The organism is Micromonospora sp. NPDC000121 (assembly GCF_042899165.1).
Classification (GTDB): domain Bacteria; phylum Actinomycetota; class Actinomycetes; order Mycobacteriales; family Micromonosporaceae; genus Micromonospora.
Window position 1 is genome coordinate 1 of record NZ_JBIAZP010000015.1, and the last position, 115,343, is coordinate 115,343.

The 115,343-nt window shown below is 71.4% G+C and carries 89 protein-coding genes and 3 pseudogenes (1 of these 92 running past the window's edge); 27 read left to right on the forward strand and 65 right to left on the reverse strand.

Going from position 1 to position 115,343, the window contains the following annotated elements:
* The 3 genes from ACFY23_RS29270 to ACFY23_RS29280 all read left to right on the forward strand — a co-directional run.
* The coding region (locus tag ACFY23_RS29270) for a condensation domain-containing protein (protein ID WP_350685086.1) at positions 1-1,404 on the forward strand (1,404 nt) is incomplete at its 5' end.
* A 293-nt stretch (positions 1,405-1,697) separates the two neighbouring features.
* Positions 1,698-5,393, forward strand: a complete 3,696-nt coding sequence (locus ACFY23_RS29275; protein ID WP_350685087.1) for a S8 family serine peptidase — start codon at positions 1,698-1,700, stop codon at positions 5,391-5,393.
* 137 nt (positions 5,394-5,530) lie between these two features.
* On the forward strand, positions 5,531-6,511 hold the full coding sequence (locus ACFY23_RS29280) for a transcriptional regulator TrmB (RefSeq protein WP_350685088.1): 981 nt from the start codon (positions 5,531-5,533) through the stop codon (positions 6,509-6,511).
* 125 nt (positions 6,512-6,636) lie between these two features.
* Here ACFY23_RS29280 and ACFY23_RS29285 read toward each other — a convergent pair whose 3' ends face one another.
* Entirely contained in the window at positions 6,637-7,125 is a 489-nt protein-coding gene (locus ACFY23_RS29285; protein ID WP_350685089.1) for a hypothetical protein, read from the reverse strand.
* A gap of 247 nt (positions 7,126-7,372) precedes the next feature.
* Here ACFY23_RS29285 and ACFY23_RS29290 point away from each other — a divergent pair, with 247 nt between their 5' ends.
* Together ACFY23_RS29290 and ACFY23_RS29295 are read left to right on the forward strand one after the other, a co-directional pair.
* Positions 7,373-8,080: a VOC family protein gene (locus ACFY23_RS29290; protein ID WP_350685090.1), complete on the forward strand. Its 708-nt coding sequence runs from the start codon at positions 7,373-7,375 to the stop codon at positions 8,078-8,080.
* A 64-nt stretch (positions 8,081-8,144) separates the two neighbouring features.
* Positions 8,145-8,789 (forward strand): 2'-5' RNA ligase family protein, encoded by a 645-nt coding sequence (locus ACFY23_RS29295; RefSeq protein WP_350685091.1) that lies wholly within the window; start codon positions 8,145-8,147, stop codon positions 8,787-8,789.
* Between the two features lie 90 nt (positions 8,790-8,879).
* Here ACFY23_RS29295 and ACFY23_RS29300 read toward each other — a convergent pair whose 3' ends face one another.
* The gene (locus tag ACFY23_RS29300; protein ID WP_350685092.1) at positions 8,880-9,623 is read right to left on the reverse strand and encodes a helix-turn-helix transcriptional regulator; all 744 of its coding nucleotides are present in this window, start codon (positions 9,621-9,623) and stop codon (positions 8,880-8,882) included.
* Positions 9,624-9,677: 54 nt separating this feature from the next.
* On the opposite strand from ACFY23_RS29300, the gene ACFY23_RS29305 reads away from it, so the two are divergent.
* Positions 9,678-10,883 (forward strand): MFS transporter, encoded by a 1,206-nt coding sequence (locus ACFY23_RS29305; RefSeq protein ID WP_350819449.1) that lies wholly within the window; start codon positions 9,678-9,680, stop codon positions 10,881-10,883.
* Positions 10,884-10,966: 83 nt separating this feature from the next.
* Here ACFY23_RS29305 and ACFY23_RS29310 read toward each other — a convergent pair whose 3' ends face one another.
* From ACFY23_RS29310 to ACFY23_RS29320, 3 genes are read right to left on the reverse strand one after another with little or no spacing between them, the layout of a single operon-like run.
* Complete coding sequence (locus tag ACFY23_RS29310) at positions 10,967-11,683, reverse strand: HAD-IA family hydrolase (protein WP_350685094.1); 717 nt, start codon at positions 11,681-11,683, stop codon at positions 10,967-10,969.
* A gap of 37 nt (positions 11,684-11,720) precedes the next feature.
* Positions 11,721-12,854, reverse strand: a complete 1,134-nt coding sequence (locus ACFY23_RS29315) for a Gfo/Idh/MocA family oxidoreductase (RefSeq protein WP_350685095.1) — start codon at positions 12,852-12,854, stop codon at positions 11,721-11,723.
* A complete protein-coding gene (locus ACFY23_RS29320) occupies positions 12,851-14,014 on the reverse strand; it encodes a DegT/DnrJ/EryC1/StrS family aminotransferase (RefSeq protein WP_350685096.1) in 1,164 nt (387 codons plus the stop codon). Before ACFY23_RS29320 ends, ACFY23_RS29315 begins: the two co-directional genes overlap by 4 nt.
* A gap of 334 nt (positions 14,015-14,348) precedes the next feature.
* Here ACFY23_RS29320 and ACFY23_RS29325 point away from each other — a divergent pair, with 334 nt between their 5' ends.
* The 4 genes from ACFY23_RS29325 (at position 14,349) to ACFY23_RS29340 (ending at position 16,794) form a co-directional block, all read left to right on the forward strand.
* Positions 14,349-14,780: a type II 3-dehydroquinate dehydratase gene (locus ACFY23_RS29325; RefSeq protein WP_350685097.1), complete on the forward strand. Its 432-nt coding sequence runs from the start codon at positions 14,349-14,351 to the stop codon at positions 14,778-14,780.
* 91 nt (positions 14,781-14,871) lie between these two features.
* On the forward strand, positions 14,872-15,225 hold the full coding sequence (locus tag ACFY23_RS29330) for a DoxX family protein (protein WP_350685098.1): 354 nt from the start codon (positions 14,872-14,874) through the stop codon (positions 15,223-15,225).
* Between the two features lie 6 nt (positions 15,226-15,231).
* Positions 15,232-16,221, forward strand: coding sequence for an ROK family protein (locus tag ACFY23_RS29335; protein WP_350819451.1), 990 nt, complete (start codon positions 15,232-15,234; stop codon positions 16,219-16,221).
* A 12-nt stretch (positions 16,222-16,233) separates the two neighbouring features.
* Positions 16,234-16,794, forward strand: a complete 561-nt coding sequence (locus ACFY23_RS29340; protein WP_350684888.1) for an NAD(P)H-dependent oxidoreductase — start codon at positions 16,234-16,236, stop codon at positions 16,792-16,794.
* Positions 16,795-16,845: 51 nt separating this feature from the next.
* Here ACFY23_RS29340 and ACFY23_RS29345 read toward each other — a convergent pair whose 3' ends face one another.
* From ACFY23_RS29345 to ACFY23_RS29375, 7 genes are all read right to left on the reverse strand, one after another.
* Complete coding sequence (locus ACFY23_RS29345; protein ID WP_350684887.1) at positions 16,846-18,354, reverse strand: MFS transporter; 1,509 nt, start codon at positions 18,352-18,354, stop codon at positions 16,846-16,848.
* The gene (locus ACFY23_RS29350; RefSeq protein WP_350684886.1) at positions 18,351-20,162 is read right to left on the reverse strand and encodes an IucA/IucC family siderophore biosynthesis protein; all 1,812 of its coding nucleotides are present in this window, start codon (positions 20,160-20,162) and stop codon (positions 18,351-18,353) included. The genes ACFY23_RS29345 and ACFY23_RS29350 overlap by 4 nt, the downstream gene beginning before the upstream one ends.
* Positions 20,159-20,764 carry a GNAT family N-acetyltransferase gene (locus ACFY23_RS29355; protein ID WP_350684885.1) on the reverse strand — a complete coding sequence of 202 codons (606 nt, stop codon included), beginning with the start codon at positions 20,762-20,764 and terminating at the stop codon, positions 20,159-20,161. The genes ACFY23_RS29350 and ACFY23_RS29355 overlap by 4 nt, the downstream gene beginning before the upstream one ends.
* Positions 20,761-22,059: a lysine N(6)-hydroxylase/L-ornithine N(5)-oxygenase family protein gene (locus tag ACFY23_RS29360; RefSeq protein WP_350684884.1), complete on the reverse strand. Its 1,299-nt coding sequence runs from the start codon at positions 22,057-22,059 to the stop codon at positions 20,761-20,763. Before ACFY23_RS29360 ends, ACFY23_RS29355 begins: the two co-directional genes overlap by 4 nt.
* Before the next feature lie 29 nt (positions 22,060-22,088).
* Complete coding sequence (locus ACFY23_RS29365) at positions 22,089-23,603, reverse strand: aspartate aminotransferase family protein (protein WP_350684890.1); 1,515 nt, start codon at positions 23,601-23,603, stop codon at positions 22,089-22,091.
* 181 nt (positions 23,604-23,784) lie between these two features.
* Entirely contained in the window at positions 23,785-25,023 is a 1,239-nt protein-coding gene (locus tag ACFY23_RS29370) for an MFS transporter (protein WP_350684883.1), read from the reverse strand.
* On the reverse strand, positions 25,020-25,730 hold the full coding sequence (locus ACFY23_RS29375; RefSeq protein WP_350684882.1) for a siderophore-interacting protein: 711 nt from the start codon (positions 25,728-25,730) through the stop codon (positions 25,020-25,022). Before ACFY23_RS29375 ends, ACFY23_RS29370 begins: the two co-directional genes overlap by 4 nt.
* Before the next feature lie 98 nt (positions 25,731-25,828).
* Here ACFY23_RS29375 and ACFY23_RS29380 point away from each other — a divergent pair, with 98 nt between their 5' ends.
* Positions 25,829-27,892 (forward strand): penicillin acylase family protein, encoded by a 2,064-nt coding sequence (locus ACFY23_RS29380; RefSeq protein WP_350684881.1) that lies wholly within the window; start codon positions 25,829-25,831, stop codon positions 27,890-27,892.
* The gene (locus ACFY23_RS29385; RefSeq protein WP_350684880.1) at positions 27,889-28,449 is read left to right on the forward strand and encodes a GNAT family N-acetyltransferase; all 561 of its coding nucleotides are present in this window, start codon (positions 27,889-27,891) and stop codon (positions 28,447-28,449) included. Before ACFY23_RS29380 ends, ACFY23_RS29385 begins: the two co-directional genes overlap by 4 nt.
* On the opposite strand, the gene ACFY23_RS29390 is transcribed toward ACFY23_RS29385, so the two are convergent.
* Positions 28,431-29,279 (reverse strand): ABC transporter permease, encoded by an 849-nt coding sequence (locus ACFY23_RS29390; RefSeq protein ID WP_350684879.1) that lies wholly within the window; start codon positions 29,277-29,279, stop codon positions 28,431-28,433. The genes ACFY23_RS29385 and ACFY23_RS29390 overlap by 19 nt on opposite strands.
* A 158-nt stretch (positions 29,280-29,437) precedes the next feature.
* Positions 29,438-30,676, reverse strand: coding sequence for a S8 family peptidase (locus tag ACFY23_RS29395; protein ID WP_350684878.1), 1,239 nt, complete (start codon positions 30,674-30,676; stop codon positions 29,438-29,440).
* 613 nt (positions 30,677-31,289) lie between these two features.
* Here ACFY23_RS29395 and ACFY23_RS29400 point away from each other — a divergent pair.
* Positions 31,290-32,144: a hypothetical protein gene (locus ACFY23_RS29400; protein WP_350684877.1), complete on the forward strand. Its 855-nt coding sequence runs from the start codon at positions 31,290-31,292 to the stop codon at positions 32,142-32,144.
* A 213-nt stretch (positions 32,145-32,357) separates the two neighbouring features.
* Here the strand turns inward: ACFY23_RS29400 and ACFY23_RS29405 are convergent, their stop codons facing one another.
* Together ACFY23_RS29405 and ACFY23_RS29410 are read right to left on the reverse strand one after the other, a co-directional pair.
* Complete coding sequence (locus ACFY23_RS29405; protein ID WP_350677474.1) at positions 32,358-33,995, reverse strand: MDR family MFS transporter; 1,638 nt, start codon at positions 33,993-33,995, stop codon at positions 32,358-32,360.
* A complete protein-coding gene (locus tag ACFY23_RS29410; protein ID WP_350677476.1) occupies positions 33,992-34,471 on the reverse strand; it encodes a MarR family winged helix-turn-helix transcriptional regulator in 480 nt (159 codons plus the stop codon). Before ACFY23_RS29410 ends, ACFY23_RS29405 begins: the two co-directional genes overlap by 4 nt.
* 97 nt (positions 34,472-34,568) lie before the next feature.
* On the opposite strand from ACFY23_RS29410, the gene ACFY23_RS29415 reads away from it, so the two are divergent.
* Positions 34,569-35,192, forward strand: coding sequence for a TetR family transcriptional regulator (locus ACFY23_RS29415; RefSeq protein WP_350677478.1), 624 nt, complete (start codon positions 34,569-34,571; stop codon positions 35,190-35,192).
* 214 nt (positions 35,193-35,406) lie between these two features.
* Here the strand turns inward: ACFY23_RS29415 and ACFY23_RS29420 are convergent, their stop codons facing one another.
* Together ACFY23_RS29420 and ACFY23_RS29425 are read right to left on the reverse strand one after the other, a co-directional pair.
* Positions 35,407-36,678, reverse strand: coding sequence for a hypothetical protein (locus tag ACFY23_RS29420; RefSeq protein WP_350677480.1), 1,272 nt, complete (start codon positions 36,676-36,678; stop codon positions 35,407-35,409).
* Positions 36,671-37,216 carry a sigma-70 family RNA polymerase sigma factor gene (locus tag ACFY23_RS29425; protein ID WP_350677482.1) on the reverse strand — a complete coding sequence of 182 codons (546 nt, stop codon included), beginning with the start codon at positions 37,214-37,216 and terminating at the stop codon, positions 36,671-36,673. The genes ACFY23_RS29420 and ACFY23_RS29425 overlap by 8 nt, the downstream gene beginning before the upstream one ends.
* 1,414 nt (positions 37,217-38,630) lie before the next feature.
* Here ACFY23_RS29425 and ACFY23_RS29430 point away from each other — a divergent pair.
* On the forward strand, positions 38,631-40,001 hold the full coding sequence (locus ACFY23_RS29430; RefSeq protein WP_350677484.1) for a cation:proton antiporter: 1,371 nt from the start codon (positions 38,631-38,633) through the stop codon (positions 39,999-40,001).
* Here ACFY23_RS29430 and ACFY23_RS29435 read toward each other — a convergent pair.
* Both ACFY23_RS29435 and ACFY23_RS29440 read right to left on the reverse strand, forming a co-directional pair.
* Complete coding sequence (locus tag ACFY23_RS29435; protein ID WP_350819453.1) at positions 39,989-40,984, reverse strand: prenyltransferase; 996 nt, start codon at positions 40,982-40,984, stop codon at positions 39,989-39,991. The genes ACFY23_RS29430 and ACFY23_RS29435 overlap by 13 nt on opposite strands.
* A 397-nt stretch (positions 40,985-41,381) precedes the next feature.
* The gene (locus tag ACFY23_RS29440) at positions 41,382-41,867 is read right to left on the reverse strand and encodes an FCD domain-containing protein (RefSeq protein ID WP_350677488.1); all 486 of its coding nucleotides are present in this window, start codon (positions 41,865-41,867) and stop codon (positions 41,382-41,384) included.
* A gap of 248 nt (positions 41,868-42,115) precedes the next feature.
* Between ACFY23_RS29440 and ACFY23_RS29445 the strand changes: the two genes are divergently transcribed.
* Positions 42,116-42,454: a putative quinol monooxygenase gene (locus ACFY23_RS29445; RefSeq protein ID WP_350677490.1), complete on the forward strand. Its 339-nt coding sequence runs from the start codon at positions 42,116-42,118 to the stop codon at positions 42,452-42,454.
* A gap of 468 nt (positions 42,455-42,922) precedes the next feature.
* On the opposite strand, the gene ACFY23_RS29450 is transcribed toward ACFY23_RS29445, so the two are convergent.
* Positions 42,923-44,125, reverse strand: a complete 1,203-nt coding sequence (locus ACFY23_RS29450; protein WP_350677492.1) for an FAD-dependent monooxygenase — start codon at positions 44,123-44,125, stop codon at positions 42,923-42,925.
* Positions 44,126-44,267: 142 nt separating this feature from the next.
* Between ACFY23_RS29450 and ACFY23_RS29455 the strand changes: the two genes are divergently transcribed.
* Both ACFY23_RS29455 and ACFY23_RS29460 read left to right on the forward strand, forming a co-directional pair.
* Positions 44,268-44,864 carry a helix-turn-helix domain-containing protein gene (locus ACFY23_RS29455; RefSeq protein WP_350677494.1) on the forward strand — a complete coding sequence of 199 codons (597 nt, stop codon included), beginning with the start codon at positions 44,268-44,270 and terminating at the stop codon, positions 44,862-44,864.
* A 624-nt stretch (positions 44,865-45,488) separates the two neighbouring features.
* Positions 45,489-48,104 carry a tetratricopeptide repeat protein gene (locus tag ACFY23_RS29460; protein WP_350677496.1) on the forward strand — a complete coding sequence of 872 codons (2,616 nt, stop codon included), beginning with the start codon at positions 45,489-45,491 and terminating at the stop codon, positions 48,102-48,104.
* A gap of 106 nt (positions 48,105-48,210) precedes the next feature.
* Here the strand turns inward: ACFY23_RS29460 and ACFY23_RS29465 are convergent, their stop codons facing one another.
* From ACFY23_RS29465 to ACFY23_RS29500, 8 genes are all read right to left on the reverse strand, one after another.
* The gene (locus ACFY23_RS29465; RefSeq protein WP_350677498.1) at positions 48,211-49,689 is read right to left on the reverse strand and encodes an aminotransferase class V-fold PLP-dependent enzyme; all 1,479 of its coding nucleotides are present in this window, start codon (positions 49,687-49,689) and stop codon (positions 48,211-48,213) included.
* Complete coding sequence (locus ACFY23_RS29470; protein ID WP_350677500.1) at positions 49,682-50,983, reverse strand: amino acid adenylation domain-containing protein; 1,302 nt, start codon at positions 50,981-50,983, stop codon at positions 49,682-49,684. Before ACFY23_RS29470 ends, ACFY23_RS29465 begins: the two co-directional genes overlap by 8 nt.
* The gene (locus ACFY23_RS29475; protein ID WP_350677502.1) at positions 50,980-52,188 is read right to left on the reverse strand and encodes a cytochrome P450; all 1,209 of its coding nucleotides are present in this window, start codon (positions 52,186-52,188) and stop codon (positions 50,980-50,982) included. Before ACFY23_RS29475 ends, ACFY23_RS29470 begins: the two co-directional genes overlap by 4 nt.
* The gene (locus tag ACFY23_RS29480) at positions 52,185-52,415 is read right to left on the reverse strand and encodes a phosphopantetheine-binding protein (RefSeq protein WP_218105928.1); all 231 of its coding nucleotides are present in this window, start codon (positions 52,413-52,415) and stop codon (positions 52,185-52,187) included. Before ACFY23_RS29480 ends, ACFY23_RS29475 begins: the two co-directional genes overlap by 4 nt.
* Positions 52,393-53,484, reverse strand: coding sequence for a hypothetical protein (locus tag ACFY23_RS29485; protein WP_350677504.1), 1,092 nt, complete (start codon positions 53,482-53,484; stop codon positions 52,393-52,395). Before ACFY23_RS29485 ends, ACFY23_RS29480 begins: the two co-directional genes overlap by 23 nt.
* Before the next feature lies 1 nt (position 53,485).
* Positions 53,486-54,808, reverse strand: a complete 1,323-nt coding sequence (locus ACFY23_RS29490) for an MFS transporter (RefSeq protein ID WP_350677506.1) — start codon at positions 54,806-54,808, stop codon at positions 53,486-53,488.
* Complete coding sequence (locus tag ACFY23_RS29495) at positions 54,805-55,986, reverse strand: condensation domain-containing protein (RefSeq protein WP_350677509.1); 1,182 nt, start codon at positions 55,984-55,986, stop codon at positions 54,805-54,807. The genes ACFY23_RS29490 and ACFY23_RS29495 overlap by 4 nt, the downstream gene beginning before the upstream one ends.
* 267 nt (positions 55,987-56,253) lie before the next feature.
* On the reverse strand, positions 56,254-57,543 hold the full coding sequence (locus ACFY23_RS29500; RefSeq protein ID WP_350677512.1) for an MFS transporter: 1,290 nt from the start codon (positions 57,541-57,543) through the stop codon (positions 56,254-56,256).
* A gap of 336 nt (positions 57,544-57,879) precedes the next feature.
* Here ACFY23_RS29500 and ACFY23_RS29505 point away from each other — a divergent pair, with 336 nt between their 5' ends.
* Positions 57,880-58,068, forward strand: a complete 189-nt coding sequence (locus ACFY23_RS29505) for a hypothetical protein (protein ID WP_350677515.1) — start codon at positions 57,880-57,882, stop codon at positions 58,066-58,068.
* A gap of 94 nt (positions 58,069-58,162) precedes the next feature.
* Here the strand turns inward: ACFY23_RS29505 and ACFY23_RS29510 are convergent, their stop codons facing one another.
* The 7 genes from ACFY23_RS29510 to ACFY23_RS29540 all read right to left on the reverse strand — a co-directional run bounded on the left by ACFY23_RS29510 (position 58,163) and on the right by ACFY23_RS29540 (position 66,698).
* Positions 58,163-58,909, reverse strand: a complete 747-nt coding sequence (locus ACFY23_RS29510) for an AroM family protein (RefSeq protein ID WP_350677517.1) — start codon at positions 58,907-58,909, stop codon at positions 58,163-58,165.
* Positions 58,909-60,693 carry an ABC transporter ATP-binding protein gene (locus ACFY23_RS29515; RefSeq protein WP_350677520.1) on the reverse strand — a complete coding sequence of 595 codons (1,785 nt, stop codon included), beginning with the start codon at positions 60,691-60,693 and terminating at the stop codon, positions 58,909-58,911. Before ACFY23_RS29515 ends, ACFY23_RS29510 begins: the two co-directional genes overlap by 1 nt.
* A gap of 50 nt (positions 60,694-60,743) precedes the next feature.
* Positions 60,744-61,700: a DUF1177 domain-containing protein gene (locus ACFY23_RS29520; RefSeq protein WP_350819455.1), complete on the reverse strand. Its 957-nt coding sequence runs from the start codon at positions 61,698-61,700 to the stop codon at positions 60,744-60,746.
* Positions 61,697-63,022, reverse strand: a complete 1,326-nt coding sequence (locus ACFY23_RS29525) for a M20 family metallopeptidase (protein ID WP_350677525.1) — start codon at positions 63,020-63,022, stop codon at positions 61,697-61,699. The genes ACFY23_RS29520 and ACFY23_RS29525 overlap by 4 nt, the downstream gene beginning before the upstream one ends.
* A 122-nt stretch (positions 63,023-63,144) precedes the next feature.
* Entirely contained in the window at positions 63,145-64,722 is a 1,578-nt protein-coding gene (locus ACFY23_RS29530) for an ABC transporter substrate-binding protein (protein ID WP_350677528.1), read from the reverse strand.
* Positions 64,723-64,792: 70 nt separating this feature from the next.
* Positions 64,793-65,698 (reverse strand): ABC transporter permease, encoded by a 906-nt coding sequence (locus ACFY23_RS29535; protein ID WP_350677531.1) that lies wholly within the window; start codon positions 65,696-65,698, stop codon positions 64,793-64,795.
* Positions 65,691-66,698 carry an ABC transporter permease gene (locus tag ACFY23_RS29540; protein WP_350677533.1) on the reverse strand — a complete coding sequence of 336 codons (1,008 nt, stop codon included), beginning with the start codon at positions 66,696-66,698 and terminating at the stop codon, positions 65,691-65,693. Before ACFY23_RS29540 ends, ACFY23_RS29535 begins: the two co-directional genes overlap by 8 nt.
* A gap of 165 nt (positions 66,699-66,863) precedes the next feature.
* On the opposite strand from ACFY23_RS29540, the gene ACFY23_RS29545 reads away from it, so the two are divergent.
* Positions 66,864-67,688, forward strand: coding sequence for an IclR family transcriptional regulator (locus tag ACFY23_RS29545; RefSeq protein ID WP_350677535.1), 825 nt, complete (start codon positions 66,864-66,866; stop codon positions 67,686-67,688).
* Between the two features lie 43 nt (positions 67,689-67,731).
* Positions 67,732-68,472: a dipeptidase PepE gene (gene pepE, locus ACFY23_RS29550; RefSeq protein ID WP_350677538.1), complete on the forward strand. Its 741-nt coding sequence runs from the start codon at positions 67,732-67,734 to the stop codon at positions 68,470-68,472.
* A 6-nt stretch (positions 68,473-68,478) separates the two neighbouring features.
* Here the strand turns inward: pepE and ACFY23_RS29555 are convergent, their stop codons facing one another.
* Positions 68,479-70,500, reverse strand: coding sequence for a hypothetical protein (locus tag ACFY23_RS29555; RefSeq protein WP_350677541.1), 2,022 nt, complete (start codon positions 70,498-70,500; stop codon positions 68,479-68,481).
* 247 nt (positions 70,501-70,747) lie between these two features.
* Between ACFY23_RS29555 and ACFY23_RS29560 the strand changes: the two are divergent.
* Positions 70,748-70,963: pseudogene (locus ACFY23_RS29560) on the forward strand (hypothetical protein); the annotation flags it as partial.
* A gap of 133 nt (positions 70,964-71,096) precedes the next feature.
* On the opposite strand, the gene ACFY23_RS29565 reads toward ACFY23_RS29560, so the two are convergent.
* The 5 genes and pseudogenes from ACFY23_RS29565 to ACFY23_RS29585 all read right to left on the reverse strand — a co-directional run bounded on the left by ACFY23_RS29565 (position 71,097) and on the right by ACFY23_RS29585 (position 79,131).
* On the reverse strand, positions 71,097-72,437 hold the full coding sequence (locus ACFY23_RS29565; RefSeq protein WP_350677543.1) for a low temperature requirement protein A: 1,341 nt from the start codon (positions 72,435-72,437) through the stop codon (positions 71,097-71,099).
* Positions 72,438-73,437: 1,000 nt separating this feature from the next.
* The gene (locus ACFY23_RS29570; RefSeq protein WP_350677546.1) at positions 73,438-74,601 is read right to left on the reverse strand and encodes a hypothetical protein; all 1,164 of its coding nucleotides are present in this window, start codon (positions 74,599-74,601) and stop codon (positions 73,438-73,440) included.
* Positions 74,528-75,061, reverse strand: a complete 534-nt coding sequence (locus ACFY23_RS29575) for a SigE family RNA polymerase sigma factor (protein ID WP_350677548.1) — start codon at positions 75,059-75,061, stop codon at positions 74,528-74,530. The genes ACFY23_RS29570 and ACFY23_RS29575 overlap by 74 nt, the downstream gene beginning before the upstream one ends.
* Positions 75,062-75,424: 363 nt before the next feature.
* Positions 75,425-75,580: pseudogene (locus tag ACFY23_RS29580) on the reverse strand (IS110 family transposase); the annotation flags it as partial.
* A gap of 461 nt (positions 75,581-76,041) precedes the next feature.
* Positions 76,042-79,131 (reverse strand): beta-L-arabinofuranosidase domain-containing protein, encoded by a 3,090-nt coding sequence (locus tag ACFY23_RS29585; RefSeq protein ID WP_350677551.1) that lies wholly within the window; start codon positions 79,129-79,131, stop codon positions 76,042-76,044.
* Positions 79,132-79,590: 459 nt separating this feature from the next.
* On the opposite strand from ACFY23_RS29585, the gene ACFY23_RS29590 reads away from it, so the two are divergent.
* Complete coding sequence (locus ACFY23_RS29590; RefSeq protein WP_350677556.1) at positions 79,591-80,778, forward strand: cytochrome P450; 1,188 nt, start codon at positions 79,591-79,593, stop codon at positions 80,776-80,778.
* A gap of 109 nt (positions 80,779-80,887) precedes the next feature.
* Here the strand turns inward: ACFY23_RS29590 and ACFY23_RS29595 are convergent, their stop codons facing one another.
* The 14 genes from ACFY23_RS29595 to ACFY23_RS29660 form a co-directional block, all read right to left on the reverse strand.
* A complete protein-coding gene (locus tag ACFY23_RS29595) occupies positions 80,888-83,425 on the reverse strand; it encodes a beta-L-arabinofuranosidase domain-containing protein (protein WP_350677559.1) in 2,538 nt (845 codons plus the stop codon).
* A gap of 142 nt (positions 83,426-83,567) precedes the next feature.
* Positions 83,568-86,054 (reverse strand): trehalase family glycosidase, encoded by a 2,487-nt coding sequence (locus ACFY23_RS29600; RefSeq protein WP_350677561.1) that lies wholly within the window; start codon positions 86,052-86,054, stop codon positions 83,568-83,570.
* A gap of 107 nt (positions 86,055-86,161) precedes the next feature.
* Positions 86,162-87,673, reverse strand: a complete 1,512-nt coding sequence (gene araA, locus ACFY23_RS29605) for an L-arabinose isomerase (RefSeq protein WP_350677563.1) — start codon at positions 87,671-87,673, stop codon at positions 86,162-86,164.
* A gap of 31 nt (positions 87,674-87,704) precedes the next feature.
* On the reverse strand, positions 87,705-88,382 hold the full coding sequence (locus ACFY23_RS29610; RefSeq protein ID WP_387038529.1) for an L-ribulose-5-phosphate 4-epimerase: 678 nt from the start codon (positions 88,380-88,382) through the stop codon (positions 87,705-87,707).
* Between the two features lie 2 nt (positions 88,383-88,384).
* Positions 88,385-90,061 carry a ribulokinase gene (gene araB, locus ACFY23_RS29615; RefSeq protein WP_350677566.1) on the reverse strand — a complete coding sequence of 559 codons (1,677 nt, stop codon included), beginning with the start codon at positions 90,059-90,061 and terminating at the stop codon, positions 88,385-88,387.
* Entirely contained in the window at positions 90,061-91,080 is a 1,020-nt protein-coding gene (locus tag ACFY23_RS29620; RefSeq protein WP_350677569.1) for a LacI family DNA-binding transcriptional regulator, read from the reverse strand. The genes araB and ACFY23_RS29620 overlap by 1 nt, the downstream gene beginning before the upstream one ends.
* Positions 91,077-92,087 carry a galactofuranose ABC transporter, permease protein YjfF gene (gene yjfF / locus ACFY23_RS29625; protein ID WP_350677572.1) on the reverse strand — a complete coding sequence of 337 codons (1,011 nt, stop codon included), beginning with the start codon at positions 92,085-92,087 and terminating at the stop codon, positions 91,077-91,079. The genes ACFY23_RS29620 and yjfF overlap by 4 nt, the downstream gene beginning before the upstream one ends.
* A complete protein-coding gene (locus tag ACFY23_RS29630) occupies positions 92,084-93,190 on the reverse strand; it encodes an ABC transporter permease (protein ID WP_350677574.1) in 1,107 nt (368 codons plus the stop codon). Before ACFY23_RS29630 ends, yjfF begins: the two co-directional genes overlap by 4 nt.
* On the reverse strand, positions 93,187-94,752 hold the full coding sequence (locus tag ACFY23_RS29635) for a sugar ABC transporter ATP-binding protein (RefSeq protein ID WP_350677577.1): 1,566 nt from the start codon (positions 94,750-94,752) through the stop codon (positions 93,187-93,189). The genes ACFY23_RS29630 and ACFY23_RS29635 overlap by 4 nt, the downstream gene beginning before the upstream one ends.
* A 116-nt stretch (positions 94,753-94,868) precedes the next feature.
* Positions 94,869-95,849, reverse strand: coding sequence for an ABC transporter substrate-binding protein (locus ACFY23_RS29640; protein ID WP_350677580.1), 981 nt, complete (start codon positions 95,847-95,849; stop codon positions 94,869-94,871).
* 723 nt (positions 95,850-96,572) lie between these two features.
* The gene (locus ACFY23_RS29645) at positions 96,573-97,718 is read right to left on the reverse strand and encodes a hypothetical protein (protein ID WP_350819457.1); all 1,146 of its coding nucleotides are present in this window, start codon (positions 97,716-97,718) and stop codon (positions 96,573-96,575) included.
* Positions 97,719-98,321: 603 nt separating this feature from the next.
* Positions 98,322-98,786 (reverse strand): hypothetical protein, encoded by a 465-nt coding sequence (locus ACFY23_RS29650; protein ID WP_350677585.1) that lies wholly within the window; start codon positions 98,784-98,786, stop codon positions 98,322-98,324.
* Between the two features lie 276 nt (positions 98,787-99,062).
* Complete coding sequence (locus tag ACFY23_RS29655; protein ID WP_350677587.1) at positions 99,063-99,731, reverse strand: response regulator transcription factor; 669 nt, start codon at positions 99,729-99,731, stop codon at positions 99,063-99,065.
* On the reverse strand, positions 99,728-100,930 hold the full coding sequence (locus ACFY23_RS29660; protein WP_350677590.1) for a histidine kinase: 1,203 nt from the start codon (positions 100,928-100,930) through the stop codon (positions 99,728-99,730). The genes ACFY23_RS29655 and ACFY23_RS29660 overlap by 4 nt, the downstream gene beginning before the upstream one ends.
* 248 nt (positions 100,931-101,178) lie before the next feature.
* Between ACFY23_RS29660 and ACFY23_RS29665 the strand changes: the two genes are divergently transcribed.
* Together ACFY23_RS29665 and ACFY23_RS29670 are read left to right on the forward strand one after the other, a co-directional pair.
* On the forward strand, positions 101,179-101,853 hold the full coding sequence (locus ACFY23_RS29665; RefSeq protein WP_350677592.1) for an ABC transporter ATP-binding protein: 675 nt from the start codon (positions 101,179-101,181) through the stop codon (positions 101,851-101,853).
* On the forward strand, positions 101,850-104,147 hold the full coding sequence (locus tag ACFY23_RS29670) for an ABC transporter permease (RefSeq protein ID WP_350677595.1): 2,298 nt from the start codon (positions 101,850-101,852) through the stop codon (positions 104,145-104,147). Before ACFY23_RS29665 ends, ACFY23_RS29670 begins: the two co-directional genes overlap by 4 nt.
* 247 nt (positions 104,148-104,394) lie before the next feature.
* Here the strand turns inward: ACFY23_RS29670 and ACFY23_RS29675 are convergent, their stop codons facing one another.
* The 9 genes and pseudogenes from ACFY23_RS29675 to ACFY23_RS29715 form a co-directional block, all read right to left on the reverse strand.
* On the reverse strand, positions 104,395-105,126 hold the full coding sequence (locus tag ACFY23_RS29675; RefSeq protein WP_350677598.1) for a GntR family transcriptional regulator: 732 nt from the start codon (positions 105,124-105,126) through the stop codon (positions 104,395-104,397).
* 155 nt (positions 105,127-105,281) lie between these two features.
* Positions 105,282-106,604 carry an aminopeptidase P family protein gene (locus ACFY23_RS29680; RefSeq protein WP_350677600.1) on the reverse strand — a complete coding sequence of 441 codons (1,323 nt, stop codon included), beginning with the start codon at positions 106,602-106,604 and terminating at the stop codon, positions 105,282-105,284.
* Positions 106,597-107,913 carry an alpha/beta fold hydrolase gene (locus ACFY23_RS29685; protein WP_350677603.1) on the reverse strand — a complete coding sequence of 439 codons (1,317 nt, stop codon included), beginning with the start codon at positions 107,911-107,913 and terminating at the stop codon, positions 106,597-106,599. Before ACFY23_RS29685 ends, ACFY23_RS29680 begins: the two co-directional genes overlap by 8 nt.
* A gap of 808 nt (positions 107,914-108,721) precedes the next feature.
* Positions 108,722-109,225, reverse strand: coding sequence for a hypothetical protein (locus ACFY23_RS29690; protein WP_350677605.1), 504 nt, complete (start codon positions 109,223-109,225; stop codon positions 108,722-108,724).
* Between the two features lie 820 nt (positions 109,226-110,045).
* Positions 110,046-111,056 carry a mechanosensitive ion channel domain-containing protein gene (locus ACFY23_RS29695; protein ID WP_350677607.1) on the reverse strand — a complete coding sequence of 337 codons (1,011 nt, stop codon included), beginning with the start codon at positions 111,054-111,056 and terminating at the stop codon, positions 110,046-110,048.
* Positions 111,057-111,372: 316 nt separating this feature from the next.
* On the reverse strand, positions 111,373-112,386 hold the full coding sequence (locus tag ACFY23_RS29700; protein ID WP_350677610.1) for a cytochrome d ubiquinol oxidase subunit II: 1,014 nt from the start codon (positions 112,384-112,386) through the stop codon (positions 111,373-111,375).
* Positions 112,383-112,766, reverse strand: coding sequence for a cytochrome ubiquinol oxidase subunit I (locus tag ACFY23_RS29705; protein WP_350677612.1), 384 nt, complete (start codon positions 112,764-112,766; stop codon positions 112,383-112,385). The genes ACFY23_RS29700 and ACFY23_RS29705 overlap by 4 nt, the downstream gene beginning before the upstream one ends.
* A 215-nt stretch (positions 112,767-112,981) precedes the next feature.
* Complete coding sequence (locus ACFY23_RS29710; RefSeq protein WP_350677615.1) at positions 112,982-113,389, reverse strand: DUF2267 domain-containing protein; 408 nt, start codon at positions 113,387-113,389, stop codon at positions 112,982-112,984.
* Between the two features lie 73 nt (positions 113,390-113,462).
* A pseudogene (locus ACFY23_RS29715) lies at positions 113,463-114,146 on the reverse strand (TMEM175 family protein).
* A gap of 245 nt (positions 114,147-114,391) precedes the next feature.
* Between ACFY23_RS29715 and ACFY23_RS29720 the strand changes: the two are divergent.
* On the forward strand, positions 114,392-114,562 hold the full coding sequence (locus ACFY23_RS29720; RefSeq protein WP_350819458.1) for a hypothetical protein: 171 nt from the start codon (positions 114,392-114,394) through the stop codon (positions 114,560-114,562).
* Positions 114,563-114,717: 155 nt separating this feature from the next.
* Positions 114,718-115,343, forward strand: partial view of a hypothetical protein gene (locus tag ACFY23_RS29725; RefSeq protein WP_350819460.1) — the 5' portion only. 214 nt of this gene lie beyond the right edge of the window; 626 of the gene's 840 nt are visible here — the first part of the coding sequence; its start codon is at positions 114,718-114,720; its stop codon lies beyond the right edge, outside the window.

Here is a 115,343-nt window from a genome sequence, read left to right on the forward strand (position 1 = left end):
GACGAAGCCGCCGACGTGGTCGTACCCGTCTCCCAGATCCACCGCACCCCCACCCCACACACACTCGCCCACTGGCTCACCACCGCACCCCGCCGGCCCAGGGCGGAGCCGGAACCGTCCGTCACCGGACGGACCGGCCCGTCCAAGCCCGTCCCGCTGCCCCTCTCGGTCGCCAAGTTCGTCATGCTCCCCTTCGACCTGGTCTGCCCGGTCACCTGGTGGATCGAGGGTGACCTGAACCTCCGCGCACTGATGGCAGCCCTGGCCGACGTCCACAAACGACACGAGGCACTCCACGCCCACTACCGACGGGTCAACCCCCCGGTCGCGATCATCCCCGCGAACCCCGGCACCCCCCAGCTGCGCCTGCTCACCGACGCCACCACCGAACAGGACGCCCTCGACCAACTCGCCGAAGCCGTCCAACAACCACTCGACTACACCCAGGGCCGCAACTGGCGCGCCGCCCTCATCCGCGAAAAAACCACCAACCGCATCCTCCTCGGCATCGGCATCCACCACATCGCCTTCGACGGATGGTCACACGCCCTCCTCGTCCGCGACCTCACCCACGCCTACACCGCACGCCTGACCGGCCAGACACCCGAGTGGGACCGGCCCGCCCCCACCCTGCGCCAGTTCCACGACGAGTACAGCCGCCTGCGCGCCGCCACCGACCTGGAAGCGCAACGGGCCTACTGGCGCGAACAACTCCGCGGCCTGCCCCGCCAGGGGGCCGGCTCGGCGCCTCAACAGCCGGCGGCCTGGGGCCCCAGGGCCGGACACACCGTCACCGTCGTCCCCGAGGTGATGGAACGCTGGGACCGGGCCGCCCGCGAACACCGGTTCAGCCGCTCCGCCTACTTCGCCGCCGCCTACGCCACCGCGCTGCACGCCATCCACCAACAGGACGACATCGGCCTGCTGATGATCGTGGCCCAACGCGGCAGCCGCGTCCTCGACTCCGCCTTCACGAGCAGGATCAACTCCAACTGCCTCCGCGTCCGGTTCGACGGGCAGGAGCGGAACCTGATCCCGACCGTGCAGCGGACCGTGGACGAGCTGATGGCCGCCCAGGACGTTTCCTTCCTGGAGATGACCGCCGACCCGACCTTCGGCCTCGGGGGCGAGGTGGTCACCAGCCTGTCCAGCTTCGCCTACCAGGACAACGTGGTGCGCCCGCTGGAGCTGCCCGGCTGCCGGACCGAGGAGGTCGTCGAGCCTTACGCCCGGGAATGGTCGGGCGGCCTCCTCGTCGAGGTGCTGCCCGGCAACGGGGAGGTCATCCTGCGCGTCACCATCCGCACCGACCTGTTCCCGTACGCCCTCGCGGAGGAAGTGGGCGCCCACATGCTGCGCTTCCTGGAAGCCGGACCCCAGGTCGACGACGACCCGACGCACTGACCGGGCCGTCAGGGCGAGGCGGCTGTCCACGGCTGGCGGCCCCTACCGTGGCCCGGCCGGCGGGACGTGGTGGCACATCTTCCACTCGAACTACTCGGAACTGCGGGCCGCCGGCTTCTCTCCCTCTGGGCGCAGCCTGGTCATCGCCACCAGCAGCGACGTCACACTGATCACGCGCCCCGACCAAGGGAAGTAGCCGACCGCCGCCGCCAGCGGTGGCGGGGTCGCGCCCTGGCGGAACCCCGCCACCGGCAACTGTTCACCGAGTCGAAAGACGACGGTAGAACCGTCGCATGCCTTCCCCCTCACAGCCCTTCACCTCCGCCCGGAGGCGGCTGGTCGCCGCTGCGGCGGCGGCCGGACTGGTCGCGGCCGGAGCCGCCGCGTACCCACCACCCGCCACGGCGGCCGGCCCGACCCCGACCGCGCCGGCCGAGACCAGAGACGTCCACACGGTCACCCTGATCACCGGTGACGTGGTCACGGTGACCACCCTCGCCGACGGCAAGGCCACGGCCGAGGTCGACCGGCCCGACGACGCCACCGGCGGCGTGCAGATCCAGGAGAGCGGCGGCGACCTGTACGTCCTGCCCGAGGAGGCGCTGCCGCTGCTGGGCAGCGACACCCTCGACCGGCGGTTGTTCAACGTCACCGACCTCATCGAGATGGGGTACGACGACGCCCGGACCACCGACCTGCCCCTGATCGCCACCTACTCTCCCACGAAGAACCGCGCGAGCCGCCCGGCGACGCCGCGCGGCGCGAAGCTCGTCCGCGACCTGCCCAGCGTCACGGGCGCGGCGCTGGCCGCCGACAAGAAGCAGGCCCGCGCCTTCTGGTCCACCGTCGCCCCGGCGCCGACGGCCCCGTCCCGCACCGCGCTCGGCGGCGGGGTCGCGAAGCTCTGGCTCGACGGCCGCGTGACGGTCGACCTGAAGGAGAGCGTGCCGCAGGTCGGCGCACCCGAGGCGTGGGCGGCCGGCTACGACGGCAAGGGGGTGACGGTCGCGGTGCTCGACACCGGCGTCGATCCCAGCCACCCGGACCTGGCCACCCAGATCGACGACAAGGCCAGCTTCGTGCCGGGCGAGGACACCTCCGACGTCGACGGCCACGGCACCCACGTCGCCTCGACGATCGCGGGCACCGGCGCGGCCTCTGGCGGCGCGTACCGGGGGGTGGCTCCGGGAGCCGACCTGATCGTCGGCAAGGTGCTCAACAACGCGGGTTACGGCCTCGACTCCTGGATCATCGCGGGCATGCAGTGGGCCGCCGAGTCCGGGGCGGACGTCGTCAACATGAGCCTCGGCGACCGCTCGCTGACCGACGGCACCGACCCGATGGCGCTCGCGGTGGACGCCCTGACCGCCCAGCACGGGACCCTCTTCGTCGTGGCCGCCGGCAACGCCGGGCCGGAGACCATCGGTTCCCCCGGCACCGCCGCCAGCGCGTTGACCGTCGGCGCCGTCGACAAGCAGGACCGACTGGCGTGGTTCTCCAGCACCGGCCCGCTGGCGCGCACCGGCGCGCTCAAGCCCGACATCAGCGCACCCGGCGTCGGCATCACCGCCGCCCGCTCCCAGCAGATGACCAGCGGCTCCGGCATGTACCAGAGCATGGACGGCACCTCGATGGCCACGCCGCACGTGTCGGGAGCCGCGGCGATCCTGGCTCAGCGGCACCCGGAGTGGACCGGCCCGCAGCTCAAGGAGGCGCTGATGAGCAGCGCCAAGGGCCTCGCCGACGACCACCGGCCGTACCAGGTCGGCACCGGCCGGCTGGACGTGGCGGCGGCGACGCGCGCCACCGTACGGGCCACCGGCTCGGCGTTCTTCGGCAACTTCGACTGGCCGCACGAGCCCACCGACGCCCCGGTCACCCGGAAAGTGACCTTCACCAACTCCGGCACCACTGCGATGACCCTGAACCTGGCCCTCACCGGCGGTGGGCCGTTCGCCCTGGGCGCCTCCTCGGTGACCGTGCCCGCGGGCGGCAGCGCCGACGTCACGGTGACCGGTGACCCCCGGGAAGTGTCGCCGGGCCAGCTCACCGGATACCTGGTCGGCACCGACGCCGCCACCGGCGCCGCGGTCACCCGTACGGCGCTGGGCCTGCTCAAGGAGGACGAGCGGTACGACCTCACGGTCAAGCTGCGCGGCCGGGACGGCAAGCCCGCCAGCGCGACCGTCGTGGTGAACAAGGCCGGCGAGCCGCGCGCCTCGTCGTACCCGGTCAGCGGCGAGCAGACGCTGCGCCTGCCGCCGGGGACGTACACGGTCGCGGCGGCGCTGGACGTCCCGGGCGAACGGCCCGACTCCCAGGGCTTCGCCCTGCTGGTCGACCCGGAGACCGTGCTCGACCGTTCGACCGAGGTGGTGCTCGACGCCAGCCGGACCCGCCTGCTCGACACCGCCACGCCGCAGCGCACCGAGGACCGGCAGCGCCGGCTCGACTACACCGTCCGGTACGCCGGCGGCAGCACCTTCCGGCAGGCGTTCCAGCTCCCGGTCCGGTACGACGACCTCTATCTGCTGCCGACGGAGCCGGTCACGCAGGGCTCGTTCACCATGGCGACCCGGTGGCGCAAGGGCGAGCCGAACCTGAGCCTGAGCGCCTCCGGCCTGCTGCCGGTCGACTCCCTCGTCCAGCCGGGCAGCACGCTCACCGGGGGTACGGAGACCCTGCGGCCGGTCTACGCCGGCAACGGCGCGCCCGCCGACTACGCCGGCCTCGACGCCGAGGGCGCGATCGCCGTGGTGACCCGCAGCGACGCGGTCGGCCCGGCGGAGCGCGCCGCCGCCGCGGCGGCGGCCGGGGCGAAGCTGCTGCTGGTCGTCCACGACGGCGTCGGCACCCTGAACGAGTACGTCGGCGAGTCCCCGATCCCGGTGGCCACCGTGCACCGGGACGCCGGGGGGAAGCTCGTCGAGGCGGCCCGGGCCGGGGCGCCGAAGCTGACCGTGACCAAGGTGCCGTACGCCGGCTACATCTACGACCTGGCCCGCGTCTACACCGGCCACGTGCCGGACCAGCCGCTCACCTACCACCCCGGTCAGAACGACCTGGCCCGGATCGACGCCCGCTACCACGCGGTCCGTGACACCGAGGGCGAGGGCTACCGGTACGACATGACCTTCAGCCCCGCCCTCGGGTTCCGCGAGCGGGAGTGGCACCCGGGCATTCGCACCGAGTGGGTCACGCCGGACGTGGTCTGGCACGAGGTCCACGTTCAGGGCACCTGGACCGACACGGCGTACCACAACGCGTACGGCAAGGGCACCACGACCCGGCTGGACTGGTTCGCACCGGCCGTCCGGCCGGCCTTCAGCCGGACGTTCGCCCTGCGCAACGCCCGCTACCAGGACTACCTGCAGGTCAACGTGCAGACCTGGAGCCCGTCGGGCGGCACGCTGGAGCACGGCGGCCACCTGGAGTGGGGTTCGGTGCCGACCAACCTCAAGCTCTACCAGGGCGAGAAACTGCTGCACGAGAACCGCTTCGGCGCCGACCTGCAGTGGAAGGCGGTTCCCGCCGGCACGCTGCCGTACCGACTGGTGCTGGACGCCTCACGGCCGGCCGAGCAGTGGGGGCTGTCGACCCGTACCCACACCGAGTGGGACTTCGTCTCCAGCTCCAACCAGGCGGACAACTGGGTCCCGTTCGCGCTGCTCCAGCTCGACTACGCGCTGGAGACCGACCTGCGCGGCACGGTCAAGGCCGGCACCGCCCAGGAGATCAGCGTCAAGGCCGGGCCCCAGCCGGGCGGCACCGGCACCGGCACGGTCACCTCGGTCGGCCTGGAGGTTTCGTACGACGACGGCGCCACCTGGCAGAGGGTCACCCTCAGTAAGGGCGCCGACGACCGGTGGACCGGCTCGCTCAAGCTCCCGAAGCAGCCGGGCGGCTTCGTCTCGGTCCGGGCCGACGCCCGCACCGACGCCGGTTTCGGCATCCGGCAGGAACTCATCCGGGCGTACGGCCTGCGGTGATGTGGTTGGCGGGGCTCCGGGACGCGGCTCGTCCCGGGGCCCCTCCCGTCCACCGGACAGGCGACGGGGACTGTTCAAGATCCATGAGCGTGGCCCATACTCTCGGCGTCGTCGCACGCGGAGGGAGGCAGCCACCGTTGCTGGGCGCATTGGGTCTGAGCCCCGAGGACGAGGCGGTCTACGGTCTGCTGGTCCGGCGTGCGCAGGCCGGCCCGGACGAGCTGGCCGCCGTCCTGCGGATGCCCACCGCGGCGGTCGAGGCGGCGCTGTCCCACCTGTTGGCCTACGGCCTGGTGAAATCCGGACCGGACGGCGCGTTCTCGGTGGCGCCGCCCGCGGTCGCGCTCGGCGCCCTCATCAGCGAGCAACGCAACGCGCTCCGCAGCGCCGAACTGGCCCTCGTCACGCTCGCCGAGGAGTACCGAGGGGCGGTCGCGGGGCGCACCATCGACGAACTGATCGAGGTGGTCACCGGCGTCGACGCGGTCCGCCACCGGTTCGCCCAGGTGCAGCAGGCCGCCCGTACCGAGGTGCGCAGCTTCGTCACGCTGCCCTTCATCGCCGTGCCGCCGGGCAGCAACGCGGTGGAGTCGGTGGCGGTGGACCAGGGCGTACGTTTCCGGGTCGTGGTGGACCGCCCGGCGCTCGCCGAACCCGGGGTGGTCGCGGAGACCCTCGAGTCCCTGCGCAGCGGCGTCCGGGTGCGGGTGGTCGAGTCGTTGCCGATCAAGCTCATCATCGCCGACACGCAACTGGCCCTGGTGCCGTTGACCGCCACGCCAGGCGGTGAGCCCGCGGCGGTGCTGCTGCACCGCACCGGGCTGCTGGCCGCGATGGACGCGCTCTTCGAGGTCGTCTGGCGGCACGCCCACCCACTCGAACTGACCAACCTCGGGGGCGTGACCGAGGCCGCCGGAGACGGCACCGACGGTCCGACCGACCTGGACCGCAGGATCCTGGCGCTGCTGCTCGCCGGGCTCACCGACCAGGTCGTCGCCGCCCAGCTCGACCTGTCGCTGCGTACCCTGCAACGACGCCTGCGCCACCTGATGGACCTCGCGGGAGTGGAGACCCGGATGCAGCTCGGCTGGCACGCCGCCCGCCACGGCTGGACGTAAGGAAGGGCGCCTTCGTCTCGGGGCCGCCGGCGTGGTCATCTGACCGGCGGAGACGCCGTGAAGGCCGCCGGCGACGTTTCCGGCGGCCTTCACGCTCAGCTCCGTGGATGGTGCTGTGCCGATGCTCAGCCGAGCAGCGACAGGATCCGGTTGAGCAGGGCGGCGACGCCGTTCAGGGCGCCACCGCCGTTGTTGTCGAGCAGGCCGGCGACCGCGCAGAGCAGGTTGCCGAGGAGGTTGCCCGGGGCCTGCTGGGCGGTGATGTCCAGCACGATCTCGTCGAGGTGGACCTGAAGGCCGAGCAGGTCGAGATCCAGCGGCCCAAGGTTCAGGTGCAGGATGTCGCAGGTGCCGCTGACCTGCAGCGGCACGGTGGCCTGCTCCGTAACGGTGCCGAGCGTGGTCCCCGCCGAGTCCGTCAGGGTGCCGGTGACCGTCCCCACGGCGGCAAGCTGGCCGTCCTGGTTGACGAACCGGGTGGGCGTGAACGCGCCGGCGAAGCTGCCGGTACCGCCGAGGGCGTCGGTGAAGCTACCCGTGACCGGGGTGGTCACGGTGGACGCGGCAGGTGCGACGGCCGGAGCCTGCTGCGCCGCCGGCGCGGCCTGAGCCACTCCGGCACCGCCGAGGACGAGGCCGAACCCAGCGGTGAGCGCAGCGACAGTGGTACCGATGCGTGCTACGCGCATCAGATGATTCCTCTCTCTCGATTGCCCTTGCGTCGTAGCTCATACCCTCGCCCGACAGGACAAACATCTGGAAAGTCGTTCACATTGGAGGCCGCTCCGACCCGTGTTCGTGAGCGCGCCCGGCCTGGTTAAACGCCTTGTCGTCCTGCTGGCCCGTGTCTACGGTCTGGTGATGATCTCGCGACTGTTGACGGTGACCTTCGATGCCCACGACGCGGCCCGCCTGGCGCAGTTCTGGGCCGGCATGCTCGGCCGGGAGGTCGTCGAGGACGCCGACGGTGCGCTCCTGCCCGGCAAAGACGGCCAGCTCGGCCTCCGGTTCGTCCCGAGCCGCGCGGAGAAGGTGGGGCCGAACCGCCGCATGCACCTTCACCTGACCAGCGCCAGCCTCGACGACCAGCAGCACACCGTGGCCACGGCGCTGGGGCTCGGCGCCAGCCACCTCGACGTCGGGCAGCGCCCCGAGGAGGGGCACATCGTCCTTGCCGACCCCGAGGGCAACGAGTTCTGCGTGATCGGGCCGGGCAGCGCCTTCCTCGCCGGGTGCGGCCTTCTCGGGGAACTCGCCTGCGACGGCACCCGGGAGGTCGGCCTCTTCTGGAGCGAAGCGCTGGGCTGGCCGCTGGTGTGGGACCAGGACCAGGAAACCGCGATCCAGTCACCGCACGGCGGCACGAAGGTCGCCTGGAGAGGCCCGCCCGTGGCCCCGAAAGAGGTACGGAACCCGCAGCGCTTCGAACTAGCCCCGGCCGGTGGCGACCAGCAGGCGGAGGTCGACCGGCTGGTCTCCCTCGGGGCCACCCGACTCGAGGTCGGCGCGGACGGCACCGTCGTGCTGGCCGACCCCGACGGCAACGAGTTCTGCGTGAGAGGGAACTGACCACAGTGCCCGATGGTCCCGAGGATCTTCGGGGCCTCTCGGAGGTCCAGCCGGAAGGGGTGACATGGGCGGGGTCGACCACGTCGACAGGATGCGCGACCACTGGTGGTGGCGCCCCGGCTGGCGATCAGGGCGGCACTTCTACGCCTGCCACTTCAGCATGGCTCGTCATGCCGCGCTCGTGCGGATGGTGGAGAGCTATCAGGCCGGTATCCGTGACTTTTCGACGCTCGACCTGATCCCAGCTCGGTGGCTCCACCTGACGATGCAGGGGGTCGGCTTCGTGGACGAGGTGAGCGACAGCGAGTTGGTCGAGTTGGAGGACCGGGTCCGTGCCCGTCTCGCCGGACTGGCGCCGCCGACGGTGACGTTTCACCGGCCCGTCGTCCGACCGGAAGCGGTCTTCTTGCCGGCCGACCCGCCCGAGCCCATCAGGGCCCTGCGCGCCATCGTCCACGGAGTCGTCGTCGAGGTCCTTGGCAAGGACCGGGCGGAGCCCCTACCACGGGACCCGGCCTTGTACCGGCCGCATGTCAGCATCGCCTACTCCAACTCCGATCAGGAGGCCCGGCCGATGGCTGAGGTGCTCGACAAGGTCGATCCGGAGCCGGTCCTACTCACGCTTGACCATCTCCACCTGTTGCGTTTCCACCGCGATCACCGGATGTACGAGTGGACGCAGGCCGTCCCGCTCCGCATTGGCGCCTAACTCGTCTGGCCAGTAGATCGCGAAGGGTGCCGTCTGGCGGCCTGCAGATCGGCCGGCCACCCTGCCACGAGCCGATCGTGCGGCCGTGACCTAGACAGCCGGGTATGCGCCTGGGGTGTGGCCGAAGGTGTGGCGGAACACGTCGATGAAGGCGCTCGCCGACGACCAGCCGCAGCGGTGGGCCACGACGGTGACCGGCGTCTTGTCGGCCAACAGGATCAGTGCGTGGTGCAGGCGTAGCTGGGTGCGCCACTGCGGGAAGGTCATGCTGAGGTCGCGGCGGAACATCCGGGACAGGGTGCGGTCGCTGGCGCCCACCTCACGGCCGAGTTCCGCGAGCGTACGGTTGTCGCCCGGGTCGGCCTGCAGGATGGCGCACACGGTGCGCAGCACAGGCTCGGTGGGGGCAGGCACGTGCAGCGGTTGCTGGGGAGAGGCCCGGAGTTGGTCGAGCAGCACGGCGCGCAGGCGGGCCCGTTCGGGGCTGTCTCCGCTCCCGTCGCGGGTGTAGGCGACGATCAGTTCGCGCAGCAGCGGGCCGACGGTGAGCACGGCCGGAGTGTCCAGGCCGAGCGGGTTGTCCGTTGCCGGCAACCCGACCAGGTGCAGGTCCAGCTCGCCGTAGGCCCGGTGGGCGTGCACCGTTCCGGCCGGCACCCAGATGGCGCGCGTGCTGGGGGCGACCCAGGATCCTCCGCTGGTCGTGACGGCGAGGACCCCGCGAGCGGCGTAGACGATCTGGTGATCGTCGTGGCGGTGCGCGTCGATCTCGCCCCCGGACGCGAGCCGCTGAGCACGTGTGGGGGCCACCGGGTCGTGGCGGATTTCCGTCATTAGTTGGCAGCTTATCGGAAGCCCGACAGGGTGCTGAGTTGGAACCATCGCCCAGTGCGAAGGAGAACCTCCATCACCCTGCTCTCCGTTGGCCATGCCTGCGTCGACATCTACCAGGGCACCGTCGCGGCGCTGGTGGCGTTGTTCGTCGCCGAACGGGCGTACAGCTACGCGACGGTGTCTGGCATCGTGCTCGCTGCCTCACTGCTGTCTTCGGTCGCGCAGCCGCTGTTCGGCGCGCTCACCGACCGCTGGGCAATGCCCTGGCTGCTGCCCGTCGGCACCATGCTGGGCGGGGTGGGCATCGCGCTGAGCGGACTGAGCGGCGACTACCCACTCACTCTCTTCTTCGTGGCGATCTCCGGCATCGGCGTGGCCGCCTACCATCCCGAATCCGCGCGCATCGCCCGCGAAGCCAGTGCCGGCAGCCACACCGCCATGGCGTACTTCTCCACCGGCGGCAACGTCGGCTTCGCGCTGGCGCCGCTGATGGTCGCCGCCGTCGCGGCCATCGGTGGCCTGGGCTGGACGCCGCTGATGGTGGTGCCGGCTCTCGCTGGCACTGCGATGTCCTTGCCCGTCCTGCGCGCCCTGGCCAAGCGCAGGAGCGCCGAGAGCCGAGCATCGGCGCCGGTCGGGCGCGACGACACCGCCTCGTTCGTGCGGTTGACGCTGGCCGTGGTGTTCCGGTCGATCGCCTTCGTCGGCCTGAGCACGTTCATCTCCCTGTACGCGCAGCAGCGCATGAGCGGCAGCGCTGCGGCGGGCACCGCCGCCCTGTTCGTGCTCTACCTCGGCGGTGTGATCGGCTCGGTGCTGGGCGGTTCCGCGGCAGCCCGATGGGGCCGGGTGGCGGTCTCCCGCTGGTCCTACGCGATCACCGTCATCGCGATCGCGGGCGTGGTGTGGGTGCCTGGACCGGCCATCTACCTGTTCGTGGCCCTGACCTCGGCCGGCCTCTACGTGCCCTTCTCGCTCCAGGTCACCCTCGGGCAGGACTACCTACCCACCAAGGTCGGCACCGCCAGCGGCATCACCCTCGGCCTGACCGTCAGCATCGGCGGCCTCGCCAGCCCTGCCCTCGGCGCGGTGGCCGATGCGACGTCGCTGCGAACCGCGCTGACGCCGCTCATCCTCATGCCGGTGCTCAGCTGGCTGTTGTTCCGAACCCTACGTGACCCGGAAGCGCCGAAGCCCGATCTCGATGAGCGCGCGGAACGGAGGCAGCCGGTCCCGCCCTCTGCGGCATCCGTTGACTAAGCAGCTTCGACCGGGTGGCGGGTCGCCCTGGACGAGGCGGTGGCGCGTGTCGCTGACCGGTTCGTGCGCCGTCCAGTGCCAGGTCAGGGAACCAGCGCCGCCGGGCAGTGTTCGAGCAGATCCCCCGGCGCGTGCGCGACCAGATCCGGCCCGGCGGCCAGCAGCGCACCGACATCCCCGCCGTGCCACGTCGTGGCCACGGTCGTCGCCCCCGCCTCGCGCCCGCTCAGCAGGTCGATCACCGCGTCCCCGACCATCATGGCCTGCGACGGCGGCACGCCCATCAGCCCCAGCGCCTGGAGCACGATGTCCGGCGCCGGCTTCGGCCGGGCCACCTCGTCGGAGCCGATCACGTGGTCGAACAGCCCCAGCACCCCGAGCGTGTCGAGCAACGAGCGCGCCCGCGGGCCGCTCTTGCCTGTCGCGATCGCCATCCGGATGCCCCGGGCGTGCAGCGTCTCCAGCGTCTCCCGTACGCCGGGGAACAGCGGCACGAGGTGCGCCATCCGGTAGCTCTCCCGGACGAAGGGCTCTTCCATCTCCAGCGGCAGCCCCATCAGCCGCATGATGTCCGGGAAGTACCGGCCCATGTGCCGGTTGTACTCCTCGAACGGCGCCGGCCCGTCCCCCACCACCTCGGCGTACGCGATGCTGAACGCCTCGCGCATCACGGCCGAACTGTCGACCACGACGCCGTCGAGGTCGAAGACCACCGCGCGGATCGGCCCCCGGGCCGGTGCCGGGCGGGCCACATCGACAAGAGACGGTGTCGCGTCGACCGTGGACGGTGATTGGCTCATGGCTGCTCCCCGGGGCGAGTGAGGTCGCCGGTGGTTCTCACCGGCCGCTGTCGCCCGCGAGGGCGTGTTGCCGCTCCGGCGTGGTGGGCCGGGCGGAGTCGTAGATCCGTTCGATGATGTCGATGGTGCGGCGCGCCTCGGCGACGGCCGCGCCCCGGCTGGCGGGGTCGGCGAGCAGTCCGGGGAGGGCGTCGAGCTGGTGGACGTACTCGGTGCCGATCGGCTCGGCGGGCAGCGGCAGCCGCTCGGTCCCGCCGTCGCGGGTGCGGGTCAGCACCGGTTCCGGGTCGCGGTTCGGGCTGAATCCGAACGTGCAGCGCAGCGTCGCCGAGCCGGCCGCGCCGTGCACCGTGATGGTGGTGCGGTCCAGCGACTCGTGCGAGGCCCAGCAGGCGTGCAGGGCGACGGACGCGCCGGTGTCGGTGAGCAGGAAGCCCCGGGCGGTGTCCTCGACGTCGCCGGGGGCGCGGCCGGCGGTGTCGGCCTCGCTGCGCCAGGCGGCGTGGGCCGCGCTGTCGTTGACGAAGTCGTCGGAGACGCTGCCGATGGCGTGGGTGACCCGGGCCGGGCCGAGCATCGGCAGCACCGTGTCGAGCAGGTGCCAGCCGAGGTCGACCAGCGCGCCCCCGCCGGAGAGGTCGCGCCGGGTGAACCAGCCGCCGACGTCGGGCACGCCCCGCGCGCGGACCCAGGCCACGTCGACGTGCCGGATCGGGCCCAGTGCGCCGGCCGCCTCGGCCAGCGCGCGGACGTCGGCCCGGTAGCGGGCGGCGCTGCCGGCGAGCAGCACCGCGCCGCCGTCGCGCTCCGCGTCCGCGAGCAGGGTCGCCTCGGCGGAGGTCAGGCAGACCGGCTTCTCCAGGAACACCGGTACGCCCCGGCGCAGCAGCCGGGCGGCGACGGCGGCGTGCAGGTGGTTGGGCACGGCGACGACCACCAGGTCGGCCGCGCCGGCCGGCAGCTCGTCGACGTCGGCGTACGCGGCGGGGACGTCGTGGCTGTCGCGGGCCCGGTCGCGGACGCCGGGCACCGGGTCGACCACGGCGGTCACCGTGAAAGCCGGGTGCGCGGCGAGCCGGGGCAGCCAGATCTCCCGCCCGGCCCACCCGAGGCCGGCCACCGCGACCCGCACCGGGCGGGCGGTCGCGGCGGCCGGGGGCAGGCCGGTCATCCGGCGAGGACGTCGGCGAGCACGGCGGCGATCTCGTGCATCTGCTGCTCGGTGCCGAGCAGGGTGCGGTGGTGCAGCCAGATGCAGTCGGCGTGGATCTGCTCGACGTTGGGGCAGCGGGCGGCGATCGCCTCGACCGACTCGTCGGGGGCGCCGGCCTTCCAGAAGCCCTCGCAGCGGTAGATCGCCCGGAACGCCACGAACGCCGGGACGCCCCGGGCGATCAGCGCGTCCACGACGGCGCGGCGGCGCTCGATGGTGATCCCGGGGACACGGAACATCGCCATGTAGTGCGGGTTGCGGTCGGTGCGCGGGTCGATGGTCTGCGGGACGACGCCGGGGATCTCGGCGAGCAGGCTCGCCAGCAGCGGCCAGCGCTGCTCGCGCACCGCGATCTGCTCGTCGAGGCGGGAAAGCTGGGCGCGCAGCACGGCGGCGGTGAACTCGCCCATCCGGTAGTTGGAACCGGTGGTGCTGTGCAGGTAGTCGCGGTCGGTGCGGGGCCGGCCGCAGCTGTGCACCAGGAAGGCCCGCTCGCGCAGCTCCTCGTCGGGGAAGAGCACGGCGCCGCCCTCGCCGGCGGTCATCAGCTTGCCGTTCTGGAAGCTGAACGCGGCCACCGAGCCCAGCTCGCCGACCCGCTTGCCCTGCCACTGCGCGCCGTGCGCGTGCGCGGCGTCCTGGAGCAGCGCCACCCCGGAGTCGGCGGCAAGCTTGCTCAGCGCGTCCATGTCGGCGAACTGGCCGGCCATGTGCACCGGCATGATCACCTTGGTGCGCGGCGTGATGGCGGCCTCGACCGCGGCCGGGTCGATGTTGTAGGTGTCCAGGTCGACGTCGACCGGCACCGCGACCGCGCCGAGGCGCTGCGCGGCCAGCGAGGACGAGATGAACGTGAAGGCGGGGACGATCACCTCGGTGCCGGGGCCGACGCCGAGCACCTCCAGGGCGACCTCGAGGGCGTGGGTGCCGTTGGTGACGGCGAGCGCGTGCGGCGTGCCGTGGTAGGCGCCGAACTCCTGCTCGAAGGAGTCGACCTCGCTACCGCCGATCCGCCACCACTGGCCCTGTTCGAGGGCGCGGATCAGTCCGGCGCGCTCCTCGTCACCGAACTGCGGCCACTCGGGGAACTCCGACACCGTCGAGGGCTGACCACTCATGACTTCCCACTTCCCAACTCGGGCAGACCAGGGGCTTCGGCCGGACATCGGCGGGACGACCCGGGACCGCCGGTACGCGGTCCGGGCACACCGGGGCGCCGGATGGCCGGTTCGAGGTAGGTGACGCCCCCGTGGAGCCGGCGGCATCGCTTCAGCAGGCAGGACGGTAACCGACCCGAACGCTCGGTCACCGCCCCTAGCAGCCCCTATGCACCCCTTAGTCCACCCGCGCGGGGGTCGTCGCCGGGTCGCCCTCCGCCGGCCGCGCAGTAAGACTGCGGAGGACCACTCATCGGGCCTGTCGGGACAGGACCGCACCCCCGCGAGGTGAAGCGTGTCGGACGTGCTGCTGCTGAACGGCCCGAACCTGGGCATCCTCGGCAGGCGGGAGCCGGAGATCTACGGCACCGACACCCTCGACGACATCGAGCGGGCGGTCGGCGAGGAGGTCGCCGCGCGGGGCTGGCGGGTGGTGGCCGAGCAGCACGACTGCGAGGGCGCCCTCATCCGCGCGATCCAGGACCGCTACGACACCGTCGGCGCCATCGTCAACCCGGGCGCGCTGATGATCGCCGGCTGGAGCCTGCGCGACGCCCTGGCCAACTATCCGCGGCCCTTCATCGAGGTGCACCTGTCCAACGTCTGGGCCCGGGAGAGCTTCCGACACGACTCCGTCATCGCCCCGTTGGCCAGCGGCGTCATCGTCGGGCTGGGCTCGCTGGGCTACCGGCTGGCCGCCCGCGCCCTCGTCGCGACCGTCCGCTGAGGACGGGGCGCGCCGCCGTCCGCCACCGGCCGCGCCGATCCGGCACCGGTACGGTCGTCCGCATCGATCCACCTCACCCGAAGGAACTCACGTGCGCATTCCCGTCGTCGCCCTGACCGTCATCCTCGCCGCGGTCTTCCTCAGTACCGCCCTGCCCAAGCTGACCGGGCAGGCGCAGATGCGCGAGCGGATGGAGCACCTGGGCGTCTCCCCCGGCCTGACCCGCGTGCTCGGGGTGCTGGAGATCGCCGCGGTCGTCGGTCTGCTGCTCGGGCTGCTCTGGGCGCCGCTGGGCATCGCGGCGGCCGTCGGCCTCGCCCTGCAGATGGTCGGCGCGGTGGTCTACCACGCCCGCGCGAAGGACCCGGCCCCCATGACCCTGACGCCGGTGGTCTTCGCCGTCGCCGCGGTGGCGCTGGTGGTTCTCCACGTGCTCGAGGGCTGAGACGTCGTGCGCGACCCGCAGCGTCCCGCCGCCGGTCCCGAGCCGCAGCATCCCGCCGCCGGCCCGGACCGGTGGGGCGCCGTCGGGGTACTCGGCGTCGATGTCGGCGGCACCAAGGTGGCGCTGCGCGCCGAGGCGGCCGGCCGGCCGGCGTACGACCGGACCTTCCGCTGGCCGCACGGCGCGGACGCGGCGGCGGACCTGGCGGCGCTGGCCGCCGAGGTGACCCGGCTGCGCGACGCGTGGGGTCCGGTCGACGCGGTCGGGGTGGCGATGCCGGCGACCACCGACGCGGCGGGCACCGTCACGACGTGGCCCGGCCGGCCGAGCTGGGCCGGCCTGGACCTCGCCGGCGCGCTGCGTCGGCTCTTCCCCGGCGCGGCGACGGCCCTCGCCGACGACGGCGACCTCGCCGCCTTGGCGGAGGCCCGGCACGCCGGCCGCGACGACGTGGTCTACCTGGGGGTCGGCACCGGCATCGGCGGCGGCGTGGTGCTGGCGGGCCGGCTGGTGCCCGGCCGGTCCTCGGCGGAGGTGGGGCACATGGTCGTCGCCCTCGACGGCGAGCGCTGTGACTGCGGGCGGCGTGGCTGCCTCCAGTCGGTGGCGTCCGGGCCGGCCACCCTGCGCCGGGCCACGGCCGCCCGGGGCGCCGAGGTGAGCTTCGACGACCTGCGCGACGGGCTTCGCGAGGGCCGCGCCTGGGCGGTGACGGCGGTCGACGCGAGCTGCCGCGCCCTGGCGGCGGCGGTGGTCAGCCTCGGCGAGCTGCTGGACCCGGCGGCGGCGATCGTCGGCGGCGGGTTCGCCGCCGGGCTGCCCGGCTTCGTCCCGCTCGTCGCCGAGCACGCCCGGTCGGCGGGCCGGCCCGGCCGTCCGGCGCCGCAGGTGCTGCCCGCCGCCCTCGGTGCCCTGTCGTCCCTGCACGGCGCGGTGGAGCTGGCCCGGGGCCTGCACGCCGCGCCGGCCACCGTCCATTCCGTCCCCACCCCGTAGAGGAGATCAACCATGGTCAGGATCGGTGTCGTCGTCGGCAGTACGCGGCCCGGGCGCAAGGCCGACGTCGTGGCCCGCTGGGTGCGGGACCTCGCCGCCAAGCGGAGCGACCTCACCGTCGAGCTGGTCGACATCGCCGAGTACCGCCTGCCGCACTTCGACGAGGTGCTGCCCCCGTCGATGGCGCCGTCGACGCGGCCGGCCGTGCGCCGGTGGGCGGCGACCGTGGCGGGGTTCGACGGCTTCGTCTTCGTCACCCCGGAGTACAACCACTCGATCCCGGGCGCGCTGAAGGACGCCGTCGACTTCCTCTTCCAGGAGTGGCAGCACAAGTCCGCCGGCCTCGTCAGCTACGGCGTGCACGGCGGCACCCGCGCGGCGGAGCACCTGCGGCTGGTGCTCGGGCAGCTCGGGGTGGCCGACGTCCGGTCGCAGGTCGCGCTCTCCCTGACGACCGACTTCGTGAACTTCCGCGACTTCCGGCCGGCGGCCCACCACGAGGAGGCCGTCAGCACCATGCTGGACCAGGTCGTCGCCTGGGCCGGCGCGCTCCGGACGCTCCGCCGGCCCTGACGCCGCCGTCGGGCGTGGCGGCGTCGGCGCGGTCGGCTGGAGGACGCGGGCTCAGCCGGCGCGCTCGGCCCGGCGCAGCAGCGCGGCGGCGACGCAGCCGCCGGCGAAGACGGCGACCGCGCCGACCGTCTGGCCGGTCTCCAGGGCGGAGCGGAACGCGTCGGCGACGAGCCCGCGTTCCGCCTCGGTCCCGGCGGCCGCCAGGGCGGCGGGGAACGACCCGGCGCCGGCCAGCGCGGCGGGCAGCAGGGCGGCGAACCGGGCGTTCAGGATCGCACCGAGCACGGCGATGCCGAGGCTGCTGCCGACCTCCGTCATGGTGCCGTCCACGCCCGCCCCGGCCCCGGCCTTCTCCGGCGGGATGGCGCTCATCACCGCCTCGACGATGGCCGGGTTCGCCACGGCGCAGCCGGCGCCCATCACGAGCAGCCCCGGCAGCAGCACGCCGTAGCCGTCCGACGGGGCGTGGGTGATGAGGGCGAGTCCGCCGGCGAGCAGCGTCATCCCGAGCGCGATCGACCGGGGCAGCCCGAGCCGGCGGATCACCCGGGCGGCGACGCCGGCCACGTTGAGCAGGACGATGGACAGTGCGAACGGCACCATCCGCAGCCCCGCCTCCCAGGCCGGGTAGCCGCGCACGAACTGGAGGTGCTGGGTCAGCAGGAACAGCGCGCCGGTGGCGCCGAAGGTGATCAGGACGACCCCGGAGACCGCGCCCACGAAGCGCCGGCTGCGGAAGAAGTGCATGTCCAACATCGGGTCGGCGACCCGCCGCTCCCAGGCCACGAAGGCGGCGAGGAGGAGCGCCCCCGCCCCGGCCACGCCCAGCACCGGGACGGCCGTCCAGCCGCGCTCCGGCCCCGCGATGATCGCGTAGACCAGCGCGGTCAGGCCCCCCGTGGACAGCACCACCCCGCCCAGGTCGAGGCGCCCACCGGTCGGGCGGCGCGACTCCGGCACCAGCACCCACGCCGCCACCAGGCAGACCAGCACGATCGGGACGTTGACCAGGAAGATCGCCCCCCAGGGGAGGTGGGCGAGGACGAGCCCGCCGAACGGCGGCCCGGCCGCGAAGCCCAGTGCGCTCGCCGCCGCCCACAGCCCGATCGCCCGGGACCGCTCGGCGTCGTCGAAGACCTGCATCGCCACCGCGAGGGTGGCGGTGACCAGGAGGGCGCCGCCGATGCCCATCCCGGCCCGGGCGGCGATCAGTTGGCCGCCGGACTGGGCGAGCCCGGCCGCGAGGGACCCGAGCCCGAACAGTACGAGGCCGGCCAGCAGCATCCGGCGGCGGCCGTACCGGTCGGCGGCGCTGCCCGCGGTGAGCAGCAGGCCGCACTGGACCAGGGCGTACGCGTTGATCATCCACTGGACGTCCGCGGTGCTGGCGGACAGTTCGGTCGTGAGCACCGGGATGGCCACGGTCAGCACCGTGTTGTCGAGCACCACGGTGACCTGGGCGAGGCAGAGCACGGCGAGGATCAGCCACCGGCCCCGCACCCGGCCGTCCGCGCCGCCGACCGCTGTCCCGGCGGCGGGCGCGGCAGTCGGGGCGGTCATCGGGGCGGCGCGAAGCGGGCGATGGGGTTGGTCAGGGTGCCGACCAGTTGCAGCGCGGCCGACGGGTCGGCGAGGTCGACCATCTGCCGGTTGTTGCGCAGTTGGAGCCGGTTGAGGCAGGACAGCGCGAACTCCGGGGCGAACAGGTCGTAGCGCCGCAGCCGCTCGGCCAGGTGGGGGACGCTGTCGGCGTAGTCGGCCGCGCACTCGGCGACCGTGCGCCAGAAGTCGTCCTCGTCCAGCACGCCCTCGGTGACCAGGATCGCGCTCAGGTAGCGCAGGAAGCAGTCGAAGACATCGGTGAAGATCGACAGCAGCTTCATGTCCTCGGGCACGTCGGCCCGGACCCGCCCCACCTGCGGGGGCAGGTCGGCGTCCGGGTCCATCACGACGATCTCCTCGGCGATGTCCTTGAAGACCGCCCGCTCGACCGCGCCGCCGTTCAGCACGAGGATGACGTTCTCGCCGTGCGGCATGAAGGCCAGGTCGTGGGCGTAGAAGCTGTGCAGCAGCGGGGTGAGGTAGGCGTCGAGGTAGCGGCGCAGCCACACCCTCGGCGCCAGCCCGGACTGCGCGATCAGCGCGGCGGCGAACGACCGGCCGTCGCGGTCGGTGTGCAGCAGGGACGCCATGGTGGCCAGTCGCCGGCCCGGCTCCAGGCCGGGCACCGGGCTCTCCCGCCACAGCGCGGCCAGCATCTTGCGGTACGGGGAGTACCGGTCGGTCGCCGCCTCGTACTCCAGGTGCCGGTACCCGACGGCGGCCCGCTCCCGGATGATCGTCAGCCCGGTGCGCTTGAGGACCTCGTCGGCCTCGATCAGGTCGGCGAGCCAGTCGTTGATGGCCGGGGTGGCCTCCATGTACGCGGCGGACAGCCCCCGCATGAAGCCCATGTTCAGCACGGACAGCGCGGTCTTGACGTAGTGCCGGGTCGGGTCGGTGACGTTGAAGAAGGTGCGGATGGACTGCTGGGCGAGGTACTCGTCCGGGCCGGGGCCGAGGCACACCAGCCGGCGCTGCGCCACCTCGGCGGCGAACGTGACGGAGATCCGGTTCCACCACTGCCACGGGTGCACGGGGATGAGCAGGTAGTCGGCCGGGTCGAGGCCGAGCCCGGTCAGGGTGCCCGCGAAGGCGGCGAGGGTGTCGTCGCCGAGTTCGGCGCGGACCAGGGTGTCGTAGTCGAGGTCGGCGGCGCAGGTGAAGGTCGTCCGGTCCCGGTGCGCGGCCAGCCAGACCAGCCGGACGGGGCGGGCGGCCTCCGGCGCGTACGCGCGGTATTCGTCGATGCCGAAGCCGATGCGGCCGTTGTTCGCCACGAAGCCCGGGTGGCCCTCGGTCATCTCGGTCTCGATGACCTGGAAGTCCGCGCGGGCGAGGTCGGCGGCGCTCACCGCCGGCTTGTCGAGCTTGTACGCGGTGCTGGCGAGGGTGGAGCTGATCTCCTCCAGGTAGACGGGGAGGATCTCGTCGCTGAGGCCCAGCGCGCCGCGCAGGTCGAGGCAGAACTCGAGGGCGTCGAGCGGCAGCTCGGTGCCGCCGCGGTGGCGGGTGACGCTGTCGGCATCGATCCGCCAGTGGTCCAGGGCCAGCAGGCTCGCGGTGAACCGGTAGACCACGTCGCCGTCGTCGCCGCGCACCTCGTACCGGCGCTCCCCCGTGGCCGGGCCGTCGGTGTCGGCGGGGACCGGCTCGGGTGCGAGCAGCCGTTCGTGGGCGAACTCGGCCAGCGCCTTGCGGACCAGCAGCCGGTTGGCGCGGGCCCAGCTCTCCGGCGTCAGGTGGGCCACGGATGCGGAGGGGTTCACGCGGGCAGCTCTCCTCGGGTTGCGGCGGGGTGGGTGCCGGCCGCACCGGTCGCGGCCTCGAACTGGGCGCGGGTGCAGACGCTGAGCAGCGCGTCCTTCTCCGGCTTGGCGATCCGGCCGACGACGGTGAAGCCGACGGCCGCGTTGAGCGCGTGCACGGCCGTGTTGCGCACGTCGGGCTCCACGACGACCCGCCGGGTGGCCGGGTCGGCGAACAGCCACGCCATCACGGTGGTGATCACCGCGCGGGTGAAGCCGTGCACGGGCGCGTCGGTGGGCGCGCAGAGGAAGTGCATGCCGACGTCGCCGTCGGCCGCGTCGTACAGGCCGACCAGTTCGACGTGGGCGGGGTCGTACCGCTCGGCGAGGAAGGCGGGTCGCCCGTCGTGCAGACCGAGGAACGCGTCGTGGTGCGGGTGGGCGGCGATCTGCCGGTACTCCTGCGCGACCCGGGCCACGTCGGCGTCCTGCATGAGCCAGAACGCCGCCTTCGGGTGGGTCACCCAGTGGTGCAGCAGCGCGGCGTCGGCGTCCGGGTCGAGGGTACGCAGCGCGAACTCGCCGAGCCGGTCGTCGACGCGGCGGTGCACGACCTCGGTCACGACGCGGCCCCGGCCGGCACGCCGAACTCCTGGAAGGCGATGCTCTTCTCGATCGGGTAGTGCTCGCGGCCGAGCAGCTCCCGGATGATCCACGAGTTGCGGTACGGGCCCATGCCCAGGTCGGGCGAGGTGATGCTGTGCGTGTGGGTGCCGGCGTTCTGCAGGAAGATGCCCCGGCCGGTGTGGTCGATGCTGTAGTTGCGGGCCACGTCGAAGCGGCCGTGCCCGTCCCAGCGGATGCGGTCGCGCACCGGCTCGAGGAACTCCGGGACCCGGTAGTGGTAGCCGGTGGCGAGCACCAGACCCTCGGTGTCCAGGGTGAAGTCGCGGTCCTGCTCGACGTTGCGCAGCCCCAGCGCGTACGTCCCGCTCGGCTCGTCGTACGCGGCGGTGGTCAGCGCGGTGTTGGTCAGCAGCCGGGTCCGCACCGGGCCGCCGATGCTCTTGGCGTAGAGCAGGTCGTAGATGTCGTTGATCAGGTCGGCGTTGATGCCCTTGAACAGGCCCTTCTGCGCGGACTCCAGCCGGTAGCGGGTCGCCTCGGGCAGGGCGTGGAAGTGGTCCACGTAGTCCGGCGAGGTCATCTCCAGGGTCAGCTTGGTGTATTCGAGCGGGAAGAACCGGGGCGACCGGGTGACCCAGTTCAGCTGGTAGCCGCAGGAGTCGATGTCGCCGAGCAGGTCGTGGTAGATCTCGGCCGCGCTCTGCCCGCTGCCGACGACGGTGATGCTGCGCTTGGCGCGCAGCGCCGCCCGGTGCTCCAGGTACTGCGAGTTGTGGATCGCGTCGCCGCCGAGCCCCCGGCAGGCGTCGGGCACGTGCGGCGGGGTGCCGGTGCCGAGCACGAGGTGCCGGGCGCGGTGGGTGACCTGCTCCCCCGTGGCGGTGACCGTGGCGCGCACGACGTAGTGCTCGTCGGACGGGTCGAACTCGACGGAGGTGACCCGCCGTCCGAAGCGGACGTTGCGGAGCTTGCCGGCGGCCCAGCGGCAGTAGTCGTCGTACTCGCTGCGCAGCGGGAAGAAGCTCTCCCGGATGTAGAACGGATAGAGCCGCCCCGACTCCTTCAGGTAGGCCAGGAAGGAGTACGGGGAGGTCGGGTCGGCGAACGTGACCAGGTCGGCGATGAACGGCGTCTGGAGGCGGGTCGACTCCAGCAGCATCCCGGGATGCCAGCTGAAGGTGTCGCGCGCCTCCAGGAAGAGGCCGTCGAGATCCTCGATCGGTTCGGTCAGGCAGGCCAGGCCCAGGTTGTACGGGCCCAGCCCGACGGCGATGAAGTCGTGCGTCGACATGCTGTTATCTCCAGAGCGGGGACGGGTCGTCAGCCGACGGGGCAGGTCAGCTCGGCGGTCGCCCTGGTGTTCGCGTACCAGCCGGCGTGTTCGGCGACGAGGTCGAGGACGTGGGCGATGTCGTCGAGCGTGGTCTCGGGGTTGAGCAGGGTGAACTTGAGGTAGTGCGCGCCGTCGACCGTGGTCCCGGCGACCAGCCCGGCGCCGGAGGCCGCCAGCGCCTCGCGGGCGTACAGGTTGGCGTCGTCGACGAGGTCGCGGCCGGGGCCGGTCGGCAGGTAGCGGAAGACCACGGTGCTGAGCTGGGAGCGGGTGACCACCTCGAAGCGGGGGTCCTCGGTGAGCATCTGCCACGCCTCGGCGGCGCGGTCGACCACCTCGTCGAAGAGCGCGCCGACGGCGTCCGGTCCCATGATCCGCAGGGTCAGCCAGAGCTTCAGCGCGTCGAAGCGGCGGGTGGTCTGGATGCTCTTGTCGACCTGGTTGGGGATGCGCTGCTCGACCATGCGGGCGGGGTTGAGGTAGTCGGCGTGCCAGGTGGCGTGCCGCAGCACCCGCCGGTCGCGTACCAGCAGAGCGCTGGAGCTGACCGGCTGGAAGAACGACTTGTGGTAGTCGACGGTGACCGAGTCGGCCCGTTCGATGCCGGCGAGCAGGTGCCGCCGGGTCGGCGACACCAGCAGCCCGCAGCCGTACGCGGCGTCGACGTGCAGCCAGACGCCGGCCGCCGCGCAGACGTCGGCGACCTGCGGCAGCGGGTCGATGGTGCCGAAGTCGGTGGTGCCGGCGGTGGCCACCACCGCCATCACCACCAGCCCCTCGCCTCGGCAGCGGTCGATCTGGCGGGCCAGCTCGTCCGTACGCATCCGCCGGTCGGTGTCGGTGGGCACGGTGACCACCGCGTCCGCGCCGAGGCCGAGCAGCTTGGCCGCCTTCTGCACGCTGAAGTGGCCGGCCGCCGAGGTGATGACGCGCAGTCGGGACAGCAGCTCCGGCCGGGACGGCTGCCCGGTCGCGCGGCCGGTCAACCGGGCGCAGGTCTCCTCGCGGGCCAGCAGCATCGCCTGGAGGTTGGACTGCGTCCCGCCGCTGGTGAAGACGCCGTCGGCGGCCGGCCCCAGACCGATGCGGTCGGCCGTCCAGTCGACCAGCCGGCGCTCGATCAGGGTGCCGCCGGCGCTCTGGTCCCAGGTGTCCAGGGAGGAGTTGACGGCGCTGAGCACGGCCTCGGCGAGCAGCGCGGGGATCACCACGGGGCAGTTGAGGTGCGCCAGGTAGCGGGGGTGGTGGAAGAAGACGGCGTCGCGCAGGTAGACGTCTTGAAGCTCGTCGAGCGCGGCGCCGGTGTCGCCCAGCGGCCGGTCCAGGTCGATGCCGGCGATCCGGGGCGCCAGCTCGTCCGGTGTCACGCCCGTGAACGGCCGGTCCGCGCCGGACACCCGGGTCGCCACCCGGTCGATGCCGGCGGCCAGCACGCGCCGGTAGTCCTCGACCGAACCGGCGGTGAACAGGTGGGCGCGGGCGCCGTTCGCCCCGGGGGTCATCCCGGTCGACGGGGCCTGGACGGTGGATCCGGGCAGGCTCATGCGGGTCCTCAGCGGTCGGGAGTGGATGCGGTGCGGGGGACGTGGACGTCGCCTTCCGCCGTATCCGATGATCGAGCGAACTTAGGTTACCCTAACCTAAGTTCATGTCAACGATGTTGCCGCGTCGCATCGATTTCGCTCAGTTCGGCGCCGCCGCCAACACCCGCTCCCCGGGTGCCGCGCCGGCGGAGCGCCGGAACCGCCGCTGGTGCGCCACGCCCACCGCGACGCCGAGTCCCACCAGGACGATGGCGGCCACCGCGACCGCGGGATAACCGACCTGATCGGCCGCGGCCAGCGCGACGGAGGCCGCCACGAACGAGCAGACCAGCCCGAACGACGACAGCACGGTGAAGTCCGTGCCGCCCGTGCCGGGGCGGGAGTAGTCCATGTTGACCGTGTAGAGCACGACGTTGGCGACCGTGTAGGCGGCCATGAAGCAGCACAGGGCGGCGACCGTCCCGCCGAGCGGGGCGCGGCCGTTCATCAGCGGCAGCAGCATCGCCGTGGACGCCGCCAGCGCCACTCCTCCGGCGACGAGCACGCCGGCGCGCCCGAACCGGCCGATCCCGACCCCGGCGACCAGTCCGGCCGCGACGGCCGGGACGCTGGTCACCACGCCGGTCACCACGCCGATGCGTTCCAGCGACCAGTCCGCGTCGACCAGGGCCGGGGTGACGAGGGCGTACGCCGCGCCGGCTCCGGTGTAGACCAGGGGCACCACGCCGAAGGTCCACCACCGGCAGCCGGGCTGGCCGAACACGGACAGCAACGCCCGGTAGGCCTGGCCGGTGCGGACGCGGTCGGCGCGGGCGGGCTCCCGGAACCGCCACACCACCAACAGTCCGACGGCGGTCAGCACGGCCAGCAGCAGGATCGCGGGCACCCAGCCGAACCGGTCGTAGACGATCACGCAGGCGCCGCCCCCGAGCAGGTTGCCGACGTAGCTCGCGGCGACCTGGATCCCGTTGCCGGCGCCCCGCGCCCGCTCCGAGAGCAGCCGGACGGCGACCGCGTCGACGGCGATGTCCTGCGTCGCGGAGAGGAAGACGTACGCGACGCAGATCGCGACGACCGGACCGAGCTGCTCGGCCGGGCGGTCGAACGGCAGCAGCGCCAGCAGGGCCAGCACCAGGCCGCCCTGGAGCACCAGCAGCCAGGACCGGTAGTGGCCGCGGCGGCGGGAGCCGTACCGGTCGAGGATCGGCGCCCAGAGGAACTTGACCGGCCAGACCAGGCCGACGAACTGCAGCAGCGCCAGCGTGTCGAGGGAGGTGCCGCCGTCGCGCAGGATGGCGGTCAGCCCGACGGTGATGAAGCCGATGCCGAGGTACTGGGTGACGTAGAGCGCGGTGAGGGTGCCGAGCCGGTCCTTCACCGGGCGCTCCAGTAGCCCAGCGAGGTGACCTGGTGTTTGCCGACGCCCAGCGTCCGCCGCACGTGCCTGGTGATGCCGCGCGTGCTGGCCGCCTCGCAGGCCACCCAGTAGTGCGCGTCGGCGGCGGCGGGCAGCGCGGCGCAGACGGTGTCGACCAGGTGCTGCCCGCCGTCGCGGCGCGGCACCCACGTGACCTCGTGCCCCGCCCGGGCGCGCGGCGTCAGGGCCTTCTCGCCGTCGTCGGCGTACTCCAGCCAGACCGTGGCCGGGACGTCGGGGGCCGCGTCGAGCAGGCTGTTCACCGCCGGGAGCGAGGCGGCGTCGCCGACCAGGTAGAGGTGCCGCGGTGCGGGGTCCGGCAGGCTGAACGCGCTGCCCTGCATGGTGGCGTCGATGGTGTCGCCGGGCTTGGCGTTCGCGGCCCAGCGGGCGGCGCACCCGTCGTGGATGGCGAACTCCAGGTCGAACCGGCCCGTCGCCGGGTCCGGGTCGACGAGGGTGTACGCGCGCTGGTGCGGGCGGCCGTCGTTGTCGAACCACAGCCGGATCCACATGGTGGGGTGCACGCCGCACGCCTCCAGCAGCCCGCCGCCGTCCATGTGCAGGCGGCGGTAGTTCCCGCCCACCGATTCGGCGCCGAGCACGGTCAGCCGGAAGTCACGGCCGCCCATCGCCTTCAGCACCAGGGCTTCCCAGTTTCGCTTCACGCACCCCTCCAGGTAAGGTCTGCCTCAGTTAGGGGAGGGTAACCTAAGTTGACGTTCCTGTGGCAGGCGGCACGGCCGCCCATCCGACCCGCGTCGCGATGACCGGCGTCTATCGCGACCGGTGGGGCGTCCCCCACCTGCGCGCCGACACGGTCGACGACCTCGCCCGGCTCCAGGGGCGGGTGGCCGCGCTCGACCGGGCCTGGCAGATCGAGGTCGAGCGGTGGCGCTCGGAGGGTCGCCTCGCCGAGCACGTCGGCCCCGCGGAGCTGGGCTGGGACAGGTTCGCCCGCCGCGCCCGCCTCGACGACACCGCGCGGCGCTGCTTCGACCGGCTCGCCCCCGCCACCCGGCGGTGGGTCACCGCCTATGTGGACGGGGTCAACGAGGGGCTCGCCGAGGGCGCCGCGGCGGCGCCCGAGTTCGCGGCGGTCGGCTGCGCCCCGGGCCCGTGGCGGCCGTGGTCGCCGCTGGGCGTCTTCCTCGTCCAGCACGTGCTCTTCTCCACCTTTCCCAACAAGCTGTGGCACGCCCACGTCGCCGGCGCCCTCGGCCCGGCGGCGACCGGCCTGTTCGCCGTCGAGGGCCCCGGCGGGTCGGGCAGCAACGCCTGGGCGGTGCCCGGTGACCCGGTCACCGGCCGGGCGCCGGTCGTCGCCGGCGATCCCCACCGCGTCCTCGAACTGCCCGGCATCTACCAGCAGGTGCGCCTCGCCTGCCCCGAGTTCGACGTGCTCGGCTTCGCGTTCCCCGGCGTCCCGGGCCTGCCCCACTTCGGACACGCGGGCGAGGTGGCCTGGGCGGTCACCAACGCGATGGCCGACTACCAGGACCTCTACCGGGAACAGGTGCGCCGCGACGGCGACCGGGTGCTGGTCCGCGAGGCGGACGGCTGGGCGCCGGCGCACCGCCACGTCGAGCGGATCGAGGTACGCGGCGGCGAGCCGGAGTCCGTCGAGGTGGTCGAGACGCCCCGCGGGCCGGTCGTCGACCACGACCGGGACACCGGCGAGGCGATCAGCCTGCGCACCCCGAGCCGGGTCGAGGGGCGCCTCGGCTTCGACGCGCTGCTGCCGCTGCTGCGGGCGAGAAGCGCCGACGACGTCGCCGACGCGCTGCGGGACTGGGTCGAGCCGGTCAACAGCGTCCTCGTCGCGGACCGGCACGGGGCCGTGGTCCACCTGGTCGCGGGCCTCGTCCCGATCCGCGACGACCGGTGCCGGCGGGAGCCGGTGCCCGGCTGGGATCCGCGGTACCGGTGGCACGGCGGCTACGCGCCGCCGCGCCGCACCGCCGTCGACGGGGTGGCGGTCTGCGCCAACGACCGGCGCCCCGACACCGCCGACCTCGGCGTCGACTTCGCCCCGCCGCACCGCGCGCGCCGCATCCGCGCCCTGCTCGCCGAGGGCGCCGGCGCGGCGGCCGTACACATGGACACCCGGCTGGAGGCCGCGGCCCTGCGCGGCGTGCTCGACCGCCTGGACCCCGCCGGCCTCGGCGAGCCGGCGCGGCGCCTGCGGGAGCGCCTGCTCGCGTGGGACGGGCGGATGGGGGCCGACAGCACGGACGCCGGCGCCTTCGCCGCCTGGCGCGCCGCCCTGGTCCGCCGGCTGCACGACGAGCCGTGCCTGCGCCCGCTGCGCGCCCCGAGCGCGTTCGACCCGCTGTTCGCGCCGTGGACAGATTCGCTGTCGCGCATCGGCCACGCCCTCGACGGGGTCGTCGCCGGGCTGCACCGCCTCGGCGGGGACGTCGGCCCGGTGGCGGCCGGGGCGCTGGCGGACGTCGCGGCGGGCGACCCGCCCGGGCCGTGGGGCCGGCGGCACGTGCTGCACCCGGTCCACCTCGGCGTGGAGCCGGCGGTCGACGCGGCGGTACGCGCGATGCGGGAACGGGTCGCGCTGGCCGGCGACACCGACTGCGTGCTGGCCACCTCCAGCGTCCCGGGCGTGTCCGACGCGTGCTGGCGCGGCCCGGTGGCCCGCTACGTGTGGGACCTGACCGACCGCGCGGACAGCCGCTGGGTCGTGCCGTTCGGCGCCTCCGGACGGCCCGGTGACCCGCACTTCGACGACCAACTCCCACTGTGGGCCGGCGGCGAACTGGTCCCGGTGGTCACCGACTGGCGAGAACTCACCCCGGAAGCAGGAGAGACACCGTGACCTATCAGGAGAAGATCCCCGGATTCGGCGAGCTGTCGCTCGTCGTGCTGGACCCGAAGCGCCACGCGGAACTGGTGCACGGCTGGGTGACCGAGCCGCGGGCGTCGTTCTGGGGCATGGGTTCGCACTCGGTGGACGACGTGCGGAAGATCTACGAGTTCGTCGACGGGCTCGCCACCCACCACGCGTACCTGATCATGCTCGACGACACGCCGATCGGCCTGTTCCAGACCTACCAGCCGGAGGCGGACCCGGTCGGCGAGCGCTACACCGTCCGGCCCGGCGACGTCGGGATGCACCTGCTGCTCGCGCCCGGCAACCGTCCGCCGCGCGGCCTCACCACCGCCATCGGCCCCGCCCTCGCCCGCTACCTGTTCAGCGACCCCACCCGGCAGCGGATCGTGGTCGAGCCGGACGTGCGCAACCAGCGCGCGCTGGACCGGCTGGAGCGGGAGGGCTTCACCTTCGGCGACGAGGTCGACATGCCCGACAAGCGGGCCCGGTTGGCGTTCCTGACCCGGGCCCGGTTCGAGGCGGATCACCCCGTACCGGCCTGACGGTCGGCGGGTCCGGGCCGCCCTCGGCGCCAGGCCCGGACCCGCCGGCCGTTCCCGTCCGCCCGCAGGTCGAACGGGAGCAGCTCCGCCCGGGCCGGGCGCAGCCGGCCGCGGGCGGCGAGTTCGACGGTGAGGACGACCGCGACCGCCTCCACCGCGAGGAGTCCGACCAGCACGACCAGCTGCGTGATCCCGGCCGTGAGCGGACTGGCGCCGCCCAGCAGCACCCCGACGAAGGCGCCGGGCAGCGTCACCAGGCCCACCGTGCGGGTCTGGTCCAGCGCCGGCACCAGCGCCTGGCCGGCCACCGGACGGCACACCAACAGGACGGCGTCCCGTGCCGGCAGCCCCAACGCAAGGGCGGCCTCCACCTCTCCCCCGCGGGCGGTGAGTTCGTCCAGAACCCGCCGGCCCGCCAGCGACGTCGCGGTCATCGCCCCGCCGATGAGGATTCCCGCCACCGGGATCACGGCGATCCCCCGCAGCGGCACGAGCCCCGCCGACAGCAGCCCCGCCACCACCGCCATGCTCCCCGCCGCGATCGGCACGCCCGCCCACCAGTTCCACCCGCCGGTGATCCGCCGGCCGGAGGTGGCGGCCGCCACCGCGCACATCAGCACGACGAAGGCCGCCGTCGCCCACAGCGACGCCACGATGGCGGTGATCAGCAGCGACACGGCCGCCAACTGGATCGCGGCGCGGCCCGCGGCGACCAGCACCTGCCGACCGTGCCCGAGCCCACCGGCCCGGACCACGACGGCCGCCACCACGGCCAGGGCGACCAGGGCGACGGCCAGCTCCGGGCCGGCCACCAGCATCGTCGAGGACATCCGGCAAGTCTGCCGGCGCGCGGGCGACCGCAGGACGGCGGCCCCGCACCGACCGGCGCCCGGGCTCGGCGGACACCGCCGGGGAGGCGGCGAGGGATCGGCCCGGACGCGGGCCGGCCCCGGGGCGGGACGCCTCGGGGCCGGTGCGACGCGGACGGTCAGAAGGTCGGGGCGAGGTAGAGCAGCCGGTTCGGCGAGCCGCTGCCCGGGTTGGTGATCACGTTGAGCGTGGCCTGGCTGACCAGGTACGAGTGGACCTGGGCGGGCGTCCAGGTCGGGTTGACGCTGAGCACCCGGGCGGCTGCGCCGGCGACGTGCGGCGAGGCCATCGAGGTGCCGCTGATGGACGAGGTGGCGGTGTCGCTGGTGGACCAGGCCGACAGGACGCCCACGCCGGGGGCGAACATGTCGGTGCAGGTGCCCCAGTTGGAGAACGAGGCCCGCGCGTCGTTGCTCTGCGAGGCGTTGACGGTGAGGGCCGTCGGGACCGAGGCCGGCGAGTAGTTGCAGGCGTTGGCGTTCGAGTTGCCGGAGGCCACGGCGTAGCTGATGCCGTCGGCGATGGAGTTCGCCACGGCGCTGTTCAGCGAGCCGTTGTAGGAGCCGCCGAGGCTCATGTTGGCCACCGCCGGCTGGCCCGCCTGGTGGTTCGAGGTCACCCAGTTGATGCCGGCGATGACCTGCGCCCAGGTGCCGCTGCCGGAGCAGTTCAGCACCCGTACGGCCACCAGCCGGACGTTCTTCGCGACGCCGTAGGTGTTGCCGCCGACGGTGCCCGCCACGTGCGTGCCGTGGCCGTTGCAGTCGGTGGCCGGCAGCGCGTTGTCGACCGCGTCGTAGCCGTGCACGGCCTGGCCGGCGAAGTCGACGTGGGTGGTCCGGATGCCGGTGTCGATGATGTACGCGGTGACGCCGGTGCCGCTGCTGTTGTAGGTGTACGTGCGGCTGAGCGGCAGGGCCCGCTGGTCGATGCGGTCCAGGCCCCACGGCGGGTTGGTCTGGGTGGCCGTCGTCGTCACGGTGTGGTTCTGCTCGACGTAGTCGACGGCGGGGTGCGCGGCGAGCCGCTTGGCGGCCTGCTCCGACAGCCGCACCTCGAAGCCGTTGAGCGCGTCGCCGTAGACGTGCCCGACCGTCCCGCCGAAGCGCGCGGCCAGCGAGTCGGCGCTGCTGCGCACCTCGGCCTGCCGGGTGCCGGCCCGACCGCCGACGCTGCTGTCCTTGAGTACCACGATGTAGCTGTCGGCCACGGCCGTCGCGCCGCCGGCGCTGCGGATCTCGCCGGTCGCCGAGGCGGCTGCCGCCGGGGCGCCGATCATGGTGGTGACCATGGCGGCGCTGGCGAGCACGCCGACCGCGCCGGCGAGGGTACGCCGTCGAGTGCGAGGGAGTGTCATCTCCCGGTCCTCCTACTGTCGTGGCCTTCGGGTGGCTCGTGGCGCACCCGGCAGGCGGTGGACGATGAGGAAACCTTAGCCACCATATTCATCGCCGTATATTTCCTTGGTGTTCACGATGTGAGGACGATGTTGAAGAGACCGCACGTGAAGGCCTTGCGCAAACTGGCATCACATTGAGATACGTCGACATCTTGGCCTGACCGTCGGGACGGGATGGCGACGGCGGCGGCACCACCGCGCCCGACAGCGGGCCACAGCGCGCCCCGGCCGAGGCCCGCCCGGCCGTGCGACCCCGTCCACATCGCGGACCGGCGGCATGGGTGATCCTCGCCACGGGAAGGCGCGCCTGACGCGGTGTCCGCATCCGAGCGGCGCGAGGAGCGAAAGCCCGCGCGGTTGCACGGATCCACGTCTCCGACGACCCCCGGGCCGCCGCCGGGGCCCTCGACGTACGGCAGTCACCTTCTATACAAAGAGTGATGGCGGTTTCGCGGCGGCTATGACCTGGACCTCGGCCGGATCGCCGGCAACTGTCGCGATTTGGAGCGCTCACTACCCTGTTGCTTGATCCCCGTGCCTGGGCACACGTCGACAGCGATAAGGGCTTCAGATGACCGACAGTCACCCTCCGTACGGAGGGCAGCCGGATCCGAACGTCACCCCGTGGAGCGGGCCGCCGGCCCCGCAGGGCGGGTACCCCGGATACGGCCAGCCAGGGCAGCCACCGCAGCTCGGGGCCCCCGTCCCCCCGCCGCAGAAGTCGAACAAGGGCCTGATCATCGGCCTGTCCGCCGCCGCCGTGGTGGTCCTGCTCGTGCTCTGCGGCGCCGGCATCGGGTTCGTCCTCGTCAACAACGACGACGATCCCACCCCGGTCGCGTCCGCCACCCCGACCGGACCCGGCACCGAGCCCAGCACCGACGCCACCCCCACCCCCGGGGAGTCCGAGTCGCAGGATCCCGGCAACAGCAACAACGCGGTGACCGCCCGCTACTCCAGCGACCTGGCCGACGTCTGCGAGGGCAGCCAGATCCTCAACGCGGCGCCCTACTCCGGCGCGGCCGGCGCCAAGGCGTACGTCTTCTCGAACAACCCCGACCGGCTGACGTACTGGTCGTCGAAGTCGATCGCCTCGAACAAGCCGTACTACGCCAAGAGCGCCGACTTCGAGACGGTCTCCGTGGTCGGCTGCCTGAAGTTCGTGGAGGGCAGCGAGGGCACGCCCCGCAAGTGCCAGTACAAGGACAGCTCAGACAAGCAGGTCACGATCGACTACATCTCGTCGCGCTACGAGCTGACCTTCTACGCGGCGAAGACCGGCGAGAAGATCGGCGACGGCGGCACCGTCAGCGCCCCGGCGAACCGGTGCCCGAGCTTCATCTCGTACAACAAGACCACCATGAAGTCGTACGCGTCGCCGGACACCGGCACCATCGAGGCGGCCCTGGACAAGTTCCTGTCCTGAGGCGGCTCGGACATCGGGGAGGGACGGTCACCGTCCCTCCCCGACGTGTTTCCGGCGTCCGCCCGCACCCGTGGCGGGAGAGGGCGCGGCGCCTTCGGCCGCGCCGCCGTCGGGCGGGTGCGCCGACCCGACGCCGGCTCCACGCTCCCCCGCCGACGAACGGGGCCGCCGCCGTCATCCGACGGCGGCGGCCCGGCGTGCGTGGGCCGGACCTCAGCGGCGGGCCGGCGCCTCCTTCGCCACGGCGTCCACGTCCACCTGGTCGAAGGCGGGAGCACCGTCGACGGCGTCGGCGGCGACGGCCGCCGAGGTGGCGGCGTCCGGCAGGTCCAGGCTGGTGCGCAGGGTGACCGGCTTGAGCAGGGCCGCCGCGACCACGCCGACGACGGCGATGGCCGCGGAGATCAGGAAGATGTGGCCGGTGGCGTCGCCGTACGCGGCCCGGACGATCTGCTGGACCACGGCCGGCATGGCGTCGATGTTGAGGCTGCCGGTCCCCCCGCCGGAGGTGGGGATGCCCGCGGCGGCGAGGTCCGTGGTGATCTGCTCGGTGACCCGGCGGGCGAGGACCGCGCCGAGCACCGACACCCCGATGGTGCCGCCGAGGGAGCGGAAGAACGCCACGGTGGAGCTGGCCGCGCCGATGTCCTTGAGGGAGACGGTGTTCTGCACGGCGAGGACGAGGTTCTGCATGGTCATGCCGACCCCGACGCCCACGATGAACATGGCCGCGCCGACCAGCACCAGCGACGTCTCGTGGTCGATGGTGCCGAGCAGGGCGAACCCGACGACGAGCACGACCGCCCCGACGAGGATGTAGGGCTTGATCTTCCCGGTCCTGGTGATCAGTCGCCCGGCGACGATCGACGAGCCGAGGACGCCGGCCATCATCGGGATGGTGAGCAGCCCGGCCTCCGTCGGGCTGTAGCCGCGGCCGATCTGGAAGTACTGGCCGAGGAAGACGGCGCCGCCGAACATGGCCATGCCGACCGCCAGGCTGCCGAGGATGGCCAGGGCGGTGGTGCGCTGGCGGACCAGGTCGAGCGGGACCACCGGCTCGTCCGCCCGCGTCTCGACCAGGACGGCCAGGGCGAGCAGCAGGACCGCGCCGCCCACCATGGCCGCGCTCTGCCAGGAGACCCAGGCGAACGAGTCGTCGACGAAGGAGATCCAGACGAGGAGCAGGCTGACCCCGGCGGCGATCAGGGTGGCGCCCAGGTAGTCGATCTTCACGTTGTCGCGGCGGACCGTGGGTAGGTGCAGGGTGAACTGGAGCAGGATGAGCGCGATGACGGCCACGGGGACCCCGACGAAGAAGCACCAGCGCCAGCCGAGCCAGGACGTGTCGACGATGAGCCCGCCCAGCAGCGGGCCGCCGACCGTCGCCACGGCCATGACGCCACCGAGGTAGCCGTTGTACCGGCCGCGCTCCCGCGGCGGGATCATCGCCGCGATGGCGACCTGGACGAGGGCCTGGAGGCCGCCGACGCCGATGCCCTGGAACGCGCGGGCGGCGATGAGCTGGCCGGCGGTCTGGGCGAGGCCGGCGACCACCGAGCCGACCAGGAAGAGGACGATGGCGACCTGCACCAGGAGCTTCTTGTTGAACAGGTCGGCGAGCTTGCCCCAGATCGGGGTGGTCGCGGTCGCGGTGAGCAGGGTGGCGGTGACCACCCACGTGTACTGGGTCTGCGACCCGTTCAGCGCGCCGATGATCTTCGGCAGCGCCGTCGAGACGACGGTGCCGCTGAGCATGGCGACGAAGAGCACCAGCAGCAGGCCGCTGAGCGCCTCCAGCGTCTGCCGATGCGTCATCGGCGCGTCGCCGGTCGTCGTGGTGGGTGCGCTCATCGCGCGGCCTCCAGGTTGTCGTGGTGTCCGAGGGCGGTCTCGACGTCGCGGGTGAACCGGCCGAGCGCCTCGCTCAGCGCCGCGATCTCGTCGGGCGTCCAGTCGGCGAGCGCCCGGTCGAGCACTCCGCCGTACCAGTCGAAGATCTCGGCGAGGGCGGCCCGGCCGTCGGGGGTGACGGTCAGAACCCTGGCCCGCATGTCGGTGGGGTCGGCGCCCCGCTCGACCAGGCCGAGCCCGACGAGCGAGGCGATGGCGCGGCTCACGGTCGACGGGTCCAGCCCGGTGCGGGCGGCGAGCTCCCGCGCGTGGCAGCCGGTAGGAAGCCGGTCGATCTGCATGAGCATGCCGACCAGGCCGAGCGGCACGAGCGGCCGCACGTCGGCCCGGCGCCGCCGGATCAGCCGTACGGTCCTGACCAGTTCGTGCAGCCTGGTGCCGAGTTGACGAGCGGTGCCGTCCACCGTTCCCCCCACATCGCAGATGGTTGCCACACACAAGCATCTGCCGATCTTGCCCATTGGGCAAGTTTGCGCGATGAGAAACGAGTCACGTCGGCACTAGGCTGTCGGCATGGACGAGTCCACCGGGCTACGGGAGCGCAAGAAGGCGGCGACCCGCCTCGCCCTGCACGAGGCGGCCCTGCGCCTGGCCTCCGAGCACGGGCTCGACCGCGTCACCGTCGAGGCGATCGCCGACGCCGCGAACGTGTCCCGCCGGACGTTCTCCAACTACTTCTCGAGCAAGGAGGAGGCGATCTTCCACGGCGACGCCGTACGGCTGCGCCGACTGCTGGAGCTGGTCCGCCAGCAGCCGCCCGACGCGTCGCCGTGGAGCGCGCTGAGCCGGGCCGCCGAACACCTCGCCGAGGAGGCGTACGGCAACACGCCGCCCTCCTGGCTGGTCCGCCGCCGCCAACTGCGGGGGCACCCGGGACTCGTCGCCCAGCAGATCGCGGCGTACACCACCATCGAGCGCGAACTCGCCGACGAGTTCGTCCACCGGCTGGCCGGCCCCGACCCGGAGCTACGGGCCCGGGTCCTGGCGGCGACCTTCCTGGCCACCCTGCGCGTCGCCGTCCAGCACTGGATCGAGCACCCCGGCGGGCCGCTGCGCGACACCCTCCGGGCCGCGCTCGCGGAGGCGGCGACCGCGCCGGCCGTCGAGGCCGCCGCTCCCCCACCTGGCACCACCTGAGCCCACAGCGGCCGCCCACGCCGCGTCCGCCGCCGCGGGCCCGGCATCGGAACTCGCCACCCTCGTCATCGACTTCCTCGACGCGGCGACTCCCGACCGCGCCGCCGCGGTCGGCAGCGGACGGTACGCACGCATCCGTGGATCTCGCCGCACCACCGCTGCCCGGTCCCGCCTCGCTCCCGCCGGGCGCTGCCGGCCCGGCGGGAGCCCCGCGTCAGGGCAGGTCGGGCGCGCCCAGGAAGGACCAGGTATTCCCGTCGGCGGACCACCACGTGCCCGGGGTGTGCGGCCAGCCGCCCTGCGCGTATCCGCCCGGTACCGGTACGGCCGCCGCGCCGGGCGCGGGCTCCATCGGGGACAGGCGCTGCCCCCCGTCGCCGCTGCTGAACATCAGCGGCCTGTCGTCGGCGACGAGACCGGCCTGGATGACCAGCGTTCCGTCGGACCGGACGGAGGCGCGAAGCTGCCGGTCACCGACGGCTGCGCTGCCGGCGGTGCGTTGCCAGGTCCGGCCGCCGTCACCACTGCGATGGACGACCAGTGTGCCGTCGGTGCTGCCGACGGCGTAGACGGTGCGGCCGTCCCAGGTGGCCACGTCGAGCGCGACGTCGTCGCCGGCGGTGAGCGACCCGGCGAAGACGTGTCGCTGCCAGGTACGGCCTCCGTCGCGGCTCACCGTGATCGCGCTGCCCCGGCCGACGAGCCGGCCGTCGATCGTGTCCACGGCCGTGTAGCCGCTGCCCCAGATGCCCGCCTCGGGCGGCACGTCTTCCGCGAGCGCGGGCAACTCCAGCCCCGCGGTCTGCGCCACCTGCACGACGTCACCCGTGGCCGGGTCCGCCGCCACGATCCGGTCGGCGCGCGGGCCGAGCATGTGGTTGAGCACGCGCCATCCGGCGGGCACCTGGACGGCCGTTTCCGCCGTCACCTCCCGCCACCGTTCCCCGCCGTCGACGCTCGCGAGCCAGCCCTGCCGGCTTCCGGCCCCGGCGGCGACCTGGTACGACGCGATCAGCGTGCGCTGCCCGGCCGCGGCGAGGGCGACCAGCGCGTTGCCGGACAGTGGAAGCTCGTGGCTGCGCCAGGTCGCCCCACGGTCGGCGGTGCCCGCCACCATCAGCACGCAGTCGTCCTCCCGGCAGTTCTTCCAGCGGAAGTAGAAGTGGTCGAGGTCTCCCGCGACCACCGGACCCGGACGAGGGGTCCGGGCCTCACCGGGGGCAGGGCTGGTGGACGGCGCTGGCGTCGGGATGAAGCCGGGCGTCGGGGTCCCGCCGAGGCCGGGAACGGACACCTGGGGCTCCGCGCGGTGCAGACTGGCGGAGGCGACCCCGGCGACAGCGACCAGCGCAAGCGTGGTCAGCGAGGCCGCGGCCACGCGGGTGTGCCGTCTACGGCGTGCCGCCCGGCGCCGCACCTCGGTGAAGTCCGGTCTGAAGGCCGCCTGGGCGGCCCGGTCGAGCCCGGCAAAGTCCAGGTCAGGCATGGAGAGAACCTCTCTTGTTCACGACCGCTGGCCGAACAGTGGCGATGTCAGCGGTGTCGTCGAGGCCGACGGCCAGGGCACGACGGGCCCGGACGAGGCGGGTCTTGACCGCCTCCACGGAACAGCCCAAGGCCTCCGCCACGTCGGCCACCGTCATGTCCGCGATGTGGTACAGCACGACGGCCTCACGGGCCGGGCGCGGCAGCCGCTGGAGTGCGGTGACGAGGGCGACGTGGTCGGGCGACATGCCCGCGATCCCCCGCTGTCCACCGTCGAGCTGGCCGGAGTGCGCCAGCCGGGCGAAGACCATCCGGCGTCGGTATCGGCTCCGGGCGATGTTGAGGGCCACCGTACGCAGCCACGCCTCCGGATGCTCCACCTGGCCGAACCGACCCGGCCGGGCCAGCGCCCGTACGAAGGCGTCCTGCACTACGTCCTGAGCCTCCGCGTAGTCACCGGTGATCGCGAACAACTGCGACACCAGGCGCGACGCCGCGGCGGCGTACAACTCCCGGATCTGCTCCTGGATGTCCGACACATCGTCTCCTCCTGCTCAGCCTCTGCATCCCTTGAGACCAACCAGCAGCCGCCCCGGTGACACCTCCGCTCGGCGAATCGCCGCCCGCTCGCGCACCGCGGCGACCGGCGAAGCGTCGCGGGGCAACGACGGGTCACCGGTGCCGCCCACGCCGAGGGTGGGCGGGCCGAAGGATATGCGGCATGACGCCGCTCCTGGCGCTGACTCAACATCAGCGCCAACAGACGGGTCGGGGAAATTTTGCCGCACGGCAATCGAAGGACAGCGTCAGACCCTGAATACGCTGAAGAATCCCGACGACCGAGAATGGCATAGGAAAGATAATCGGGTCAAGGGTCGCCGAGCCCGATAATCGACATCCGTCTGACTGCCCCGCCGGCAGGCACCCCCCTCGAAACAATCCCGAACCACGTCTCCGCTTCAGCCACGCCGCACACGCCAACCACACGCACATCAGTGATCTCCGCTCCGACCAGCGGTGATCGATTTCTCTGCGACGCCGATGCCCCCGACGGGCCACCCGAGACGTGGGATTTCCTGCGCGCCCATTTCTCGTTGCCGCACCTTCGTCACCCGCCCCGGCGAACGCCCACGGGAAATTCGCCCGGCACCACGCATCAACGCGAGCCGGCGCCACACCGGCCGAGTTCGCCGTCGGTCCGACCGGCCGGGCGAGGAACCCACCAGTGCTTCGAAGCCGATCCGCAGCCACCCGAGCAGTGGCAGCTACCAGGAACTACATGGCTCCCGACGCACCGACCTGCCCTGCCGCGCCTCCACCCGTCTCCGGGTACGGTCCACGTCGCCAGCGGCCAGATACTCTCCACGATTGCTGAACCAAGCGATGAATCGTTGACGTATCCGCTTGCACAACACGATTATCTGACGCAGTCGCGTCGTCGGCGAACCGTCGCCCCGAAAGGACGACAGATGAAGCCAGAGGACTTCCGCGACCTGATGCGTAAACTCTCCCGGGGTTGCCATTCTCGCCCCGGCGGGTCACGCTGGTCGGCCACGGACAACGACCTGCTCGCCGGTGGAAATGCGCGCCTGCCGCCGCCACTTCTCAGCGGTGCGCGAACGGCCGACACGACGTCCGGCGCCGCGCCGAGTTACGCCAATTTCTCGCTCGACCTGCCGCACGACGACGGCGCGACGCGCGCGTCCACATTCCGGCAGCACGAGTTCTCGCGCGTACGGCCGCGAACATCCCCGCCGGGAGGCCGTCCTGGCCGACCGACGGCGCGCGCGCCACCGCGGACCTCGATGTGGTGCCCACCGATCCGGCCGGCGATCACCTCGTGGTCATCGGCGAACTGCGCGGCTCCCCGCCGGTACCGGCATCGGCCACTGCGGTACGGCATGCGTCAGTTCTTCCTGCCCGCACCCCAAGCCTGCGACCGCCGAGGTGATGATGCCGTCAAATCTCGCCCTGTCCCTGCACTTCTTCCTCCAACTCGCGGTGGTGCTGTTCACGTGCTGGTCGGTCGGACTCCTGCTCCGCCGACTGGGTCAGCCACAGGTCGTCGCCGACATGGTCGCGGGCTTCCTGCTGGGGCCCACCCTGCTCGGTCTCGTGCTGCCCGCCCTGCAAGGCTGGCTGTTCCCGACCACGCTGCATCTGGAAGGCGACGCCGGTAGCCGGATCGCCCATCCTTCGCTGATCGTGCTCTACGTGGCCGGTCAGCTCGGTCTGGTCCTGTACATGTTCGTCGTCGGGATGTCGTTCCGTACCGACGTGCTGACCGGACACCTCCGTTCGGCGCTCGGCTCGTCCGTCGCCGGCGTCATCGCACCGATCGTCACCGGCGCGGTGCTGGGCTGGGTGCTGGCCAGCAACCCGACGTTCTTCGACGGGAAGGTGGCCGCCTGGCAGGCCGCCCTCTTCGTCGGCACGGCGATGGCGATCACCGCCTTTCCGATGTTGGCGCGCATCATCCACGAGAACAATCTCGGCGGCAGCCCCACCGGGACCGTGGCCCTGGCATGCGCCGCCGTCGACGACACCGTCGCCTGGGTCCTGCTCGCCGTGGTGGTCTCCTCGGCCCAGGGCGACGCGTCGGTCGCGCTGCTCGCCCTCGGCGGCGGCGTGGTCTACGTCCTCGTGGTCCTGACCGCGGGTCGCGCCCTGTTCGCCAGGCTCGCCCGGTGGGCCATGGACGACAACGGGCTGCGCCCCGCCGGCCTCGTCACCACGATGATCATTCTGCTGCTCTGTGCCGCGTACACCGAGGCGGTCGGGATCTACGCGGTGGTGGGGGCTTTCCTGTTCGGCGCCGCCATACCTCGTGGCCGCTTCACCGAGGCCCTGCGGGCGTCCATCGAGCCGGTCACGGTCCGGCTGCTGCTACCGATGTTCTTCGTCTACTCCGGCCTGGCCACGCAGTTCAGCGTGTTGACGGATCCCGCGGTGTTGCTGGTCCTGGTGATCATGGTCGTGGTGGCCTTCCTGAGCAAGGGCGTGGCGTGCACCGTGGGTGCCCGCACGGCCGGCCTGCCGTGGGGCGCTGCGGCCTCGGTCGGCGCCCTGATGAACGCGCGCGGACTGATGGAACTCGTCCTGCTGAACATCGGCCTGGAGAAGGGACTGGTGACGCCGGCGCTGTACACGGTCCTGGCCCTGATGACCGTCATCACCACGCTGGCGGCCACACCGCTGTACCACTTCATTGAACGTCGGTACGGATCACCGGCCCCACCGGCCGCCGGTGGCGACGTCGCGGCGAAGGCGGAAGCCGGTCATGCGACCGGGGCGCCACGGGAGCCGTCCGCTCAACCTCGTTGAGTCGGCTCAGGACACGGACGCTGGGCGAGATCCTGCCCTCGATCGGAGTGTCGGCGCGCCAACCACAGACGGTGGGCGAACAGCATCCCGTAGCCGGCGAGAACCGCGCCGAGCACGGCCAGCGCCCCACCGTCCGCGGAGCGGCGCGCCGCATCCAGGATCACGCCCAGCATCGCCGCCGCGACGATCAGGGACACGTGGTTCGAGGCCCAGAACACCACCGGTGTCATGCGCCGGGGGTCGAGGTCCCGCATCGCGGCGCCCCGGAGCTGCCCGACGAGCCAGGCCGACAGCGGTGCGGTGGCGGCCATCGCGGCCCAGACCAGCCACGGCACCCAGCCGAGCACCGCGAAGACGGTGAGCGTCGCGTACCCGACCAGTTGCGCCCCGACGATCACCCGCACCGCCGGTCGGTAACCGATGATGACGGGCAGCGTGCGCTTGCCGACCATCGCGTCCGATCGGCGGTCGCCCAGGTTCATCACCATCATCCGCGCCACCTGCAGCACCGCGGTGGGTGCCAGCACGGCCAGCAGCAGCATCGGTACGGTGCCGCTCTGGAGCACCACCGCGACGGCCGGCCACAGGCCGTTGAGGATCGCGGCGACCGTCATCTCTCCCGCGCCCCGGTAGTTCAGCCGCAACGGTGGTGCCGTGTAGAACCAGGCCAGCACCACGGCCGCGGTGGCGAGCACGCGCGCCTGCCAGGACGGCATGGCAGCCACCATCAGCGCCGACACGCCGAGCAGGACGATTCCGGCGCGCAGTGACACCACGGGTGCGACCACCCCGTCCACGAGCGCCCGGCTGCCACCCGTCCACGGCGTGAAGTAGACGTTCGCGCGGTCGGCCGCCAGGTCGAAGTACTCGTTGCAGTAGTGCGTCATCACGTGGACCGTCCAGGCGAACAGTTGCGCGACGGCGTACCACGTGAGATCGAGCGGATGGCCCTGGTGTACCGACACCGCCACGGCAAGACCCACCGGCAGGAGGTTGTACAGCAGGAACCGGAGTCGGGCCAGCCGGACGAAACCCTTCCACGGGGCTTCGCCCCGCCCGGCCACGGGCCCGGCCACGGGCCCGGCGGCAGGGCGGCGAGGTTCTGCCACCGACTGGGATTCCGACAACGCGTTCATCGTGCAGCGCCTCCCCCGTGCTCGGACCGTGACACCCACCTTGGTCGCTGAGAACGGCGACGGACAGCATCTGTCGGGTAATCGTCGGGCGACCGGGCGACGGGCCACCGCTCGGGCAGGGTGCCGTCGGTGTCGCGGGCCACGTGGACCCCGCCCGGCGTACCCCCGTGCGTTCTAGGCGCTGCGGCGCCGACCTCGCCGCCATCGGCGAATGTCCTGGCCGGCGTCGACACAGGCCCTGGATTCACGGCCCCGCTTCCGGTGGAGCAGCCCGACGCGGACGTGGGTGGGGTTCGACGGCTGACGCGTGGGCCGCCAGCCACTCGGCAGCCCGCTCGAGGTGGGCGCGGATGGTCGCCTCCGCCTCGGTCGGCGTGCCGTGCGTGATGGCGGTGACCAGCTCGTTGTGCTCCCGGGCGAGCTGCCGGACGCTGGGGTACCTGATCGCGAGTTGGGCCAACAGCAGGAGGATCTCCGCCCGTAGGCCGTCGTGTACGCGGATGAGCCGAGCATTCCGGGTGCCGTGCACGATCGCGGAGTGGAAGGCGAGATCAGCCTCGACGAAATCGCGTTGCGGCGAACGAGAACTGATCCGGTTCAGTGCGGTGATCGCCTCTGTCGCCGCCGGCGGCACGTGCCGGCGTTGCGCCAGAACGCGGAACGCCTGGGCTTCCACGGCGGCGCGGAGCGGCAGCCACGCGCCCCGCCCGTGCCCGACCCGCTCGACCACGCACGGTTCGCCTGTCGCTGTTGCACAATGACATCGAACTCGCCCCGCAGACGGCACCCGAAGTGTGGAAGCGGAGGCGCCGCGCCGCAGGTGGCGGGCGGGATCGAGCGGACCGACCGGACGGGTACGCGCACCGCGACGCCGGGCGGGCCAACCTCCTCCAAGGATTCTCGACCGCACTCGGCCCGCCGACCGGGACAGGGCGACCTGCCCGCACAACCGAAGCCGACACCAGGAAGGATCTATCCATGATCTTCATCACCGCCAAGTTCCAGGTCCGCCCCGAGGACGCGGACCGCTGGCCAGAGATCAGCCGCGCCTTCACCGAGGCGACGCGGGCCGAGCCTGGCTGCCTGTGGTTCGACTGGTCGCGCAGCGTCGACGACCCGACGGAGTACGTCCTCGTCGAGGCGTTCCGCGACAACGAGGCCGGCGCGGCACATGTCCAGTCCGACCACTTCAAGACAGCCCAGCGCGAGCTGCCGCCGCACCTCGTCGCCACCCCGCGCATCGTCAACACGGTGATCCCACAGGACGACTGGTCCGAGCTCGGCGAGATGTCCGTCGACAGCGGGGCACGCCCGTAACGGAAGCGCCGGCCCGGTGGCGCCAGCCCGGCGCGGGGTGCTGTCGTGCGTGACCTGCGACGTCGCCGGCCGCCGGGCCGGTTCCGCCTGCCTACGCCGGACGCGGTCGATGACCAGGCGTCGTAGCGCGGCGGTCAGCCGACGGGCCGCGTCCGGGTCGAAGGCCGGGCCGGTGACGTCGGTCGTCCGGCCGCACACCGCACCCCGGCCGGGCTGCGCGCGTCGACTACTCCCTCAGCGGCCCGGGTCGATCGTTGCCGCTCGTCATCGCGGTGTCCGCTGGGCGGAGAGCCACGAGCACGAGACCCGTGACGCTCGCGCCCGTGACGATGCCGACGACGGAGCTCACCGACACAGGCATCCGCGTACCGGCACGGCCAAAGTCACGAACGGCGCGTGGCCCGGGCGACGGGGCCGTCGGCCGTGGCCGTGCGGACCCACCCCGCGGCGACGGCCGCCCCGGTGCGGTCAGTACGTCGGGAGCGTGATCGCGGTGGCAGCCCTGTGGATGTTCTCCGTGATGCGGCCCGCGATGCGGTCCCTGCCGGGCAGGTGGGGCAGCAACCGGAGCATGAGCAACTGGAACCGGATCAGCCCCTGGCTGCGCATCACCATGCCCTTGAGGTTGCTCGGCCCGAGCCGCTGGTTCTGCTCGACGAACCCGCGCATCCGCTCCTCGTAGCGACCGAACGCGGCCCGATGGTCGCCGTCCGCCGCCGCCAACTCACCGGCCAGCACGTACGCGCCGACCAACGCAAGGCTGGTGCCCTGCCCGGACGCGGGCGAGGCGCAGTACGCCGCGTCCCCGACCAGCGTCACCCGCCCGTTCGACCAGCGGTTCAGGTGGACCTGGCTGATCGAGTCGAAGTAGAAATCGGGTGCGTCCCGCATCGCGTCCAGCAGGCGTGGCACCTCCCATCCGGCGTCGTGGAAGGCCTCGGCCAGCAACGCCTGCTGGGCTCGGACGTCACGCCGGTCGTACGCCTGTCGGGGGTCGGCGAACAGGAACATCGCCTTCGCGGCGGTGTCCTGACGCGTGCTGTAGACCAGCGCGGTCCGCCCGGGCAGTGGATAGGTCACCTCCTCGCGGTCCAGGCCGAGGTGATTGGGGACGGAGAAGATCGACACGTGGTGGCCGAGGTGGCGGATGAACCGCGACTCGTCCCCGAACGCCAGGTTGCGGGTCACGGAGTGCAGGCCGTCGGCTCCCACGACGAGGTCGAAGGCCCGCGGCGCCGCGTGCCGGAAGCTGACGCGCACCCCGTCGGGACCGTCGGTGAGGCCGGTGACGGTGTCGCCGAGGATGTACTCGACGTCGCCCTGCGTGCGCCCGTAGATCATCCGGCTGAGGTCACCGCGCATCACCTCGATGTCCTCACCGGCACGGCCGCCGAACAGGTCGCCGTCCATGCTGGCCCGTACCGAGCCGGCGGCGTCGACGAACGAGGCGCGGCGGATCTCCGTACGTGCCTTCTGCATGTCGGCCAGGAGCCCCATCCGGTCGATCACGTCGAGGGCCACGCCGCGGACGTCGACCTTGTAGCCGCCGTCCCGGAGCAGGGCTGCCCGCTCGACCACGGTGGGGATGAAGCCGTGCCGGCGCAGCCAGTACGCCAACGTCGTCCCGGCGATGCCGGCGCCGGAGATGAGGACCGTCCGGTTTCCACCCATGTGAGGGCTCCCTTCCGATTGAGTTGCCGCCCACGGTGGGGCAGAGCCCGGCGGCACCGAGGACCATACAGCGTCTGAGACGCAGCGTCTAGGACGGTTCGTTCTAGACGCTGTGTCTGAGGAATCCGGTAGGGTGCTCGGCGTGGGAAATCGTGAGGATCTGCTCGCCGGGGCCAAGCGCTGCCTCTTCGAGAAGGGGTACACGCGGACCAGCGCGCGCGACATAGCGGGCGCCGCCGGCACCAGCCTGGCCGCGATCGGCTACCACTTCGGGTCGAAGGAGGCATTGCTGAACGCAGCGCTCATCGAGACCAGCCAGGAGTGGGGCGACGAACTGGAACGCACCCTCGCCGCCGACACCGATCCGGACACCCCCTGGCTGGAGCGCTTCGAGACGATGTGGACCCGGGTGATCGAGTCGTTCGAGACCCACCGGGAGATGTGGGCGACGCAGTTCCGGATCCTCGCCGAGGTGAAGGAGCTACCCGACGGCGGGCGGCCGCTCATCGAGGCCCTCCGGCTCGGACGGCGCGAGCTCGGGTCCATGCTCCGGCCCGGCGACGAGCCGGTCGACGAGCGGCAGGCCTGGATCGTCGGCTCCCTCTACCAGGCCCTGCTCACCGGCCTGCTGGCGCAGTGGCTCGTCGATCCCGAACACGGCCTGACCGGCCACGACATCGCCGACGCCCTGCGCGCCATCCTGAACCAGGCGGCACCCGGCACCGACGCCGACCGGTAAGGTGCCCTACCGCCACGCCCGGAGCAATCCGCACCCCTACGGCGACGGGCACGCCGGCCTCGTGGCCGACATTCCGACGGTCAGCAGCACCGCCCTCGTACGGCGAGCCCAGGAGATCTTCGGGGTGTACACCGTCGAGGCGGGTGGTCTTGGAGGACGACCGGATCTCCTCGCGGGCAGTCGTAGACAGTCGAACCCCTGTGGTGCCGGGCAAGGGGACTCGCGGCGATCACCGAGGACGGTCGGGTTTGGGCGGAGCCGGTCTCGTGTCCGTCGGTGCGGCGCGACCCGGTTCTACACCAAGCTGATCTCGGACGTCGGCTTCGAACGGGTGCCGGTGCTGCCCGGCACCTGGAAGTTGGTCGTCGCGTACAAGCCGAACCCGGCTGGCTGACCGGCTCCCGCCCCGGCGGCGCCCTCGGCGTCGCACGTCCCGCCAGACGCCCGGATGCTCCGCCGGCGTCGCCCCCGCCACGCCCGCACCGCGTCGACGATCCGCCAGCCGTGGCACCTCCGTCCATTTCGGAGCGTCAGGGGCGACGGCGCCTGGCCCGGGCCCTGTACCGTGTGACGCACACTGGCAGAACCGCCCGGCGCCCTCGGCCCGGGCACAGGACATCTGACGTGAGGGCGCGCATGACGGCCGCCGACTTCGGCGTCGATCCGACCACCGCGACCAGTCCCGAGCAGTACGTCATGCTGCTACGTCGCGTCCGCGACCAGTCCGGCCTCGCCTATCGCGAGATCGCCCGCCGCGCGCAGCGCAACGGGGACGTGCTGCCGGCGAGCACCCTGGCGACGATGCTGGGCCGGCCGACGCTGCCCCGCCGTGATCTGGTGTCGGCGCTGCTGCGGGCCTGCGACGTGCCGGACGACCGCGCGACGGCGTGGCTGGCCGTCTGGGGCCGGCTGGCCGCCGCCCGTACGGCGGCGACGCCCCCGACGGCCACGCGCTCCTCGGGCCGGCCCGGTCACTCCCCGGTCGGCCCGGCCGCGCGCGTCACCGGTCCGAGCGGCCCAAGCGGCGGGCCGGACACCGAGGGTGTCGGGCCGACGTCCCCCACGCAGCGCTCCGCCGCCCTACGCCTGATCCCCGCAGGTGGCGGGATCGGGTCGGCCGGCCCGGAACGGGGCCGGGTCGCCACGTCCGGCGGCGGCCGGGACCGGGCCGTGTTACGGGGGCTGCCGTGGCCGGCCGCAAACGAGCCGCCGCCGGTGGGCAGCGGGTCGGGGACACCGGTCCCCTATCAACTGCCACCGGCGCCCCCGTTGATGACGGGCCGCTCGGCGGAGGTCGGCCAACTGCTCACGGCCACGGAGACCGACGCCGCGGTGTGCCTCGTCGAAGGTGCCGGCGGGGTCGGCAAGTCCGCGCTCGCCCTGCACGTCGCGCACCGGATCGTCGGACGTTACGACGGCGGTTGCCTCTACGCGGACCTTCGCGGGGCCACCGACGGCGTCGCGGCGGCCGAGCCCGCGGACGTGTTGGGCCGGTTCCTGCGGGCGCTGGGCCTGCCCACCGTCCCCGCCTCGCTCGACGAGGCCTCGGCGCTGCTGCGCACGTGGACCGCCGGACGGGGCGTGCTCGTGGTGCTGGACAACGCCGCATCGGCGGCGCAGGTCCGACCGCTGCTGGCCAGCGGGCCCGGATGCACCACGATCGTCACGAGCCGGTGGATGCTCCCCGACCTCGACACGACGGCGCGGATCCGCCTCGACCCGTTACCCGACGACGCGGCGCTCGCCCTGCTCACCGGGCTCACCGGCGCCCACCGCGTGCAGGCGGAGCCCGCCGCGGCCGCGACGGTGGTCCGCCGGTGCGGCGGGTTGCCGCTGGCGTTGCGAATCGTCGGCGCCCGCGCCGCGGCCCGGCCAGACGCCTCGCTGAACGGCCTTGCCGAGCGGATGGACGACGAGGGCATGCGGTTGGACGTCCTGGCGGTCGGTGACCTGTCCGTACGGGCCAGCCTCCACCTGGGCTACCAGGTGTTCGAGGACGCGCGGCAGGGCGAACGTCGGCAGGCGGCCCGGCTCTTCCGGCTCGCCGCGCTGCCGGACTGGACGCACCTCACGCCGTACGGCTGCGCGGCACTGGCCGACCTGCCGGTGACCGTCGCCGAGCAGGCCCTGGACGCGTTGGCCGACGCGCACCTGATCGAGTCGGCCGGTGGCGGCGGATACCGGTTCCACGACATCGTCCGGCTCTACGCCCGGGAGCGGGCGCGAGCGGTGGACGACCCGCACCACCGGGAGGCAGCCCTCGGCCGTCTGACCGCGTGGTTGCTCGCGGCCACCATCCGCGCGGCGCGACTGCTCTACCCGGACGAACGGTTCGGCATCGACACGCCGACGGGCCCGGCTCGCCCCGGCCCACCACTGGGGGACACCGCCGACGCGTGGACCTGGTTCGAGCGGGAGCACACCGACCTGTTGCTGGTGGCCCACCAGCAGGCGGCGGCGGGACGGGCCCTCACCGAGGTCCGCGACCTGGCCCTCGTGGCGGCCAAGTTCCTCGACTACGCCGGACACATCGCCGAGCAGCAGCAGTTCGGCCATCTCGCCACCTCGGCGGCGAGCCGATGTGGCGACCGCTCGGGCGAGGCAGCCGGGCTCAACATCGTCGCCGTCGCGCTGCTGCGCCAGGGCCGGCTCGACGAGGCGATCCCCATTCTCGAGCGGTGCCTGGCCGTCCAGCGCGAACTCGGCGACCGGAGCCGGGAGGCCGCCATCCTGAACAACCTCGGGAACGCCCTGCGCGACAGCGGCGACCTGACCGGCGCCCTGCACCACCTGCGGGCCGCCCTGGTCATCCGGCGGCAACTCGGCCACCGGCACAAGGAGGGATCGGTGCTTGACAACCTGGCGCTGGTATACCAGCGCCTTGGCGACCACTCCCGGGCCATCGCCTGCCACGAGGCGGGACGCGCCGTCGCCGACGGCGGCACCGATCCGTTACGCGAGGCCCAGGCGCTGGTCAACTTCGCCGAGACGCTGCACGCCTGCGGTGACCACCGGGAGGCGATCGCTCGCGCGACCGAGTCGCTGGAGATCTGCCGACGCTACGCACACCGGCGGGGCATCGGCTTGGCGCTCCAGGTGCTCGGCGACGCCCACGCGGGCCTCGGACACCGCGCCGTGGCACGCCGGCACTGGCGGGAGGCCCTGGGCCGGCTCGACGGGTTGGACCCGCAGGCGTGCGCCCGCCTCCGCGCCGCCCTGGCGTCGGACACGACCCCCTGACCGCCGCTGACGCCAGCCGTTCCCGGGTGCCGAAGCCACCCCAGGACGCCCCCGCCGCGACCTCGCGCCGCACGTCGGAGGAGTGCCGGGCGGCCGCTCGCCCTGTTCAGCAGCGTATCCGTGGTGCCAGCCGGACGTCGCCGGGGCCGTCGCGGTCCAGGTAGGTCGACTCGGCGAAGGTGAGGAAGCGTTCCGCGTCGGCCGCGGTCGAGGCCAGACCGAAGGAGACGCGTACCGCCCCGCCGGTCGGCAGCCGCAGCGCGGCGAGATGATGGTCGATCGTTCCGGCGTGGGCGAGGTTCGTACGGCGCAGCGAGCGGCGGCTGATCCCGAAGGCGGCCTCGGCCGCGCCCGGGTTGCAGAAGCAGCCCGTACGCAGGGCGAAGCCGGCCGCCGATGATTCGAGCGCGACGAGCCGCTCGTCGACCAGCGAGCCGTCCGGGTAGCGGAAGTTGAACGCCACGGTGCCGCCCCGGGCGTCACCCGTCGACGGCCCGTAGACATCGACGAGCGGCCGGCCGTTGCGGTGTCGCAGCTCGGTCAGCCGCTCCAGTAGCCACCCGGTGAGCAGGCCGACCCGGGTGTGGACCAGGTCGACGCCGATCGAGTCGAGCCAGCGCAGCCCGAACTCCACGTCGGGGAGGCTGAGGAAGTTCAGCGTGCCGTCCTCGAACCCCGACTCGTCCCCCATCGGCTGGTGCCAGTCGCCCTGGACGCTGACCGCCCGGATGGTGCCGCCGGCGAACCAGGGTCGGCGCAGCCGGGCCAGCGCCTCGCGGCGGGCCAGCAGCGCCCCCACGCCCGTGGGGTAGCCGAAGAGCTTGTACCAGCTCAGGCAGACAAAGTCCGGCCGCACGACGCTCAGGTCCAGCCGGTTCGTCGGGGCGAAGGCGGCGGCGTCGAGCAGCACGTCGTACCCGCGCTCCCGGGCCAGCTCCACCCACCGCAGCGGATGCTGCACGCCGGTGAAGTTGCTCTGAGCCGGGTAGGCGAAGAGCCCGGCGGGGTCGGACCTGCGCCACGGGCTACGGCCGCCCGGCCCGCCTCGGCCGGCGGCCAGCGCGGCGATCACGTCGGACTCGGCCACCCGCAGGTCGGGCCCGGCCAGCGGCACGTAGCGGACCGGCGCGCGAGCCGCGCGGGCGTACTCCCGGATGCCGTTGACGGAGTTGTGGTTGTCCCAGGTCAGCACGAGCGGGCGGCCGCGGCCGAAGACGTACGCCTCGCCCACCAGGCGGCAGGCGCCACTGGCGTTCGGGGTGAAGACGACCACGTACTCGCGGGGGTCGGCACGGAAGAAGTCGAGCACCGCGCGTCGGGCCGAGGCGACCAGTGCGCCGGTCGTCTCGGAGGTGGGGTTCTCCGAGTGCGGATTGCCGTACGGGCCGGCGAGCAACCGGTCGTGGTGCGCGGCGACCTGTGCCCGTGCGGCCACCCCGGCCCCCGTGTAGTCGAGGTAGACGCGGTCGTCGCGGTCGAGGTGCTGGTACTCGGTGGCGCGCAGGTCGTCGATCCGGGCGGTGCTCGCGTAGGTGGCGATCGCGGCGACGCGCACATCGGCCGGTGCCGCGTGTCCCTCAGCCATGAGGTGGAGTGTGGTCGGAGCGGCCCAGCGCGCGTCGGTCGAGTTTGCCGTTGGGCAGGGTGGGCAGCCGCTCCACCCGCTCAAAGGCGATGGGTACGGCCACGGCGGGCAACCGGTCGAGCAGGTGGGCGCGCAGGGTCCGCTGGGCCACCGGTTCGGCGCAGACCACGTACGCGACTCGCTGGTAGGGGACGGCGACGCCGGCGAGGAGCACCGCCGGGTGGGACATCAGGGCGTGTTCGATCTCGGCCGGTTCGATGCGCATGCCGCCGACCTTGAGCTGCTCGTCGACGCGCCCGTGGTAGCGGAGCAGGCCGTCGGCGCCCAGGCTGACCCGGTCGCCGGTGCGGTGGACCGGTCCCCCGGACACCACCCCGGGCGAGGAGATGCACAGTTCGCCGTCGTCGATGGAGATCGTGGTGCCGGGGATCGGGCGGCCGATGGGGACGGGGTCCTCGCCCGGCGCGCACCTGTGCACCGTGCTCCAGACGGTGCACTCGGTGGGACCGTACTCGTTGTAGAGCGTCGCGTGGGGCATCCGCTCGTGATGCAGGTCGACCAGGTCGGGCGGGCAGCTCTCCCCCGCCACGATCGCGGTGGTCAGGCTGGGCACCGGCGAGCGCAGCACCAGCCGGTACAGGGACGGCACCATCAGGGTGTGGGTGGGCCGGTGTTCGGCGCCGGCCCGGACCAGCGCCCGCACGTCGAACGGCCGGTCGCTCGGGATGACCAGTGTGCCCCCGGTGCAGAGCGTCCAGTAGATGCCCGCCACGGAGCTGTCGAACGAGATGGACGAGCACAGCAGGAACCGCTGCGGTGCAGGACCGTAGTACTCCAGCCGGGCGCCGGTCGAGTAGCTCAGCGCCGCCCGCGACACCGTGACCGCCTTTGGCACGCCGGTCGAGCCGCTGGTGAACAGCGTGTACGCGTCGGGCCCGTCCCGCCAGCCGGAGCGGGCCGGGCGCAGGGACGCCAGCAGGCTCTCGGTGAGTGTCACCCGGGCACCGCTGCCCGCGGCCATCAGCTCGCGGCGCGCCGCCGGGAAGGCCGCGTCGACGGGGACGTAGCGCGCTCCCGCCCGCAGTACGCCGAGCATGGCCACGACGGCCCAGCACGACAGCCGGGTGTGCACGATCACCGGCTCCCCGACGGCCACGCCCCGCTGCTGGAGATGGAGGGCGACCGCGGCGGACAAGCCGTCCAGGTCCGCGTACGTCAGGGCCTGCTCGGGATCCAGCACGGCCGGCGTCTTGCGGCGGGAGCGCAGCTGAGCGGCCAGCTCCTCGGTGATCATCGTCGCCCGGCCACGACCGGCATCCGCTTGATCCCGCCCAGCCAGGTCGACCGTACGCGCTCGACCTCGCCGGCCGGCTCGAAGGACGCGAAGGTGGCGAAGAGTTCCTCGAAGAAGACGCGCAACGTCAGCCTGGCGACAGCCGCTCCCAGGCAGTAGTGCCGCCCGTCCCCGAAGGCCAGATGCCGGTTCGGGTGGCGGTCCAGGTCCAGCGTGTCGGGGTCGGGGAAGACGGTCTCGTCGCGGTTCGCCGACCCGAGCCACACCACGACGGCGTCGCCCGCCGCGACGCGTACGCCGCCGACGGTGGTGTCCCGGGTCGCCAACCGCATGAAGTGCCCGGCCGGGGAGGTGAACCGCAGCGCCTCCTCCACCGCGCGGCCGACCCGCTCGGGTCGCCGGGCCCACTGCTCGTAGCGGTCGGTGCGGATCAGCTCGGCCAGGGCCGCGCTGGGCACGTGCGGGATGGCGGCGCTACCGCCGAGGAGCAGGCTGTAGCAGTTGGCGACGATCGCTCCGGGGCGCAGCGGCATGGCCCCCAGCAGGTCCACCAGGTCTCCGCGTGGGCGTCGACGGTGTTCGAGCACCAGGTGGAGCAGGTAGGCGAAAAGTTCCCGGTGCCCGCGGTCGAGGGTCGCCGACGGGCCGTCGGGCAGCGCGACATCCGGGTCGTGCTCGGCCACCGACATGGACACCCACCGGGCCAGGGCGGGCCAGTCCGCGGCCGGGATGCCCATCAGCGGCCCCAGGAAGGCCAGCGGCAGGGCGGAGGTGAGCTCGGCGAAGTCCAGGGCCCCGTCGGCGGGGCGGAGCATCTGCCGGACGAAGGAACGGATGGCCGGCGCGTGCCGTGCCACGGCACGCGCGGTCATCTGCCGTTGCAGCGGCCCCCGGATGAGGCCGTGCCGCGGCGGGTCGGTGGCCGCGAACTGCTGGTTCTGCGCCGGCTCCGGCCGGCCGAGCATGGTGAGCATCACCCCGCCGGTCGAGGTGAACCTGGCGTGGTCGGCCAGGACGGTCCTGGCGTCGGCGTGGCGGGTGACCGCCCAGAAGCCCGGCCTGTCCTCGACCGGCTGCCAGCCGACGGGATCCCACCGGCGCAGCGTCCGCCAGGCGGCGTGCGGGTCGCCGGCGCCGTGCAGGGCGGGGTCGGCGAGGTCGATCCGGCCCGGTGGCCGGGTCTGGACGCAGGGCGGGGTCCTCATGCGGCCAGCACCTCGTCGACCAGCTCGGCGATGGTCGGCTTGAGGAACAGCACCGCGGCGTCGACCTCGACGCCGAACTGCTCGTAGAGGTCCATCAGCAGGTCGGCGGCGAGCAGCGAGTCGCCGCCGAGGGCGAAGAAGTCGTCCTCGACACCGACCGGCGTGACGTTCAGCTTCTCGCTCCAGAGCCGGGTCAGCATCGACTCAAGCTCGCTCCGCGTCGGCACGGACATCCTCCCAACTGTCGATGAATCGTCGGGTCAGGGCCCGCATCTCGGGCTCCCGGTAGGAGCGGCGGTACCGCAGGCAGGCGGTGTAGGCGCCGCCCGCGCCCGGCTCGAGCCAGAACGTCAGCCCGTTGACGGGCAGCACCGGCCCGCCCAGCCCGAGCCCGGCCGGGATCGTCAGCGGCTCGATCCCGGCGCCGTCGGGCACCTGGATGACCTCGAACTGGGCCAGAGCCGGTCCGCCCTCGGCGAACAGCGCGTCGGCCTGCGGCACCGCGTCCAGCAGCATCGGAAGCGGAATCTCGTGGGCGTACGCCTCGGCGAACGCGCGGTGCACCGCGCCCACCGTCGGCGTGCCGAGCCGCACCGGCAGCACGTTCATGTACAGCCCCACGGTGTCCCAGTCGGACCGCTGCCGGCCGTGGGTCAGCACCGGGACGACCGCCTCGCCCGGGCACAGCGGGCCGAGGGCCCGCGCGAACGCGGTGAGCAGGACGACGAACGGCGTACTGCGCACGGTCCGGGCGACCGCTGCCGCCTGCTGCTGGGTGATGCCGCTCGGCGTCCTGATCTCGGCCGTGCCGGTGTCGCCGCCCGGGCCCGGGGTCAGGGTCGGCACGTCGGCCAGCATCCGGCGCCAGAACGGCAGGGATCGGTTCACCCGCCTGGGCGCGGGGGTGGACGCGCCGCCGTGGTAGGTGGGGGCCGGGCCGGTCCCCGGTTTCATCACCTCGCGCAGCAGCAGCCGCATCGACCACGGGTCGGACACGGTGTGGTGCGCGACGAGGAGCAACTCGCGGCCTGCCAGGTACGCCCAGAGCAGGCACCGCGCGTCGGGCGGGTACCGGCCGGCGGCGGCCGCCGCCCACACGTCGTCGACCGTTCGCAGCGGCACCGGCCCCTCACCGAGTACGGGATGCCGGGCCAGGAGCGCGTCCAGGGCTCGGCGCAGGGCAGCAGGGTCGGGCTCGGCGGGCAGCCGGGCCCCGCCCAGCGCGACGAACCGGTCGCTGTCCGCCGGCCCACCCGCCCAGGACAGGATGTGCTGCGCGTATGGCTGGTCATCCACCTCATACCCCTCCCATGGCCTTTCCGGCCGGGTCGACCGGCGACCGCCCGTGCGGCGCCGAAAGTCTCGGCGGCGGCTGTCCGCCGTCCGGCGTGCCGGCCTCGTCCGGCAGGTCGCGCCACCGCCGCAGCGGCGAGAGGTAGAGCAACAGACCGGAGGCCCACACTCCGGCGGCGGCGATCCACAGCGTCGGGCGCACCCCCAGCCAGCTGCCCAGCAGTCCGCCCGTCAGGGCGCCGACCGGCATCACGCCGAAGATCACCCATCGGACCGACGCGGTCATCCTGCCCAGCAGGTCCGGCGGGCAGACCCGCTGCCGGTAGCTGACCGCCGCCGCGTTGTAGATGGCGAACACCGCGCCCAGCCCCGCCATGCCGGCCGTGTAGGCGATCGGACCCCAACCGGGCTGGGCGGCCGGTACGAGCAGCACCGTCCAGCCGAGCCCCAATGGGGCGATCCAGATGATCCGGGCCGTGCCCACCCGGCGCGCCAGCCGCGCGGAGACCAGGCCGCCGCCGATCCCGCCCAGCGTGGTGAGCGCCAACACCACACCGACCATGTGCTCGCTCAGGTGGAGGTCGCGCACGAGGTACAGGACCGCCAACGCGAAGATCATCTGGCTGAAGAGGTTGAGCGACGCCGAGGCCGCCACCAGTCTGGGCATGATCGGGTGGCGGAACACGAAGGAGAGCCCGGCGCCCAGCTCTCGGCGGAAGTCCCGACGCCGCGCCACGGCCGGCGGTTGCTCGGGACGGCGGAGCAGCATGAGGGACACGGCGTTGACCACGTAGGCGAGCGCGTCGATGCCCGCGGTACGCGCCACGCCCAGCGCCGACACGAGTGCGCTGCCCACGCCGTATCCGGCGATCCGCGAGACCGAGTACGTGGTCGTCAGCTTGCCGTTGGCGTCGAGCAGCTGGTTGCCGGCGACGACCGACGGCAGGAAGCTCTGGTGCGCGGTCTCATACAGCACGGTGCAGACGCTGGACAGCAGCGCCACGATCCACAGCTGCGCCATGGTTACCCAGCCGGCCCACGCGCCGACGGCGACGGTGGCCACCAGCCCTGCCCGCACGAGGTGGCAGGCCACCATGACCCGGCGTTTGCGCATCCGGTCCACCCACACCCCGGCGGGCAGCGAGAGGAACAGGTAGGCGATCATCCGGGTGGCGCCGAGGACGCCGACCTCGACGGCGGAGGCGTCCAGCACGGTGACGGCCAGCAGCGGAATGGCCAGCATCGAGACGGCGTCGCCCACCTCGCTGAGGGTCCGGCCCGACCACAACACCATGAAGTCACGGTGTCGCCAGAGACTGTCGCTCATGCCGGGTCCTCGACCGCGCGCAGCAGGAGGTCGGTCATGGTGGTCAGGAAGCGTTCCACCTCGGCGCGGCCGTACCCGTTACGCATCGCCCGCACGGTGAGCTGCACGCAGGGGTGCACCCAGGCGATCAGGTAGAAGCTGGCCCCGCTGTAGGCGCGGGGCGGAAGGAACTCGACACGCCGGGGCGTCACCTCGGGCGGCGCGGGGTCGGCGTCGGCGGGGGCCGGGATGAAGGTGAAGAAGCTGCCGTGGTCGAAGTCCATGGGCGCGACGGCGAACGGGTCGTACACGCCGTGCTGCATGGCGCGCACCGCCGCGACGTTGACCTCGCGGGCCATCGGGCGCAGCGGCCCGTCGGGGTCGCAGGCGGCGAGCATGGGCACCCACTGGGTCATCGACGACACCAGGCGCCGCACCGTGGGGTCCAGCCGGTTCGCGGCCAACTGCCACAGCAGTTGGTCCGTGCGGCCCGTGGTCGCGGCCAGCGCCTGCGCGTAGACGGTGAGCAGCAGGGTGGGCACGGTGACCCGCAGGCGCCGCGCCGCGTGGCGAACCGCGTCGTACGGGATGCCGGTGTGCGCGCGGGCCCGCACCAGGGGACCCCGGGACACCGGAACCCGCGGGGCGGCGGCGACGATCCGCTGGCGGTAGTCGCCGGCCGCGGTCAGCTTGGCCCGGAAGTGGTCGGCGCGCTGGCGTTCGGCCACCTCGCGGGGTGCGGGGGCGTCGGCGAGGCGGTCACCGCGCAGCAGGGCGTGCAGGTCGGACTCCAGGATCCGCACAGCGGCGCCGTCGGCCGCGAGGTGGTGGATCACCAGATGGACCCGCGGCGGTCCACCGTCGTCGGGAGTACGCACCCAGGCCCGCCACGCCGGTTGGGCGGCCAGGTCGAACGGTTCCCGTACGGACGCCTCGGCGAAGCGCACGAGCGGGTCGCGCAGGACCACCTGCCGCACGGCGTCGGGCTCGTCCGCCGGCCGGTAGACGGTGCGCAGCGACTCGTGCCGCACCGCCAGGGCGGTGAGCGCCTGGCACACCTGCTCCTCGGTGGTTGCGGCCGGAACCGGCCAGACCACGTCCTGGTTGGACTCCCAGAGTTGCTCTGGAGGGCGCACCGAGAGGGCTCGCCACATGGAGAGCTGACCCATGGTGAGCGGGTGGCCACCCTGACCGCGCATGACTCCTCCAGCGTCGAGGGGGTGGGTGGTCACCCGCGGTGACCACCCACCGTGGTTCACGGATCTCAGGCAGTGCAGTCGTCCTTCCGCATCGCCCGCACCTCCTCTCGTGAGAGCTGTCGGCCTCCTCCGGCGGTGAGGTCGGAGCCGGAGGCGGTCGCCGACGTGATGGAACGTCAGGGTCAGGTCCAGCTGACGCCACGCTGGCGGACGCTGCGCATGCGCTTCTCCTCTCCCTTCGTGGCGGCCCCGTGCCCGCCCGTGATCTCAGCGTCGGCCGCCGCCCGCCTCGGCGGTAGGGCTGTCGGCGGTCGAGGTCGTTCGGCCTTGTTCGACCGGGACCTCGAACGTCGCCGGCGTGCCGGCAGACCGCCGCGGCCACAGCGGTACGAGAGCGAGGACCGCCGCCGCGCCCGACAGTCCGCTGAACCCGATCACCGTGGTCGCCGACCACCGGTCGGCGGCCAGACCCGCCACGACCATCGCCGCCCCCTGGAGCCCGCTCAGACCGGTGATGGCCACCCCGAACGCGCGTCCCCGGTACTGCGTCGGTACGGCCCGGCCGAACAACGCGTTCAGCGGGATGGCGAAGGCGCTCGCGGCGCCGGCCAGCACCAACAACAGGAGAACGACCCACAGTGGAGGGACGAGCCAGGTCGCCGCCAGCACCCCGGCGGAGAGCGCGGCCAGGGGCAGGATCAGTCGTGGCCGGGCCGCCGGCGGACAGAGCCGGGTGAGGGCGACCCCGCCGAGGGCCATCCCCGTCGGCGCCGCCGCCAGCAACAGCCCGACGGTGCCGGCGCCGCCTCCGTACTGTCGGGCCAGCGGCGCCATCAGCCCTTCGGCGGCGTAGGTGAAGGCGCTGGCTGCCCACAGGACGAGGACGTAGGCGCGCAGCCGCGGATCGGTGAAGATCACCCGCAGGCCGGTCGCCCGGCCGCGGCGGGCCGGGCGGCCGGTGGGCCGGGGCGCGGGGCGGGAACGAACGCCGATCATGATCAGAAGGGCGGAGACGAGGAACGTGCCGGCGTCCACCAGCAGCGCACCGCGCAGCGACAACAGCGCCACCAGGCTCCCCCCGACGGCGAAGCCGAGCACCTGCACGACCTGGGCGCAGATGTTGTCCACGCCGTTCGCCACCGCGTAACGGTCACCGTCGAGTACTTCGGGCATCAGCGCGGCCCGCGCGGCCACGAACGGCGGCCGCATCAGGTTGACCGCGAACAGCAGCGCCACCAGGGCGGGCGCGGGGAGGTCCGGCAGCGCCGCCGCCGGGACGAGCGCCGCCCGGGCAAGGTCGCACGCGACCAGGATCCGCCGCCGGGGGAACCGGTCGGCGAGGCCGGACAGCAGCGGTCCGCCCACGAGCCAGGCGAGGTAGGAACTGGCGTAGGCGGCCGCCGCCAGCGCGGCCGAGCCGGTGCCGGTGTAGACGAGGTACGCCACGGTCACGGCCGTGAGCTGGTCACCCGCCAGGGACAGCAGGTACGCCACGAACAGGTAGCGGTACTCGCGCACCGCGAACACCTCGGCGTACGTCGCGGCGCGCTCGGTCACTCCGCCCCCGTCCTGTCCCACCGCCGGCTGCCCTCAGGGCACTGGGTCCAGAACGTATCCACGCCGGCGCCGTCGGGGCCGGGACCAGGCGTTCGGGGGTGTTCGGATCCGTACGGGCGGGCTCGGGCGGCCGGCGAGCTCCGCTCGTGATCACGCGATCGCGCCTGGCGCACTCACCGGCGGCGTGTCTGCGCGGGAATGACCCGACCGTGTCGATTGCGTCGAACAGGGCCCCACGGCCGCTGCGGTGTCCTCACGATGGGAACGACATGGTGGGACTCGACAGCGAGATGGGTGGGCGAGATGAGGCGTCGACGGAGCAGGAAGGTGCCGCTGATGCAGGCGGCGGCGATGTCCGTGGCCGCAGTGGTGACGGCGGCGGTCGTCGTACGAGCAAGCCGTCGCCGTGCCGTGCGCGGCGCGACGGCCGGTGATCTTCCTGCCGTGCGGGACAGCGTGTTCGGCGAGACGGGTAACGGCGGCGCGGCCGGCCGGGTGAAGGAGACGACGTCCTCGGCACGGTGACGGCGGGACAGCGACGCATGGATGACAGATCTGGTTGCCGACCCCGGTCAGTCGACACAGGCCCACGTCCGGACCGAAGGCTGGCCTTGTCGGGTTATGAACCCGGTGGACGTTCATGGTCGACGCGCGAGGCGGAAGCGAGGAGACGCACCGCGCCCGTCACGGCAAGATGGCGGGCGGTCTCGGCTCGGATGCCCTCGGCGGCAAGCACGTCCCGCTGCTGCCGGGTGTAGCCGATGCAGTCGAGAAAGACCACGTCGGCTCCGCCCGCGACGACCGTTCGTCCGGCGGCCGCTACCTCGTCGAGTCCAGCCGTGTAGGGGTCTACGGCTGCCGCGATGACCGCGCGGGACAGGCGCCCTTCCCACCGCTCCCGGATGTCCCTCAACTGCTCCGGCACGGGGCACAGGACACCCAGGCGACCCTCACCGACGACGAGCCGCGCCATGAGGTCGTGGGCGAGGTCCTCCGCGTGGAGCACCGGCACCGACGCCGGGCCGTGCTCGACGCGGCCGGTGCACAGCACGAGGACGGCCCCGCAGTGGTCGGCTACGCACCGTCGGATGGCGTCGTCGAGCGCAGGGGCGATGCTCGTCGCGCCGAGGCGGACCCGCGAGCCGTCCCGCAGCCGGGAGACAAGGGTGCGCTCCCCGCCGTGTGGTGCGAGCCGGGCGATGCCCTCCGCGTCGAGGAGGTCCAGCGCGCCGTGTTCGACCCAGTCGACGCCGGAGAGGGCGGCCTCGACGTCGGGGATGAGGTCGACGCGTGGTGCCTGGCCGATCGTGACGAGACCGAGCGTCGGCCTCACGCTGCGGGCCCCGCCCTCCGAGACGGCGTTCATCACGCCGCCTCCTTCTCGGGCAGGTCGGCAGCCGCGACGCCACGCTCGACGATGCGGCGCCGCGCGGCCCGGTCGACCCGCGCGTTGGGGTCGGCGATCGGGATCGCGGCGAGGAGCGCCTTGGTGTAGGGGTGCTGGGGCGCCGTGAAGATCTGCTCGACGCTGCCCTGCTCGACGACGCGGCCCTGGCTCATGACGACGATCTCGTCGGCCATCATCTCGACGACGGACAGATCGTGCGAGATGAAGACGTAGGTGAGACCGAGGTCCCGCTGCAACTGCTTCATGAGGTCGAGCACCTGGGCCTGTACCGACACGTCGAGTGCCGACACGGGCTCGTCGCAGACGACGAGGCTCGGGTTGAGGATGAGGGCCCGCGCGATGCCGATCCGCTGGCGCTGCCCTCCCGAGAACTCGTGCGGGAAGCGGTCGATGTCCCCCTCCCGCAGGCCGACCGTTTCGAGGACCTCGACGATGCGGGCGCGGATCGCCGCGTCGTCGAGGTCCGTGTGCAACCGCAGCGGCTCGGCGAGGGCCCGGTGGATCGTCCATCGCGGGTCGAGCGAGGCGTACGTGTCCTGGAAGACGATCTGCATCTCGGAGCGGAGACGACGCAACTCGTCGTCATTCGCCGCGAGGAGGTCTACCCCGTTGAATGTCACCGCTCCCGACGTCGGCTCGTGCAGGCGCAGCAGGGCCCGGCCGGTCGTCGACTTGCCCGAGCCGGACTCGCCCACGATGGCGAGCGTGCGGCCACGGCGGACCCGGAAGGACACGCCGTCGACGGCTTTGACGGTGTCGGCCGGACGTCCCAGACGGCGGCGCCGCCCGGTGAAGACCTTCGTCAGGTCGGTGACCTCGAGCAGCACCGGCGCGTCGTCGTCGGGTGCGGCCGGCGGAGCGTCCGTGTCCGCCTCGACGCGAACCGGCCCCGAGTCGTCGCGCGCCGTGCTGCCCTCGGCAAGCGCCTCGACCGCCTCGACGACGTGCTCGTTGGCGGAGGGGATGAAGCTGAGCAGCCGCTTCGTGTAGTCGGCCTGCGGCGCGGCGAAGAGCTGCTCCGTCGACGCCGTCTCCTGCAGCTCACCGTTGTACATCACGGCGACCCGCTGGCAGGTCTGGGCGACGACACCGAGGTCGTGCGTGATGAGCAGGACCGCCGTCCCGTGCTGCTCCTGCAGGTCCATGATGAGGTCGAGGATCTGCAGCTGGGTCGTGACGTCGAGCGCGGTCGTCGGCTCGTCGGCGATGAGCAGCTTCGGCTCACACGCCATGGCCATGGCGATCATGACCCGCTGGCGCATTCCGCCGGACATCTCGTGCGGGTACCCGGCGAGGACACGTGCGGTGTTGCGGATCCCCACCATGTCGAGCAGTTCGCCCGCCCGGTCCGCCGCCTGCCGTCGACCGAGGCGCATGTGCTGGCGCAACGGTTCGGTGAGCTGGTCGCGGATCGTGAAGACCGGGTTGAGGGCGGTCATCGGCTCCTGGAAGATCGTCGCGATGTCCTTACCGCGGATCCGGCGCATCTGCCGGTCCGACAGCGCGGCGAGGTCGCGCCCGTCGAAGCGGATGTGCCCGCCGGTGATGCGCGCCTGCCGCGCCGGCAGCAGTCCCGTGATCGACATGGCGGTGACGCTCTTACCCGAGCCCGACTCACCGACCAGCCCGACCATCTCGCCGCGCTCGATGGCCAGGTCGAGGCCCCGGACCGGATGGATCGGGCCGCGGGACGTGTCGATGCGGATCGAGAGGTTCTCGATCGACAGCAGGGTCTCAGCCATGTCCGTGCTCCTTGTTCCGTGTGCCGCTGGGCTCGGTCGCGCGCGCCCGCTCAGGCGTCCGCGGGGGCCTTGCCGCTCGTCTGCAGGTGGGTGGCCGGGCCGTAGAGGTTCTCGAGGAGCGCCGCCTGGGCCTCGTCGTGGAAGGACAGCGCACCCGCGGTGAAGCCCTTGGCGACCTCGACGGCGAAGCGCGCGGCCAGCGCGATGTCGACCTCGTGGCTCGCGCCGGTCGCGCAGCCGGCCACGGGTGTCACCGTCGTGATGGCCACACCGACGACCGGCGCGGCCGTCGCGACCGCCGGCTGGAGGATCGAGTTGAGGTGGTGGAGACCGTTGCCGTACGGAGTGATGTCCTGCGTCGACAGCGGGAAGACGACGGCTGGCTCGCCCGACACGGTCTCCAGGACGCTGACCAGGTCGGTGCTGGCGGGGAGGATGTAGCCGGCGCGGACCGTCGGGGAGATGGCGATGCCCCGGTGGTTGATGAGGCGGTTGCCCTTCGTGGTGTCGATGGACAGGACGGCGTCCATCTCCGACGTGACCTCGTGCTCGTTCATCGCGGTGATGTCGACGGGCGAGTCCATGAAGGGGACGGGGTCGTGTGGCCGGGTCGGCGCGTCGGGGCAGATGTGCGTCGAGATGACGACGTCGCCGGGCAGGACGTCGCCGCGGGCGTGCATCGCGAGGAGCTTGGCAGCCGTGGCCACGGCGGCGGTCGCCCCGTCACCGTCGGACACGTAGCCGATGAGCTCCGGCCGTGCGCCGAGACCGCCGAGACGCCCGACGACGCCGAGCGTCGGGGCGTCGCCGCCGACGGTCTTGCCGCGGCTGCCCGGGACGGTGACCTGGATGAAGTCGGTCGAACCGAGGTCGCCCGCCACCGTCTCGACGGTGATCGAGCAGGCCTCGTCGCCGAGGGTGCGCAGGTGCTCGGCAACGAGCTTGCCCGACGCGTCGGGGCGGTCGAGGAGGTCGAGGGCCGTAAGGACGTGGGACAGCATGATCATTCGCTTTCGACGGCGGTCTCGGCGACGCCGAGGTACCGGAGGGTGGTCAGGGCGTAGGTCTTCGCGGCGAGGACGACGTCGGCGACGGGTGCCCTCTCGTCGAAGCCGTGGATGGTGGCCAGCTCCGCCGGCCCGTACTGGAGCACGGGGATGCCGTGGCTGCGGAAGGTGCGGGCGTCGGAGGACGCCCACTGGAGCACACCCTCCGAGGTGGGGTCCCCGGTCAGTTCGCGCAGGGCCGCGACGAGTTCGGTGACGATGGGGTCGCTCGGCAGCGTCCAGTTCGGCTCGCTGCGGAAGCCGATCGGCTCGATCGTCGCCTCGACGCCCGCCTCGGCGAGCAGCTCGTCGACCCGGGCGAGGACCTCGGCCCGCGACAATCCGATCGGGACGCGGGTGTCGACGTCGACGACGCACCGGTCCGCGACCACGTTGGAGGACGTGCCGCCGTGGATCGTGCCGATGTTGACGGTGACGTGCTCGAAGACGGCGCCGATGCCGGGACCGTAGCCCTCGCGTTCCTCGGCGAACGTCTTCGACCGCTCGATGAGGTCGAGCACGTCCTCGGGCGGCGACGGCTTCATGTCCCAGAGCTGCTGCAGGGCGATGACGGCCTTGGCCGCGAGGAGGTTCGCGTTGACGCCGTGCAGCGGCTGGAGGCTGCCGTGCCCCGGCTTGCCGTCGATCGTCATCCGGAACCAGTTGCTGCCCTTCTGGCCGATCGTCGGGTGCGTGCGTTCGGCGGGCTCGGCGATGATCGCGCCGGTCGCGCCGTCGAGGACGCCCTGGTCGAGGAGCCAGTCCGCCCCGCGCGAGCCGCCCTGCTCCTCGTCGGGGACCGCCGCGAGCGACAGTCGCCCGGCGAGCGGGACGCCGAGGCGGTGCAGGACGACGAGCGTGTGGATGACGCCGGCGAGGCCGGCCTTCATGTCGCTCGCCCCGCGACCGCGGAGGTAACCGTCGACGATGTCCCCCGCGAAGGGGGGAAACGTCCAGCGGTTCAGGTCACCGACGGGGACGACGTCGGTGTGGCCGGCGAGCACGAGGTGGCGCGCCGAGGTGGGGTCGTCGTCCACCGCGGCGTTGCTCGCGGCACGGTGGACGACGATGCTGAGGCGACCATCACCCGCGTCGTGGACCTCGGGGTCGAGGCCCTGGGCGCGCAGATGGTCGGCGATGAAGGTGCCGACGTCCGTGCAGTCCCCCGGAGGGTTCTCGCTCGGGATCCGGATGAGGTCTCCGGCGAGCGTCAGCAGTTCGTCCCGGGTGCGCTCGATCTCGTCGAGGACCCGGTTCTCCCAGTCCGGGGATGTCGTGGTCACGTCAGGCTCCAGGTGGTGTGTTCGCCCGCAGGGAATGGGGTTCGCGATGGTGTGGAGATGGCGTGCCGCCGGGCGTGTCGGGTTGGCGGCGGGCCCGGCGGCACGCCTCTCCTACTTCGGCGTCAGCCCTTGTTGCTCATCTGGAAGAAGCGGATGATCCCGTCGGGGTAGGAGGTGTACCCCTGCACGCCCTCGCGCTGCGCGACGACGATGTTGTACTCGTACAGGTACGCCCACGGCGCCTGGGTGTTGATGATCTCCTGCGCCTTGCCGTACAGGTCGTTGCGGACCTTCTGGTCCGGCTCGGTCGCGGCCTGCTTCCAGAGGTTGTCGACCTCGGTGTTGTGGAAGTTGGCGTAGTTGCTCGTGCCGTCGCTGGTCAGCAGGAGGCCGAGGTGGTAGCCCGGGTCGTTGACGAAGGAGGTCCAGCGGGTGATGTAGCTCTGCACCTTCTTCGTGGCGAGCGCCTCGAGGAACTGCGGGCGCGCCATGTTGTTGATGTTCATCGTCACGCCGATCTTCGCCAGCTCGGCCTGGATGAGCACGGCGGAGTCCGACCAGTCCTGGAAGCCGCTGCCGAGGGTGAAGTCGAAGCTGAAGCCGTTGGGGTAACCGGCCTCCGCCAGCAGCGCCTTGGCCTTGTCGAGGTCGTACGAGTAGGCATTGCCGGCGGCGCTGAAGCCCGGGGTCGAGCTGGCCACGGACGAGCGCATCGGCGACGCCTGGCCCTTCATGACGTCGTTGATGAGCTTGTCGTACGGGATCGCGTACGAGACGGCCTGACGGACCTTCGGGTTGTCGAACGGCTTGATGGCGTTGTTCATCCCGAAGAAGAGGACCTTGTTGCTGGCCCGGGAGTCGATCGTGATGCCGGACTGCTTCGACAGCCCGTCGACGTCCTTGGCCGGCACCTCGAGCGCGATGTCGACCTCGCCCTTGCTGAGCAGCTGGACGCGGTTGCTCGCCTCGCCGATGAACTTCGTGTTGATCTTGCGCAGGGCCGGCTTCTCGCCCCAGTACGTGTCCTTACGCTCGAGCACGGCCTCCGTCGCCGGGTCCCACTTCGTCAGCCGGTAGGGGCCGGAACCCGCGGTGTTGGTGTCGAGCCACTTGCTGCCGCCCTCGGCGTTGACCTTGTCGATGTTGATGATCGAGAACGAGTACATCGGCAGGATCTGGAGGAAGAGGTGGTTCGGTGCGGTGAGGTCGATCTTCACCGTCTGCGGGTCGACCGCGGTCACGGTGTCGATGCCGGCCATGCCGTAGAGGAAGCTCGCCGAGCTCGACTTCTTGATGAAGTCGAACGACTTGACGACGTCGTCGGAGTCCAGCGGCGAGCCGTCCTCGAACGTCACGCCCTGCCGCATCTTGAAGGTGTAGCTCTTCGAGTCGGCACTCACTGCCCACGACTCCGCCAGCATCGGCACGATCGTGTCCGTCTTGGCGGTCGGCTTGCCGTCCACCGTCGTGCGGTCGTACGTGACCAACTGGTCGTAGGCCGCCACGACGAACGTGTCGGAGGTGACGTCGTTGGCCTCGGCGGGGTTGAGGGTCTTGCCGCCCTCGGAGTAGGCGACGACGAGGGTGTCCTTGCCGGCCCCGTCGGCCTGCGAGGAGCCGCCCTGATTGGCGTTGGCTCCACAGCCGGCTGCGAGGAAGGTGGCGGCGACCGCGGCGGCCAGGGTGGCGCTGCGCTTCACGCTGTTCTCCTTCAGGTCAGGGTGGGGGATGGGTGGGCGGGCTGGCGTCTGTGGCAGGGTCCGCACCGGGTCATCGGCTCGTCCGCAGGCGCGGGTCGAGGACGTCGCGAAGGCCGTCGCCGATGAGGTTGAAGCCGAGAATCGAGGTGGCGATGGCGATGCCGGGGAAGAGGGTCATCCACCACTCGCCGCTGATGATGTAGCCACGGCCGTCCGAGATCATGACGCCCCACTCCGGCGTCGGCGGCTGGGCGCCGAGGCCGATGAAGCTGAGCGAGGCGGCCGTGAGGATCGCGTAGCCCATGCCGAGGGTCGCTCGGACGAGGATCGGGGCGACCGTGTTCGGGACGATGTGGCGGATGAGGATGGTCCGGTCCCGTAAGCCGATGGCGCGTCCCGCCTCGACGAAGTCACGCTCCCGCAGCGAGCGGGTCTGGCTGTAGACGATGCGGGCGAACTCGGGGATGCCGACCACACCCACGGCAACCATCGCGCTCGCCAGGCCAGGGCCGAGGGCCGCGGCGATCGCCATGGCCAGCACGAGCGACGGGAAGGCGAGGAGCACGTCCATCACCCGCATGAGCACCGCGCTCACCGCGCCGCCGACGAAGCCGGAGATGGCGCCGATCGGGACACCGATCAGCAGCGAGATCCCGACAGCGATGAGGCCGGTCCAGAGCGAGATCCGTCCGCCGGCGAGAACCCGGGCGAGGATGTCGCGGCCGAAGTTGTCCGTGCCGAAGAGGTGTGCGCTGGAGGGTGGCTCCAGGAGCCCGCCGGCTCCGGTCTCGGTCGGCGAGTACGGCAGCAGGTCGGCCGCGAGAGCGCCGATGGTCCAGATCGCGATGAAGACGAGACCGACCATCGCCAGGCGGTTGCGGATCAGGAGGCGCCAGGCGGTCGTGGGCCTGGGTTCCGCCCGGTCGGCCGACGCGGCCCGGTGGCCCCTCGCGGTGGCGGACAGGGTGTCAGGCATTCTCGATCCTCGGGTCCAGGCGGCCGTTGATCAGGTCGACGCAGAGGTTGACCGTGAGGTAGACGACCGCGGCGAGCAGGGTGAAGGCCTGGACCGGCGCGTAGTCGGTCGCGAGGACGGACTGGACGACGTAGGCACCGATGCCGGGCCAGCTGAAGACCGTCTCGGTGATGACCGCGCCCCCGAGGAGCTGGCCGAACTGGAGGCCCACGACGGTCACGATCACGGGGGCGGCGTTCTTCAGCGCGTGCTTGAGGATGACCCTGGCCGGCGGCAGGCCCTTGGAGCGGGCGGTGCGCACGTAGTCCTGGTTGATCACCTCGAGCATCTCGGACCGGGTCATCCGGGCGATGATCGCCGTGCTCCCGGTGGCGAGGCACATGGCCGGCCAGATGATGTGCGCCAGCGACGACTTGAGTGCGACGACGTCACCGGTCAGGAGCGAGTCGAGGACGTAGAGCCCGGTGATCGACGTCGGGGGGTTCACGTCCTGGGCGATGCGGCCCAGCGGAGCCGGCTCCCACCCGAGCTTGTTGTAGAAGACGAAGATCACGATGAGGGCGAGCCAGAAGAGCGGCATCGACGCCCCGACCAGCGAGAAGATGCGGCTGGCGTGATCGATGGGCCGGTCGCGACGCGTGGCGCTGATGACCCCGATCGGGACTCCCACGAGCAGTGAGATGAGGATCGCCACGATGGCGAGCTCGACCGTCGCCGGCAGCCGGGAGGCGAAGTCCGTGAGCACGGGCTGCCCGGTGTGCCACGCGAACCCGAAGTCGCCGGCGAAGAGGCCGCGCACGTAGGAGACGAACTGGGCGACCAGTGGCTGGTCGAGGCCCATCTCGGCGCGGATCTTCTCGACGGTCGCCGGGTCAGCCTGCTCCCCCGCGAGAGTTCGGGCCGGGTCACCGGGCAGGACGCGGGTGAGAAGGAAGATGCAGAGCACGACGCCGAGGAGCGCCGGGATCATCGCGAGGACTCGTCGCACCACGTGGTTCACGGCCACCTCCAATCTGCGCTTGTTGGGTCTGACCTGGTCTCGGCGCCACCCAGGATTCGCGTGTCCGCCACCCCCGTGCAATATCTTCTCTGTATATGAGAGGGCGTCCCGAGTCGGATCAGGGTGCGGTAGGTTCTCACACGTCCCACCCATCCCGGAGGACCCATGTCAGACAACGGCCCTCGCCCCCGCTCGCCGCTCCAGACCGTGGACCGCGCCCTGGAGGTCCTTCTGTCGTTCACCGAGCGGCGGCGCGACTGGGGTGTCATGGAGCTTGCCGAAGCCTTCGCCATCGACAAGTCGACCGCGCAGCGGATCCTCGCCGCGCTCGCCGCGCGCGGCTTCCTCAACGCCGATCCGGTCACCCGGCGCTACAGCCTCGGGCCGACGATGTGGCGGATGGCCGCCGTCTGGGAACGCACGGGAGGGCTGGCCACCCTGGCCCAGCGGGTGCTCGAGCCACTCGCCTTCCAGACCGATCGCACCGCCATCTTCGCCGTCCCGGACGGGCTCCACGTCCGCTGCGCCGCCGCCGTCAACGGCGGTGAACCGCTGCGCAGCCATCCGCTCGTCGGCGAGCTGTACCCGGCCAACGCGGGAGCCACCTCCCGCGCCTACTTCGCCTTCCTCGACAGCAACGAACGACGCGCCCTCATCTCCGGTCGCGTCTTCGCAACATTCACCGAGCTGACGAAGGTCGACGAGCACGAGCTCGAACGGTTCTTCGTCGAGACCGTCGCGCAGGGCTACGCCTACTCAGAGGGCGAATACGACTACGCCACAAGGGCGCTCGCCGTCCCCATCATGCTCAGAGGACGACCCATCGGCTCGCTCAGCCTCGGCGAGAGCAAGTATCCGGCGCGTCCAGACGACATCCGGGACCACCTGCCCGCGCTGAGGGCCGCCGCGGAGCAACTGTCCGCCCTGCTCGACAACCGGGCGCACTCGGCCGTCGTAGCCCGGCAGACCAAGGTGACCCGAGCCCACTGAACGCCGCGCCGACGAGCCAGATCGGCCGCACCGAGGAGACACCATGACCCAGGCCCACCAGAACCTCCTGCTTTTGTCCAACTCGACAGCCCCGGGGCGGGCCTACCTGGAGCATGCGCGCGACGCGATCCTCCAGGCCCTCGACGGCACGCGCTCCATCGTGTTCGTCCCCTTCGCACTAGCGGACCACGACGGCTACACCGACACGGTCCGTCGGGCCATGGAGCCACTCGGCATCACCGTCCGAGGAGCGCACGAGGGCACGCCACGCGACCTGGTCGCCGACGCCGAGGCAGTCTTCGTCGGCGGGGGCAACACCTTCCGCCTCGTCAAGGCCATCCACGAACTCGGCCTGATCAGCGTCGTGCGCGCCCGGGTGTCCGAGGGGATGCCCTACATCGGGTCGAGTGCCGGCACCAACGTCGCGACGCCGAGCCTGCGTACGACGAACGACATGCCCATCGTCCAACCGCCGTCCTTCGAGACGTTCGGCCTCGTGCCCTTCCAGATCAACCCCCACTACCTCGACCCGGACGCGGCCTCGACCCACCAGGGTGAGACCCGGGAGGAGCGGCTCACACAGTTCCTCGAGGAGAATGACGTCCCGGTGCTCGCCATGCGCGAGGGCACCTGGCTGCGAGTGCGAGACGGTTCGATGTGGCTCGATGGCGTGGCCGCGGGCGCGCGAGTCTTCTGCCGAGCCGCCGAGCCGGTCGAGGTTACGAGCGGCACCGATGTGACCTGGCTCGTCGAGAGGGTGGGCTCGTTCGACATCGGCCGTTGAGGTCGATCAGTCGAACGTCCTGGGACACACGAGACGGGCACCGGCCAGGTCACCGAGGTGATCGGCTGACTGGGTATTCAGGACTCCACCGGCGACCAGGGCGGAGGTCAGATCCTGCTCGACGGTGGTGGCGTCGGTCAGGCGCAGCATCCTCCAGCCGTTGGCCACCGCCCAGTCGTTCTTGATCCGGTCCCGACGTCGTACGCCATCGAACAGCGCGACGGCCTCCGCCTGCGACATCGATCCCCAGCGGACCGGCTGACTGTGCTGCGGCCCGTCGAACTCGATCAACATCCGGTGTTCGACGAGCGCGAAGTCGAAGACGAGAACCCTGACGTCTCGGCAGTCGTGGTCACGCCACTGGTGCTCGTACTCCAGCCCGAGTGTGGTGAGGAGGCGAGCGACCGCGATCTCACCCTTCGACGTCGAGCATCGGCGGCATCCGCTCCCACCCAGATGAACTGGCGGGATCTGCGTGAACGGGCCGTGCCGACGGCAGATGATGGCGACCGGTGTCATCGCGTTGCGGTAGTCGACGTCGGAGTAGTCGTATGTGTCGCCGTGAACAATCTTGGCGCGGGCGACGAAGAGGTCGGACGTGCCAGCGATCGCGATTCGGCGCGCTTCGACAGCGCACGACGGGCAGCCACTCCCGTTGAGGTGGCTGGCCGGCGTCTGCTGGAACTCACCATGGTCGCGGCACAGGACCGTCACCTTGACGTGCGAGCCGGCGAACGTGACCCGGGAGTAGTCGAACCGGCTGCCATGGACGACGAAAGCCCGGTCGAGAAACGAGTCGAGGTTGCCGGCCCGCGCCAGCGAGATGCCCCGGAGGCCGCACTCGGGGCAGCCCCGACCGCTCAGATGGGAGTTGGGCACCTGGTGGAACGGGCCATGCTCAGGGCAGACGATCGTGACCTTCACCTGGCTGCGCACGTAGTCGACCTGTGAGTACTCGTACCTCTCACCGTGGACACGCCGCGCCTCCTCGACGAAGGACTCCGTCGTATCCGCGTTTGCCGTGCCGATCGTCTGGTGCGCGCACCTGGGGCAACCGGCGCCGACCAGGTGGCTTGAGGGGGTCTGCTGGAACGGGCCATGCTCGCGACAGCGGATCGTGACCTTCGTCTGGCTGTGCAGGTACTCGACCTGCGAGTAGTCGTACTGCGCGCCGTGCACCAGAAGCGCCTTCTGCACGAAGGACTCGGCGGTGTCGGTCTGCGCCCGGGTGATGGCCTCCTGCGCGCAGCTTGGGCAACCGCTGCCACTGAGGTGGCTGTTCGGGGTTTGCTGGAAGTCACCGTGGGCCAGGCAGCCGATCGTGACCTTGAGTTGCGCCTTGACGTACTCGACCCGCGAGTAGTCGTAGGTCTCGCCGTGGACCGCTCGTGCCTTCCGAACGAACTCCTCGGTTGTGCTGGTGAGCTTCTGGGCTCGCTGCGCGATGCCGCACGCCGGACAGCCAGCCCCGCCGATGTGACTTGCCGGTAACTGCTCGAACGGGCCGTGCTGAGCGCAGATGATCGTCACCTTGGTCTCGCTGTTGACGTACCGCACCCCGGTGTACTCGTACCGGTCGCCGTGCACCTCAGCAGCCGCGGCGAGGAAGGCCGCCGTCGTGCCTGTTCGGGCTAGGCCGCGTTCCCGGTCGGCACATCGCGGGCAACCCCCGCCGGCCATGTGAGTCTCCGGCCGCTGCTGAAATGGCCCATGATCGCCGCAGAAGATCGTCACTGGGGTGCGATTGTTGACGTACTCGGCCAGTGAGTAGTCGTATCGATCGCCGTGGGCCCGGCGCGACCTGTCGATGAAGCGCGGGGTCGTCAGCCGGACCCGGCCTCCGCAGGAGGCGCACCCCTGCCCGGAGAGATGCTTCGCCGGCGCCTGTCGGAACTCGCCGTGCTCGGGGCAGATGATGGTCAGCTTGGCCTGGCTGTTGGCGTACTGAACGAGCGAGTAGTCGTATCTGTCGCCGTGCTTCTCACGGGCCCGGGCGATGAACTCGGCACCGGTGAGTCGTTCTGCCACGGGCCTACCGTAGTGGCTGATGCTAACCATGAAAGAGCGCGCGGATGCTCGGCGAGAATCCGAACGCCGATCCCTGGAACTGACCCGGTTTGACGAGTATCCCTCGACCGACGCTGCGCCATCGCGGTGACCGCTTTACCTGGTCCGCCTGCACGGGCGCGCTGCGCCACCGCCACGCCCGAGAGTTTCTCATACCGAGCTGGCAGCTTCAGCTTGACTTCAACCGAACTTGGTATCGCAGGCTCACGAGCCGCGCGTCGCCGAACTTGGCCAGGTGCTCGCCTACTGGGCCGCTCGTTGGCAACCTCTCGCACCGCCCGGGGCCGGACCGTACCCGACGACCGACGCGCGGTCCGCGCTCGACGCAGTACCCCGCGTACCTGACCAGCGCTCCGGCATCCGGGCTCGCCTCGCCCAGCTGGCCGACCTTGCCGCCTGGCCGTCAGCAGCCGGCGCAGTGCCGGGCAACAACAAGGAGGACGAAGTAACCCGGCTCGCCAGCATCGATCTTTGGTCACAAGTCTGCTACGTATCGTCGTCCGGTGCCCGCTGCCCCGCGCCGCGCCCTGATCGCCCTCACGGTCGTCGACGTCTGCTCAAACCTGCATCCGGTCGGCCAGGCCCGACTCGCGCAGGCGGCGGCGCTGCCCATCGGCCACGATGACCTCCACGACGATCAGAATGAAGGAGACAGCCGCCAGCAGGCCCAGCGCGCCGACGGCCGATATCCGCCGTGCGACAGGGACGAGCGCGGCCAGCACCAGAACGGCGGCCACCCGGGTCCAGATGATTGTCCTCATCGTGTGGGCGATCCGCAGCTGGTAGGCGACGTTGGCCAGGAGGAAGAGGGCTATCCCCCCGTAGAGGCCGAAGAGACCGATGGCGGAGAGCCGTTCGTCGGGGTGGTGCCCTTCGATGCGGCCGACGTTCTTGACGAGCTCGCGTATCCCGAGAGCCGGCAGAAGGATGCCGGCGACCATGGGGAGGTGCAGGTAGCTGTAGGCGTCCCGGGCGAGGGCGAATCTGGTCTTCGGGTCGGCCCGCTCGAGGACCTGCTCACCGACGAGCGCCACCACGTCGAAGTAGGTCCAGAGCAGCGCCCCGGTGACGGTCATGGCCAGCATGACGGCGAACAGGAGCTGCCAACTGAGCGACACGTTGGAGCTGGCCGTTCCGATCGAGATGATGTTCTCGCCCACGGCCACGATCAGGATCAACCCGTACCGCTCGCACCAGTGCCGGGCGGAGAAGATGCCGATCTCCCAGACGGGCAACGTGAAGCTACCCACGTAGTCCACGAGCACGGCCAGTAGCCAGAGGAGGGTCACGGCGATGGCGACCTGTCGCTGGTCGGTGAGGAGTCGGTGTGGCACGAGTGCGGCACAGAAGAGCAGGGCGGTGCTGGCGACCATCGGCACTGCGGGCACCAGGATGTGCCGGGCCAGGTGCTGGGCCGAGACGGCGTACGCGTACAGCGCCAGGTGCAGCGAGCGCACAAGGAAATAGCAGGTGGGGAAGACGAGCGGGCCGTACAACCCGCCGGGCCGGTCGGTGAACGCGACGAGGGTCGACAGCGCCATCACGAAAGTGATCCCGGTGACCACGAACAACCCGAACCGCATCACCCCGAAGCTGGCCTGCAGGTTGTTGCTCAGCCACGCGAAGGCGCCCCAGGACCACCAGAGCAGGGCCAGCACGAGCATTCCGCGAAGCACGCCCTGAGGGGTGTAGTCGCTCAGGATCAGCGCGATGAGCTGGACGAACGCGAACACGAAGACCAGGTCGAAGAACAGCTCCTCGGTGGCCGTCCGGGTGCCTTCGCGTACCCGCCGCCTGCCGAGCAGGCTGGCGACGGCGTCGCGCAGGTGCTCGCGTACCGGCGTGCGCCCTGCGGTCTTTCGCCTGTCACCTCCGGCCGTCGGTCGTTCCTCCGTCACCGCGCCAGTCTGACAGTACGCCTGGCTCGGAATAGCCTGTTTCGTACCGGTCAGCCGGATTCTATGCGGGTCGGCCGGGTGGCGCCGACGGAACGGTGGTTGGCGCTGCGGTGAAGGTCGTCCTGGGTTCCGCTCTGGCCGTACGCCACGGCGCCATCCCACCCACCTCGGCGACACCGGCTGGCTGCGCAAACCTCGCCGCACGGTCGTAGCCCCTCTCCGATGAGCACCTCCAGGCCACCCGTACGGCGATCCGCGAATGGCAGCGACCGGTCCCGGTAAGGCCGGACCTCGGCACACCCGGCGACCTGGCCGACATCGTCGACCTTCGCCGCCGAACGCCCCACCCGACGATCTGCGCACGCTGGTCGCCCTCAGTAGCCAGCGGGCTGGCCACGTCCGCCGGCTTGCATGTACTCGTGGCTGTACAGCCAAGCGCGCCGACCATCGACTACGTAGACCAGCCATGACTTGGCGAGGCTCGGACTGGAAGGGCACGCCAGTCAGGCTGCGAAGATCCGGCGGTGCCCTTCTCGGCTCGTCACCTTGAGCGTGGCAGGCGGCGCCGCGGGGGACGGCCAGATCTGCAGCAGATACTCGTCAACAACGTCGAGTACTACCGCCTCGGCTGCCCCCACTGCCCTACCCGCCTGGCGATCGTCATTGGCGACTATGGGCACTACTCGGCGATCGGCGACTACAACGACGGCGAACACTCACCACGTTCCGCTCCATCCGGCCGCGCCTACCGACCTGACGGGGATAGGCCGATGGATGTACGACACCGCGGTCGCTGGGGGCGACATGACCCTCGCCGACAGGCTCACTGGCTGCACCCGAAGTGGGATGTCACACCTGAGGGAGAGGATCTTCGACAGCTCACCCGACACAACGAGGGCGGGTGATGTCTCGCGGTCAGGCGTTCCACCGCACGTCGTAGCAGACCGACGGAGGCCACAGCAACCGCGGCGAGGCCGCCGGAATCGGCCTCGCCGATAGCTCACGGTTTGTCGATCAGCTCGGCCAGTGCGGCGTCGCCCTGCGCCATCACCGGACCGCCCGGGTAGCGGACCCAGCCGACCACCATGATCCGGTGGCAGCCGTCGAGTTCGACGTACGTCTCCGGGTCGCCCCCGGTCGTGGACCACAGCAGAGCGAACCGGCTGGCCCGCGCGCTGCACGGCTCGGCCGGTCCGGCAGCCTTGAGGGCTTGCTCGATTGCCGTTCGACGGTCCGCCGGCAGCACCGTGCCGTGCACAAAGTTACCGGTTCCCGACTCACTCTTCAGCACCTCGTAGACGCAGAGGCGGATCTGGCGGTCGGCGGGGAAGGGCTCCGGCAGGGCCTTGCGGGGGGCGTCGGTCTTCGGCGTGGCCTGCAGCGCGATCACGTCCTTCCAACGCTGTTCGCAGCCGGCCGCGGCCGCCTCTGCAGACACGAGTTCGGCCACCTTCCGAGTCGCCACGGTGGTCAGCGGCAGTGCGCCGAGGGCCTCACGTACCTCGGGCCGGGGCTTGCCGCAGCGATCGACAGGAAGGTCGGGCCGCACCCACCGACCGTCGGCGTCGACCAGCGCGAGCCAGGGGAGCACCACGGCCTCCGCGGTGCACGGTCCCTCGGTCGGCGGCTCGTCGGGCAAACGAAGCGCGGTGACGAGGGCATCCACGTTGACGGCACGGCGTTCCGTCGCCACCCTGTCCTGCCCGCCATCGGGGCGTTGCTGCGTCTCCAAGTCGCAGATGACGGCCGCGACCGGGGCGAAGTCGCCATCGAGCCGGGGCAGCGCGACCGCATCCCCGGCTCCGATCCTCTGGCCGGCCGTGGTCATCTCCGGTGCGGCGTCGGCGCACGAGGTCCAGCGCCCTTGTCCGCCGGGGTCGCCCGCCGTTCGGAGTGGAGGGGCGTGGTTGCCGGTGATCATCTGCTCCCCTCCGACGCCGAGCGCAACGGCCATGGCCACGGCGAGCACGCCGCTTCCGACCAGGCGCCGCCGGCGCCGGCGGACCCGCGCCGCCACCGCGCCAACCCGATCCATCGGCGGCGTCAGCCGAGGAACAGCGTCGGTCAGCAGGCGCTTGATGTCCTCATCTTCATGCGTCATTTCGTGACCTCCAGGCGGCGAGCAGCTCAAGATTCGGATCGGTACGCAGAATCCGTAGGGCACGGGAGGCCTGCACCTTGACGGTGTTGTGCGAGCAGCCGAGCACTTCCGCTGTCCGCTGGACCGTCAGGTCCTCGACGTAGCGGAGCACCACGATCGCCCGCTGCTGCCGGCTGAGCCGGGCCAAGGCGCGGCGTACCGCGTCCCGGTTGGCGGACTCCCCGGCTATGTCGCCGTGCTCGGACTTGTCCGGTGGTTGGCTTGGAATCTCGCTGCGCCAGTGCCGCCGCCACCAGGACACATACGTGGTGAACAGCGCCTTGCGCACGTACGCCTCGGGATGCCCGACAGTCGTAATCGTGGCCCAACGCCGCCAGACGTCCGCCAGGACCGTCTGTAACAGGTCCTCGGCCCGCCCGGCGTCACCGGTAAGCAGCCAGGCCGAACGCAGCAGCGCATCGGAGCGCGCCGCCACGAACGAGGCGAAGCCGTCCGGCGGTGTCAGTTCCCGGGGTCGTTGCATGTGTATGTGTACCTCCCATCACATGAACGCGCTGGAGGGACGGTGCGGTTAACGCACGAGCCGATCGAATCTGCACCCGCGCAACAGCGTTGAGCCCAGGCTCACCGGGTGGGGAGGCGAGAGGCCGCTGCGGATCACCTCGCCGGGCACCACAAGGGCTACCAGCTTCCCGGAAGGGGCCAAGGTCGTTCGGTCCCGTAGGGCTCCACCTTGTCCCCGTCCCGGGAGGCTGGAAGGTCGGACGACTGCCCGACGAGGAGATCCGCTCAGTTTGCCGGACCGGCCGCTTTGCCTACCAGAGGTTCTGGCCCGACCGAATCGCAGCGGGACCAGCCGCTCCGGGCGCGCTTGCTGCCCACCAGGTCAATTGCGTGGGGCCGGTGGTTGGAGTTGGAAGCACCGGTTGTCGCGGAACAGGGCCCACAGCACGTCGACGCGGCGGCGGGCGAGGGCGATCAACGCCTGTTGGTGTTTGCGTCCCTCGGCGCGTTTGCGCTGGTAGTAGTCCCGGTCCGGACCGTTCATGCTCGAACGGTTACGGATGTTCCCGCTACCCCGAACAGCAGGACCATGCTTGTCGTAGCCGACATGACCGGTGATCTCACCGTCCAACGCCGACTTGAGAACCCGCTTCGTGAGCTGATGCAGCAGCCCACCCCCACCGGTGAGCTTCAGCCCGTCACCACGAGCCCGATCGGCCAGCATCGCGATCAACTGCTCATCCGTTACCGCCCACCGGCCCGGCGGCCGGCTCCTGCCCCGAGGTGATCTCGGTCGTCATCTGGCGACTCCCTTGGTCGGTCGATCAGCCGTTGTTTGTACGGTCCCGGCCCCGATCGCAGGTGTTCACCTCGGCAACCGGCACTTCGGAACAACGGCGGAACGGCGGCCCGGTCGACTCCCCTCGCCCGGGCCGCCGTCCGCCCAGGCTCAGGTATGTGGGATACCTTCCGCCGGGGCCCGATGACGCCGCGACACTCCTACGGGGCGAGCTCCTTGCTCGCCCGGGCGGCGTCCGAGACGACGCGGTCCTTTTCCGCGTCGGTGAGGACTCCCGCCGTCACGAACGCCTCGGCGGTGCGCGCGACCGCCGAGACGAAATCGCCGTGGCTGGCGAAGGGCGCCTGGTCCCACAGCAGGTCGAGGAAGGTCGGGCCGTCGTTACCCGGCGAGGGAATGCCCGACACAGGGACGTCGTAGCGCGGCAGGCCGTCGTTCCGCTTGTGGTTCGGCACGCCGGTGTCGATCGACCCGAACACGATCGTCGGCTCGACCCGCCGGAAGTACGACGAGACGGGCTGCGAGTCGCTGATGTGGTACGGCCGCAGGGTGAGGCCGTGCGTGGTGAAGAGCATGTCACCGGCCGCGGTGGTGCTCGCGTGGGTGATCGCCGAGCGGGCGTAGTCGCCGTCCCGCTTCAGGTGGCGGTAGAGGGACAGCTCGCGATAGTTGCCGTCCCCCGGGTTGCCCAGGATCTGCAGGAGGATGGGGCCCCAGAAGATCGCCTGCGTGTCCGGGCGGTCCAGCGCCCGCTCGATCCGGATGCTGAACGGCATCCGGATGTCGATGGTGTCGCCGGGCGACCAGGTCCGGCTCAACGTCAGATAGCTCCCCGGCTTCGCCTCGACGTCCACGGGTACGCCGTTGATCGTGACGAGGAAGCCCTTCTGCACCCACCCCGGCACGCGCAGCTTGAGGTCGAGCGGACCGCTGCCGTCCACGACCAGCCTGGCGCGGTCGCTGCGCGGGTAGCTCGTCTCCTGGGTGACGGTGAAGCCCTTCTCCGCCCAGGTCAGCGTGGACGGCACGAACAGGTTGACCCACAGGGTGCCGCCGTCGGCGGACTTGAAGTAGACGGTCTCCTGGTACTTGGTGTGGTTCTCCAGGCCGGTACCGCCGCAGCAGGTTCCGGTGTTGCCGTAGCTGCGGTTGGCGCCCGGGGTCAACGGCTGGAAGTAGGTGACCTGCGGGTTGCTGACGCTGGCGGTGTCGGCTCGGGAACCGGTGATCATGTTGAGCAGGCCGCGCTCGTAGTAGTCCATGTACGCCGGATCCTGCTCGTGGAAGAACAGGTTCCGGGCCAGCTTGATCAGGTTGTACGTGGTACAGGTCTCCGCGCCGCCCTGGGCGATCGCGTTCGCGATGTTGTCCCGGTTCTGGAACATCTCGATGTTGTTGTTGGAACCGGGGTAGTTGCCGCCGGCGCCGCCGTTGGCGAACATGCGGTGCGGCACGACCATGCCGAAGAAGTTCTTCGCCGCCTGGAAGTACTCCTGGTCGCCACCGTGCTCGTAGACGCGCAGGTACCCGATGAACTGCGGCACGTGCGTGTTGGCGTGCAGCCGGTCGGTACGCCGCCGGCCGGGCTTGTTCTGCGGCGTCACGACGAGGATGTCCCGGTTCTCGACGCAGGCGTCGAACAGGGACTCCCGGTTGTCGAAGCACTTGGCGGTCTCCAGGTGCTTCGCGTCGCCGGTGAGCGCGTAGATCTCGGGGAACACCTCGTTGGCGCCGCCGTACTCGCCGGCGATGTAGAGGTCCCACATGTAGTTCAGGTTGTCCCGGGTGATGGGGCCGGTGTAGTCGGGGTGGTTCTTGTCCCCGACGGTCAGTGCGAGGTGAGCCCAGTCGGCCATCTTGACGACCACGTCGAGCGCCTTCTGGTTGCCGGTGTGCTCGTAGGCGTCGAGCAGGCCGCGCATGATCTTGTGTTGCGTGTACCACGGGGCCCAAGTGTTGGTGTCCTTGTTGCCGCCGTAGACCGCCCACCTCGGCGGGCCGAGGCGGAGCACCGCGTCCTCCGGGATGGCGCCGAGGTAGCCGGGGTGGGTGGGGACCCACAGCTCGGTGCCGGCCTGGTTCGCCACGATGCCGGCGTCGCGGCCGTTGGGCGAGGAGTCCCTGAGGGTGGAGCCTTCGTCCTCGTCCAACCGGTACCAGGCGATTGTCCCGCCGCCGGTGGTGCCGGCCGGCGAGTCGAGCAGCGACTGGACCTCCGGCTGACTCAGGGCCCGATCGAAGATGTGGAACTCGTCGATCGTCGCGTCCAGGAAGGGGTCGCCGTACTGCGACCGCCCGATCCAGCGGTTGCCCGGGTTTCCGAGGTGGGACGGGTTGAGGGTCATGTTGGAGTTCACGCCGGCCTGCTGGCCGTTCACGTAGAGCGTTCCGGTGTTCTGGGCCAGCGTGACGGCCAGGTGCACCCACTGGTTGGTCGGCAGCGCCGCGTTGCCGTTGATCTGCTGCTCCCCGCCGGATCCGCCGACCGTGATGGCGAACCGCGGCACGTTGCCGGCGACGCCGGCGCGCGGGGTCAGGAACATGTTGACCGTGGTGTTCTGCCCGAAGTCGAACAGCCGGCTCCAGCTCTGGGTGGACGCGAGGTTCACCCAGGTGGCGATGGTGAAGTCGGTGAGCTGGCTGATCGTCTCCTGCGGAAGGGTCACGTGCTGCGCCGCGCTCGGGCCGTTCAGCCGGAGTCCGTTGCCGAACCTGCCCGGCACCCGGCCGATCTGCGGCTCCTGCGGCTCGGCGCCTCCCGGGTCGTCGCCCAGCCGGGCGGTGATCGCGTCCTGGCAGGCCGCGAGCTCGTCGACCATCCAGTCGAGCTTGCTCTTGAAGATCGGCTCGCCCTGGTCGGCGTAGCTCTGCGCCAGAGCCGTCATGAAGTGGCCGGCCCAGTGGCCGCTGAGCAGCCCGCCGTCCTCCCAGCCCCCGGGGACAGCGACACCGGGCGGGTTAGGTCGACCGGCCTGCTCGTTGAACAGCACGAGGAAGCGGCGCTCGTCGTACTGCCGGAGGAAGTTCTTCATCCGGTCGCGCTTCTCCTGGAGCAGGCCGTCGCCCAGCCGCACGTCGCGCAGCGGGAACGGCTGGACTTCAGGGGTGCCGCCGGGACCAGGATCGGGTGGTGTCGGGCTGGGCGCCGCCGGGCCGCCTGCCGTCCCGGTTTCCGGCGCCGCGTGGGCAGCCGCCGGGAACGCGGTGGTGGAGGCGACCGCGACCACGCCGGCCGCTGACGCCTGAAGCAGTTGACGTCGATTGACGGAGACCTTGTCGGATTGGGCCACTTCTCGATCAGTCCTTCCACGTGGGGCGCCTGGGCCAGTTCGCCTGGCCAGACGGCTGCTCCTGGTCTCTGGATCCGCGGGACGAGCGGGGCCGCGCCCACGAGCGGGAGTCGTTCGCTATTTGGACTCGGGGTCTGGAGGGTCGGCTGACCGGTCGGTGGTCCACCCGTGGAAGCCGACCTGGACGGCACATGCCGGTGGGCGAGCACGCCGCAGGCGACCGCGATCAACCGATGCCAGGAGTGTGAGCGTTAACAATCCTTGCCGTCAATACCTACGTACAAGTAGGTCCCGCGTTTGACACCTCCCGGAAACAGTCCTATGTTAACGCTCACCTTCCCGCCCGAGCCGACGTCGTGGGCGTTCCCTGCCGCCCCACGCTCATGCCGATCGACGTGTCCGTGAGGTAGTAGCCAAGGGCGGCGGCCGCGAGGCGGACTTCCTGATCGAGGAGGCGGTGTGGCCGCCACGTTCGGCATGTCGGAGTTGTGGGACCCGGCGGTCCGCCGCGATCCGCACGCGTTCTACGACCGGGTACGAGACAGCGGGCGACCGGTACTCCAGATCGATCCGGCGGGTAACCGGCTCTGGGTGGTGGCCGGCCACGCCGATGTGCTGACGGGACTGCGCCACCCGGAGATCGGGCACGAGGTGCACCGCCACTGCCCCGGCATGCGCCAGCCGGCACGCCACCACCTGCCCGAGGTGGCGAGGATCGAGGCCCGCCAGCTCATCAACCTCGACCCGCCCGACCACACCCGGCTGCGGGGCCTGGTCAGCGGCGGATTCACCGCCCGGGCGGTGGCCCGGTTGGAGCCGTGGATCGCCGACCTCGCCGACCGGTTGCTCGCCGATGCGCGCCGGCGGGGACGGATCGACGCGGTGACCCACCTGGCCGACCCGGTGCCGGTCAACGTCATCGCGGAGCTGGTCGGCGTTCCGGAGCCGGACCGGCCGCGCTTCCGAGCCTGGTCCGCCGCGATCGTGTCGGCCAGCATGGACGGCCCGGCCGCCACCCTCGAGTTCGGGGCGTACCTCGACGGGCTGGCGGCCCGGCGCCGGGCGGTCCCGGAAGACGACCTGATGTCCGAGCTGGTGGCGATGGCGGAGGACGACCAGCTCGACCGCGACGAGCTCGTGGCCTTGGTGCAACTGCTGCTCATCGCCGGCCAGGAGACAACCGTCGACCTGATCGTCAACGGCATCCGCCTCCTGCTCACCCACCCGGAACAGTGGCGGGCGCTGCGGGACGATCCGTCGCTGGCGGCCGCGGTGGTCGAGGAGACCCTCCGGTTCCGCGGACCGGTCGAGATCGTGCCACCGCGGTTCGCCTTCCGGGACATCGAGCTGGGCGGTGGGCGGATCCCGGCGTTCGACCGGGTCGGGTTGTCGTTGTGGGGAGCCAACCGCGATCCGGCGGTGTTCGACCGGCCGCACCTGTTCGACATCCACCGCTCCGACGTACGCAGGCACATCGCGTTCGGCCACGGGATCCACTTCTGCCTCGGTGCCCATCTGGCCCGCCTGGAGGGCCGGATCATGTTCGAGCGGGTCGCGCGACAGCTGCCCGACCTCCGTCTCGCCGTCGACCCCCACGACCTCGACTCGTTCCGGCTGCACCAGAACGGCCTACCGCTTCAGGTCTGAGTCGGGCGTGCGGGTGCCGCTCGCAGGATCTCCCGAACGGCCGGCGACCCTGCCGCCGCCGGCCGTTCGTCCCGTGTCGGGGTGATGGGAGCCCGCCGCGTCAGCCCCCTCACTCGTAGCGGTCGAAGGTGCCGGCGTGCAGGGCCGCGACGTCCCCGGCGCTGAGCGCCACCCCGTAGAGCCGGAAGTCGTCGACCGCCCCGTGCAGCCAGGGGTGCTTGACGTTCTGGGAACGGCCCAGGAAGTTCTGCTGCGTGGCGCCGAGCAGCAGCGGGGACATCACCAGCCGTTCGTTGACACCCACCTGCTCGCCGTCGAGGTAGAGCCGGGCCGTACCCCCGCCCACCGTGACGGCCACGTGCGTCCACGCTCCGGTCGGCAGGGGCCGGTCCGCGTCGACGAAGTCCTCGGTCTCCATGCCGCCGAGCTTCATGGCGAACCGCGCCGTCCCCCGACCGGTGCGGGCAGTCAGGAACATGTACGTCTGGGTGTTCGACCCGAGATCGAAGACGCGTGCGGAGTTGGCGATGGACTCCAGGCGGGCCCACACGGACACGGTCAGTTCCGTCAGGTTGGCGGGCAGGCCCTCGGGAAGGACGACGTGCCCGCCCTGCCCGTCGAGAGCCACCGCACCACCGCTGTCCCGGCTGACGAGCGAGGCACCGCCCGCGAGCGCCGCGTCGGCCCAGCGCCCGGTGGAGTCGACCAGCCTTCCCGCGCCGTCGTCGAACGCGTAGCGGGCCACCAACTTGGGCGCCGGCCGCACGGGCCGCACGGCCCAGTAGACGTTGTAGTGCTCGTGGTGCACGTCCAGGAACGGGCTCAGCCGCACGGGCCGCCCGTCGGCGACGGCCGTGAAGTCCGACGTGCCGGGCACGCGCGTCAGCGAGGACGGCTCGATCGTCGGGAGGGTCGCGGGCGGGGTGTCGCCGTACCGTCCGGCGAGTACCAGCGGGCCGTGCGTCAGGGCGTGCACCGCGGGGTTGTCGGGCGCCGGCAGCCACACCGAAGCCATCGGCAGGGACAGCTCCAGGACGTCGCCGGTCACCCAGGTGCGGCGGACCGCGACGTACGTGCCCGGTCGGCAGACCACGCCGACGGAGCGCCCGTTCACCCTGAGCGTCGCGGGCCGCCCGGTGCGCTGCACCCACGCCGGGACGCGTACCCGGATCTCGGCGTCCCCGCCGCGGTCGACGGTGAGCCGCACGGTCGGGTCGTACGGGTACTCCGTCCGCAGGCGCAGCCGCAGCCCCTGCTCCCGCCAGTCCAGCTCGGACGGCACGAACAGGTTGACCCACAGGACGTCTTCCCGGGTGAAGTAGATGCTGTCGGCGAACTTCACCTGGGTCTCCAGCGCGGTGCCGTGGTCGCAGGAGAAGTTGCCGTAGTCGCTGCTGTAGGTGCCGGGGTCGGCGACCAGCCCCTCCTTGCCCTTGCGGCTGGCGGTGTTGGACAGCCCGGTGTAGTAGGTGACGAAGCCGTGCGCGGAGTCGGGGTCCTGCTCGCCGAGCATCTGGTTGAGCAGCGTCCACTCGTAGTAGTCCATGTACGCCGCGCGGTCCGGGTCGTTGCGGAAGAGCTGCCGGGTGAGCTTGAGCATGTTGTAGCTGTTGCAGTTCTCGCAGGTGTTCTCGCCGAGCTGGCTCACGATCTGGCCGGGCGGGCCGAAGAACTCGGCGTTGCTGTTGCCGCCGATCACGTACGTGTGGTGCTGCACCACCTGGTCCCAGAAGTAGGTCGCGATGGTGCGGTAGCGCTCCTCACCGGTCGCCTCCCACTGCGCCGCGGCGCCCACGACCTTGGCGATGTCCGTGTTCGCGTGCCGGCCCGCCAGGGTGTTCCGGCGCTCGGAGAGCGGCCCGAAGATCTCGTCGTGGTCGAACCGGGCGGCGAGTTCCAGGTGCCGGTCGTCCCTGGTGACGAACCACAGGTTCGTCAGCACCTCGTTCATGCCGCCGAACTCGGTGTGCAGCACCTTCTGCATCGCGTCCCGCGACAGCCTCGACGTCCGGGTGTCCACCCACTCGACCATGCCGAGCAGGACCGTCAGGGCCTGTTCGTTGCCGAGCAGGACATGCTGGTCGAGCAGCCCGGCCATGATCTTGTGGATCGTGTAGTACGGCGCCCACACGTTCTTTCCGGCTTCGAGGTCGTCGAACGCCTTCTCGGGGAAGGCGGACAGGTAGCCGGGTGTGAACCCGGCGCCGGTCGCCGCGGCCTGGCACTGCGCGAGGGCGGCCACCAGCCGGGACCCCTTCGCCGCCAGCCCGGCGTCGCCGGTGTTGGCGGCGGCCAGGGCGAGGCCGCTGAGCAGGTGCCCGGTGGTGTGGCCGCGCAGCTGCACGTTCGGCGCTTCCCAGCCGCCGCACGGTTGCGCGCCGCTCGGCAGGCCGACCGTGAGTCGGAAGGTGTGCAGCAGCCGGTCCAGGTCGACCTCCCGCAGGTAGGCGGCGGTCCGACGCATGTTGGCCAGGAACCTGCTCTCCAGGAGCTGGACCCGGTCGAGCGGCAGGGCCGCCAGCGGCGGCGCACCGGTGCCGGCCGGCCCGGCGGCGACCGCCGGCAGCTGGCCGAGCCCCACCGCCAGTCCGGCCCCGAAGAGGCCGCCGAGGAATCCCCGCCGGCCCAGTCCCGCGTGACTGTTCATCGTCGCGTCTCCAGTTTCCGTCTGGCACCGTCCGACGCAGGGCGTTGGCGCCGAGCGGCCCTGACGGCACAGTTCGATTGCCTTCGTCGGTGGAGGGCGGTCCGGGCGGCGCCCGCGCGGCGCCGCCCGAACCGCCCCCACGTCACAGCCGCACGTGGGTGGTGCCCTCCGGCACCTGCACCGTGCGGGGCTTGCCCCCGCCGTCGGTGAAGACCCGGACGGTGGCGTCACCGTCCGCCTTGACCGTGAAGGTGGCGGTCCCGTCGGCGAGCACGAAGTCCCGTACGACGACCCGCGCCCCGTTGGCCATGAACAGCGGGCGGCCGTCCTGGTGGACCACCGTCGACGTGGGCCCGGCCACCACCTTGTAGCGGTGCCCGTGCAGCGGCACCTCGTTGACCGAGTTGGTGCCCGGCAGGCCGAGCGTCCCGAAGCGCACGCCCCGCGGGTCACCCCACGGCTCGTCGGCGATCAGCTCCTGCGTACCCATCAGCGGCATGAGGTTCGACCAGCTGTAGGTGCGCCACGCGGTGTCGGTCGCGGCGCCGTTGATCACCTGGCCCGGCTCGGCGTCCCAGTACTCGGGGAACCAGCCCATCTCCTCCCAGGTGGACAGCCACAGGTCACTGCTCTTGGTGGCCAGCTCCGCCGCCGGCTCGTCGAATCCGTACCGCTTGAGGCCGTCGTAGACCGTGGCGTTCATCGGCGGCCACACGGCCCCCTTCCACTCCTCGCACGCGTCCTCCTCGTTGTGCTTCTGGAAGTAGCGGTAGGCCGGCGCCTCCTCGTGGGTCCGCCCGGCGCTGCAGAACGCCGGATCGTTGCGCGCCACGCTCGGAATGGCGTACTCGCCCCAGAACTCGTCGGGGTTGAGCAGGTGGTCCCGGACCAGGATCTCGGCCCGGTCGGGGTCGGCCAGCCCGCCGAACAGCGGGTAGAACACCGTCGGCGTGGTGGTGGGTTCCCACGTACCGTCCAGGTACCGGTTGAGGTACAGCCCTCGTTCGGCGTTCCACAGCCGGTCGTTCATGCGCCGCTCGAGCTGAGCGTGCAGCTGCGCGAACCGTGCCCGGTCGGCGTCCTGCCCGAGCGCGCCCGCCATCTGCGAGAGGGTCTCGGCGAAGAGTCCGTAGTACGAGTTGAGCGCGACGTCGGTCAGGTTGGTGTTGTCCCGGTTGTCGCTGCCGTCGGTCGGCACCTGGATGGCGTTGAAGTACTGCGGGCTGTCGTCGAGGCCGAGGTGGTTGCCGCGGCCGCCGAGCCGCGCCCCTGCCCAGGGGGTTTCGAGCAGGCCGTCGCCGTCGGTGTCGAACTCCCGCATCCGGTCGATGTAGGGCACCATCACCGGGTAGACCAGGTCGAGGACGCTGCGGTCGCCGGTGCGGGTGTAGGCCCGCCAGGCGAGGTAGGCGTGCATCGGGCCGGCATGGAGCTGGTCGTACCGGGGCCCGCCCTGGTCGTAGAAGTCCCGGATGTGGTCCAGCGCGAGCGCCGGGTCGAGGCTCAGGGCGGTGATGCCGTCCCAGGCCGAGTCCCACCCCTTGAAGATGTCGTCGCCGCCTCCGCCGAGGCCCCACATCACGAAGCTGCGGTTGAACTTCTCGTCGTAGTTGGCGTTGAGGGCCATGGCGTCGCGCATGAACGTCGTCGTCTGGCCGACCCGGCCGTCGCCGTCGACGCTGCCGTCGTTCACCCGGCTCCGGGCCTGCGTCAGGAGCGCGAGCGCCTCGTCCTTCGAACGCGGCGAGGCCGGGAGCGCCGCGTCGCCCATGCGGGCGGTGAAGGTCACCGTCTCGTCGCGGTCGAGCTCCCACCGCAGGGCCGCCGCGCCGTCACCGGCCGCGGCGCTCTTGCCCACCATCGCGTTGAGCATGTCCTTCAGCGAGGCGTACGACGCGCCGCTGTCGGCGGGCGCGCTGGTGTCGACGCGCAGGTGCGCCTGCCTGCCGGGATCGGTCAGCCCGGTGGTGGTACCCGTCATGGCCCGCTCGCCCGCGACGACGTACCGGCTGGGCTCCAGCCAGGGTGCGCTCGCGTCGATGAACACGGTGGTGTCGTCGTCGAGGGCGGTCACGGACCCGACGAGTTCGGTCGACCCCACCCGGGCGAAGCGGATCACGATGTTGCGGCGGTCGCGCTGGATCTGCTCGTAGCGGGCCTGGAGAGTGGGCAGCTGGGTCCGAGCCGCCTCCACGTCCTGGGCGTCCCAGCTCTCGGGGTGCTCGAGAGTGGCCCGCAGCCCGCCGATCTTCTCCGCGGTGAGGACCCGGTCGTCGGTGCTGAGCTCGATCTCGTAGTACGAGCCGTCGGTGGCGATCGGCCCGATGCGCCGGATGTTCGGCACCATGTTCTCGTGGACGACCTTGTTGTCCTTGGTCAGCAGGTCGACCGACACGGAGAACCGGGTCTCTCCCTCGCCGACGAAGAGCGCGCCGTTGAACTCCTGCTCCTTGAAGCCGGGCATGACGAACGGTCTGGTGAGTGGCGCCAGGTCGACCTGCGGCTCCGGTTCGGCGACGGGCTCTCCCCGGGCCGGCTGGCCGGTCAGGGTCGCGGTGATGGTCGCGGCGAGCGCCGCGGCGAGTAGGCCGCGCCGTCGGGTGCCGGACCAGCGGTGTGGACGTGACATGTGGAACTCCTTCCGAAGCAGGGGTTTCCGGGTGCACGCGGGCACGACCGACCGCCCGTTCGACCCGGTGCGGATCGACGGTGGCGGGCGACAGTGCCGGGGCGGTGTTACAGACGCTCGGCGAGGCGGTGGTAGGCGGCGCTCCACCGGAGCTCCCGCTGGAGCTTCTCCGGCGTGGCCTCCGCGTCGACGACGACGAGTTCGGTACGCAGCATCTCGGCCAGCTCGCGGAACTCCTGCGTGCCGACGGCCTTGGAGAGCACGGTGTGGTGCGGTCCGCCGGCGAGCAGCCAGCACTCGGCCGAGGTCGACAGGTCAGGTCGCGGCTCCCACACGGCGCACGCCACGGGAAGCCTGGGCAGCGCCTCGTCGGGCTCGACGACGTCGACCTCGTTGAGGGTCAGGCGGAAGCGGTCGCCCAGGTCGCTGATGCCCACCACCACGGCCGGGCCGGGGGCGGCGGTGAACCGCAGGCGCACCGGGTCCTCCCGGTTGCCGATGCCCAGGGGGTGGATCTCGAGGGTCGGCTTGCGCCCGGCGATGCTGGGGCAGACCTCGAGCATGTGGGCACCGAGGATCTTCTCCTGGCCGGGCACCAGGTGGTAGGTGTAGTCCTCCATGAAGCTGGTGCCGCCGGGCCGGCCGGCCTCCATGGCCTTGGTGGTGCGGAGCATGACCGAGGTCTTCCAGTCGCCCTCGCCGCCGAATCCGTAGCCGTCGGCCATCAGCCGCTGCACGGCGAGGCCGGGCAGCTGGCGCAGACCACCGAGGTCCTCGAAGTTGGTCGTGAAGGCCTTGAAGCCGCCTTCGGAGAGGAAGCTGCGCAGTCCCGCCTCGATCCGGGCGCCGTAGCGCAGCGACTCGTGGCGATCCCCGCCCGGGCGCAGCTCGGCCGCGACGTCGTAGCTGTCGAGATACTCGGCCACCAGGTCGTCAACCACCGCGGCGGAGGTCTGGTCCACGATCTCAACCAGCTCGCTCACCCCGTACGTGTTGACGGAGACCCCGAACCGCAGCTGCGCCTCGACCTTGTCGCCTTCGGTGACGGCCACGTCGCGCATGTTGTCGCCGAACCTGGCCAGCCGTAGCGTCCGCAGCTCGTGCGCGCCGAGGGCGGCACGGGCCCAGGCGGCGACCCGCTCCACGACGACGGGGTTGCTGACGTGCCCGGCGACGACCTTGCGGGCCACGCCGAGGCGGGCGGTGAGGTAGCCGAACTCGCGGTCGCCGTGGGCGGCCTGGTTGAGGTTCATGAAGTCCATGTCGATGGTGGACCACGGAAGCTCCGCGCCGGCCTGGGTGTGCAGGTGCAGCATCGGCTTGCGCAGCGCGTCCATTCCCGCGATCCACATCTTCGCCGGCGAGAACGTGTGCATCCAGGTGATGACACCGATGCACGACGCCGCGGCGTTGGCCTCGAGCACCCGGGCGTGGATGGCGGCCGAGTCGACGAGGACCGGTTTCCAGACCACCTTGGCGGGCAGCACGCCGCTGGCATCGAGTTGCTTGGCGATGGCCTGCGACTGTTCGGCCACCTGGCGCAGGGTCTCCTCGCCGTACAGGTGCTGGCTGCCGGTCAGGAACCACAGCTCGGGGGCGTTCTGGGGGTCAGCGGGCATGGGTGGATCTCCTCGTGTGGCCGGGGCGGGGTCAGCGCTGCCCGTAGACGTTCTGGTAGCGGTCGTAGAGGGAGTCGACGTCTCGCTCGCTGATGGGCAGCGGCTGACCGAGCTGCCGGGCGATGTGGACGGTGCGGGCGACGTCCTCGCACATGACGGCGGCCTTGACCGCGGCCCGGGCCGTCGCGCCGATGCTGAAGACGCCGTGGTTGCGCATGAGCACCGCGGGCGACCGGCTCTGCGAGAGCGTCTCGACGATGCCGCGCCCGATGGAGTCGTCGCCGATGAGCGCGAACGGGCCGACCGGGATCTCGCCGCCGAACTCGTCGGCCATCATCGTCAGCACGCAGGGGATCGGCTCGCCCCGCGAGGCCCACGCCGTGGCGTACGTCGAGTGGGTGTGCACCACGCCGCCGACGTGCGGCATGTGGCGGTAGACGTACGCCTGGGCGTGGGTGTCGGACGACGGCGCGTGGTCGCCGTCGACGACCTCGCCGTACAGGTCGCAGACGACCATGTTGTCCGGGGTGAGCTTGTCGTACGACACGCCGCTGGGCTTGATGACCAGCAGGTCGCGGTCGGGCACGCGCGCCGACACGTTGCCGGCGGTCCACACCACGAGTTCGTAGCGGGTCAGCTCGACGTGCAGCCGGCACACCTCCTCGCGCAGGCGCCGGATCGTCGCGTCGACGTCGGTCAGGACGGTCACGGTCAGCTCTCCTCCCGGCCGGTGGCGGCCATCGCGGAACGGCGGATCTCCTTGAGCCGCTTCATGACCGGGTTCGCGCCCCGGCCGAAGTAGTCGTGGAGCGCCAGGTACTCGGCGAACAGCGCGTCGTAGGCCGCCGCCCGCTCCTCGTCGGGCACGTACGCCGCCCGGGTGACCCGCCCCATCGCCTTGGCGGCGGTCGTGATGCCGGGATAGGCGCCGGCGGCGACCGCGGCGTGGATCGCCGAGCCGAGAGCGGGGCCCTGCTCGGAGCCGAGGACCGACAGCGGCATCCGGGTCACGTCGGCGTAGATCTGCATGAGCAGGCGGTTCTTGGCCAGGCCGCCGGCGACGATGAGCTCGGAGACCGGCACGCCACTGTCACGGAACGTCTCGAGGATGACCCTGGTGCCGTAGGCGGTGGCCTCGAGCAGCGCCCGGTAGGTGTCCTCCGGGCGGGTCGCCAGGGTCTGCCCGACGACGACTCCGGACAGTTCGTGGTCGACGAGGACCGACCGGTTGCCGCTGTGCCAGTCGAGCGCGACGAGCCCGTGCTCGCCCACCGCCTGGCCGGCCGCCCGCTCGGTGAGCAGCTCGTGCACCGAGATGCCGCGCCTGTTCGCCTCGGCCTCGTACGCCGCGGGCACGCCGGTGCGGGTGAACCAGCCGAAGATGTCGCCCACCCCCGACTGGCCGGCCTCGTAGCCCCAGAGCCCGGGGATGATCCCGCCGTCCACGACGCCACACATGCCCGGCACCTCCCGCAGGACGGTGCTCGACATGACGTGGCAGGTGGAGGTGCCCATGATCGCCACCATCTGGCCGGGCTCGGTGGCCTGGGCGGCGGGCGCGGTGACGTGGGCGTCGACGTTGCCGACGGCCACCGCGATGCCCTCGGGCAGGCCTGTCCAGGCGGCCGCCTGCGCCGTGAGGCGACCGGCGGCCTCGCCGAGCTGGCCGATGGGGTGCTGGAGCTTGTCGGCGACGAAGCGCGCGAAGCCGGGGTTGAGCGCGGCGAGGAACTCCGCCGTCGGATACGTCCCGTCCTGGAGGATGCCCTTGTAGCCGGCGGTGCAGGCGTTGCGGGTGTACGTGCCGCACAGCTGCCACACGATCCAGTCCGCGGCCTCCACCCAGCGCTCGGTCGCGGCGTACACCTCGGGGTCCTCCTCGAGGACCTGGAGCGCCTTGGCGAACTCCCACTCGGAGGAGATGAGACCGCCGTAGCGGGGCAGCCACGCCTCCCCGCGCCGGCGGGCCAGCTCGTTGATGCGGTCGGCCTGTCCCTGTGCGGCGTGGTGCTTCCACAGCTTGACGTAGGCGTGCGGCCGGTCCGCGTACGCCGGCAGCTCGCACAGGGGGGTGCCGTCGGCCGTGGTGGGGAGCACCGTGCAGGCCGTGAAGTCGGTGGCGATGCCGATGACGTCGGCGGGGTCGATCCCCGCCGCCCGTACCGCCCGCGGCACCGCCACCCGGAGGACCTCGCGGTAGTCCTGGGGCACCTGCAGTGCCCACTCCGGCGGCAGCGCCTCGCCGGTGGGCAGGGCGTCGGTGACCACGGCGTGGGGGTACTCGTGCACGGCCGACCCGACCTCGGCGCCGTCGGAGACCCGGACCACGAGGGCCCGGCCCGACAGCGTGCCGAAGTCGATGCCCACCACGTACTTGTCGTTGCTCATCAGCCGGTCCTTGTCGGTGGCGCGGTGCTTCCACGCACCACGAGCTTGGGGTTGACCAACGGCGACGGGTGGAGCTCCTCGCCCTTGATCGCCTGCGTGACGACCTCGATCGCCCGTCGACCGACGGCGTCGAAGTCCTGCTGAATCGTGGTCAGCGGCGGGATGAGGTAGGCGGCTTCGGGGACGTCGTCGAACCCGACAACGGAGATGTCCTGCGGCACCCTCCGGCCGCACTCGTGCAGCGCGCGGAGCACGCCGATCGCCATCTGGTCGTTGGCCGCGAACACCGCGGTGGTCTCGGGCATCTCGTTGATCCGCAGTCCGGCGGCGTACCCGCTCCGCGAGCTCCAGTCGCCGGGGACCGGCTCGGCCGCGCGCAGGCCCGCCGCCCGCATCGCCACGCGCCAGCCCTCGACCCGGGCGCGAGCCTCCGCCCAGTTGAGCGGGCCGCTCACGTGCACGATCTCGCGGTGCCCGAGCTCCAGGAGGTGCTCGGTGGCCATCCGGGCGCCGAGCACCTGGTCCACCCCGACCGTGCGGGACGCCTTCGACAGGTCCCCCTCCACCACGACGAAGGGGACCTGGGAGCGCTGCGTACGCACCACCTCGAGCGCCTCGTCGTGCCCGGCGATCATGACGATGCCTTCCACGCCGACGCGCATGAGGTGTTCGGTGGCGTCGCTGAGGGCCCGCCGCGTCACCTCCGACAGGCTCACCGAGGTGGCGAAGTACCCGGCGGCGCGCGCCGCGTCCTCGACGGTCCGGTGGATGCTGGTCGGACCGAACAGGGTCCGGGCCGTGCCGATGATGCCGATGATGCCGGAGCGTCCCCGCACCAGCGCGCGAGCGGCCGTGTTGGGGCGGTAGCCCAGCCGTTCGATGGCCTGGAGCACGCGCTCCCGCGTCTCCGGCTTGATGCTGGGCGACCCGTTGATCACCCGCGACACCGTCTGGTGCGACACGCCCGCGAGGCGAGCGACGTCGGCCATCACCGGCGCCTTGGCGGCTGCCGTGGTCACGGCTGCCTCCGCATGAAGACCCGCTGCATCACGATGAAGAGGAGCAGCAGCGTTCCGATCGCGATTTTCGTCCACCATGAGCTCAGCGTGCCCTGAAACGAGATCAAGGTCTGGATGACACCCAGGACGAGAACCCCGAGCAGCGAGCCGAGGACGTAACCGACGCCGCCGGAGAGCAGCGTGCCGCCGATGACGACGGAGGCGATGGCGTCCAGTTCCATGCCGACGGCGTGCAGGCCGTAGCCGGAGAGCATGTAGAGGGCGAAGAGGAGGCCGGCGATCGCCGAGCAGAGCCCGCTGATGACGTAGACGCCGACCTTGACCCTGGCGACCGGCAGGCCCATCAGCATGGCCGAGTTCTCGTTGCCGCCGACCGCGTAGGCCGTACGTCCGAACCGGGTGCGGTGCAGAGCCCAGGCGGCCACCGCCACGATGGCCAGGGCGATCACCACGCTCCAGGTGATCGAGACGTCGTCGGACAGCGGGATAGCGGTGGTGGCGAAGGTGCGGAAGGTCGGGTCCTTGATCGAGATCGACTCCACGCCGACGACGAAGCACAGCCCCCGGGCGAGGAACATGCCGGCGAGCGTGACGACGAACGGCTGGATCTCGAAGTAGTGGATGACCAGGCCCATGAGCAGGCCGAGCGTCGACCCCATGGCCAGCACCAGCAGCACCACGAGCGGCGCCGGAAGCCCCGCCTGCAGGCCGGCCGCGGCGACCATGGTCGACAGCGCCACGACCGCGCCGACCGACAGGTCGATGCCCCCGGTGACGATGACGAACGTCATCCCGACGGCCAGGACGATGAGGAACGCGTTGTCGATGAACAGGTTTGCCACGACCTGACCGGACATGAATCCGTCGTAGCGGGCGGTGCCGACCCCGAAGAGGAGCACGAAGAGCACGAACGTGGCGATCACCGGGACGACGCGGCCGGGAACCGACCCGCGACCCGCGAGCGTGAGCGGGGCCCTGCCCTTGACGGGCGTTGCTGAGGTCGTCATGGCTGGGCCACCTTCTCCACCATCGCTGCGGTCGGGGTCTGCGTGTGCGGTCGGGCCGCGGGCTCGGCGTCGGGATCCGGCGGCGCGTGCCGTCGCCGGGTGCGGCGCAGCAGGGCGGCCCGCGCCTTGGGCGCCTGCAGGAGGCACACGGCGATGACGACGACGGCCTTGAAGACGAGCGTGATCTCGGGCGCGATGCCCATGCTGTAGACCGTCGTGGTGAGCGTCTGGATGATCAGCGCGCCGAGCAGGGTCCCGGTGAGGCTGTAGCGGCCGCCGGCCAGGGAGGTGCCACCGATCACCACGGCCAGGATGGCGTCCATCTCGATCCAGAGGCCCGCGTTGTTGGCGTCGGCGGCGCTGACGTTCGAGCTGATCATCAGTCCCGCGACGCCCGCGCAGATGGCGGCGAACACGTAGACGGTCCACCGGATGGTGCGCGCGCGCAGGCCGGCCAGCCGGCTGGCCTCGGGGTTGATGCCGACGGACTCGATGAGCAGGCCGAGCGCGGTCCTTCTGGTCACGAGGGCGACGAGCGCGAACACGGCGATGGCGATGAGGATCGAGACGGGCAGCACCAGGAAGCCGGCGCCGACCGTGCGGAACGTCGGGTTGCGCACGGTGATGATCTGGCCGTCGGTGATGAGCATGGCGATGCCCCGCCCGGCCGTCATGAGGACGAGCGTCGCGATGATCGGCTGGATGCCGAGGGCGGCGACGAGGAAACCGTTCCACAGGCCGAGGACTGCGCACAGCGCCAGCGCGACGCCCATGCCGGTCAGGGCGGCCCCGGCGCTGGTGGGGTCGCCGGCCCCGGCGATGTAGGAGCAGGTGACGGCGCCGGAGATGGCGACGATCGCGCCGACCGAGAGGTCGATCCCCCGCGTGGCGATGACCAGGCACATGCCGAGCGCGATCAGCATGGTCGGCGCGCCGTTCTTGAGGATGTCGACGAGGCTGCCGTAGAGGTGGCCGTCCTGGAACCGCAGGGCCAGGAACGACGGGCGTACGACGGCGTTGGCCGCCAGCAGCGCCACGAGGGCGACCAGGGGCCACAGCAGCCCGCTGCTGCGGAACCGGTCCAGCGGGCGCGTGGAGGTCATGCCGCCACCGCCTCGGAGCGCTCGTCCACGTGGGCGATGAGCCGCATGATGTCGTCCACGGTCGCGTGCTGGTCGAGCTCGGCGATCTTGGCTCGGTCCTTCATCACGACGACGCGGTGGCTCAGGCGCACGACCTCCTCGAGCTCGGCGGAGATGTAGACCACGGCCATGCCTTCCTGGGCCAGCTCGGCGACGAGCTTCTGGATCTGGGTCTTGGCCCCGATGTCGATGCCGCGGGTGGGCTCGTCGAGGATGAGCAGCTTCGGCTTGGTGACGAGCCAGCGGGCGAGCAGCACCTTCTGCTGGTTGCCACCGGACAGCTTCCCGACGAGCGCGTCGGGGTTCGCCGGCCTGATGTCCAGCGCTCTGATCCACTTCTCGACCAGTTGGTCCTTGACCTTGCGAGGGATGGGCCGGGCCCAGCCGTTGGCGGCCTGCATGGCCAGGATCAGGTTGTCCCGGACGCTGAGGTCGGCCACCACTCCCTCGCCCTTGCGGTCCTCGGAGCAGAAGGCGATCCCGGCGGCGATGGCGGCGCGGGGATTGCGCAGGTGCACCGCCTTGCCGTCGACGGTCACCTGGCCGCTGTCCGGGCGGTCCGCCCCGAAGAGCAGCCGCGCGAGCTCGGTGCGACCGGAGCCGAGGAGTCCGGCCAGGCCCACCACCTCACCGCGGTTGATCTGCAGGTCGAACGGCGCGACGGAGCCCTTGCGGCCGACTCCGGTGGCTTGCAGCACGGGGACGGAGGAGGCCTCCTCGCCGGCCTGGCCGGCGAGCCGCTCGACCTCCGCCAGCGCCCCGAGTTCCCGTCCGATCATGAGGGAGACCAACTCGAGACGGCTGAGTTCGGCGGTGCGATGCTCCCCCACCAGCCGGCCGTTGCGCAGCACCGTCATCCGGTCGGAGATCTCGTAGACCTGCTCGAGGAAGTGCGACACGAAGAGGATGGCGACGCCCCGGTCCCGCAGGACGCGCATGATGCGGAAGAGTTCGGCGACCTCGTCCTGGTCGAGGCTGGAGGTCGGCTCGTCGAGGATGAGGACCTTGGCGTCCACGGCGACGGCGCGGGCGATCGCCACGAGCTGTTGGATGGCGATGGGGTGCTCGGCGAGGACGGAGCCGGGGTCGATCTGGAGTCCCATGTCCGCGAGCAGCTCGGCGGCGCGGGCCCGGGTCGCCCTGCCATCGATGGCGCCGAACCGCCGCGGCTCACGGCCGAGCAGGATGTTCTCGGCCACCGTGAGGTTGGGGCAGAGGTTGACCTCCTGGTAGACGGTGCTGATCCCGGAGTCCTGGGCCTCGGCGGGGCCGGAGAACGACACCTCCCGCCCCTGCAGGGTGGTGACGCCGGCGGTCGGGGTGTAGACGCCGGTCAGCGCCTTGATGAGCGTCGACTTGCCGGCGCCGTTCTCCCCCATGAGGGCGTGCACCTCGCCGGGGAACAGGCGGAAGTCCACCTCCTGCAGGGCCTTCACCCCCGGGAACTCCACCGAGATCCCGCGCATCTGCACGAGCGCGGCCGGTTCGGCCACACGCGGTGCCTGCTTCGCGTCCACCGACATGGTGGTCCTCCATCACGTGCTACGAGCCTTGACCGGCTGGGGGGCCGGACTCCGGGGTTGCGCCCCCGCCATCCGCGGGGTGGCGGGGGCGCCGGTGGGCGGAGCTTCGCCCGCTCTCAGTACTGGCGGTTGGGCAGCTCGGTCTTCGCCTGCTCCTGGGTGAACGTCGTCTCCTCCGTCACCACGCGCGGGGGCACCTGCTCGCCGTCGACGACCTTCTTGGCGAGATCCATCAGCTGGGGGCCGAGGAGCGGATTGCACTCGACGATGAAGTTGATCTTGCCGTCGGCGAGCGCCTGCATCCCGTCGCGCACCGCGTCGACCGTGATGATCTTGATATCGACGCCCGGCTTCTTGCCGGCCGCCTCGATGGCCTCGATGGCGCCCAGGCCCATGTCGTCGTTGTGCGCGTACACCACGTCGATCTTCGGGTTGGACTTGAGGAAGGCCTCCATCACCTGCTTGCCGCCGGAGCGGGTGAAGTCGCCGGTCTGGGAGGCGACGACCTTGATCTGCGGGGCCGCCTTGATGACCTCGGCGAAGCCCTCCTTGCGGTCGATGGCGGGCGCGGCGCCGGTCGTGCCCTGCAACTCGACGACGTTGACCTCGCTCTTGCCCGCGGACTCCTTGACCAGCCACTCACCGGCCTTCTTGCCCTCCTCGACGAAGTCGGACCCGAGGAAGGTCTTGTAGAGCGAGGTGTCCTGCGAGTCCACCGCACGGTCGGTGAGGATCACGGGAATGTTGGCGCGCTTGGCCTCGAGGAGCACGGCGTCCCAGCCGGTCTCGACGACGGGGCTGAAGGCGATGACATCCACCTTCTGCTGGATGTAGCTGCGGATCGCCTTGATCTGGTTCTCCTGCTTCTGCTGGGCGTCGGAGAACTTGAGGTCGATGCCGGCCTCCTTGGCCGACTCCTGGATGGACTTCGTGTTGGCGGTACGCCAGCCGGACTCGGCACCGACCTGGGCGAAGCCCATGGTGATGGTGTCGTTGCCGGCTCCGCCGCCGCCCGACGCGGACGAGTCACCGCCGCATCCCGCCAGACCGACGGCCAGCGCCACGCCGGCGACGACCGCGAGGAACTTCTTCGACATTGGACCTTCCTCCAACTTTCTGACGCCTTGGTGGGCCCCTCCCGTGCGGCCGGCTCCCGGCTCTGCCGCTGGCAGCCAATGCCCATCTGGCGGAGAAGTGTGAGCGTTAACATCAGTGGGTGTCAACCCCCGGTGTCCTGTTTGTCAACGGAAGATTTCGTTGCAGGTAGGAGTGTTGACACGATCGGAGGTCGTGCGTATGTTAGCGCTCACTATCGGGCATGTTAACGCTCACTTTGCAGGCCGAACGCCTGCCTGTGGGAGCAGCTTCTCCAGACAACACCCGGCGACACCTCGCGTCCCGATGCCCGGCCCCGGCCGAGTCACCAGGAGGAAGCCCGCGATGGCCCTGTCCCACCCCCCATACCGTCCGCGGGGGCGGACGGCGGCACACGTACCCGCACCTCATCCCGGTCGCCGCCCAGCGCGACCACCGCCTCGGCCCCCTGTGGGGCGACCGGCGGTCAGCGTGCCGGTCTTGTCCATCAGCAGGCGGGCCCGGCCCAGCAGCTCCAGTGCCCCCCTCACGGACCAGCACCCCTTGCCGGGCCACCTGGAACAGGCCCGGATGGCGCGGGCGATGTCGCCCTCGCCGACCTGGCGTTCCCGCCGCACCCGGTCACCGCCTAGGTCCACGCCGCCTACCGGCGTCACCTCGGCCTCATGCCGTTCCCAGCCCTGCCCAGGCCCGAGTGGACCTGGCCCAGCCCGTGACGGGCGCCGTCAGCGACGGCGGGCGTACGCGGCCAGCCGCTCACTGACCGGACTGACCCGCGGTCGCGGCACCCGCCGGAGGTGCTCCGGCTTGTATGCGCGCAGAAGTTCCTCGCCGTCGCGGGTCCAGTCGAAACGCGGCTTCTTCAACAGCCGCCGGAACACCACACTGGCCCGCTCGGGATCACGGGCGGCCAGCCGACGCAGCACCAACGGGCCGACGCTGTCGTCCTGCAGGTACGCCAGCGTGTGCTTCCGGTAGCGGCGGCGGCGCAGCAGGTCCGGATCCACGAACGCCGCCTCCACCAACGCAAACTCGGCGTAGAAACTCAACCCGTCGACCTCGTCGTAGATCATCGCCACCGTCTCCGCGTCCACGACATCCGGCGGCAACTCGCACACCGGCGCCTCGTCCCCGGCCACGCGGAAGGGCGGGGCGCCAGACACCTCCGTGCGGCAGAACGCGTGGAAGTCGGCCATCCGATCGACGACCTGATCGCCGGCCACCACCACCAGGTCGCTGCCGAAGAACCGCACGAACCGGTCCCGATCCTGACGTTGCAACTCCCACGCCTGGGCCAGCTTCTCCGGGTTCCGGTACACCGCCTCCGGCGCACGCAGAGACATCTCCAACGCCATCTCGTACGCGACGTCACGCTCCTGTGCCCGCCACACACTCATCGGGCCACTGATCATCCACTCTTCGCCCACCGCCACCAGGCGAGCAAGCAGAAAGGAGCGACGCGGTGACCGCCGGAACACCGACGGCCCCATGTTGGAACGCACTCGGTAGGTCAACTCATCCACGAGATTCACCACGACCAGCGCCGCCCCATCGCGCCCCTGCACCTCGAACGGCCCCTGCACCACGTCCCGCCACCCGAGCAGCATCTGACGCTCCGGCTCGGACAACTCCGGGTGCGCGGCGATGAACTGCTCCACCACCGTCCGACCGTTACGCAGCCGGTGCTCAAGGACAAAGTAGTCCCACAGGATCATCAAAGCGTGCTCATCGATTGGTACGTGCCCGTCGTGCTGGTCCGCCAGTACATCGTCGAACGCCCGGTCATACCGTCGCTGCTGCGAGAACGCCACCAACTGCTGCTTCAGCTCGCCCGCACGACTCCACAGATCATCATCAACACCGCTCAGCACGGCGCGTTCATACCACGACGCAACCGCCGGATCCGGCACCTATCCGCCCGTCAGCTCACCCACCACAACGCGCAGGCGCCAGTCGCCAGCTCTGCCGTGCAGCAGGATCGTCGAACCGCCCGACCAAGCGACGGCCAGCAGCAGCTACAGCATTTGACGCGGAATCATGGAAGGACTGGCCCGGTTCGTCGACGACCGACGCGTAACTGCAGGTCGAAGCACGCGGCAGCTGACGAGCCGAAAACGGATGCGCTGCTCGCGCAGCACTGGCAGAGGTCATCCGTTACCGGATGTTACCGCCGTCGCCTGGGAGACGGCCACGCCGTAGCCGAGGACTGGCCCAACCCCCATCTCCATCGTCGCCGTGCCCACGGCCGAGGCCAGATTGATGACTAAGCGAACCTCCGGCGGCAGTGCCGGCGACGATCAGGTCCTTCGCGACATCGTGGGCGCTCAGGTACGTTAGCCCGCCAGCCGCAACGGCGACCAGGAGGGTGAGCAGGAAGATCAGGGCGAACCCACCACTTTGGCCGTGACCCCTCGCCTGCAGGTTGGGCGCCTCGTCCGGCGCGGTCCGCGCGCATCCGCTTCCTCGGACGACTGTCAGTTGTCAGCCGCCCAGAAGCGGACCCGGAAGCGTTCGGCGTCGATGATGGGGATGGGGTGGCCTGGTTGGGCGCTGATCCGGCGCAGTTCGGCGCGGCCGGTGACACTGACCTGAGCGTGGTAGTGGCCCGGCGGCCCAAGGGTCAGGATCGGACTGGCTTGGAACTCCAACATGCCGGAGACGTGCACGGTGCCGTCGCTCAGTGCCAGGGTCACCTGCTGCCGCGCGTCCACGGCTTGGCCGTCGTCGGGTGGGGCAGCGGCCCACGACTCGAGCACGACCCGGGCCCGGTGATAGGAATCCGACGCGCTCATCAGGTACAGGATGTCGTCGCCGGCGGAGCAGAGCGGCATCTCGCCGGAGAAGGGGTCATCCAGAAAATCGGCGGCCGCGCCTGCCACGATGATGAAGCCGTGCTCTGGCGGTAGCAGCACCTCGACAGAGCCCAGTGGTCCAGTCATCGCACCTCATGGTAGTTGCGGGGCCGGACGGTCGCTGGCCCCGCAGTCATCGGTTTCTCGTCAGTAGTGGATCTCGACCGTCCGGAGGTCATGGCCGTCGGGCCGAACTCATCGAGGTCGTAGCTGCTCGGCCTGTTGTCGTAGACGATCTGGTCGTTCGTCGCTGGATGAGTGAGCGGGGCGCGTACGCCGACACGCGGCAGATCCGGATACAGTCTGGGCTCAGTTACGAGGGCTGCAACCTTCGCCGGCTCGGGCCTGCCGCGCGGGATCGGGTCAGTCCTCTGGCGAACCGGGACTAACCAGGCCCGTCTCGTAGGCGACCACCACTGCCTGAACCCGATCGCGCAGATTGAGTTTGGCGAGGATCCGGGCGACGTGAGTTTTCACGGTCGCCTCGGACAGGTGTAGCGCGGCCGCGAGTTCGGCGTTGCTCAGGCCGCCGGCCAGCAGGCGCAGGACCTCCGTCTCGCGCCGGGTCAGCGTGGCCAGGTCCCGGTGCAGCGTCGCCGTCTGCGGATCACGGCGGGCGAAGCGTCGCACCAGGCGGCGGGTGATGGCAGGCGCGAGCAGCGCGTCACCGTCCTGGACCATGCGCACGGCCGCAACCAGATGCTCCGGAGTCACGTCCTTGAGCAGAAATCCGCTGGCCCCGGCCGCGAGTGCGGCGTAGACGTACTGGTCCAGGTCGAACGTGGTGAGGATGACAACCCGCGGCGCTCCGACGATCCCGGTGAGAATGCGGCGGGTGGCCTCGAGACCGTCGAGCTCGGGCATGCGTACGTCCATGAGCACGACGTCGGGCCTGGTGCGCCGGACCGCGTCGACCGCCTCTGCGCCCGTTGCGGCCTCGGCCACCACGTCCACTCCGCCGGCCGTCAGGATCATGCGGAACCCGGTGCGAACCAGCGCCTGGTCATCGGCGACCACCACCCGCACCGTCATGCCGCCTCCCACGGGATCAGGGCCTCGACCTGGTAGCCGGCGCCTGGCCGGGCCCCGACGCGCAACGTCCCGCCGTAGACGGCGAGCCGCTCCCGCAGCCCGATCAGGCCGCGCCCACCCGTCCCGCCGGTCGCGGCCGGGATCCCGGGCTCGGTGTTGCCGACCTCGATCCGCAAGGTCTCCGGCGAATACTCGACGACGACCGTGCCGGCGGCACCGGGCGCGTGCCGGACCATGTTGGTCAACGCTTCCTGCACCACCCGGTAGGCCGTCAGCCCGATGCCGGAGGTGACCGGTCGGCGCTCGCCCGAGATGGTCAGCCGCACCGGCACGCCGGCGTCCTGCATACGTTCGATCAGCTCTGGCAAGCCCTCGATCCCGGGCTGCGGATCCTCCGGGTCGTCCGGTGCGGACCCCGCCAACAGGCCCATCACGTGCCGCAGCTCGGTCAGCGCGGACCGGCCGGTCGACTCGACGGCGAGCAGCGCCTCCCGTGCCTGATCCGGCGCGGCGGCGAGCACCGTCCGGGCCGCGCCGGCCTGGATGACCATCACGCTCACGTGATGCGTCACGACGTCGTGCAGTTCGCGGGCGATGCGGGCCCGCTCACCGGCGACCGCGTCGCGCAGCGCCGCCTCGTGGGCGCGGGCCTCGGCAGTGAGCCGCTGCCGATCCTCACCCGCCCGGCGCCGCCACACGTGGTGACCGCCGGCGGCGGCGACCAGCGGGGCCAGCAGGACGAACGGCAGATAATCCGCGGCCACCGTGATCAGCATCAGCTCGCGCAAGACCATGGCAAGCAACGCGGCCACCGGAACGGACGCCAGCGCCGGCAGCCGGTACGGGCTGTGCGCCGCCGCGCTGTAGACGGCGACGAGGCAGGCCAGCACCACGCACGGATACAGGTTCGGCTGCCGGGCTCCGTCCGTCACCAGCACCAACGACGCGGCGGCCATCGTCGCCCAGAGCACCGCGAGCGGATACCGGCGGCGCAGCACCAGCGGCGCACACATGACGAAGACCAGCAGCAGCGCCCCGAGAACCGATCCCGGCTCCGCCGGCTGCACCTCCGGCGGGACCGTCAACAGCGGCGGCGGCAACGGCGGCGGCAACGGCGGCGGCGGGACCGCGGCATCGTCCGTCGCGGCCTGGAAGCACACGAGCCCGAGCGCACCCGCCAGCGCTCCGTCGAGCAGCATCGCCCGCCAGCCTGGCCTCGGCAGCGGTCCCGTCGCCACGATGCCTCTCACAGGGCCCATTCTCGCCGCCGCGCGCCGGAGCCGGCATCAGCCACGGTGTGCAGGGCGACTACATCGCAGGGATGACCCCGAGCAAAGATCCCACTCCGACGGTACGACCGCTGCCTCGCCGGGCCGATGCACGAACCTCGGATCCGCCCCTAACGTCACGGCCGTCCAGACGACCGGCCAGACCCGAGGGGCGACACATGACCGACCCGGTGATCGAACTACGCGGGGTGACCCGCCGCTATGACGAGGGCCCGCCGGCGCTGCACGACGTGTCGCTGACCGTCCAGCCCGGCGAGTCCGTCGCCGTGCTCGGCCCGTCCGGCAGCGGAAAGTCCACGCTGCTCAACCTGCTCGCCGGCCTGGACAGGCCGAATGCGGGCACGGTGGCCGTCACCGGTACCCGGCTGGAGAAGCTCGGCGAGGCCGCGTCGGCCCGCTTCCGGCGCGCACACGTGGGCCTGGTGTTCCAGTTCTTCAACCTGCTCGACGACCTGACCGTGCTGGACAACGTGCTGCTGCCCGCCCAACTGGCCGGCGCCCCGGCCCGCGCGGCGCGCGAACACGCGGCCCGGCTGCTGGATTCGCTCGGCATCGCCCGGCACGCGCACGCGTACCCGGGACGGCTCTCCGGCGGCGAACGCCAGCGCGTCGCCGTCGCCCGCGCCCTGATCAACCGCCCTGCGCTCCTGCTGGCCGACGAGCCGACCGGCGCGCTGGACACCGCCTCGGGCGAGGACGTCCGGCACCTGCTCGACGAGCTGCACCACAGCGGCCAGACCATCGTGCTCGTCACCCACGACCTGCGGCTGGCCGAGGCGTGCGCCACCCGCACGATCCACCTGCGCGACGGCCGGGTCGAGGTGGAACGGTGAGCGGCCTCGGCCGGGTCATCCGGTCCGGCGTACGCCGTCGCCGGGTGCACACCACGGTGATCGGCCTGGTCGCGGCGGCCGCCGTGACCGCCTCCGTGCTCGGCGCCGGGCTGCTGGTCGCGTCACGGGCACCGTTCGACGACGCGTTCGCCGCCCAGCATGGCGCCCACCTGACCGTGCAGACGGACCCGGCCCTAGCCACGCCGGCGCAGCTCACGGCCACGGCGTCGGCGCCCGGCATCGTCGCGACCGCCGGTCCGCACCCGCTACTGGTGGTCACCTTCGAGGAGCGGGAAGGAATGCCGATGCCGCCGCTGACCATCGTCGCCCGCGCCGACCCCGGCGGCGACGTCGACCGGGTCGAGCTGGCCGACGGACGGTGGCCGACCGGCCCGGACGAACTCGTCATGGGCAGCGGTGCCGTCGGCATCCCGATCGGCACCCACCTGACCACACCCGGCGGCACCCGATTCACCGTGGTCGGCACGGCCCGCTCGGTCAGCGCCACCGCGGGCGCCTGGGTGCTGCCATCCGCCGTCGCCGCGCTCGACGCTCCCGGCACCCCGCGCGGATATCAGATGCTCTACCGGTTCGCGGCCGCGAGCACCCCGGCGGAGGTCGGGGCCGCCCGAGACGCCGTGACCGCCACGTTGCCCTCCGGCGCGGTCACTGTCGCCCGATCCTGGCTCGACGTGCGGCAACACGCCGTCGAGGACGCGGCCGTCTTCGTACCGTTTCTGGTCGCGTTCGCGCTGCTCGGCATCGTGATGGCCGTGTTGGTGGTCGGCACGGTGGTCGCCGGGACGGTCGGCGCCGCCACCCGCCGGATCGGCATCCTCAAGGCACTCGGCTGCACGCCGGTCGGCATCGTCCACGCCTACGTCACGCAGGCGTTGCTCCCGGCCACCGCCGGCGCCGCCGCCGGCGCCGTCATCGGGAACGTGATCGCACTGCCCGTGCTCGCCGAAACCGAGCAGCTCTACGGCTCCGCAAACGCCACGATCGAGTGGTGGGTGACGGTCCTCGCCGCCGGCGGCGTCCTGGCGGTGGTGGCGATGACCGCGTGGGCGGCCGCGCTGCGGGCCGGCCGCCTGCCCACCGTGGACGCGATCGCGGTCGGACGCGCGTCCTCGCCCGCACGCGGTCGGTGGGCGGCCCGGCTGGCGGCTCGGTTGCCGGTGAGCCGGCCGGTCGGGCTCGGCCTGGCCCGCCCGTTCACCCGACCGCTGCGCACGACCGCGATCCTGCTCGCGGTCGCGACCGGTGCGGCCGCGGTCACGTTCGCGACCGGACTCGGTACGTCGCTGCTGCGCATCCAAACCGCCCTCCAACAGAACACCGCGGACGTCACGGTGGGCGGCGACCCGGTCGCCGGGCCTCCTGCTGCTCCCACCGCCGATCCGGCAGCAGTGCTGGCGACGATCGACGCGCAGCCGGGCACCCGAGCCAGTTACGGCGTCGCACAGGCGCCGGGCACGGTCGTGGGTGTCGCCGACCCGATCTCGGTGACCGCGTTCACCGGCGACGCGACATGGGACGGCTTCGAGATGGTGTCCGGGCGCTGGTTCGCCGCACCGGGCGAGGCCGTCGTGGGCACACCCCTGTTGACGACGACCGGAACCCGGGTGGGCGACACCCTCACGATCCAGATCGAGGGTACGGCCGTGCGTCTGCGCATCGTCGGCGAAGTCTTCGAGAGCGGTACCGGCCTGTTCACCGGCGCTGCCACCATCCCTGCCCTGCAACCCATCGAGTACCGCGTCGCGCTCACCGACGGCACCGACGCCGGCGGCTACGCGCAGACGCTGACCGGCGCGCTCGCCGCCCAGGGCCTGACCGCGCGGCCGAACGGCATCGAGACCGACCCGCTCCTGGTGGTCGTGCATGGGCTGACCGCCACGCTGACATTGCTACTTCTCGCGGTGGCCGCGCTCGGTGTGTTCAACATGCTCGTCCTCGACCTGCGCGACCGGGTACACGAACTCGGTGTGCACAAGGCGCTCGGCATGACCCCGAGGCAGACCATCGCCATGGTGGTCGCGTCCATCGCCGGGGTCGGCCTGGTGGGCGATCTGCTCGGCGTACCCACCGGCATCGCGATGCAGCGGCTCGTCGTCCCCGCGATGGCCGCCAGTGGTGGCCTGCACCTGCCGGAGACGCTGCTCGACGTGTACGGGCCGGTCCCGCTGGCGGCGCTGGCGCTGGGCGGGCCGCTGACGGCCCTACTCGGAGCGCTGCTGCCGGCCGGGTGGGCGGCCAGAACCCGGACTGCGACGGCCCTGCGCACCGAATAGCGGAACCCAGGTCGGGCATGCGGGCCTCGCGGCGCCGGACCGGACAACCGTCGCGAGGACGCCCGTCGCCCCGGCCAGGCCGGAACGACGGGCCACGCGGCGTTGGTCGTTCCGCCTCCTACAAGGTCGGACCGCTTCGTCGTCCGAGTCCGCTCGTTGGCTGGTACCGCGTACGAACGTAACCAGGCGACTGTCACGTTGAACCGCGATGAGGTCGGCCGCCTGGCGGCCATCTTGGCGGAGGCGACTACTGGTTCACCCCGCGCCGAGTTCTTCCAACGCCAGACTCCTTGGCGCAGGAGGCGTCCTTGGCGCTGCCTGCCCACAGGCCACGAACGTGGCCGATGTGGCGGTGCAACAGCAGTTCGGCCCCGGACGGGTCGCGGGCTTCGACGAAGTCCAGAAGCTCGTGGTGCTCCGCCGCTGAACGGGCCAGTCTGCCGCTGGCCAACAGCGGGGTCAGGTCGAGCAGCCGGGTCCGCGAGCGCAGGTCGGAGACGACATCCACCAGGAACCGGTTGCGGCTGTATCCGAGCAGGGTCAGGTGGAAGACCTGGTCGGCCTCGACGTAGCCGACCAGGTCATCGCGCTCGGCCGCGTCGACGATGGCCTGCGCAAGCGCCCGCAGCTCGGGGAAGTCCGCTGCCGGGATCACCGCCACGACACTCCGCACGGTCGGCGGCTCGATGAGCAGTCGCACGGCGGCCAGGTTGTCGAGGTCCTCCTCGGACACCTCGGTGATTCGGAAGCCCTTGTTGGGATGAGGAACGGCCAGGCCACTCTTCACCAGGTCGAGCATGGCCTCCCGCACCGGTGTGGGCGATACGCCGAGCTGAGCACCGAGCGCCGGGGCCGAGTACACCACGCCGGGCTCCAGCTTGCCGGAGATGATCGCCGCGCGCAGGGCCTCCCTGATCCGGTCGCGGAGGTTCTCTCTGCGACCGACATCAGGAAGGTCCGGGACCGGTGCCGGGCTCACGGCAGAAATCCCGCGGGGAACGGGTCGGTGGGGCCATAGGCGGCGACACCTGGCGGCAGCGCCGTCGCGACGTGCACCCCGGACCAGGGCCTTGCGGGGGTCATTGCTGCCTCCTCGGCGATAGCACGGGGGGAAGTGCTCAGCGCCATGTCACATCATTGATGCAGCGCCATCCACTTCTCCAGACCGTCGGCCTCCAGAGGCAGCGCGTCGGACAACACCTCCTGACCGTCGGGTGTGACGAGGAGATCATCCTCGATGCGCACACCGATCCCGCGCAGCTCCGGAGGCACGGTCAGGTCGTGCGGATGGAAGTACAGTCCGGGCTCGACCGTCAGCACCATGCCGGGCGCCATGACCGCACCCTGATATGCCTCCTCCGCGGCTCGGCCGCAGTCGTGCACGTCCAGTCCCAGGTGATGGCCAATTCCGCACACCAGATAGCGCCGGTGGTGTTGCCCCGTGTCGGACAGCGCCTCGTCCACGGAGACCGGCAACAGTCCCCAGTCCGCCAAGCCCCGCGCGATCACCTGCATCGCCGCGTGATGGAACTCGGTGAACCGGCGGCCCGGGCCCACCGCCGCCAACCCGGCCCGGTGGGCTCGTTCCACCAGGTCGTGCACCTGCCGCTGCGCCGGGGAGAACTGCCCGGAGGCGGGGAACGTCCGGGTGACGTCGGCGGTGTAGTAGCTGTTCAGCTCGACCCCCATGTCGAGCAGGAGCACCTCGTCCGGCAGCACGGGGCCGTCGCAGCGCACCCAGTGCAACGTGGGCGCGTGCCGGCCGCTGCCGACGATCGTGGCGTATCCGGGGCCGTTGCCGTACGTCCGGGCGTACCGGTCGAAGGTGCCCTGCAGCCACCGCTCCCCCGGCCCGGCAATCGCGGTGGGGATTTCGCGGACGACTGCGGCGAAACCCTCGACAGTGCGGTCCACCGCCTCCCGGAGCTGGCCGATCTCCCACTCGTCCTTGTACATGCGCAATTCGGCGAGGGTCCGCCCGACCTCCTCGTCCCGGGTCACGTCCTCGGTGAGTTCTGCGCGCGGCCGGACCTCGACGTCCAACGCCCGCGCCCAGTCGGCCAGCCCCGGCGCCGCCCCCACCCACAACTCGCCGTAACGGGCGTCGGAGAAGAAGCCAGGGTCACCGGGCTGGGCCGGCGGCGGCAGGTAGAGAGTCGCGTCGCCGCCGCGCAACACCACGACGGCGTTCTCGACCGAACAGCCGGTCGTCCAGAAGAAGTCACTGTCCGGACGGAAGTCGTAGCTCGTGTCGTTGCTGCGTACAGGCGCCTCCCCCGCCGTCAGCACGACGGTGCGGCCCGGGAGGGCCTCGGCCAGGCGGGCCCGGTGGGCGGCAGCCGCCTCGGCGGCGCCGGGCACGACCGACGGGGTACGGTCGGGCACGTCCCAGCCCGTCGTCATGTACTCCGTGAACGCCGCGACGTCGGACAGCTTCGGCGGCCTGCCATCACGCAACGGAAACCCCCTCCTGCGGTGGAGCGGACGGCTTCGGGTCGGCTCCGCCGATGTCTCCGACGCCTCCCCCCACCTCGTTGATCATCTCGGTCAGCCGGGCGAACACCCGGTCGTTCTCGCGTACGCCGTCGTGTTCGTACTCGTTGGTGATCCAGGTCCGGACGTTGCCCACTCGGGACGCCGTGTCCAGTTGCAGACCCGCGTCCACGTACATGTCGTCGTGGTAGACGACGGCCGCCACCGGGATCTCGTTGGCGGCCAGCCGGTCGAGGTCATAGAGCGGCGGCCACTCGTCCCGAACGGCCAGCGCTTCCACGGCGTCGCGAAACGGGCGCAGCTCGGCGATCTCCAGGAACATCCAGGGGTAGATCATCTCGCCGGTGAACAGCAGCGGCCTGGCGTCCTCGGCGAACTGCGGATGCCTTTCCCGCTCGGCCTGGGCCGCCCAGCCGGTGGCAGCGGCGCCGTGTCCGTAGATGCTCTCGTGCAGGGCCGCGAAGAGCGGGTTGTCGCTGTACGCCGTCCTGGCCAACACCTGGTGCAGGAACGTCGTCGACAGCTCGTCACCGGAGAATGCTTCGTCGAGCAGCCAGTGCATGCGCTCGTATCCGGGCGTCATGCCGAGGTCGATGCCGAGCGACTGCAACCGTCGGACCGTGAGCACGTCGCCATCGGGCAGCAGCACGTCGCCTTCGGCCACCCGGTCGGCGATCCGGCCCACTTGCGCGACCTGGTGCGGATAGCGCCGGTAGAACTCCCGGTTCTTCGCCTCCACGCGGGGGTAGGTGCGCCGGTAGACCTCCGCCGCCGACGGGTCGAGACCGGGCAGGCCACCGGTGACGTAGCAGGCGCTCAAGCCCTCCGGGGCCCTCGACAGGTACGTCAGGGTGATGAAGCCGCCGTACGACTGCCCGAGGGTGGACCAGCGCCTGCCCCCGAAGATGGTCTTTCGCAGGTGCTCGTGGTCGGCCACGATCGAGTCGGCTCGGAAGCACGAGAGGAAACCGGCGGCCTCCTCGGCCGTCGCGAACGCGCTCATCCGGCGGCCGTCGACGCGGGCGCTGCGGCCGGTGCCGCGTTGGTCGACCAGGACCACGCGGTGGTCACGCAGTGCCTGGCGGAGCCAGCCTGAGCGGGTGAGCGGACGGGGGCCCTTCCCGCCGGGTCCGCCCTGCAGGTAGACCAGGCACGGCAGGTCCTCCCCGGCCCGGACGGGATCGACGATCTCACGGGCGAAGATCTGGATGCTGCCGCGGGCGGGGTCAGACCAGTCCAGCGGCACCTCGCTGACGTGGTCTCGGACGCGCATGCCAGGGATCGTGTAGGTCGCGGTGACGGTCATCGGCACCCTTCTCCCGCCGCCTTGGTCGGCTGAACCTCTGGCGCCCCTATGGCACCGAACACGGTCACCACCTACTGCGGGCGCGGCTAGATCGGTCAGTAAGGTGTGCCATTGCACTGATCGTAGATGGAGATCCACCAACGGCCAAAGGCGGATCTTCAGTGGTCCACCCCGACCAACAAGGAGCCAACCCTGGCCTGACCAGCGCGGGTGCCGGGGTGACGACTGCGGCCTGTCGGCCGTCACCGGCGGGTTTCAGCGCAGCGCCGGACCCAGCATCGCAATGACCAGCGCCTTCAACGCTTCGGCTGGTCAAAAGAGATCCACCGGACTACGGAAGCAGACCGGCGGGGCGCAGGCAGGGATGCAATCCGTTACCGGATGTTATCGCCGTTACCTGGGAAGGTTTTCATCTCCCCAGGTAAAGCGGTCGGGACGGCCGGATTCGAACCGACGATCCCTTGACCCCCAGGACGCTTCGCCACACATTCACGCACTTCACACACGCTATCCCCAAGATCAGGCCGTGCAGCCGACGGCATGCCGGCCGCCATCGCGCATGCCGTGTGTTCCCCACCTGGTCCCCGGACGCTGACGCTGACGACTGCAGCACGCGGTTAAGGGGAAGGGGGCGGCGGGTTGGCGAGCAGTGCCGTGACCTGGGCCTGCGGGGTCAACTGCCTCACACAGCAATCACGATTCTTGCACGCACTCTGCACAGCGGGCGGGGAAGCTGACGGCTAACGGCTGGCGGTGACGTGCCGACGTCTCGCCGTCACTGCCCTTCAGCAGTGGGGCCGAGGGTAGCCAGCCAACCGCTGAACGACAGATACTGCCGGAGGCTGTCCGGGATCGGCCCCGGTTGGCAGATCCACTCGTCAGCCAGAGTCGCGACCAGCAGTTCGGTCCGCTCGAAGCGGAGCACGGTTCCGCCGACAGCCGGAATCGTGCTGTATCCCTGGACAAGGCCCACATCAACGAGGCATTGCCCAACCACCTCGTTGAGCAAGTCGGTGGGTTGGACCGGTCCGACCACGGTCCGTCCGTACTCCTGCATGTCATACGACGAGTAGGGCTCTTCCTCGGTGAGCTTCAGCAGGTCACCACAGCCGTGGACCATTATGGCTGGCGTTCCCTCGAAGTGCAGCCAGAAGTGCAGCAGACCGGCAGTCCCCGTCACTGGCCTCTCGTCGTACCAATGCCGCGCCTCGGTCACCGCAAGCAGGCGTCGCCCCAGGAGCGGGCGAAGTAGAACGGCAACGGTCTCGGCATCCGGCACGGCCGCACCATAGCAGCGCCAGACCGCCAGTTTAGAAGATCGTTCTCGGCTGTCGTGATCTGACCGGATCGCCCGGGTCAGCGGCGGTGTCGTGATGCCCGATCATGAAAGCTGGGGACCGTCTCGCACACTGGCTACTGGCACGCGGCTGGCACGGCTACGCGGTGGGCGCGGCTGCCCGGCGGCGCCCAACCTACCGCCCCCGGCCTTCGGGCGAGGGGCGACTTGCCGTGCCGGCGGCTCTCCGCGCGCAAGGACCGCTTGTCCGGTGGCAAGCCGCGGAGCGGCGCGGCAGTCGATCGCCCCCACCTCGACGGCGACCGGCCACCCCGCGATCGTCGCGGCCTTGGCTCAGGACAGTCGGCTGTGACAGGTCGTCAACGTGATCGGGCTGGGCCTGGCGCTGATCGCGCTCCATCAGCTTTCAGGATCGGGGTCAAGGGACGGCTGCTCAAGACGTCCGTCAAGCCACCGGTCGAGCCACTCCACGAGAGAGATCCCCCTCTGAGTAGAACGAGTGTTCGGCCAAGCCCGAGTTCGGGTCGAAGCCCACATCATCGCTCCCCGGCCAGGCAGTCGACATACGAGTAGATCCGTGCCCGACCACCCGGCCGGGCTTCCGTCCGCGGCGGCCCACCCTGCCGGCACGCCGGCGGGCGGCCACCGGCCTTCGAGAACGTGATCGACAAGCAGCGCAACGTCGTGGAGCGCTGCTTCATTGGAGCAGCGACACACCGCCACCGCCTGCCTGCTCAACCGCCCTTGATCACGAATGAAAGGATGCATTCATCGGCGCGGGCGGCCCCGTCGGAGCCGCCGGTCAGGGCTGGTACTGGCTACGGGTGCGGGGCAGCCACTGGGGATGGTGGTCCCGCAGGTAGCGGACCAGTCCCTCGCGCAGGTCGCAGCGCAGGTCCCAGGCGCTGGCGCCGTCCGCGGCCGAGGCCTGCACCTGGATGACCACGGTCTGCGGGGTGGCGTCGACCATCTGGAGCACCCACTGGTCTCGGTCCCACAGCGGTGAGGACTCGACCAGTCGGCGTGCCTCCCGGCGCAGGTCGTCCAGGTCGGCGGTGTGGTCGACATGAATCTGGATCTTGCCGACCACCCGCGACTCGTTCCGGGTCCAGTTCTGGAACGGCCGCTCAGTGAAGTACGTGGTCGGCAGGATGAGCACCCGGTCGTCCCAAAGCCGGATCACCACGTTGGTCAGCTTCACCTCCTCGACCCGGCCCCATTCGCCGTCCACCACCAGCACGTCGCCGACGTGCATCCCGTCGGCGAAGGCTATCTGGACGCCGGCGAACGCGTTGCCGAGCGCGGTTCGGGCGGAGAGGCCGATCACCGCGCCGACCACCCCGGCCGAGGTCAGAATGGAGATGCCAAAGAGGCGTACCGGCCGGAAGGTGATCAGGATCAGGCCGATCGCGACGACCGTAACCACGGCGACGGTGAGCCGCCGCACCGGGCGGATCTGGGTTCGGGCCCGCCGGATCCGCCGGCTGGTGACCAGATCGCTCGGCAGCTTGCTGAACGAGACCGTTTCGGCAACGCTCAATGTCCTGATCACCAGCCACGCACTTCCGGCGATCAGGACCAGCAGGATGGCGTGGCGCAGATAACGCTGCCACTCGGCCGGTCCGGGCGGCAGCGCGTAGTACAGCGCCCCGGCCAGCAGGACTGCGGCCGCCGGGCGGCGGCAGGCGTGCCGCAGCGGCTCCAGCAGCCACTTGTAGCGGCCACGGGCAGCCCGGCGGATCAGCACGCCGGAGACCAGGTCCACGACCACGGCCGCCGTCAGCGCGGCCACTACGATCAACGCGGTATGCATCAGAAGCTGTTCACCGTGATCCCGATGCCGCCTTTCCCCAGTTCCCTGCCCAGTCCACGTGTCCAGGGTGTCATCCGGTCCGGTGGTAGGCAGCGAACATCAGCAAACGAACGCTGACCGACTAAGTGGAGCGAGAACAGCCCCGATTCCCCCGGCAGCCAGCCCAGCGCACGAAACTTCGCCCGCCCGCGGGTCGGTGAATTCGAACCGCCTCGTCAACCAGGCAAGCCACACAAGGGATCCCAGGCGGCGACGTCTTGCCGATGAACCGGGTGGCGAGATACTGCTTTGCCCGGATATGACACCTGGGCCTGCGTCAGCCGCGCGGCGACGGCTTCCCGGTTGCCGGCTTGGCGCCCTGGAAGATGCCGAACAGCCAGAGCAGGGAGGGCGTGAGGAGCAACGCTCCGACGACGAGGACGGCGAGCACGGTGGCGAGCACGGTGGGATCACCGGCCGCCTCGGCGACGGTGAGATCGGGTGGCAGCAGGACCGGGTACTGGGCGGCGCCCCAGGCCCAGAGCACGGCCGCGACCGCGAGGGCGGCGGTCACCCGCACCAGCCGGTAGCGGCCGGTGGCGATCAATACCAGGGAGATGATCCCGGCGACGAACGAGAGCAGGACCAGGACGAGCGCCCGGCCGCGCAGGTCGGCGAAGAGGTCCGGTGCGGCGGCGGCGACCACGGCCAGCCCGGCCGCCGCCGCGGTGCCGACCACGGCGCCGGTAATCAGGGCACGGCGCCGGAACTGAGCCACCAGGTCGGCGGCGCCGGCGCGGCGGGCGTCGTGGATCAGGTACACCGCGGCGAGGTACGCGCAGACACCGATCGCGAGCAGGCCCGCGTAGCCGGAGGTGGGGTTGAGCCAGCTCCGCCAGATGTCACCCTCGGCGATGCCGGGCGGCACGCGGCCGGAGGCGAGGGCTCCGACGATGCTGCCGAGGAAGAACGGGGTGGCCACCGAGGAGATCGCGAACGTGGTGCCGTAGCGGCGCTGCTCGGCGAGAGTGTGGCTGGCCTTGCGGAAGGCGAAGGCCGCCCCACCGCCGATGATTCCCAGCGCGGCCAGGGTCAGCGGGATGTAGAGGGTAGAGGCGAACGCGGGCGGAAAGGTGGTCCAGAACAGAGTGATCACCAGGATCAGCCAGACGTGGTTGGCTTCCCACACCGGCCCGATCGAGTGCGCGATCAGCTCCCGACGGGCCGGGCCACGCCGCGCGCCACCGGCGAGGAGGTCCCAGATTCCGGCCCCGAAATCCGCGCCGGCGAGCAGGGTGTAGAGCGTCAAGCCGGCCAGCAGCACCCCGAGCAGGACGTCGGCGACGGTCATCGGCCGCTGTCCACCGGTTCGGGGACGCCCTCCTGCGGGGCGACCGGCTCGTCGCGATGCCTGGCCATCCGCCCCAGCACCACTACGGTGGCGACGGTGAGCATGACGTACACGGCGGCAACCAGCGCCAGACCGGTAGCCAGGCCGGGCGCCGGGTTCACCGCCTCGGCGGTGCGCATCACCCCGTACACGATCCAGGGTTGCCGACCGACCTCGGTGACGACCCAGCCAGCCTCGACCGCGACGGCGGCGGCGATCCCGGCCAGGGCGGCGACCCGCACCTGCACCGGGGAGAGCACCGCGGCGACGGTGAACGGGATGGCGAAGCCGAGCCGGTGGTAGCGGTCCCGGGCATCTGACTGAGGAGGACGTGGCGGCATTCGACACGGCGTTCCCGCCGCCGGCCGGCCCGCAACCGCTGGAGATGTTGTAGCGTCACCGACCGTTTCGGCGGACGGCGCCGGTCGAGGTCGGCGCCATCCGCTCGGCGACGACTTCGTGCCGAGCCCGTTCTGGCTAGCGTCGATTCCAACGGGCGGTAGCGGCGCTTACGGCACCGCTACCGCCCCGCTTTCTGGCCGTCCGCACGCCCTCGCTAGGTGCCGACCCGGCGGGTCTCGAGCCGTCCCGCCCCCGGCCCGGTCAACTGCCAGAACTCCTGCGGCAACTGGTCGACAAGGTCCCCGTACTCCTTCGCGCTGGCCGACTCACGAAGGGTATCCAGCACGGCCCGTGCTCCGTCGGTGGCCACCTGGCGGTCCACCCCGGCCCGTGACTGCACCCGTTCGAAGAATTCGGCCAGCCCGAACCGTTCCGGATCTTCGGTGGGCCTACGCACCAGGCCTCGTAGCTCCTCAGGGAGCTGGGAGGCGATGTCCTTCGCCTGGCCGCCAGTGATCCGTTCTGCCAACGTCTCGAGCGTGGCGCGGGTGATCGGTTCCGCCTGCCCCGGCGGAATCTTCGGTCGCGCTGCCACGGACTGGATGAACTCGGTGTAGTTCACCTCGGATCCCCTTTCGAACCGGATTGCGGCGGGTACCCGCGCCCGCCGGGGTGAAACGGTGGTTCGCCCGCCCTCAGCCGCGCGGTGGCGGAGGGCGGTGGGTGATCCTGCGGGTTACCCGGAACTGGTACAGGCCGACGCTGGTGACAGCGTAGAAGACGGGCAGGAGAAGGAAGATGGCGAGGCCGACCAGCGGCGCCACCAGGTAGCCGACCACCCCCGCCAGGACGTACAGAACGATCCCGGCGAGGGCCCGGAACCGCTCGACGGGGAAGAACCCGTCCTTGACCTGTTCCTTCAGCAGGTCGGGGTTCCGGGCCAGGTAGTGGTAGAACGCCAGCCAAGTCGCGCACAGCAACGCGCCGATCAGCGCGTAGAAGGCGATGGCCACACGCTGGTCCGCGTTGTCGTGCTCCTGCAGCGCGTGCGACACGACGATGGTCGGAAACGGCAGCAGCGCCGTGGTGAACAGCACGAACAGGTTCATCCAGTGCAGGCCGCGATCGACCTGCTGGATGCGGTTGAACGCCGCCTTGTGGTTGAGCCAGACGACGGCCACGTAAACGTAGGACGCGAGATACGCGACCTACGCTGGCCACTGGCTGAGCAGTCCGGACAGGAGGCGGCCGGGCGGGACGTTCGGCACCCGGAGGTCCAGGATCAGCAGCGTGATGATGATGGCGAAGATGGCGTCGCTGAACGCCACGGCACGGCTGGTGTCCGACCGGGTGCCAAGGTCCGTCTCTGGCCCGCTCACCAAGCGTGCCTACCCAGGGGCGTCCGCGGTAAGCAGCCGGGCACCGCCGCCCCAAATCCGGATCAATCGCGCAGATTGTAAGCTAGGGGCCTAACGGGTTGCCACAATCCTGGGTGCCAGGAGTTCCTGGCATCTCCTTGGGCGGGCACACACGGCCATGAAGGACCTTGTGGCGCGGCTCCGCCTTCCCCGACGGCCGTGGTCCGCCGGTCATCCGGGACAGCCTGTCGCTCAATTTCAACAACGTGACGACCACCAAGCAGGCCGTCACCAGCGCGACCGGCATGATCGTCATCGCCAGCAAGACGACACCGATCGCTACTGGCACGCCGACCTGTCGTTGGGCTCGTCGTGAGCGCGGGCACGAGTGGGAGCAGGTGCTTACCTGCTTGCCCCTCGCTTTCAGGCGCAGCTGACCGCCGTCTCCTCGGCGCACCTCTGAGCCGTTTGATGCGTTGGCACACGGGTAGACCGCGACCCGGTCCGAGGGGGGTGGGCCGAGGATCGGAGCCACATACCGATGGTGGGCTCCATCCGGTCCGCATGATAGGCGAGGCCCGAGGAGTGCGGGATGGCCGAACCGGAGAGCACGGGCGCAGGGGAGTCGCCCGCGCAACCGCGCGAGCAGGTCGATCGGCAGCGCAACGCCGAGGAGGGCGCGGAGCTCGCCGGTCGGGGCCAGAACCTCTGTCCCGCCGGCGGGCCAACGGGTGCCGAGCCGGGCAAACGCCCCGCCTTCCCGCAGAATGGTGAGCACGAGCCTCCCCAGCCGGCTGGCGGGCACAGCAGCAAGACGATGTCAGACCCGGACGTCGTCCTCCAGATCCCGCAGGTCAAGGTCGAACAGATCTACGTCGAGGTCGACGACCTGGACGCCTCCGTCTCACTGCGAGCCCGGCTGGGTAGCCTGCTCCAGCTCGACGTGGGCGTTCAGGCGCATCTCGGCACGGTGAAGATCGACATCAAGGGCGTCGAGACCGAGGCGATGCTCGAGGTTCGACTCGAAGAGCTCCGCGGCATTCTCGACAGCGCCCTCCGCACCATCGAGCGCAACCCTCAGATCATCGAGTCGGTGGTGAAGACGGTGGACACCGCCGTGAACCAGGTCGGGCAGACAGCGCAGGAGGCGCTGGGGCCCAATGGGCCGCTGTCGCAGACGCTGCAGCAGGCCACCCAGCAGGTCGGTCAACAGCTCGG

Excerpts from the sequence above, each read along its gene's own strand:
- ACFY23_RS29300 (WP_350685092.1), bottom strand. The coding sequence starts at position 9,623 with ATGACGGAAATCCGCCACGACCCGGTGGCCCCCACACGTGCTCAGCGG.
- ACFY23_RS29395 (WP_350684878.1), bottom strand. The coding sequence starts at position 30,676 with ATGACACTCCCTCGCACTCGACGGCGTACCCTCGCCGGCGCGGTCGGC.
- ACFY23_RS29405 (WP_350677474.1), bottom strand. The coding sequence starts at position 33,995 with ATGAGCGCACCCACCACGACGACCGGCGACGCGCCGATGACGCATCGG.
- ACFY23_RS29450 (WP_350677492.1), bottom strand. The coding sequence starts at position 44,125 with ATGGGTGGAAACCGGACGGTCCTCATCTCCGGCGCCGGCATCGCCGGG.
- ACFY23_RS29315 (WP_350685095.1), bottom strand. The coding sequence starts at position 12,854 with ATGACCGGCCTGCCCCCGGCCGCCGCGACCGCCCGCCCGGTGCGGGTC.
- ACFY23_RS29490 (WP_350677506.1), bottom strand. The coding sequence starts at position 54,808 with ATGAGCGACAGTCTCTGGCGACACCGTGACTTCATGGTGTTGTGGTCG.
- ACFY23_RS29465 (WP_350677498.1), bottom strand. The coding sequence starts at position 49,689 with ATGGCTGAGGGACACGCGGCACCGGCCGATGTGCGCGTCGCCGCGATC.
- ACFY23_RS29700 (WP_350677610.1), bottom strand. The coding sequence starts at position 112,386 with ATGACCGTCGCCGACGTCCTGCTCGGGGTGCTGCTGGCCGGCTTGACG.
- ACFY23_RS29695 (WP_350677607.1), bottom strand. The coding sequence starts at position 111,056 with ATGCATACCGCGTTGATCGTAGTGGCCGCGCTGACGGCGGCCGTGGTC.
- ACFY23_RS29420 (WP_350677480.1), bottom strand. The coding sequence starts at position 36,678 with ATGCCTGACCTGGACTTTGCCGGGCTCGACCGGGCCGCCCAGGCGGCC.
- ACFY23_RS29535 (WP_350677531.1), bottom strand. The coding sequence starts at position 65,698 with ATGCCTGACACCCTGTCCGCCACCGCGAGGGGCCACCGGGCCGCGTCG.
- ACFY23_RS29320 (WP_350685096.1), bottom strand. The coding sequence starts at position 14,014 with ATGAGTGGTCAGCCCTCGACGGTGTCGGAGTTCCCCGAGTGGCCGCAG.
- ACFY23_RS29345 (WP_350684887.1), bottom strand. The coding sequence starts at position 18,354 with ATGACCGCCCCGACTGCCGCGCCCGCCGCCGGGACAGCGGTCGGCGGC.
- ACFY23_RS29365 (WP_350684890.1), bottom strand. The coding sequence starts at position 23,603 with ATGACCCCCGGGGCGAACGGCGCCCGCGCCCACCTGTTCACCGCCGGT.
- ACFY23_RS29430 (WP_350677484.1), top strand. The coding sequence starts at position 38,631 with ATGCCGTCAAATCTCGCCCTGTCCCTGCACTTCTTCCTCCAACTCGCG.
- ACFY23_RS29520 (WP_350819455.1), bottom strand. The coding sequence starts at position 61,700 with ATGATCATGCTGTCCCACGTCCTTACGGCCCTCGACCTCCTCGACCGC.
- ACFY23_RS29495 (WP_350677509.1), bottom strand. The coding sequence starts at position 55,986 with ATGCGCGGTCAGGGTGGCCACCCGCTCACCATGGGTCAGCTCTCCATG.
- ACFY23_RS29650 (WP_350677585.1), bottom strand. The coding sequence starts at position 98,786 with ATGACTGGACCACTGGGCTCTGTCGAGGTGCTGCTACCGCCAGAGCAC.
- ACFY23_RS29685 (WP_350677603.1), bottom strand. The coding sequence starts at position 107,913 with ATGCGCGTCCGAGACCACGTCAGCGAGGTGCCGCTGGACTGGTCTGAC.
- ACFY23_RS29390 (WP_350684879.1), bottom strand. The coding sequence starts at position 29,279 with ATGTCCTCGACGATGCTGGTGGCCGGCCCGGAGCTGGCCGTCGCCCTG.
- araA (WP_350677563.1), bottom strand. The coding sequence starts at position 87,673 with ATGCCCGCTGACCCCCAGAACGCCCCCGAGCTGTGGTTCCTGACCGGC.
- ACFY23_RS29340 (WP_350684888.1), top strand. The coding sequence starts at position 16,234 with ATGGTCAGGATCGGTGTCGTCGTCGGCAGTACGCGGCCCGGGCGCAAG.
- pepE (WP_350677538.1), top strand. The coding sequence starts at position 67,732 with ATGACCCAGGCCCACCAGAACCTCCTGCTTTTGTCCAACTCGACAGCC.
- ACFY23_RS29445 (WP_350677490.1), top strand. The coding sequence starts at position 42,116 with ATGATCTTCATCACCGCCAAGTTCCAGGTCCGCCCCGAGGACGCGGAC.
- araB (WP_350677566.1), bottom strand. The coding sequence starts at position 90,061 with ATGAGCAACGACAAGTACGTGGTGGGCATCGACTTCGGCACGCTGTCG.
- ACFY23_RS29660 (WP_350677590.1), bottom strand. The coding sequence starts at position 100,930 with ATGCTGCTCGACGGAGCGCTGGCGGGTGCGCTCGGGCTCGTGTGCTTC.
- ACFY23_RS29545 (WP_350677535.1), top strand. The coding sequence starts at position 66,864 with ATGTCAGACAACGGCCCTCGCCCCCGCTCGCCGCTCCAGACCGTGGAC.
- ACFY23_RS29380 (WP_350684881.1), top strand. The coding sequence starts at position 25,829 with ATGACCGGCGTCTATCGCGACCGGTGGGGCGTCCCCCACCTGCGCGCC.
- yjfF (WP_350677572.1), bottom strand. The coding sequence starts at position 92,087 with ATGACGACCTCAGCAACGCCCGTCAAGGGCAGGGCCCCGCTCACGCTC.
- ACFY23_RS29595 (WP_350677559.1), bottom strand. The coding sequence starts at position 83,425 with ATGAACAGTCACGCGGGACTGGGCCGGCGGGGATTCCTCGGCGGCCTC.
- ACFY23_RS29575 (WP_350677548.1), bottom strand. The coding sequence starts at position 75,061 with ATGCAACGACCCCGGGAACTGACACCGCCGGACGGCTTCGCCTCGTTC.
- ACFY23_RS29705 (WP_350677612.1), bottom strand. The coding sequence starts at position 112,766 with ATGCCGCCACGTCCTCCTCAGTCAGATGCCCGGGACCGCTACCACCGG.
- ACFY23_RS29310 (WP_350685094.1), bottom strand. The coding sequence starts at position 11,683 with ATGAGCCAATCACCGTCCACGGTCGACGCGACACCGTCTCTTGTCGAT.
- ACFY23_RS29655 (WP_350677587.1), bottom strand. The coding sequence starts at position 99,731 with ATGACGGTGCGGGTGGTGGTCGCCGATGACCAGGCGCTGGTTCGCACC.
- ACFY23_RS29360 (WP_350684884.1), bottom strand. The coding sequence starts at position 22,059 with ATGTCGACGCACGACTTCATCGCCGTCGGGCTGGGCCCGTACAACCTG.
- ACFY23_RS29505 (WP_350677515.1), top strand. The coding sequence starts at position 57,880 with ATGCAGGCGGCGGCGATGTCCGTGGCCGCAGTGGTGACGGCGGCGGTC.
- ACFY23_RS29630 (WP_350677574.1), bottom strand. The coding sequence starts at position 93,190 with ATGACCTCCACGCGCCCGCTGGACCGGTTCCGCAGCAGCGGGCTGCTG.
- ACFY23_RS29635 (WP_350677577.1), bottom strand. The coding sequence starts at position 94,752 with ATGTCGGTGGACGCGAAGCAGGCACCGCGTGTGGCCGAACCGGCCGCG.
- ACFY23_RS29290 (WP_350685090.1), top strand. The coding sequence starts at position 7,373 with ATGATCTCGCGACTGTTGACGGTGACCTTCGATGCCCACGACGCGGCC.
- ACFY23_RS29275 (WP_350685087.1), top strand. The coding sequence starts at position 1,698 with ATGCCTTCCCCCTCACAGCCCTTCACCTCCGCCCGGAGGCGGCTGGTC.
- ACFY23_RS29470 (WP_350677500.1), bottom strand. The coding sequence starts at position 50,983 with ATGATCACCGAGGAGCTGGCCGCTCAGCTGCGCTCCCGCCGCAAGACG.
- ACFY23_RS29415 (WP_350677478.1), top strand. The coding sequence starts at position 34,569 with ATGGACGAGTCCACCGGGCTACGGGAGCGCAAGAAGGCGGCGACCCGC.
- ACFY23_RS29640 (WP_350677580.1), bottom strand. The coding sequence starts at position 95,849 with ATGTCGAAGAAGTTCCTCGCGGTCGTCGCCGGCGTGGCGCTGGCCGTC.
- ACFY23_RS29515 (WP_350677520.1), bottom strand. The coding sequence starts at position 60,693 with ATGGCTGAGACCCTGCTGTCGATCGAGAACCTCTCGATCCGCATCGAC.
- ACFY23_RS29665 (WP_350677592.1), top strand. The coding sequence starts at position 101,179 with ATGACCGACCCGGTGATCGAACTACGCGGGGTGACCCGCCGCTATGAC.
- ACFY23_RS29400 (WP_350684877.1), top strand. The coding sequence starts at position 31,290 with ATGACCGACAGTCACCCTCCGTACGGAGGGCAGCCGGATCCGAACGTC.
- ACFY23_RS29475 (WP_350677502.1), bottom strand. The coding sequence starts at position 52,188 with ATGAGGACCCCGCCCTGCGTCCAGACCCGGCCACCGGGCCGGATCGAC.
- ACFY23_RS29295 (WP_350685091.1), top strand. The coding sequence starts at position 8,145 with ATGGGCGGGGTCGACCACGTCGACAGGATGCGCGACCACTGGTGGTGG.
- ACFY23_RS29600 (WP_350677561.1), bottom strand. The coding sequence starts at position 86,054 with ATGTCACGTCCACACCGCTGGTCCGGCACCCGACGGCGCGGCCTACTC.
- ACFY23_RS29510 (WP_350677517.1), bottom strand. The coding sequence starts at position 58,909 with ATGAACGCCGTCTCGGAGGGCGGGGCCCGCAGCGTGAGGCCGACGCTC.